This is a genomic window from Asticcacaulis sp. (genome assembly GCF_051954415.1).
Lineage (GTDB): Bacteria > Pseudomonadota > Alphaproteobacteria > Caulobacterales > Caulobacteraceae > Asticcacaulis.
Genome location: NZ_JBQCHT010000040.1, coordinates 55,841 through 170,769 on the forward strand (window position 1 = coordinate 55,841; position 114,929 = coordinate 170,769).

Genomic DNA, 114,929 nt, shown 5'->3' on the forward strand with positions numbered 1-114,929 from the left:
CGGTCTCACCAAGCCTGGTCACCAATGCGCGGGCCGAGGCCAGATCGGGTTCATCGAGGGCAACGATCAGGCGGGGATCAGCTTTCAGCATGGTTACAATCTCAACAGGCTTGCGGGAAAGGGCGAATTGCTGTGTGGTAAGCAAATTCATCGGTGGGCAGCCAAATGACTCTGATCTCGTTCTACGTCAACTTTTTCATCACGCTTTTCGCCCTGATCGACCCGATCGGCAATGTGCCCATCTTTGCCGCCGCCACCCAGAGCCAGAGCCCGGCCTCGCGCCGCCTGATCAGCCTCTATATCTCGATCTTCACCGCCCTGATCTTGACGGTCTTCTTCTTCGCTGGCCTCAGCATATTGAAATTCTTCGGCATTTCGATGGACGCCTTCCGCATTGCCGGCGGGCTGCTGCTGTTCCTGATGGGACTGGAAATGGCGCGCGGCGACTTCATCGAGACCTTTACCCGCGCCGATGAGGTGGCGCATGGCGGTGACCCCGCTTCCGGCGTCCAGCCGCTCGGCCATCGTGAAAAAGCAAAGAACGCCTTTGAAAAGCTGGTCGTGCCCTTCGCCTTTCCGCTGATGGTCGGCCCCGGCACAATCTCGACCGTCGTCATCCAGGCCGGCGAAGCGCAGAAACTGGGCATTCTGGGCCTGGCCACCGGCGTGGCGGCGATCTGCACCACCGCTTTTGCCGTGCTTCTGACCCTGCTGTTCGCCAATTCGATCTCACGCATTTTCGGCCGGGTCGGCATGGTGGTTGTGGTTCGGGTGCTCGGCCTGATCCTGTGCGCCCTGTCGGTGCAGATCATCATCTCGTCGGTCAGCCAGATCACGCACAACCTGATCCTGCCTTCCGCCGCCCATCCTTATGAGAGCGGCACGCACCACCGGTAATTATTTCGGGGCACGCTTGGCGAGAATCCGTTGCAGGGTCCGGCGGTGCATATTCAGCCGGCGGGCGGTTTCGGAAACATTCTGGCCGCACAGGGCATAGACGCGCTGAATATGTTCCCAGCGCACGCGATCGGCCGACATCGGGTTTTCCGGCGGCGGCGGGGCATGATCCTCCACCGCTAACAGGGCCTTGACCACATCATCGGCATCGGCCGGCTTCGACAGGTAATCGATGGCGCCCGATTTGACCGCCGCCACCGCCGTGGCGATATTGCCGTAGCCCGTCAGCATGATGGCCCGCGCTTCCGGCCGCTTCCGGTGCAGGGCCTCGACCGCCTGAAGGCCGTTGCCGTCTTCCAGTCGCATGTCCATCACGGCGAAGGCCGGCGGATTGGCGTCGATCATTTCCATGGCCTGATGCACGCCTTCGGCCACCGCCACAGTGAAGCCGCGCATCTCCAGCGCCCGCGCCAGACGATTGCGGAACGGCGCATCGTCATCCATCAGCAGCAAGGTCTTGTCGGCCAGGCCGGCAATCGCGGTTTTCAGAACTTCGTGCGGATCGGCGTCCATGAGCATAACCCTTTATACATCAGGCGACAGGATATCGATTTGATCTCGCTGCCACAAGGCCCGCACATAGGCGCCGCCGATCTCGCGGTTACCAAAGGTCACATTGGCGCCGGTGTGTTCCAGCAGGGTCTTGGCGATAAAAAAGCCCAGCCCCATACCGGAATGGCTTTGCGCACCAAGCTTTTTGCCGGCTTTCACCCCCTCGTCGGCGTCATAACGCGAGGAAATATAAGGCTCGCCCAGCCGCGACAATATGTCCGGCGCAAATCCCGGCCCGTCATCCGAAATGGTCAGCGCCACATAGCCGCGCGTCACCTCGGCGCTGATCCGCACCTCCGAACGCGCGAAATCGACGGCGTTTTCGATAAAGGCGGAAAAGGCGTGTAGCCATTCCGGCCGGCGCAGGATCAGGATGCCGCCATCGGCATCGCCGATGCCTCGCGCTTCCACGTCGATATGGATGGCTACCCGCGCGCTTTGATAGGGTTCGGCGGCCGTGCTCAGGAAGGTTTTCAGCGGCACCTGGTCATAGACCGCATCACGCGTTTCCGGCCGGGCGGAAAGCGCCTTCAGGATATCGCGGCAACGTTGGCTCTGCGATACCAGCAGTTCGGCGTCTTCATAGAGCGGATTTTCCGGCTTGAGGCCATGCAGCATTTCGCGCGCCACCACCTGGATGGTGCCCAGCGGCGTGCCCAGTTCGTGCGCCGCCGCGGCCGCCAGGCCACCCAGGGCCGACAGCCGGGTCTCCTTTTCCAGCACGGCCTGGGTGGCGGCGAGCGCCTGGGCCATGCGGGTTGCTTCCAGCGCCGCCTGCCAGGCATAGCCGGCGGTGAAGGCGATCCCGACCAGTATGGCCGCCAGGAAGCCAAGCCGGTACATTTGCGGCAATACGAATGCCTCCCCGGCCTTCCACGGCAGGTCGAGCGACCAGAAAGCCAAAGCGATGGCCGCGGCCATCGACACCGCCACCACTACCAGGCCGTGGCGCGTCGGCAGGTTGGCGGCGGCCACGGTCGGCGGGGCGATCAGCAGCAGGCAGAAGGGGTTGTTCAGCCCGCCGGTGACGCCCAGCAGCAGGCCAAGCTGGACGGCATCGAAGCTCAGTTGCAGGGTCGCTTCCCAGCCGGCGACACGCGAATTGCGCCGGCCGAGGCTGAGGATGATATTCAGCCAGGCGCTGCCCATGATGATGCTGAGGCAGGACCACAGGCGAAGCGGGTAATTGAAACCATAGGCGATCAGCAGGATCATGGCGCTCTGGCCGAGAATCGCCAGCCAGCGCAGCATGATCAGGGTGCGCAGTCGCAGGTGATCCTGCTCGGCGCCGCCGCCGATCGGGGCTGCGACATCGGCGCCGTTTAAAAAGGCTGAGATATGGTTTAGAGTCTTGCTGACAAACATAATATTCTTTGGCTCGAAAGCTTCCGATGACTAAATTCCGCCTGGCGATCATCGCCGCCGCCTTCGCCCTGCTGATCGGCCTGGCCGGGTACAACTGGTACAACAGCCTGAAGGGCGGCGCAAATGGCGCAAGGTCGCAGTATGCGTCGCAGGTTGATCCGTCGGTGACCATCGGCGGTCCGTTCACCCTCACCAACCAGGATGGCCAGCGCGTCGACCAGTCGATCCTCACCGGCAAGTGGACGGCGGTCTTCTTCGGCTATACCTATTGCCCGGATGTCTGCCCGCTGACCCTGCAATCCCTGGCACGGACCAAAGCCGCTTTGGGTAAGGATGCCGACAAGCTTCAGATCGTCTTTATCACGGTCGATCCGGAACGTGATTCGCCGGCCAATATGAAGGCTTACCTGGCCAGCGGCGGCTTTCCCCCCGGTGTGATCGGCCTGACCGGCACGCCGGAGGAGATCAAAGCGGTCGAAAAAGCCTACCGCGTGACGGCGACCAAGAGCGGCGACGGCGATAATTACACCTATAATCACACAGCCGTGATTTTTCTGATGAACCCGAAGGGCCAGTTCGATTCGCCGCTGATGAGCGATATTACCCCACAGCAGAGCGCCGAGCAGCTCAAAGAGTCAATGAAGGCAAACAGTTAACGAACATGGCCGGGAAAGCGCTGTCAAACTTACGGGTCCAGGGTGCTCCGCACCCTGGTAAACTTATGTTTTCGGGCGTCGTAATGAATTGGCAGGACATGTTTGCTATTGTAAGTTACCGCTAACGGTAACCAGAGTACACATGACCTCCATGCTCTATTCGCTCCACGAATACGCCTACTATTCCGCCGCCCCGCTGCGGGCCATGGCGCAGATGACGCGCGATTTCTGGGGGTCGAAGCTCAATCCGGCCTCCGATACCGCCATCGGCCGCACGCTCTATGCCTCGGCGGAACTGTTTTCCAACGTCACCAAGCGCTACGGCAAGCCCGAATGGGGCATAAACAGCGTCAAGATCAATGATGTCGATGTCCGAGTCCAGATCATCGAGGACTGGTCAAGCCCCTGGTGCCGCCTGCTGCGCTTCCAGCGCGATCCGTCCGACCTGCGCCGCGCCAAACGCAAGACCTCGGCACCGGCCGTCCTTATCGTGGCGCCGCTGTCGGGCCACTATGCCACCCTGCTGCGCGGCACGGTGCAGGAATTCCTGCTCGATCATGATGTCTATATCACCGACTGGGTCAATGCCCGCCAGGTGCCGATCCTCGAAGGCCGTTTCGATTTCTACTCCTTCATGGATCATATCCGCGACATGCTGACCGTCATCGGCAGCCGCGCCCATGTGGTGGCCGTCTGCCAACCGGGACCGCCGGTCCTGGCCGCGGCCTGCCTGATGTCGGAAGACAGGGATGCCTGCCGGCCTGCCTCGATGACCTTTATGGGCTCGCCAATCGACGCGCGCTTCAACCCGACCGTGACCAACGACCTGGCGCAGGAAAAGCCCTTCACCTGGTTCAAGTCGAACATGATCCATACTGTGCCACCGCCCTATCCGGGCCTTGGCCGCCGCGTTTATCCCGGTTTTGTGCAGCTCTACAGCTTCATGAGCATGAACGAGGCCCGCCATGCCGACGCGCATTGGGATTATTTCCATTCGCTGGTCGATAATGACGGCGACGCCGAAACCAAGCACCTGGAATTCTACGACGAGTACCTGTCGGTGCTCGACCTGACCGAGGAATTCTACCTCCAGACCATCGACCTGGTGTTCCAGAAGTTCGCCCTGCCCAAGGGGGAACTGGTCCATAAGGGACGCACTGTCGATACGAAGGCCATTACCGATATCGCCCTGATGACCGTGGAAGGCGAGAAGGACGATATTTCCGGCGTCGGCCAGACCCAGGCGGCGCACGCCATGTGCCCCAATATTCCGGACGACAAGAAGCTTCTGTACGTCCAGAAGGGTGCCGGCCACTACGGCGTCTTCAATGGCCGCCGCTTCCGTGACGACATCTATCCGCGCATCCGCGATTTCATCGCCCAAAATGATAAGCTCGCTTAAGGCGCTGATCCGCCCGACGGCCACCTATGCTGCCGGCGACCTGCTCGATTGCGGCGAATATAAACTGCGCCTCAAGGTCAATGCCCGCGCCCGGCGGATTTCCCTGCGCATCGATGCCAGGAGCGGAGAAGCCGTGGTCACCGCGCCGCGTCCGAAACATCTGGCCGACGCCGTCGATTTCGCCCGCAGCCGCCACGACTGGATATTGCAGCACCGCCGCAATCAAGACGCGCCTCAAGCCTTCGCGCCCGGCATGACCCTTGCCATACGCGGTCATGCCGTCACCCTGGCGGAAAAGGCCGGCGTGATCACCGCCCGTCCCATACAGGCCGAGGATGGCTCATGGCAGTTGGTCACCAGCGGCGATGAAAAACTGTTTGCCCGCCGCGTCGAGCGCTATCTGCGTCAACAGGCTTTAAAAGCCCTCCAGACCGAAACCGAGCGCTATACGGCCATGCTGGGCGTTTCCGGCGTCAAGGTCTCTTTGTTCGATGCCCGCGGCCGCTGGGGTTCGTGTACCCCTTCGCGCAAGGCCATCCGCTATAGCTGGCGGGTGATCCTGGCGCCGCCGAAGGTACTGGAATATCTCGTTGCCCATGAATGCGCTCACCTGCGCCACCCCGATCATTCAGACCGTTTCTGGAACGAAGTGACCGCTATGTTCGGCGACTATAAGCCGGCACGCAAATGGCTGAAGACCGAAGGCCACACGCTGTTCAAATACACCTCGTAGCTCTCCTCCCCATCTTGATGGGGAGGGGGACCGCGAAGCGGTGGTGGGGCGCCCCTCCGTCATTTGCTGCGCAAATGCCACCTCCCCATTTAAGGAATGGGGAGGAGATATCGACCATAACCGGGGCTCTATGCAACATACGGGTCCAGGGCTCGGCGCCCCCGGTGCCTCGCACCCTGGCCTCACTGGTTCTTTCTTTGCGCCTCCGAGAAAAGATCGTCCAGCGAACTGTCTTTCTTCTTTTCTTCCGGATTGGGGATCGGCTTCATGGTGACGATCGGCGGCAATTCGCCATTTTGGCCCTGGCCATTGTCATTGGCCGCCTGCGACGCCGCCACGGCATCTGCCTGGGTGCCCAGCAAATCGCGCAGGGCGTCTTCGGCCACCGGCGTCAGTTCGCTGGGCGGCGGACCTTCCGGAATGGGGCTGGTCTGAATGCGCTTGAGCGCCGAGGTCATGTAGGTCTTCCATATGGCGGCAGGTGTACCGGCGCCGGTGACCTTGCCCTTCATCGGCGTGTTATCGTCGCGGCCCACCCAGACCACGGTAACGAAACCGCCGGTAAAGCCATCGAACCAGGCATCGCGGTAATCGCTGGTGGTTCCGGTCTTGCCGGCGAGGTCGTAACCGGAGATATTGGCGCCGGTGCCGGAACCGCGCGCCATGACGCCGCGCATCATCAGGGTCATATTGGACAGGGCCGGATTATTGACCACGCGTACGCGGCCGCCGTCTTCGCCCGGATCGCGGTACTGGTACATCACCTTGCCGGTGGCGGTACGGATGCGGATCACGCCATGCACCGTGGCGCGGATGCCGCCATTGGAGAACGGAATATAGGCTTGCGCCATTTCCAGCGGCGTAGCCTCGGAGGTGCCGAGCGCCATGGCCGGATCGGTGTTGATCTTGGCCGTCAGGCCCATGCGGTGCGCCGTCGCCGCCACATTATCGCGGCCGATATCATTGGCCAGACGCACGGCCACGGTGTTGATCGAATGGGCCAGGGCGGTTTGCAGGTCGATCAGACCCATATAGCTACGGGTGTAGTTTTCCGGAGAATAATCGCCAATGCTGTAGGGTTCATCCACCACCGGCGTGGTCGGCTGGTAACCCTTTTCCATCGCCGTCAGGTAGACAAACGGCTTGAAGGACGAGCCGGTCTGGCGGTGGGCGTCAGTGGCGCGATTGAACTGCGAGTCGGCATAGGAAACCCCGCCGATCATGGCGCGGATGCGGCCTTCGCCATCCACTGATACGACCGCCGCCTGCTGCGGGCCTTTCTTGGCGTCGCGTGCCATGATGGTCTGGACGGCGCGTTCGGCATCGGTCTGGATCGGCAGATCGAGCGTGGTTTCGACGATCAGATCCTCAGTATTTTTCGGGTCGATCAACGAGCGGATATCCTTGTCCAGCCAGTCGACGAAGTACTGGGCATGTGCCGAGGCCAGGGTCTTCGACACGCTGATCGGCTTGGCGATCGCTTCGTCACGCTGTTCAGGCGTAATGACCTTCGACTGCACCATCTCATTCAGCACGATCATGGCGCGGCGGCCGGCGCGTTCCTGGTCGGACAGCGGCGAATAGGAATTCGGCGCCTTCATCAGCCCGGCCAGCATGGCGGCCTCGCCTACGCTCAAATCCTTGGCGTCCTTGTTGAAATAGCGCTGCGATGCCGCCTCTATGCCATAGGCCCCCGCGCCGAAATAGACGCGGTTGAGGTACATCTCCAGGATTTCCTTCTTGGTGTACTTGTGCTCAAGCCACACCGCGATCATCAGTTCCTGCACCTTGCGCTTCATGTTCTGGTTGGCGGAAAGGAAGAGATTCCGCGCCAGTTGCTGGGTGATGGTGGAGCCCCCGGCCAGGTTGGCGCCCTTCTTCTTGCTCAGATTGCTGAGCAGGGCGCGGCTGATGCCGACCGGATCAAAACCGGGATGCGTGAAGAAGCGACGGTCTTCGATGGCCACAAAGGCCAGCGGTACATAATCGGGCAATTCCTCGATCTTGACCGGCGCCGAAGCCTGGCTGCCGCCGCGCACGGCGATCAGGGCGCCTGAGCGATCGAGATAGGTGATGGAAGGCTGCCTGTCCGGATTGTCGAGCTTGGAAATATCCGGCAGGTCGATGGCCATGACGCCGATAAACGCCACGCCAAAGATGGCGATCCAGATGACCGCTATGGTCAGCCAGTAAAAGACAGCCTGTAAAGGCGAGCGACGCCCTGTTCTTTTCCCCGTCCCCATACCGTCATCGGGGCCCCGTCCGTTAGACATTCAATCCTCACTCATGAACATGGTTCCGCATCGCCCGCTGCGGTCTTAGGTGTCTTATAGCAAATCCAGGGAAGCTGTCGCGTGAAGATTGGTTAACCCGCGCGTGCCCCCCCGACACCGGCCATAGCATAGCACGTCCATTCGGGCAAAAATACGGTCACTGGGCCGGGCGCCTTTGCGCCGCCTTCTGCCGTGCCTCGCGCAGGCTCACCTCCTGAAGCACGGCCAGGCCGGCGATCTTGGACTGGGCGATACGCTGGGAAAGATAGATGCCGGAATGGCCGCTGCACAGATAGGCGACAAAGCAGCCGGCGGCGATATAAACACCGTGACTGGTGCCGAATAACTCCATCCCCATCAGGGTGCAGGCCAGCGGCGTATTGGCGGCACCCGCGAACACGGCCACGAAACCGACCGCCGCCAGCAGATCGACCGGCACGCCCAGAACACCGCTCAGCGCATTGCCCAGCGCCGCGCCGATAAAGAACAGCGGCGTCACCTCGCCGCCCTTGAAGCCGCAGCTCAAGGTGACGACGGTGAACAGCAGTTTCAGCGCCCAGCTCCACGCATGGATATCGGGCCCGAACAGGCCGGGCAAAGTGATGTCGCCAGGATTGGGCGACCAGACACCGAGGCCGAGATAATCGCGTGTACCGCAGATATAGACCAGGGCGATCACCGCCAGGCCGCCGATGAGAGGCCGCAGCGGCGCATAGGGCACCCGCGCCTTGATCCAGTCACTCAAACGATGATTAGCCTCTGAAAAAAACAACGCGATCAGGCCGAAGGCGACACCGGCCAGAATGACCTTTCCCAGCAGCAGCGGGTCGACCAACTGGGCGATGGCGGCGACGTGATAGACCGTATGATGAATGCCCCAGGTCTGGCAGACCCAGTCGGCCAGCACCGCCGCGCCGAGGCACGGCACCAGAGCCAGGTACTGCATCCGCCCCATCGCCAGCACCTCCATGGCAAAGACCGCACCGGCGATCGGCGTGCCGAAGACCGCGCCAAAACCGGCGGCGATACCCGCCATCAGCACCACCCGCACCTCGTCATCGGTTAGTTTCCAAACGCGGCCAAACGCGCTGGCCAGGCTGCCGCCCATCTGCACCGCCGTGCCTTCGCGCCCGGCCGAACCACCAAACAGGTGCGTCAGCACGGTCGAGGCCAGGATCAGCGGCGCCATGCGCAGCGGCACCCCGCCGCCGGGCTGGTGGATCTGGTCAACGATCAGGTTGTTGCCACCTTCCGTCGCCCCGCCCTTCCAAAGATAGACGAGCCCAATGCCGAAACCGGCCACAGGCAGCAGATACAGCAGCCATGGATACTGGAAACGCAGGGCAGTAGCCGCATCGAGCGCCCACAGGAACAGGGCGCAGGCCGATCCGACCACAGCCGCCATCGGCGCCAGTATGGCCAGCCAGCGCAGCACGATCAGGCCATGCTTCAGGCGTTCGGTGAGAAAATCGGAGAAAACACGCATGACTCTACTCCTTGCAAAGTGGCAACCGAGTAGGAATCATCAGCTCATCGCGGAGCGGTTCGGCTCAACAGGCCAGGCAGAAATCCATTACCTTGAAATCCTCTTAGCCAAGCCAAGCGCCAGCGGTCAAGACGAAAACTTTTATCCTTATACCTCCCCGGCTATGCCGGGGAGGGGAACCGCGCCCGAAGGGCGTGGTGGTGGGGGTTCTGACTTTGTTTCCTTGTCTTTCCTCTTGGCCTCAAAACCAAAACACCCTATCGCTAAACCATGCTCTCCCCCGCCGATACCCTGAACCGACCCGCCAGCGATATGGCTCGCGCCGAAGATATCCTGCGCACGGTGTTCGGCTATGAAGCCTTCCGCGGCAAGCAGGCCGCGGTCATCGCCGCCATCCTGTCCGGCCACGATACCCTGGCCGTGTTGCCCACCGGCGGCGGCAAAAGTCTCTGTTATCAGATTCCGGCGCTTCTGAGCGGCCGTATCGGCATTGTCATCTCGCCGCTGATCGCCCTGATGAGCGACCAGGTCATGGCCCTGAAAGCGCGCGGCGTGCGCGCCGAACGGCTCGATTCCACCCTGTCGCTCGATGATCGCACCCGTCTGTGGGACGATGCCCGCGACGGCAATCTCGACCTGCTCTACCTGTCGCCGGAAGCCCTGTCGCCCTTCGTGCTTGATCGGCTGGTCAAACTGCGCCCCTCGATCATGGCCATCGACGAAGCGCACTGCATCAGCCAGTGGGGCCATGATTTCCGTCCGGAATACCGTGCCCTCGGCCAGCTCAAATCCCTGTTGCCCGATGTCCCGACCCTGGCCCTCACCGCCACGGCCGATGCCCATACGCGCGGCGATATCAAGGCCGCCCTGCATATTGATAATGCCATCGAAATCGTGGCCGGCTTCGACCGGCCCAACCTCTCCCTGCGTTTTGTCCGGCGCAAGGGCGCGGTGCTGAAATCGATCGTCGATATCCTGCGCCGCCAGAAAGGAAACGCCGGCATCATCTATTGTGGGTCGCGCGACGGCACCGAAAAGCTGGCGCAGAACCTCAACAAAGAGGGCTTTTCCGCCACCGCCTATCATGCCGGCCTGCCGGCGCAGGTACGCGAGGACCGGCTGAAAGCTTTCATGGCCGGTAAATCGAAGATCATGGTGGCCACCATCGCCTTCGGCATGGGTATCAACAAGGCCGATGTTCGCTTCGTCATCCACGCCGATCCGCCCTCTTCCACCGAAGCCTACTGGCAGGAGGTCGGCCGCGCCGGCCGTGACGGCCTGCCCGCCGCCGGCATCTGCTTCCATAATCCCGGCGATCTTGGCTGGGCGATCCGTCGCCTCGGCCTCCGTGAAAACGAGGGCGCGGCGGATCAATCGGTGCAAAAGGAAAAGGCGCGGGATTTCTTCCAGATGGTGCTCGGCCACGATTGCCGCAAGCAGGCCATCCGGCAGTATTTCGGCGACGAAGCCGGCGAGCCCTGCCGGTCGTGCGACAACTGCCTGAACCGCAACCGCGTGACCGATGTCACCGAACCGGCCCAGATGCTGATGTCGGCCCTCTATCGCCTGAATGGGCCGCGCGGCCGCAAGAAGCTGATCGACCATGTTCTGGGCAAGGCCGACAAGCCCGACTACACCACGCGGCTCCAGACCTTCGGCATCGCTAAAGATTATGATGCCACGCTGCTGACCCATGTGCTCGACCAGTGCGAGGCACTGGGCATCATCGAGGAAGAGCTGTACGACAACAAGATGCCGATTGTCGGCCTGAAGGATGCCGGCAAGCTCAAGCAGCTCTTCAAGGGCGATATCCGGATCGAAGCGAAGCTCTGATCAGCGCGGTTTTCGACCGCTCAGCAAAATCAGACTGGCCAATATACCGAACAGGAAATTCGACACACCCACCTCGATCAGATGCACATGCCGCACCGACCACGGCATCAGCGGATTGGGATAGAGCAGGGTCGCCGCCATGAAGACCGAAAAAGCCAGGCCGGTCAGCACCGCGCGTTTCCAGGTGCCGCCGGTCAGGCTGGCCACACTGAGCAGAGCCAGCAGAGCCCAGATCAGGCCGCGCCCGACCTGCAACAGCGCCAGTTGCCCCTGGTCGATATGAAAGCCCTGCGCATAATAGGTTCGCACATCGGCGCTCTGCCAGGCGATCAACGCACCGGCGCCGAAATAAAAGACGATATAGAGCGGAATGATCACCGGTATGCGCCAGTAAAGCCCGGTGAAGTGCTCAACCGGCATCGTCTCGCCACGCCACAAAAGTGCGCAGACCAAGGCCGCCAGCGCCGCCTTTACGGCATTGCCGACCGCCATCATCCACAGCAGGGCATCCGTCATATGGACATAGGCGTTGAAGTAGATCGCCTCGATCAGCGACAGCAGCGATTCCAGGCCGTAGAGCAGGCCGAACAGGGCGGCGAAACGCCCCCAGAACGGCCAACGCATCGCCGGCGCCATGGCCGACAGCACGACCGCATAAAGCCCCGCCGCCACCACAATGGCCGCCGTCAGGCTCAAAGGCCCGTCGGGCTTCATCGCCGGCGGTGCGGCGTGGGTCAGCATCTGGCCGATCATGCCGCCCGCCATCTGACCAATAATCAAGGCCAGCCACACGCCCGCGAATTTTAAAGCGAAAACCACATACCTGTTCATCTTACCTCCCCTTTCAACGCCTCATATGCCTCCGACGCCCATTGCGCCGAAGCCTCCAGTGATCGCAAACCGTGCAGAACCGCCAGCCGCGCCTGCAACGGCATCGCTTGCGCCTCATCCCCCGTCAGCCAGCCTTTCAGGCCCGCCGCACGACCGGCCATGACCGCGTTGAACGCGGTCAGGAAGTCGAGCGTGACCTGCCGGTCCGGATGATCGTTCAGGAAGGCGAAGCGCAGAAGCGCCGTATCGCTTCCCTCCTCCGTACCCATCGGCGCGGTCAGCCAGGCTTCAAACCGCCCCCGGCCCTCCGGCGTGATTTGCAGCACGCTCTTGCGTTTGCCGGCGGCCTCGGCCGTAATCAGCCCCTGCTTTTCCAGTCCTTTGAGCGCCGGATAGATGCTGCCCGGACTGCTCGAATAGCTGCCCATCGGCGTCGTCTCGAAGACCATGCGCAGGGCATAGCCCGTGCGCGGTTCGGCACGGATCAGGCCCAGGAGGGCATAACCGAGAGTCGTAATGGCAGGCAAGTAATACGCTCCGTACTATTTGGAGGCAAATTAATACGAAACGTACTAAGCTACAAGCTTTACAGGGATACCGGTCCGTGGAAGCGATCGAGCATCAGCTCGACATAGGGCCAGAGCGTCAGGAAGCCAATCACCGCCGCCCCGAAAGCACAGATAAGCACGGCCCCAGCGGCGATATCCTTGGCGTGCTTTACCAGTTCGGAATAGCCGGGCGAGACAACATTGCAGACATATTCGACCGCCGTATTGAAGGCTTCCGCCACCCAGACCATGATCATGGCAACGATCAGCCAGCGCCAGTCATCCAGCCGGACCTGCAGGAATGACGCGGCCAGTATAACCAGCACCGTCGCTGCCAGATGCAGCCAGGCATTATGCTGGGTCTTCAGCATGAAGCCCAAACCCCGCATGGCATAGCCCACGCTTTTCAGGCGGGAGGATATCTTTAAGGACTGTTGCGCTTCGTCTGTCATGCTCAGGATTCCTCTTCGCCAAACACAGCCTTCATGCCGGGGAGAATACCACTCTCACCGCGCCTTTTCCTTATCGATCATATCCTGATATTTTTGCCGCAAAGGCTCAAACACCTCATCTGCGTTCAAATCCGGCCCTTCAAGACCTTCCTTAAGCGCCGCGCGCAGGCTGTCCAGTTGCGCCTTGAGCCGTGACTCCCGCTCCTCAATCACGCGCAGGCCATCGCGCAGGATTTCACTCTTGGAATTGTAACGACCCGAACGATCAGGTCATCCATCAGGTTTTCGAAATGCGCGCGCAGGGCATAGCTACTCGGCATCGGATCGCTCCACAAAACAACCGCCTATGATAAGGCGGTTGTTCCCTTCAATCATAAGGGTTCTAGGGTCCGTGACCCTAGGCATCCACTTCCGCATTCAGGGCATTTTCCTGAATGAATTCGCGGCGCGGCTCCACCAGATCGCCCATCAGCTTCGAGAACATCTCGTCGGCTTCGTCGGCATGGTTGACCTTGACCTGCAGCAGGGTCCGGACGTCCTTGTCGAGCGTGGTTTCCCACAATTGCTCGGCATTCATTTCGCCCAGGCCCTTATAGCGCTGGATGGTCATACCCTTGCGGCCGGCATCGAGCACCGCCGAGACCAGATCGAGCGGGCCACGGATATCGATCGACTTGTCCTTACGGGTATAGATGGAGACGGCGTTATAGATATCGCCCAGGCCATCGGCGCGCTCACCGAGACGGCGGGCATCCTGGCTGTGCATCAGGGTCTCGTCGAGCACGATCTTTTCGGTGACACCGCGGCGGACGCGCTCGAAGACAAAACCGCCGAGTTCGCCGGGCTCGACCTTCCACGGGCCATCGCCATCCTGGTTGAGACGGGTCAGCGATTTGGCGACGCGGTCCAGGTCAGGATGGCCGCTGAACAGGCCGCCCAGCGCCGCCTGCTCCAACGCAAACGCCGGAGCGCGCGAGGACAGGCGATCGACCGAGCCCTTGAAGGTCTTGGCGGCGCGGATCTGCGCCTCCAGGTCGTTGCCGACGATGCGCTCGCCGGTTGGCAGGGCCAGCACGGCATCGCTGACACCTTCCTCGATCAGGAAGGTATCCAGTTCGTTGTCATCCTTGACGTAGCGTGACGACTTGCCCTTGGCCACCTTGTAAAGCGGCGGCTGGGCGATATAGAGATAACCGCGCTCGATGATTTCCGGCATCTGGCGGTAGAAGAAGGTCAGCAGCAGGGTGCGGATGTGGGCGCCGTCGACGTCAGCATCGGTCATGATGATGATCTTATGGTAGCGCAGCTTGTCGATATTGAAATCATCCCGGCCGATACCGGCGCCCAGCGCCACGATCAGGGTGCCGATCTGCTCGGACGACAGCATCTTGTCGAAACGTGCGCGCTCGACGTTCAGCACCTTGCCGCGCAGGGGCAGGATGGCCTGGTTTTCCCGGTTGCGTGCCTGCTTGGCCGAACCGCCGGCGGAATCCCCTTCGACGATGAAGATTTCGGACTTGGCCGGATCGCGTTCCTGGCAGTCCGCCAACTTGCCGGGCAGCGACGAAATATCGAGCGCCGACTTGCGGCGGGTCAGGTCGCGCGCCTTGCGGGCGGCTTCGCGGGCCGAGGCGGCTTCGACGATCTTGGAGACAATCGCCTTGGCCTCGTTGGGGTTCTCCTCGAACCACTGCGACAGCTTGTCATAGACCAGACCTTCGACCGCCGGGCGCACCTCGGAAGAGACCAGCTTGTCCTTGGTCTGCGACGAGAACTTGGGGTCGGGCACCTTGACCGACAGCACGCAGGTCAGGCCCTCGCGGGCGTCTTCGCCGGTGACCGAGACCTTTTCCTTCTTGGCCGCGCCGGAGGATTCCATGTACTGCGTCATGACGCGGGTCAGCGCCCCGCGGAAAGCCGCCAGGTGGGTGCCGCCGTCGCGCTGCGGGATATTGTTGGTGAAGCACAGCATCGTCTCGTGATAGCTGTCGTTCCATTGCAGGGCGAGATCCAGCTCGACCTTGTCACGCACGCCGCGCACATCGACCGGGGCCTTGAGGATCGAGGTCTTGGACTTGTCGAGGTGCTTGACGAACTCGACGATGCCGCCGTCGAAATGCAGGTTGACCTCGTAGGGCTCGGCCTCGCGCATGTCGGCAAAACGGATAGAGACACCCGAATTGAGGAAGGCCAGTTCACGCAGGCGGTGTTCCAGCGTCTTGCGGTCGAAATCGATGAAGGCAAAGGTGGTGATGGAGGGAAAGAAGGTGACTTCCGAACCGGTATAATCCTCACCGTTGTCGCGCTTGGGCGCCTCGCCGATCACTTCCAGCGACTTGACGGTGACGCCGCGCTCGAAGCGCACCGAATGCTTCTTGCCCTGGCGGTAGATAACCAGGTCAAGCCAGTCGCTGAGGGCGTTGACCACCGAGACGCCGACGCCGTGCAGCCCGCCCGAAACCTTGTAGGACTTCTGGTCGAACTTGCCGCCGGCGTGGAGCTCGGTCATGATCACTTCGGCGGCGGAAACGCCTTCGCCTTCGTGGATATCAACCGGGATGCCGCGGCCGTCATCGGTCACCGTGCAGGAGCCGTCCGGATTGAGGATGACCTGGACCTTGGTGGCGTGACCCGCCAGCACTTCGTCGATAGCGTTATCGACCACTTCGTAGACCATGTGGTGCAGGCCGGAGCCGTCATCGGTGTCGCCGATATACATGCCAGGACGCTTGCGGACGGCGTCGAGACCTTTCAGAACCTTGATCGAATCAGCGCCGTATTCAGACTGTCCGTTGGCATCCTTGCCGCTGTTCAGTTCTTCTGGCACGTCTTCGGGTTGATCGGTCATGGAAAGCCTTTTATTTACTCAATAAATTCAATGAATTGACCGCCTTCGATACGCACGCCCAGGGCGCGATTTTTCAGGCCGTCGAACAGGCCCAAATCAGTGCCCGTAAACACCGTTTGTAGCCCCAAAGCATGGGTCTCGTCAAACAATGCGTGGCGCCGCAGGGGGTCGAGATGGGCAGCGACTTCATCGAGCAGCAGGATAGGTTTGGACTGACTTTGAGCGGCTGCCAGACGCGCCCCCTGACCCAGGATGATATTGAGCAGAAGCGCCTTCTGCTCACCTGTCGAACAGTCGGCGGCGGGGCGGTTTTTCTCACGGTGAAGGACGGTCAAATCCATGCGATGCGGACCGAACAATGACCGCCCGGCGGCACCATCCCGACTGCGGGCGCGGCGATAACCCTCCAGCAGGTCGCCTTCCGGAATGAGGCCGGTCAGGCTGAGATCGGCCTTCGGGAAGGCGCCCTGGTGGCCTTCGATTTCAGCCTGCAGAGCGTCCAGAGCGGCGATGCGCGCCGCCATCATCTGCGCACCGGTTTCGGTCAGCTTCTGTTCCAGCAGGGTCAGCCAGGCATCATCCGCCGGCCGGCCGCCGGAAAACGCTTCCGTCAGCAGCTTCAGGCGCTCGCGCAGCGCCTTTTCATAGGCGCTGACCGTGGCGGCATGGCCATGATCGGCAGCATAGACCAAGCGGTCGAAAAAACGCAGGCGCTCGGAACGGGCCTCCAGAAAGAGCCGGTCCTGGAGGGGCGTCAGCCAGATCTGGCGCACATGCTCAAGCAGGCGCGAGGCGGTGACCGTCTCGCCATCGATGCGGACAATGCGCTTGTTGAGGTCGCGCGGATCGGAACCGGTGCCGAGATGGACCTCATCCTCGCCTTCATGAAATCTGGCCGCCACGCCCCAGGCGCGGCCTTTGGCCTCATCAGGCAGGCGGCGGCCAAGATCGGCAAAAGCCGCACCCCGCAGCCCCCGGCCGGGATTGAGCACGCTGATCGCTTCCAGCAGATTGGTCTTGCCGGCGCCATTGGGGCCGTAGAGATAGACGCTGCGGCCGGCAATCGCAAAATCCAGCCGCTCATAGGAGCGGAACTCGGTCAGGGAGAGGTGCTGGAGGGCGTGATGGGTCATAATCTCTCCTCCCCATGATAATGGGGAGGTGTCGCAGCTTGTCTGCGACGGAGGGGCGCCCCTCCGTCATCTTGCCAAGGCGCGATGCCACCTCCCCATTTGTGAAATGGGGAGGAGAAGGCAGGCTTACACACGCAGCGGCATCAAGACGTATTGCACGCCATTATCGACCGGATCGAGCACCAGGGTCGGCGAGGAGGCATCCGAGAAGCGCAGTTCGACCGTATCGCCGCCGATCTGGCCCATCACATCCATGATATAACGGGCGTTAAAACCGATATCGAGGGTCTCGTTGTCATAATCGATCTCGGCCTCTTCAACGGCTTGCCCGGCTTCGATATTGCGCACCGAAAGGGTCAGGCGGCCGGGCTCGATGGTCATCTTCACCGAGCGCGACTTTTCCGCCGAAATGGTGGAAACGCGGTCCACGGCCTTGGAGAGGATACCGGCGTCCACGGTCATGACCTTGTCATTGCCCTTGGGAATGACGCGGCCATAGTCGGGGAAGGAGCCGTCAATGATCTTTGAGGTCAGGGAGGCATTGCCGAACTGGAAGCGAATCTTGGCCGGTGAAACGGTCATATCGACATAGCCAGTGCCGTCATCGAGCAGGCGGCGGGCCTGATCGATTGTCTTGCGCGGGATGATGACCCCGGCGCCACCCATGGCGCCTTCGGGCGCGGGCATTTCGGCGAGGGCCAGGCGATGGCCATCAGTCGCCACGGCGCGCAGGTAGTTGGAACCATCCTCCGCCAGGCAGTGCAGGAACAGGCCGTTCAGGTAATAGCGGGTTTCCTCGGTCGAGACGGCGAAGCGCGTCTTGTCGATCAGGCGCTTCAGGTCGTCACGCAGGATCTGGTAGGAGACGCCTTCGTGATCGCTCGACATGATCGGAAAGTCACCGGCCGGCAGGACCGGCAGGGCAAAGCGCGAGCGGCCAGCGGAGACCGACAGGCGAGGATCGTCACCGGCGGCGAATTTCAGTTCGACATCGGCGCCGTCGGGCAGCTTGCGGACGATTTCATAAAGGGTGTGGGCCGGCGCGGTGATCTGGCCAGGGACGGAGACGATGGCTTCGGCGGTATCGACGATTTCCATGTCGAGGTCAGTGGCCGAAAAGGACACCTGGCCACGCTCAGCCGACAACAGGACGTTGGACAGGATAGGGATGGTGTTGCGGCGTTCGACAACGTTCTGGACGTGGCCCAGGGCTTTCAGGAGCGCGCCACGTTCGATGGTAAATTGCATCTTGTAATTCCTACCGGCCTGTATTCCGGCTTGCTGGAATACAGAGCCGGGAGGCGGACATTAGACGATCAGACGTAAAGATCAAGAAGTACAATGGGGTTTGGGGCCTGTGGCCCCAAGACTTCTCTTCTTGTTTTTCTCTCGCCCCACAGGGGCGAAGGAAAAACAAGAATAAGATGTGGGGTCACGGACCCCACACCCCATTAGACGTTACGGAGCTTGCGCGTCAGCGCTTCCACGTCACGCGCGATCTGGTCATCCGCCTGCAGCAGTTCCTCGACCTTCTTCACGGCGTGCAAAACGGTCGTGTGATCGCGCCCCCCAAAGCGACGGCCGATATCGGGATAGGAGCGCGTGGTATGCTGCTTGCACAGCCACATGGCCACCTGGCGCGGACGCGCCACGGAACGCGTGCGGCGCTCGGACAGGAGGTCCGCCTGCTTCAGGCCGAAATGATCGGAAACCAGCTTCTGGATTTCATCCACGGTGACGCGGCGCTCGACGGCCACCTTCAAATTCGGCTGCAACAGCGCCATAGCTTCTTCCAAGGTCAAACTCCCAAGACGCGGCCCAGCGGACGCCACCAGAGTATTCACCGCGCCTTCAAGCTCACGGATCGACCCCGGCACACGCTCGGCCAGAAAATGTAAAACATCGGAACGCGGGTTCTGGGCGGCGCCCAGGCGTTGCGACAACTGTTCGAGCTTGCGCTCGATAATGCCCATGCGCAGGCTCTGATCAGCCACATCCAGCGCACAGACCAGCCCGGAGGACAGGTGCGAACGCAGGCGCGCTTCGATCTCAGTCAATTGCGAAGGCGGACGATCGGCCGTGAAAACGACACGGCGATTGTTTTCGATCAGCGAGGTCAGCGTGTGGAACAGCTCTTCCTGGCTGGAGGTCTTGCCGCCGATGAAATGCACGTCATCGATCAGCAGCAGGTCGGCGCCGCGCACCTCGTCCTTGAAGGCGGCCGTGGACTTGTCCAGCAGCGCCTTGACGAAGGTGGAGGTGAACTTTTCGGCGGTCAGATAGACGATCTTCGCATCCGGGCGGCGCGTCTGCGCCTCCCAGCCGATGGCGTTCAAAAGGTGGGTCTTGCCATAACCGTAAGGGCCGTGGAAAAACACTGGGTTGAAATGGCCGTCCGCCCAGCTCGCCACCTGGCGCGACATCTGGAAGGCGAATTCATTGCCGCGGCCGGCCACGAAACTGTCGAAGGTCAGACGCTCCTGCAAACCGCCGATGCGGTTGGGCGCCACGGCCTCTACCACCACGGGCGCAGCCACCGGTGTCACGTCCTTTACCGGCACCGCGTCCACGGCTGGCGCTTCGCTGTTACGCGTCGCATCCTCATATTCAACGCGCGACTTGATCTCCAGCACCCGTGAATCTGGATCGTGCTGCGTCCACAACTCCTGCGCCCGGCGGGCGGCATTGCGCGAAATCCAGTCCCGCGCATAGGCCGTCGGCGTCACCAGCACCGGGTCGCCATAAGGCCCGGTGCGCACGCTGGACGGCGCCACATAGGAATTGAAAGGCCCTTCTCCCAGTTCCTTGCGGAGAACTGTCGCCACTTTGGACCATACCGTTTCAGGTAAAATCGGTGACCAGCTTGTCATGCTTGGCATTCTTTTATCGCCCCGATCATCTGCCTTAACCCACACCACTTTACGCGTTTACTAAAAGAACGACCGAAAACCGCCGGGATTATCATCCCGAAACAGCGCCCGATCCTCCGCCCTGTGTCCGGCCCGCGACCCTTCCGTCACCAGGCCGCCTTGAAACCGAACCACATGCCTTCACCACAAGACATGCCGCCCTAAGCACGAACCACCCTTAACCGCGGGTTGAAAACCCAGGCCGCGAAGCCGGGTATAAACACCTTGGTTTTTCGCCTTTCACGGGAATAACAAGCCCCGTTTCAGGCCATACTCGTCCTCACGCCGGAACCGTGAAAAACGGCGCCGGCAGAAAAAGTCAAATCCCGGAGAGCGAGAGTAAGGAATACTCCGGCCATCCCGAAAAGGTTAGCTAATCCGTTTTGCAAGGCTGCCGGAAATATTGGCCCGAAAAGGCCGCCACTCCCGATTTTATAAGCCTTTGAGCAACACACACACGTAACCGTCAGGCGGATGCGCGTCTGCTTTACCCAAGTGTCCGGCACCGGGCCGGTAACCGCCTAATTCCTCCGTATCAGGAGGAGTTCAGCGGTGAAGGGACAAATTAACGTCCTGCGCCGCCGGGTCAATGACCTAATTTATCAACAGCAGCGGATATTTTTATTGACTCCGCTAACCTGTTCGCCCGTAACGAGAAATTAAACATATAATTGCCAATTATTTTTCTACCCCTAACCGTCCTCAATAAGGACGCGCCTTGACGGTAAAATCGGCAACAAAAAATACCTCGCCCGCCGCAGCGGCCGTGAGATAATGCCTTGTATTTTCAGGAATTAAGGAAGGATCGGGAAGATTTCATTCCCGCGATCCCGCACAGGCGCAAAAAAAGCGACGAAGCCTGAAAAGCTCGTCGCTTCTTCCGGTATGATTAGGCGGTGGCCAGCTTCTTGAGCTGGGCGGCCAGACGCGACACCTTGCGCGAACCGGTGTTCTTGTGAACCACGCCCTTGGACACGGCACGCATCAGTTCGGACTGCGCCTCGACAAAGGCGGCCTTGGCAGCGTCGGCGTTACCGCCGGTCAGGGCTTCTTCAAACTTGCGCACGAACGTACGAACGCGCGAACGACGCGCCTTGTTGACTTCGGTACGGGCAGCGATCTTACGGATCGCCTTGCGGGCGCCAGGATTATTGGCCATTCATCACCTTACAGGACGAGATTACAGTCAAAAGCCTCCGCCCGGACGGCGAAGACATGAATTTCAAGGGGGCGGGATATAACTGAAGACGCCCCCCCGGTCAATGCACGCAAACGCGCTTTTATCGATCGGAGCGTAAAAATTATTCACACCCGTGATTAAGCGGTGTTTCGGGCGTCATTTCTGGCAGACCGGGCAGTAAAAACTCGACCGCCCTTGGTGGACCTTGCGCTCAATCAGGCCACCATCGTGGCGCGTACAGGGCTGACCCTTGCGATCGTACACGCAGAAGCGGTGCTGGAAATAGCCAAGCTCACCCGAGGCCGCCGCGAAATCACTGATCGATGAGCCGCCAGAGGCCACCGCCTCTTCCAATACGGTCTTGATGGCTTCGACCAGCGCTCCGGCTTCCTTCTGCGTGAGAGCAGACGCCTTGTGATCGGGACTTAACCGCGCCCGCCACAGGGCCTCACAGACATAGATATTGCCGAGCCCGGCAATGCCGCCCCGCTTTTCATGGCCCTGCGCCATCAGCAGCGTCTTGAGGTTGACATTGCGCCCCGCGGCCATTTTCAGCAGGACATCCGCAGTCAATTCGTCGGACAGCGGCTCGACACCCAGCCCCCTATACCATTTACTCTCGTAAAGTTCATCCGGCTTGAGCAGCAGCATGAAGCCGAACCGGCGAGGATCGTAATAGTCAATGCAGCTGACCTCGCCGTTCGGAAGCGTCGCCAGGCACTGGAAGTGCAGGTGTTTTTCATCAGGCAGCACCGCGTGATAATAGCGCGCCAGGTCTTCGGGGCTATCGTTGACTTGGAAGCGACCGGTCATGCCCAGGTGCGTCACCCAGATATCCTGCGTATCGAGATAGAACAGCAGGTATTTCGCCCGCCTTTCCAGACGCAGCACTTCTGCGCCCTCCAGCCGTTCGGCAAAGCGGTCCGGAAACGGATAGCGCAGGTTCGGCCGGTGCAGGCGTACATCGCTCAGTTTTGCGCCGGCCAGATGCGGCGCCAGCCCGCGCCGGACGGTTTCGACTTCGGGCAGTTCGGGCATGGCGATGGTTCCGGGAGGGTAAGAGCAGGGGACACAGTCCCCTGCACCCCGATACTCGACAATGATTAGTGACTTCAATACCAAAATATCCGGCCCCAAGGGGTCGGATATTTTGGTATTCATATCATTACACACTGTAGAGTCATGGGGTCCAGGGGTCCGTGACCCCTGGCCTTTACGCCACCCGCACCAGCCGCCGGGTCGCCTGCTCCCCCAGGTCGGCGAACCATTGCGACGGGTCGAGCGCCACCTCGTCGGTGAGCGCCATGGCGTCCCAGTTGAGTTTCGGCGCCTTGCGTTCAGAGGCGGCCACGATGGCGCGCAGTTCCGCCGCCGAGGTGACGCCGACCATCACGGTCGTGACCCCTTCGAGGTTGAGCGCGAAGCTCAAGGCCGCGTGCAGCGGATCGGCACCGCATTCCGCCATCATCCGGCGCACACGCGACAGATGAGGACCGATGGGCGTCAGATTGCCGGGCAGGCTTTCGCGCGGCAGGAACAGCAGTCCCTGCAGAAACACCGAACGGATCTGCACCTCTACGCCCAGATCGGCCAGGTTCTTGATCGTACCGTTTTTCACCAGGCGCTGATCGAGGATCGAGGCCGGCACCTGCATGAGATCGGGCTTGAAGCGTTTGGCCAGCAACAGCGGCTGATCGGCCGCGGTGGCGCTGATGCCGATCCGGCTGATCAGGCCCTCGCCTTTCAATTTCTCCAGGCGCGCCCACAGGGCATCGCCCTCCGGACCCATCAGGTCTTCGGCGCGATCGACCAGGGCGGCATGGGCACGCACCAGCCCCATATGATCCACTGAGCGACGCAGGCGCGATTCCAGCCATTCCAGACCATTTTCAAGGCGCAGCGTGCGCACCTGTGGCTTGAAAGGCGATGGAAACGGCCAGTTGCGGCCGAGCACGCGCTCGACATCGCCATCATGATGCGAGGCGTCGATATTAAGGATTTTGCAGTCGGCGGCCAGTTCGAGGATCTGGCGCACCTCGTCCTCGCCCACGCGTCCCCGCGTGTTCGAAATGCCGTAGTCACCGCCAAACTGCGCTGAACCGAGACCGAGGCTTGCCGCCATAGGTGCGTCTTTTCCAAAAACTTAACCAGATTCCTTAACCACGTAAGGACAGGCATGAATTTGGACGGGAAATGTTAAAGAAGGTCTTTACGGGAAATAAGAAACCCATGCGACTTACCCGTTTTTTTGATAAAAAACATGGTTAATGTGGCATTAACTTTCGTATTTCGATCAGAAAATCAGGCTTTTATTGCCGTGACATGAAAACGGTGGGTTAATTTTTTCATCCCCTAAATATCGAAGATACGTTGCCGGTCTTCGATATTCGCCATGCTGACCCCCTGGTCGGTGACCAGCCCGTTAGCGATGGAATAGACCCAGCCGTGAATGGTCAGGGGCTGACCGGCGCGCCAGGCGTTCTGCACGATGGGCGTCAGGGCGACGTTTCGGGCCTGGGCAATGACGTTCAGTTCACACAGGCGGTCGAACTTCTGCACATCGTCGCCGATTTCCGCCAGTTCGTGCTGATGGGTGTGCGCCACTTCACGGATCGGCGACAGCCAGTGATCGATCAGGGCGTCGCCTGAGGATTCGATGGCCGCCCGCACCCCGCCGCAGCCATAATGGCCGACCACGAGGATATGCTTCACCTTCAGCACCTGCACGGCATATTGCAGCACGCTCAGATAGTTGGCGTCCTGCGAAGGCGTCAGGTTCGCGATGTTGCGGTGGACGAACATCTCGCCCGGATCGAGATTGACGATTTCATTGGCCGGCACGCGGCTGTCAGCGCAGCCGATCCAGAAATATTCCGGCGATTGCTGGGCCACGAGGCGTTTGAAAAATTGCGGATCGATTTCGGTCTTCTGACGTGCCCAGCGGCGATTGTTTTCGATCAGTTGATCCAGCATGACCCGTATCCCTCACAAAAGACTTGCGGCCTTATAAGGCCGTGAGCAATCAGATCAAGTGCTTTTGTCGCCGCCCCCGCGCAATACAACCTGGCTGTGCGGAATATGCGCGCTCGCCTGTCCTTTAAGCCAGTCTATACCCTGGTCGATGGTCAGGCCGGCCTTTTCGAACGATCCGTAACGGAAGAACAGGATCAGCAACACCACGCCGATCAGGCCCAGCAAGCCTTCGACAATGCTGAGCACAAGCGGCCCCCACTGCACCCGTTTGACCCTGGCATAGGAGGTCAGCCCTTCGGCGGCGCGGACAGGTTCGGAAAACTTCATCTTTGACCCCCTCGGAAACATTCCTTAACACCACCTTAACCTTAAATTCCGCCCGGCGCCAGAGGCCGCGACAGGTCTCACGAATAGCCTTGTTTTCTGTAATATTTTCGGTCAAACCTTGGTCATAAGCCCGAACATACGGGCCATACAGGGGCCCTGAATGACAACCGAAGACACATCGCAAAAGAAGAACCTGCGCACGATCGTAATCGCCTCGGCGGCAGGCACAACCTTCGAGTGGTACGACTTCTTCATCTTCGGCTCGCTGACCACCATCATCGCCCAGAACTTTTACGCCGGCCTGAACGAAACCCTGGCCACCATAGCGGCCCTGGCCACCTTCGCCGTCGGCTTTATCGCCCGGCCGCTGGGCGCTCTGGTCTTCGGACATATCGGCGACAAAAAGGGGCGGAAAGGTACGTTCCTCTACACCATCCTCGTCATGGGCCTGGCCACCATCGCCATCGGCCTGCTGCCGACCTATAAACAGGTCGGCATACTGGCCCCCGTCCTGCTGATAACCTTGCGTATCGTGCAGGGCTTCGCGCTCGGCGGCGAATATGGTGGCGCGGCGATCTATGTGGCCGAACACGCGCCCGCCAACAAGCGCGGCGCCTATACCGGCTGGATCCAGACCTCCGCGGGCTTTGGCCTGATTGCCGCCCTGCTGGTTATTCTCGTCACCCGCAAGACCATTTCAGAACCCATATTCGCTGATTGGGGCTGGCGCATTCCCTTTATCGTCTCGGCCGGCCTTCTGGCAGTCTCGGTCTATATCCGCGCCAAAACGGCCGAAAGCCCGGCCTTCAAGGCCCTGCACGAACAGGGTCAACTGGCCAAGTCACCGCTGTCGGAAATCTTCACCCGCTGGCCCAATTTCAAGGGGATGCTGATCGCGCTCTTCGGCTTCATGACGGCCCAGGGCGTGGTCTGGTACACCACCTTCTTCTACACTCAGGTCTTCCTGACCTCGATCGTCAAGCTCGATCCGGCCGACATGAATACGCTCGTCATGGGCATGACGCTCGTTTCCGCCTGCCTCTATGTCGCCTTCGCCGCGCTTTCAGACAAGATCGGCCGCAAGCCGGTGATGGTCTTCGGCATCCTGCTGGCCTGCATCGCCTTCTTCCCCGGCTATCAGGCGCTAATGAAACTCGGTAATCCCGATCTCGAAGCCGCACAGCGGACCAACCCGGTCTATGTGGTGGCTGATCCGGCGCAATGCAGTTTCCAGTTCGACCTCTTCAACACCGCGCAATTCACCACGCCGTGCGATCTCGCCAAGAGCGTGGTGACCGGCATCGGCACCCCCTATGTCAGCCGCGCCGACACGACCGCCAGCCAAAACGCCACCATCCATATCGGTGCGCAGGTCATTACCGTGCCGTCCGGCAAGGGGCTGGACAAGGCCGGCCTCAAGGCGCTGAAAGCCAAAGCAACGGGCGAAGTGAAGACCGCGCTAAAAGCGGCGGGATATCCCGAAAAAGCCGATCCGAAGAAGGCCAATCTGTGGGCGATGTTCGGCATATTGTGCGTCTTCGCCGTGGCCTGCACGGCACTGTACGGCCCGATGGCCTCGGCGCTTGTGGAAATGTTCCCGACCCGCGTGCGCTATACCGCCATGAGCCTGCCCTACAATATCGGTACCGGCTGGTTCGGCGGCTTGCAACCGGTTCTGTCGTTCGCCATGGTGGCGGCGTCAGGCAATATCTATTTCGGCCTGTGGTATCCGGTCGCCACCGGCCTGCTGGCGGTTCTGGTCTCGCTGCTGTTCCTTAAGGAAACCAAGGGCCGCGACCTGCATACGATTGATTAAAGGTTAGTTACGGGGGGACATATGCGCAAAACTGCTTTCACGGTTTTTCTGTTTGGAATACTTGGCTTGGCCTATGCTTCCTTTTCGGCCTACCAGTCCTACAAGTTACCTAGCCGACCCGTCTCCGATTACCGATTTCTCGCAGAATGCGAAAAAGTTCCCATGCCGGATAATCGTTTCAAAGGCTCTCCGCTTGAGTGCGAAGCCCGCATTCGGGAAACAGATTTGCTAAAGCAGGCCCCTGATCTGATTAAACGTAATGGCGACGATCTGATGGTTTTTTATAATGGCCAGCCGTCAGCGAAATTAACTCCTGTGGTGGAAGGGTCTCAGGGTTGCGACAGCTATAGTTTGCAAAGCCTTTTGCCCACGCATGATTCCATGACAAAGCGGGTTTTTTATCTCGCAAAAATTTCATGCCATTCGGGAGAGTTTGAAAGCCGCTTCATTATTATGCCGGACGGCACACGCTGGGATGTTTCGGACGCGAGCACCTCTCCTGATGGCCGTCTGATCGGCATTGGGAGTAATGGCTATCCTGGGGACGGCTTCACTCTCTACGAGTGGCCGGAGCGCAAACTGATTGCCCACTTTAATCCGAGTTGCCGTGTGGTTGACTGGGTGGGGTCAACCCAACTTACCGTAACCTGTCTGCATGAAATTAAACCGTTTGGGGTTAAGGACGGATACTTTCTTGCGTTCGATGCGATGGTAAAGCGCGACACGCACGGCAACTGGACCATGCACACAATACGCTGGCTTAATCCGCGTGTGATGGATTATAACCGTCAAGGTGATGTTGAGTATACGCCAACCTTTGCTCTGTTGTGGCCTATGACATTCAAGCCAGATACCAAAAAGGCCAGTTAACGCATTTCACCCCGGATGGCCTTGACCCGCACATGGCTCCTATCCTCATGCCCCTCGGCATCGATAACCGACAGCTCATAGAAGCCCTCGGTCGGCGGTGACCAGCTCCATTCACCGTTGTCATCCAACTTCAACGGCTGACCGTCGACATACCACTGCACCGGCCGGATACCGCGTGCGGAGAGTTTCAGCGGCCGCGCGACATTCAGCTTCACCGCATCGGTCTTCACCTCGACATAGACCGTGGCGTTATTGGGCGGAAACAGGATCGACGCCTTCCCCGTATCGCCGCTCATCATCTTCAGGCCCTTCGGCGCATTCCCCGGCGCGATCGATTGCGGTACCTGACTCGGCGCTTGCAACTGATCGAACACATCGAACAACAGCGGCGCCGAAGCTTCACGCCCGGTCTGATCAGCCCGCGCCCCGCCATCCGGACGACCGGTCCACACCAGCACGGCATAACCGCCAGCTACCCCGACCGCCAGCGCGTCACGATAACCGTAGGAGGTTCCCGTCTTGAAAGCAGGGCGGTTGGCGTTCTTCATCAACGGCCCCGGCAGACGACCCTCCGGCGGCGGCGTTTCGCGCAGGATCGAGATCACCCGGTCCGCCGCTTCTGGCCGCATCAGACGCTGGCCGCCATTCGTCTTTTCATCGGCCACCCGATAGGCCAAGGGCCGCGCCAGACCATGATCACCGAGCGCAGCATAGAGCAGGGCGACATCGCTGAGGCGTATGCCCTCGCCGCCCAGCGCGAGGGCTAGACCGGAGTCTTTCAGGCCCGATTTCGGCACGATCAGCGGCACCCCCACCGCCTCCAAACGACCCTGAAAAGCCTCCGGCCCGATGCGATTGAGCACCGCCACCGCCGGCACGTTCAGCGAATTGATCAAGGCTTCCTTGGCCGAAACCTCGCCATGGAACACCCGGTCGAAGTCCTCCGGCTGGTAGTCACCAAAGCGCGTCGGCGCATCCATCAGGCGGGTATCGGGCGCCACGACGCCATCCTCGAAGGCGAAGCCATAGATGAAGGGCTTGAGCGCCGAACCGGGTGAGCGGATGGCGCGGGTCATGTCCATCCAGCCGCCGGGACGCTCCAGCCCGCCACCGCCGACGCTGGCGCGTACCCCCCGCGTCCTGATATCGACCACTATGATGGCGACCGACGAATTCGGCCCCTGGTCCTTGGCGGTGGCTGCCGCCATGGCTTCCAGCCGGGTTTGCAGATTGGCGTCGATCGTCGTCACCACCGTCGCCTGCAAACCCTTGACGTCACGCGCCAGCCGCCCGGCGGTATGCCAGGCGAGTGTGGGGAAGGCGAATCTTGATGTGACCATCGGCTCGTTCATCGCCTCGCTGGCCTGCGACGAACCGATGATATTGGCATCGGCCATACGCTTGAGGATCAGGTTGCGCGCCTTCAGCGCATTGGCCGGTTTGCGATCGGGCCGGCGCGCTTCTGGTGCCTGCGGCAGAGAGATTAAAAGCGCCTGTTCACCCAGGGTCAGGCTTTCCGGTTCGTGGCCGAAATAGGAGAGCGAGGCGGCCCGCACCCCTTCGAGATTGCCACCATAGGGGGCCAGGGTCAGGTAGAGCGCCAGGATTTCGCGCTTCGAATAGCGCATCTCTAACTGTACGGCGCGCAGGGCTTCGATCAGCTTATTGCCATAGTCGCGCGGATGGGGGCTGAGCAATCGCGCCGTCTGCATGGTGATGGTCGAGCCGCCGGAGACGATATTGCCGGCATGGATATTGGACAGCAGCGCCCGCACGATCGCGGTGGCGTCGACGCCGGGATGGAAATAGAAGCGCTCATCCTCGACGCGCAGCAGACGGCGGATAAAGGACGAATCGGTGCGGTCCAGATCGGCGCGGATACGCCAGCGACCATTATCGACCGGCAGGGCGCGCAGCCAGGCGCCATTGCGATCCAGCGCCACGGCCGAAGCGGTCTGCGCGCGGGACATATCCGGCGGGAAGATCAGGTTGGCCGCGGCGACGGCGCACTGAAAACCCATCACGCCGATCAGCGTCTTGACCAGCGGACGGATCAGGGAGTCGGAGGAAAGAGATTTCAATCGCTTGAACATGGCACTCAAAAAATCCTCCACTCTTGGAGGGGAGGGGGACCGCGCCAGCCAGCTTGCTGGCGTGTCGCGGTGGAGAGGTAAGGGTTCCGGGGTCAGGCAGATGCGGCCTTAACCCCCTCTGATCGTCGCAACGCAAGCGTCACGACGATCAGCTCCCCCTACATTAAGGGGAGATTTGTTTGTGATCACCTTGAACTAATCACCGTGCGGCTGCCCTGCGTACGGGCGAAAGTATCCGGACGGTAGAAGTCCTTAGCCTCGGCGCCGGGTAAGTAGAAATCTCCTAAAGTCACGGCACGCGCGATATAGGCCATGCTGAAGCTGTCGGACGACGAGACATCGAGTGCCGCGATAAAGCGGTCATCACGCGCCTCCGACACCTTCAGATCGGTCAGCTTGCCGATAAAGCGGAACGGCCCGTTCTCGGCATCTTCATTGCTCAGGGTCGACTCGATCTCGAAGCCCGCCGGCAGCGGATCATCGACCACAATCGGGCGCAGTTCGGTGCGTTCGGAGCGGCCCGAGATGACCACCAGCACCTTCTGGCCTTGCGTGATATGCGACGGATCAAGGCGCGTACCATCCAGATTATAGTAGGTCTTGACCAGGTTCAGACCATGGCTTTCCGCGCCCGGCGCCGAGACCGGCGTACCAATCACCGTCACCGTCCGCCACACCGGACCGGCCCCGCCGTTCTTCACGCTGGCGCCGGCCAGTTGACCCACCCCGAAGCGCTGCACATTCATGCCCGCCGGCAAGGTATTGACGCCCTGCGCCTGTATTTTCAGCGGACCGGACGCCTTCAGCATATAGGATGCCGCCCTGAGCACATAGGCGCTTTCGATGGTGTTCATCTGGGCGGGCGACTTCATGGCGTTCTCCAGCCGTCCGGTCAGCGAACGGGCGATATCGTCCTCGCCGGACTCATAGGCCAGGGCAATAACCCCGGCCAGATCGCGCAGCGGCGTCTGATACCAGTCGTTCGGATCGGAATAGCCAAGCGACTGGATAGCCTCGTTAAAGGCCAGGCGGCCGCGCGAGCGATCCCCCATCATCACCAGGCCGGCGGCGATTTGCGCGCGTGAAAGCGGCGACTTCTCCGCCTTGAACTGGACATCATGATACCAGCGCAGGCGCGCCAGATCGCCGGACTTGCCCTTGGCCAGCACATAGAGCGCATAGGCCGAGGCGCGTGACCGCATCTGCTTGGTCAGTTGCTCACCGGAGACGCCGAACCAGTTCCAGTAGGACGGCACGCTCAGGCGATAATTGACATTGACGTAGCCATCGGGCCGCGACATGGCGCGCATGGCGTTCAGTGACTTGTCGATCGCCTCCTGCGGCACATAGGCGCCGCGGGCACGGGCTTCCAGCAGGAAGTCGGTAACATAGGCGCCGATGAAACCATCCGCCTCGCCATCACCCGGCCGCCACAGGCCGAAGGCCCCGTCTTCCGACTGACGGTCGAGAATCTTGTCAACGGCGATCTTCAAGGCATTCACGCCGGGCTTCGCCGCCGTTTTCCCAACCATGGATTCCGAGACGAACAGCCACGGCATGGCGGCCGAGGTCACCTGTTCGGTACAGCCATAGGGATATTTGGCGAGATTGGCCGCCAGCGGTGCCGGATCGATATTGCGGAAGGGCGAATAGCTGACCTCCACCGTGGCCGAACCCGGTTGCAGACCGGCGAGCAAGGACGCGTCGGGTGACCAGCTTTCATTGACCTTCTGCGATGTGGTGGCGACACGCGTCTGCGGCCCCCAGCCGTTGCGCGTTTGCAGGTTGAAGCTGTCGGTGAAGCTGTACCCCTGGCCGTTCAGCCCGATCTGCACGGTGGAGATGCCCGTCGTATTCGGCGCCTTCATCTGGATCGTTTCGATCGCCTGCTGACCGTGATTGAGGTTGAACGCCTTCTGGAAGGCCAGAACCAGCCCCTTGATGCCCCTGACGATGGCCGTGTAGAGGCCCGGCTTGCCGTCGGTATTATCGAGTTGCAGGGTGGCGTAGGCAGTATCGCCCGGCGCCAGGAAACGCGGCAGGGCCAGATCGGCCACCACCGGTTCACGGATGATCATGCGGCCATCGACCGAGCCCACGGCATCGTCGGTCCACGCCACGGCCATGACCCGCAGTTCGCCGTTGAACTTCTCGATCGGCAAACGCACATATGCCTTGCCATCGAGCGTGGTCTGCACCACGCCGGACCACAGGGCGATGGTGCGGATTGGCGTTGTGGTCAGGCCCTCACCGCCCAACTGGTCGCCACCGAAGGTGGGCGCCGCGGCGGCCAGGTTCGGATCGAGCAGGCGGCCGTAGTCGTCATTATAATCGACGCCAAGGGCGCGCTTGCCGAAATACCAGCCGATCGGATCGGGCGACTTGAACTTGGTGAGATTAAGAATGCCCTGATCAACCACGGCCACGCTGACCTTGGCGCGATCACCCAACTTCACACCGGAGACCTGAATCGGCACATCGATGAAATTATGACCGTTCACATCGGTCTGCGGGCGCTGCGGCTGATCAGACGCCAGGATCTTGACGCCGAGCTTGCGCGATTTGGGATCGAGCGACACATAGATCAGACCGATGGCGCGGCGTGGCTTGGAGGCATTGACCGGGTCACGCGGCTGCATGACGCTGGCCATGATATAGGCGCCGCCACCCCATTCCGCCGTCGATTTCAGCCGCACGGTGGTGCCGCCCTCGCCGATCGAAACGGTCTTCATCTCGATCACATGATCCGTGGCGACGGCAATCTGCGCCTCGCCCTTGTAGGGGCCTTTCAGCGTCACCTCGACGGTATCGCCCTGATTATAGCTCTTGCTGCCAGCGGTGATGCGGACAAAATCCGGTGCATCCGTGCCCTTCTGCGTCGAGCCCCAGCCTGAGGAGAAGCGCGTGACCGTTCGGGCCTGTCCGGGTACTTCCACTTCCAGGCGATAATCACCCCAGTCGAGATTACGCTCGAAGGTGGCGCCGGTATTGGCGTTCAGGTCGTAATTTTTCGACGACACCAGCACGTCACGGTGGGTTGAGCGCCAGTTCCATTTGCCATCGGAAATATACCAGTCGTAATCCCAGACCTCCGAGATCAGCTTGACCGTCACGCCCTTGACGGCGCGCTTGTCGCCCTGCGGGGTCAGGCCGACAATATTGAAGGCCATGCGCGGCGCATCGCGCCAGCTTCCGTCCTTCTGGTCGACCTTGACACCGAGATAGAGCGGCGCGGTCTTGATGCGCAGGGTCTGGCTCTCGCGCACCGGACGCCCGCCCGGCTCGAAGACCGAAGCGGTCAAAAGCACGGTCAGCGGCTCGGTGGTGTCGCCCGCCAGCGAGGCATCGAACGGAAACAGCGCATTGCCCTGGCCGTCCGTCGTCGTGGCCGGCAGATCGACATATTTCTCTTCATAAGGCTTGGTTTCATCGCCGAAGCGATAATCGGCGAATTTCGGGAACGGATTGCCGTCAGCACGAATGCGCGCCTCGCCCGTCACTTGAAGACCAGACGCGATGGCGCCATAGAGATAGCGCGCCGCCACAGTGACGGGACGGCTTTCCGTGGCGCTTATCAGCGGCTTGTTCGCGTCGACCTTAATATCAACGGCCAGGCGCTGCGGCGCAAAATCTTCCACGGCGAATGACGTATTGCCCGCCGGTTCGTCCATGCCTTCCAGCTCGACCCGCGCTGACCACTGGCCGCGCGGCGCCGTCTTCGGCAGGGTGACATTGGCGCCGGCATAGCCCATCGGCGTCTTGTCGAAGACGAGGCGATAGGCTTCCACCCCGCTCGGGCGAGTGATGATGATCGCGCCCTTGCGGTCCTTGATGGTGCGTCCTTGCGGATCGCGGATCATGGCGACGATATGCACCGCCTCGCCCGGCCGATAGATGCCGCGATCGCTGTACATATAGGAATCGACACCCATGGTCGCTGTACGGCCATCGCCGGTCTCACCGTCTTCGCTGCGTCCACCGACCCCATGAGAGGTCAGGTCCATCGGCGAACGGTCGAGATCGGTGGCGGTGAAATCGTCACCCGCGCCATAGGCCATGATCATCTTGGGCGTCAGGGCATCCTTGCCCTTGAGCAGCGCCCCGGCAAAGGTGGCGCGACCATCGACGCCGGACTTCACTTCGCCCAGGGTATCGCCATTGGTGGCGACGAGATCGACCCTGACCCCGGCCAGCGGCTTGGCGGTCTTCAGCGAGCGCACCACGACATCGAGGCCGTTCTGCCCCTTGTAGGTGGTCAGGGCCATGTCGGTATAGAGAATCCAGCGACGCGCCTGCGCCGGTTCATCATTGTCGTTCTTGTCGCGGCCACCGGAGGCATCGCGCACCTTGACGACATAGGCCCCGGCCTTCAGCGTTTTCAGCACCGCCCCCAGTGGGAAGACTGTGGTGACCCGCTCGCCATTACCGGGCTTGACCGCCACCTTGCCGGTCCAGATCTTCACCCCGATATCATCGGCGGAATCATCACCGTAAGAGTAGTCATATTCGCCTTCGGCCACCGGATCGGGCGCGGAAACCGACTTCCTCACCAGATTGCGGTCAGACACATGCCAGACCTCGAACGCCAGGGTCGAAACATTCACCGTCTCCACCGCCACGCCATCGGCTTCCTCGCGCGGCAGGATCACGCCATTGCCGGCGAACCCGACATAGGGCGGCTTCTCCCCAAAGGTGAAATCAAGATCGGCATTGGCCTTGAGCTGGTCGCTGCCCTTAGCGGGCAGGCCCTTCAGCAGGGTGACGCGGCGATCGGTAAAGCCGAAGCCGGAAACGCACAGGGTATCATCCTTGACCGAAATCGCCGGCGCCGAAGGCAGGGCGGGCGAGACAACGACATAGTCGCCATAGGGCTTGGCCGGATCGAGCGGTTTGGAAAACTGCACGCAGGCTTTCGGCGAATTGCCGGAGGTATCGAGGTTCTGCTTCCAGACGGCGAAGCCATCGGGCTTGCGGTCACCGGCGCGCGGCGCGTTTTTATCGCGCACCTTGCCGAACAGCCCGGTCGCCGGCTGGCCCACCTCGGCTGTGGCGCTGGCCGCCTTTTGCCGGGCGCCGCTGCTGATCGCGTGATCGGTCAGGAAACCGATACCGAACCCGGCAATCAATACCGCGGCGGCGCCTGCGATGAGGGTCCGGTTATGCCAGTCGATCATGGTGTTTCCCCGCCTCGGAAGCGCTGACGCGCGCGATTTATCCGTAAACGCGAATCAAGATCAGATTCCAGCAAAGATCAATCTTTAGTTTGTGAATTTCGCAAATAAGGCTAGTGATTCCCGCCAAGGGTCTGCCGGACGACACACGGGCTATGTGTTAGCACCGCTGACGGCAGGCCGGAGCCCTGGAGAATCGCGCCTTGAGTCAGTTTGCACGCGTTATGGTGCTGGTGGTCGATGATAACCACTATATGCGGGTGATCGTCAGCACCATGCTGCGCTCCATGGGCATCACCCTGATCCGCGAAGCCTCCGATGGCGCCGAAGCGCTGGAAATCGTGCGTGACTGGCGGCCGGATGTCATCATCCTCGACCTGATGATGGAAACCATCGACGGCATCGAATTCACCAAGCTGATCCGCCGCGGCGTCGACAGCCCGCACCCTTACGTGCCGATCATCATGATGACCGGCCATACCGACCGCCGCCGCGTCATCGAGGCGCGCGACGCCGGGGTGAATGAATTCGTCGCCAAGCCCCTGACCGCCCGTGCCCTGATCGACCGCCTGAAAAGCGTCATCAATAACGAACGCGGCTGGGTGAAATCGGCCAACTATGTCGGCCCCGACCGCCGCCGCAAGGTCCAGCCCGATTTCAAGGGCCCCTTCCGCCGCATCGCCGACAAGGCCGACGGCAAGATGTAGAAGGGCCTCAGGCCCTTCACCCATAAGTTTTGCCGCGCAGGCGGCGATTTGCCGCTCCCGCATTGCACACTTAACCACTTTTCCTCTTCGCAAATTTACCGGTTTCGGGCTACAAGGCCCGTCATGACCCAGTCTGCCAGCACCTCCCCCTTTGGTTTCAAGGATGTCGACGCCCGCGATAAGGTGGCGATGGTCCATGATGTGTTCAAAAACGTCGCCTCGAAATATGACCTGATGAATGATGTCATGTCGGGCGGGGTCCATCACTTATGGAAGGACGCGGCCTGCGCCCGCCTCAATCCGCAACCCGGCGAAGTCATCATCGATTGCGCCGGCGGCACCGGCGACATCGCCCGCCGCCTGGCCAAACTGGCCCGCGCCGCCAAGGCCCGCCGCGAAGCGCGCGGCTATGCGGCGAAGGACGCCGAGATCCGCATTATCGATTATAACGAAGCCATGATCATGGCCGGCCGCGAAAAGTCGCAGCGCCTGCATCTCGATGAGCCGGAAATCTCCTGGTCGGTGGGCGATGCCATGAACCTGGCGATCGAAGACAACAGCATCGACGCCTACATCATCTCATTCGGCATCCGCAATGTCGCCGATGTGCAGGTGGCACTCAACGAAGCGAAACGCGTGCTCAAGCCCGGCGGCCGCTTCTTCTGCCTCGAATTCTCGCACCCGACCTCTTCGGTGATCTCGAAAATCTACGAGACCTATAGCTTCAAGATCATCCCCTTCATGGGCGAACTGGTGGCGAAGGACCGCGACAGCTACCAGTATCTGGTGGAAAGCATCCAGCGTTTCCCGGATCAGGACACCTTCAAAGGCATGATGGAAAAAGCCGGCTTCCGCAATGCCCGCTACACCAACTATTCCGGCGGGGTTTGCGCCCTGCACGAGGGCTGGGCCTAAGTCTTGGCCAGCTTGACTACATGGTCGCGCATGTTCCGCACCGGGTTTATCCTGCTGCGTTATGATGCCTTGCTGCCAAAGGAAACGGCGCACCTGCTGCCGCCGGTGCCGCGCCTGGGCATAGGTTTGCTGCGCAGCATTTTTGCGAAGAAAAGCACCCTGCGTCCTGGCGAACGCTATGCCATCGCCTTCCAGCAACTGGGCCCGGCCTTCATCAAGCTCGGCCAGGTGTTATCCACGCGCGGCGATATCTTTGGCAAAGAATTTATCAATGACCTGTCGCACCTGAAGGACAACCTGCCGCCCTTCCCGCGCGCGGTCGCCCTGGCCAGCGTCGAGGAATCACTCGGCAAGCCGGTCGACGCTATCTTCTCTGAATTTGGCGACGTTCTGGGCTCGGCCTCCATCGCTCAGGCGCATGAGGCGGTCCTGCTTGATGGCCGCAAGGTCGCCGTCAAGATTCTGCGCCCGGATATCGAAGCCGTGGTGGCTGCCGATATCGCCATGATGACCTTGTCGGCGAAGATCATCGCCTTTTTCTTCCCCTCCGCCCGCCGCCTGGAACCGGTCGCCTTTGTCGGCACGGTGGCGCAGTCCCTGCTGCTCGAACTCGACCTGCGGCTGGAAGCCTCGGCCTGCGACGAGATCGGCAAGACGATCAACGAAGAACCGTGGATGAAGGCCCCCAAGGTCGTCTGGCATCAGGTCTCGCGCCGCGTGCTGGTCACCGAATGGGCGCCCGGCACCCCGCTCAGCCGCCCCGAAGCCCTGAGCCTGCCGGGTTTGCAGCATAAGGAACTGGCCGACAACCTGATCCGCGCCTTCCTAAGCCAGGCGCTTGATCACGGCGCCTTCCATGCCGACCTGCACGAGGGCAACCTGTTTGTCAGTGCGCCGGCGAAACTGACCGCGATCGATTTCGGCATTATCGGCCGCCTGCGTCCCAAGGAGCGCCGCTATCTGGCGGAAATGCTGTGGGGCTTCCTGCGCCGCGATTACAAGCGCGTGGCTGAAGTCCATTTCGAAGCCGGATATGTGCCGCGCCATCACAATGTCGACAGTTTCGCGCAAGCTTTGCGCGCCGTCGGTGAGCCGGTGCTGGGCCAGAAGGCCACGGAAGTCTCCATGGGCCGCCTGCTGACACAGTTGTTCGACATCACCGCCCAGTTCGACATGCACCTGCGCCCGGAACTGGTGCTGCTGCAAAAGACCATGGTGTCTGTCGAGGGCGTGGCCCGCCGCATCTATCCGGAACACGACCTGTGGGAAGCCGCCCGCCCGGTGGTTCAGGCGTGGATATCCCGCGAACTGTCGCCGGTCGCCCAGGCGCGCCAGATTGCCGAACGCCTGATCAGCCGCCTGCGCAGCGAGGAAGAGGAAGGGGCCGAAACCCGCCAGACCGTCGAACTGGCCGCCCTGCAACTGGTGGCACAACAGGGCCGCACTTTCGGCCTGATCGCCCTGGTGGTGTCGGTCATTTCGCTCGGCGTTCTGATCTGGATGGCGGTGCGCTGATCAGCCGCCGTCATAACTATCGCGCCTTGGCGTGCGGCGCTGGCTTTCGATGATCTTCTGCTGACGCCAGTAAGCCGCACCGTTATCCGGCCGGAACATGGTGCGCGGCGCACCTGCCCTGGTCATCACCGCGAAAACATTGCCCTTCGGATCGTAAAACAGCGTGTCGCCATTCGTCCGCTTCAGGGTTTCGGTGCCGGACGGCGGGTTATGGATGAAGCCATGCACCATCGCCATATAGTCCGGATAGGATTTGGCCGAAAATTCCGGACCGTGCTTCTGGAAATGATAATGCGCGTTCTCGTCGGCTGAATATTTGCGGTTCTTCGACCACAGCGGCCAGTCGCCATAGCGCATTTCGGTGATGGTCGCGCGGTGAGCCGCAATCGGCAGGGCCGCGCCTGCGACAGGCGGCGAATCCACCACCGGCATTGAAGCTTCTTCAATGGGTCCTGCGGACTTCTCGTCATCCCTCTGCGCCCAGGTCGGGGCTTTAGCGGGCTGGACCTGTTCAGCCGGCGCCTTTCCCGCGCCATCGGGCAAAACCGCCGACGGCCCGGCATCGCAGGCCACAACGCCCAGCAAAAGCAAAGCCGATAACCAGATTGCCCGCATAGCCTTGCCCCCTTGCACCCTCAACCCCACCTATGGCACAACCCGCCGGCAAGTTAAAGGATACCTCGTCATGACGGATCAGCCTGTTTCAAAGCGCATTTTGCTGATCATCGGCGGCGGGATCGCGGCCTATAAGTCGCTCGAACTGATCCGCCTGATCAAAAAGGCCGGCCTCAATGTCCGCGTGGTGCTCACCAAAGCCGCGCACGAATTCATCACGCCCCTGACCGCCGCCGCCCTTTCCGGAGATAAGGTTTATACCGACCTGTTCGACCTCACCGACGAGACCGAGATGGGCCATATCATGCTGTCGCGCCAGGCCGATCTGGTGGTCGTGGCCCCCGCTACCGCCGATATGATGGCCAAACAGGCGCAAGGGCTGGCCAATGACCTGGCCTCGACACTACTGCTCGCCACCAACAACCGCGTCCTGCTGGCGCCCGCCATGAATGTGCGTATGTGGCACCATCCGGCCACCCAGCGCAATCTGGAGACGCTGAAAGCCGACGGCGTCCTTTTCACCGGCCCCGATGAGGGCGATATGGCCTGTGGCGAATTCGGTCTCGGCCGCATGAGCGAGCCGGAAGCGATCCTGGCCGCCATCCAGTTTCACCTGACCGGCGGCGTTGATGGCCCGCTTGCCGGAAAAAAAGTGGTGATCACCGCCGGCCCGACCTTTGAACCTTTGGACCCGGTGCGCGGCCTGACCAATCGCTCCTCCGGCAAGCAGGGCTACGCCATCGCCCAGAAACTGGCGCGCGAAGGCGCCGATGTCACCCTGATCTCCGGCCCGGTTTCCCTGCCCACCCCGATCGGGGTCTCCCGCATCGATGTCGAAACCGCGCAGCAGATGTTCGATGCCGTCCATGCGCACCTGCCCTGCGATGTGTTCGTGGGCGTCGCCGCCGTCGCCGACTGGCGGGCGAAGGACATCGCCACCGAGAAGCAGAAGAAGACCACGGACAACGAACTCTCCGTCACCTTCGTCAAGAACCCGGACATCCTCGAATCCGTCTCCAAGCATCTGGAACTGCGCCCGCGTCTGGTCATCGGTTTCGCCGCCGAGACCCAGAAGCTGGAAGACTATGCTCACGCCAAGCTGGCCTCCAAGGGCTGCGACGCGATCGTCGCCAACAATGTCTCCGAAGGCGTTTTCGGCTCGGCGCACAATCAGGCCACCCTGGTCGATCTCGATGGTTTCACCCCCATTGCCGGCACGACCAAGGCCGATATCGCCGATTTCCTCAGCGCCTATATCCGGAAACGCATCGCCTGATCGGCTGTTCACGGTTTCACAATCGCGCTTTATCGGGTATCGATTGCGGCGACGCAGTGACCGCATCTTTTCAAGTTGGACGTATGACCCTGGCAGAGACCCCGACGACGCACGGCAAACGCGCCGATATCCAGGGTATGCGCGCCATCGCCGTGCTGGCCGTGCTCGCCTTCCATGCCAGTCATGCCCTTCTGCCGGGCGGTTTTATCGGCGTTGATGTCTTCTTCGTGCTCTCCGGCTACCTGATTACCCAGGTTCTGTTGCGGCCAATGGAGGAAAAGCGCTTCTCCATCCGTGACTTCTACCGCCGCCGCATCCGCCGGCTCTATCCGGCGCTGTTCACGGTCCTGGCTTTCACCCTCATCATGGGGCTGGCCTTTTTTCCGCCGACCCTGCTGAAGGAACTGGTCAAGTCGCAGTTCTTCACCACCCTCTTCCTGTCCAATCTCGCCTTTGCGCGCGAGACCGGCTATTTCGACCTCCAGGCCGAGCTAAAGCCCTTGCTGCATACCTGGTCGCTCGGCGTCGAGGAACAGTTCTACCTGCTGTTCCCGCCGATCCTCTATGTCCTGCATCGCTGGGGGAAACGCCTTCTGTGGCCAGCCCTGGGCCTGCTGGCCCTGTGGTCGCTTTGGTTTTCGCAAACCCGTCTGGCTGCCCATGCCGAAGTCTCGTTCTATTTCCCGACCTCGCGCGCCTTCGAATTGCTGATCGGCGCCCTGTGTGTTGGTTTCGACCGTCACGTTTCCCTTCCGGTTCTGGCCCAGCGCCTGCTCAGCCTGGCCGGCCTAGCTGCAATAGCTATCGGATTGGTCGTCATCAATGCGGACTCGCCCTTCCCCGGCCTGCTGGCCCTGCTGCCCTGCCTCGGTGCGGCGGCGCTTCTGGTATCACCGCAAGGCTGGGCTAACCGGGCCCTCTCCTGGTCGCCACTGGTGCGGGTCGGCGATATCTCCTATTCGCTCTATCTGTGGCACTGGCCGCTGCTGGTCTTTGCGCGCTTTGTTTTCCCGGACGCCTCCTGGGTAATCGTGCTGGCGCTGGTGTTGTCGGTGATCATGGCCTGGCTGTCGTGGCGCTATATCGAAACACCCTTCCTGAAAGAACGCCCCGAAAAACGCCCTCTGCCGGTCTGGGCCTTGGGCGGCGCCATGATGGCGGCCTCCATCGCCGTCTGCCTCACCGTCTATTATGCCGGCGGCCTGCCGCAGCGCTTCTCACCGCAGGAACGCGTCTATCTGGCCGCGACGGATGATTACAACCACGACCGCAGCAAATGCCATATGCGCTCCGACCGGCCGATCGACTATGACAAGCTGTGCGTCTACGGCGCCGCGGACGTACCGGCCAGTTATGCCGTCTGGGGCGACAGCCACGGCGCCGAACTGGCCAGGGCCCTGGGCGAACGTCTGACCGCCAAGGGCGCCAGCCTGAAATCGATCACCATGTCCGGCTGCCCGGCCACCCTCAGCCGCAGGGCCGTCTGCCGCCAGCACAATATCGATACCCTGGCCGCCATGAAGGCCGATCCGCACATGCAGGTGGTTATCCTGGTCGGAAATCTGCACGATGACGATGCCTTTTCGCGCGATGCCATCAAGGGCATGGAACATACGGCGCTGGAACTGAAAAAGGTCGGCAAGCGGGTGATCATCGTCTCGCCGATCCCGACCTTCGACTATGATCCGCCGTCGAAACTGGCCCTGGAATCCCGCGCCGGGCATCAGCCGGAAGCCGTCGGCACACCGCGCGCCTATTATGAACAGCGGCGCGGCCATATCCGTGACGAATTTATCCGCTTCACCGCAGCCAATGACATGACGGCCATTCGCCCTGATGCGATTTTCTGCGACACCATCTGCCATGTCTATCGCCCCGGCGCCGGTGTGCTCTATTTCAATGCCGGACACCTCAGCCTGACCGGCGCCGGCCTGCTGGCCGATGAAATCGAACGGACGCTGGAACTGCAATCGGCGGATTGATCCACAGGCGCACGAAACCTGTGCATGGTTTGGCGGCGCGGTTGTTAACCTTTCGCCGGACGGTTACGCTGCAAGGGTAGCCCAGCCTGAGCCAGTCATGAACGCCCATACCAAGCCCGAAGCCTCCCCTGAAGTCACTGCTCGCGTCGTGCAACTGCCGCACGCGGTCGGCTTGGCCCTGCCGGCCTATGAGACCGAAGGCTCAGCGGGCCTGGATCTGCGCGCCGCCATTGCCGAAGGCGAAGAACTGACGCTGAAGCCGATGGCGCGGGCCCTGGTGCCGACCGGCCTGAAAATGTCCGTGCCGCTGGGCTATGAGGTGCAGGTGCGTCCGCGCTCCGGCCTGGCGCTGAAATTCGGCATCACCTGCCTGAACACACCGGGTACGATCGACAGCGACTATCGCGGCGAGGTCGGCGTCATCCTGATCAACCTCGGCTCGGAAGACTTCGTGATCCGCCGCGGCGACCGCATCGCCCAGATGATCGTGGCGCAGCACGCCCGCATCGTCTGGGAAACGCCGGAAACCCTCGAAGCCACCACGCGCGGCGAAGGCGGTTTCGGCTCCACCGGGCGCTGATTCGGTCAAGAAAAGTCTGGACGAGCGCCGTCCTCTGCGAGAGAATGCCGGCGTCCACACATAAAGGCGCCGGTCATGACCTACCACTTCACCAAAGTCCTCGATTGTCCGTTTGACGATGCCGTGGCGCGCGCCACGAAGGCCCTGGCGGACCAGGGGTTTGGCGTCCTCACCACCATCGATGTCGCCGCCACCATGAAGGCCAAGCTCGGCGCCGAAATGAAGCCCTATGTCATTCTGGGCGCCTGCAATCCGCAATTCGCCTATCGCGCCCTGCAAGCCGAAAACAAGATCGGCACCATGCTGCCCTGCAATGTGGTGGTTCAGGATATGGGCGGCGGAAAAAGCGAAGTGTCGGCCGTCAATCCGCTGGAATCGATGTCGGCCATAAAGAATGCCGAACTTGAACCGATTGCCGGCGAAGTCACCTCGCGCCTGCAAACCATGATCGACGGCCTGTAGGCTGTTTCTCGTGGCAAGCGAGTAACACTCGCCAAAATACATATGCTTGTGGCCCTGTCATCACACATTTCCATTTTGCGTGAAACGCGAAACGGATCAGTGTGTCATCATACGTATACGAACTGACGTCTCATGAACGGGACGTGAACCGCAGCCTCAAAAGAGGTTCAGACTTAACGCCTTAATCGCTTTCTGAACATCTGCTTTTGAAAGGGTCATTGTATGAGTGACTTCACGCAATTCCTCCTGACCATGGGGGATTCGATCCAGGCGGCACTGGTGGGTCTGAACCCGGTGCCCGTGCTGATCTTCGGCCTGTTCCTCGGCATGATCCAGTCAAGGCGCAGCCTGGCCTGGCTGCTGGCGCCGCTGGCGGTCATCCCGGCCGTGATCGTCACCGCCCTGTTGCCAACGGCCATGGGCTACCAGGCCATCTGGCCGGACCTGACCCAATTGGAGGTCGAATTCCAGATGATCATGCTTCTGGTCATGAGCTATGTCGTCATCCGGGTTACGGGGCTGATCAAGACCACCCTGCTGATGATGGCCCCGAAACCGAATGGCCATAAACCGGTCTGACCGGCCAGTTTACGCGGCGAAACACATCGTTTTTTGATTTTTCGTTAACCATGGTAGTATCCAGTATCGCCTCATACCCGGGGGATCGTACCCTTATTCATAAAAAGGATGCCCTATGAACGATATCTGGACCTTCTTCGTGGCCTTGAGCGATGGTTTCCGCAGTGCGCTCGGTGACATCAATCCCCTGCCCATCCTGGTCGTGGCCATGGTAATCGGCCTGTTGCAGCCCAAATCCGACAGGTATGCGCTGAAGGCCGGCCTGGCCCTGCTGATCGTGATGGCCTTCAATATCTTCCTGCCGCTGATCAATGGTGGCCGGCCTAACTATCCCGATTTCCGCCATATCGGCGCCATCGTGCAGCTTTTCCTGCTGTTCGTCTTCGCCTACGGCATGATCGGCGTACTCGGCAGCCTGAAAGCGGCCATGAAACTGGGCGCCACCAAAAGCGCGCATTAATTTAGGTAGCTAAAGCGCCGGACTAGGCGTCCCCCATGACTTACGTGCAAACGTGCGCGGCGGCCCCACTTTGAGTAATTTGGCGCCCTTGCCGAAACTGCGTTTCGGAATTTAAAAACCCAGAACATCCTGCATATCATACAGGCCCGGTTTCTGGTTGCGCCCCCATAGCCCGGCCTGAATGGCGCCGCGCGCAAACAGGGTGCGGTCGCGGGCCGAATGCGAAAAGGTGATCAGTTCGTCTTCCGAGGCGAAGAGCACGCTGTGCTCACCGACAATGCCGCCACCGCGAATGACCGAGAAACCGATATCGCCGGCGCGGCGGGCACCGGTGATGCCATCACGGGCCGCGACCTTCACGTCTTTCAGATCGACGCCCCGGCCTTCGGCTGCGGCCGCGCCGAGCATCAGGGCGGTGCCTGAGGGGGCATCAACCTTGCGCCTGTGGTGGGCCTCGGTGACCTCGATATCCCAGTCATCGGCACTCAGGCGGGCGCTGGCCTGCTTGAGAAGGCCGATCATCATATTGACGCCCAGCGAATAGTTGCCGGATTTGAGCAGAACGACTGTTTCGGCAAAGGGCTTGAGCGCCCCATCCTGTTCCGGCGTAAAACCGGTGGCGCCGATGACCTGAACAATTGGCGAGCCCCGGCGCACAGCTTCCGCCGCACAGACTTCGGCCAGATGCAGGGTCGCTTCCGGCGTCGAGAAGTCGATGACAATATCGGAGCCGCTCAGATCGAAATCGTCGCCCTTGTCGAACCGGGCGGAGAGGGTGTGTCCGGCGTCTTCCAGCACGCGGGCGATGGCCTGACCCATGCGGCCTTTGGCGCCATTGATGGCGAAACGGGGAGCGGACATGATAAACCCTTGTGCCTGTTCGGAAGTCTGTCTTCCGAATAGGCACAAGGACTTATGGGGTCAAGGGGCCTATGGCCCCTTGTACTTGAAGACTTTTGCTTTCAGTAACTGCGCCTGCCCGAAATCCGGCACCTCATATTCCGCCAGAGACTCCAGCAAATCGACCGGCAACGGTTTGCGGCCCATATCGCCGACCAGAACCGCGATGCCCTGCGCGACGCATTCGCCGAAAAGCCCTGACATCTTTTCAGCCAATGCCGGGTCATAAAAAACATCGCCAGCCAGGATCAGGTCGGCTTCCGGTGGAGAGGTCAATTCGCCGGTCACCGCGGTAATCTCCACGTCATTGGCCTGGGCATTGAGAAGCGTAGCGCTCACCGCATAGGGGTCGATATCAATGGCTGTCACTTTCTTTGCACCCGCTTTCATCGCCGCAATTCCCACAACGCCGGAACCGGAACCCAGATCAATCAAGGACTTACCGCGCACAATTTCCGGATGGTCGAGGATATAGCGCGCCAGCACCGTTCCCCCGGCCCAGTGATAAGCCCAATAGGGTGGTGTGTCCCCCAGCCGCGACAACCGGCTGCCGGAATGGGCGCGATAGAGGACGATTTCAGGCAGGCCCGGCGCCGGTTCGAGACGGAGGTTTTGCAGGATAAAGTCACGGATGTCGGGCATGGGGTTTTGTGGCTGACGGCGGGGAAGAAAGCAAGAAACCCCACCACCACGATCATCAAGCATGATCGCGGTCCCCCTCCCCGGTTTAGCCGGGGAGGTACAAGAGTTATACCTCCCCAGTTTACTGGGGAGTGGGACCGACGCCCTCTTGCGCGTTGGTAGTGGGGTATCTTATTTAAAGAAAATCCCGCCGGAGAGGCTCCGACGGGATCTTCAAACTCTGTAGCGATTCCGGGTGCAGGGTCCGTGACCCTGCCGCACCCTTATTGCGCCGCCGCGCCGGTGATATCGTCCCAGAAGCGCTTCGCCTTGTGCATGAAGCCCTGGCTCTGTGCATAGGACTGTTCCTCGGCCAGGGCGGCGAATTCCTTCATCAGCTCCTTCTGGCGGGCGGTCAGGTGCTTCGGTGTCTCGATGAAGAGCTCGACGATCAGGTCGCCCTTCTTCTTGGAATTGAGCACCGGCATCCCGCGCTCCCTGAGCTTGACCTTGTGACCGGTCTGGGCGCCTTCGGGGATATCGATCGACAGCTTGCACTGGCCATCGCAGCCTTCGCCGCCCATCAGGCAGGGCACGTCCAGCTCGCCACCGAGAATAGCCGTGGTCATCGGCACCGGGATCGAACAATGCAGGTCGGCGCCATCGCGCTCGAAGATGTCATGCTCGGCCACGGTAAGGAAGATATAGAGGTCGCCCTTCGGCCCGCCGCGCGTGCCCGCCTGGCCCTCGCCTTTCAGCAGGATGCGCGCGCCGTCATCAACACCGGCCGGGATGCGGACCTTCAAGTCCTTGTTCTGGCGCACCTGGCCGTGGCCACGGCATTCGGTGCAGGGATCCTTGATCGTCTGGCCCTGGCCGTTACAGGTCGGACAAGTGCGTTCCACCGCGAAGAAACCGTTCGAGGCGCGCACGCGGCCCTGGCCGCCACAGGTCGAACAGGTGACCGGCTTGGTGCCGGCCTTGGCGCCGGACCCGTGACAGACCTCGCAGGTCATGGTCGTCGGGATGGTGATCTCGACATCCGCACCCTTATAGGCTTGTTCCAGGGTAATTTCGTAATCGGCCCGCACATCCGGACCGCGCTGTGCGCCCTGCGGCCCGCGGCGCTGCTGCTGACCGAAGATATCCCCGAACATTTCCGAGAAGATGTCCTCGACGTTCGAGAACCCGGCCCCACCGAAGCCGCCGCCGCCAAAACCACCGGCGCTCTGGCCATTCACGCCGTCATGACCGTAACGATCATAGGCCGCGCGCTTTTGCGCATCCGACAATACCGAATAGGCTTCGTTGACTTCCTTGAAGCGCGCTTCGGCCCCATCGTCACCGTGATTGCGGTCCGGATGGTGCTCCATGGCCTTCTTGCGGAAAGCCGATTTGAGGACCACCTCATCGACCGTGCGCTCAACGCCCAGCACTTCGTAATAACAACGCTTGCTCATACTGCTTGCCCCGATATCAGCCATGCCGCCGGCGCAACGCGCGGGCAAACGGCCTCATCTGTCCATCTTGTTTGGGAAACCTGAAGGAAAGGCGGCAAGGAGTCAAACCTTGCCGCCCCGTCCGTGCGGGATGCGGCCGCGATACCCGTATCAAGGTCAGCCGTCGCATCCATGTGAGGTCTTAGCCTCGCTTTTGGTCGTCGCCGTCGACTTCCTCGAAATCGGCATCGACCACATTGTCATCGGCGGCAGCCGAAGGTTCTTCGCCACCTTCACCGGCCTGTTGCGCGGCGTACATGGCTTCACCGAGCTTCATCGAGGCGGTCATCAGGGCCTGGTGCTTGGCCTTGATGTCTTCCACGTCTTCGCCGTCCTTGGCCGTCTTGAGGTCGGCGATCGCAGTTTCCACCGCGGTCTTGTCTTCCGCCGAGACCTTGTCGCCAAAGTCCTTCACAGCCTTTTCGGTCGAGTGGATCAGGGCGTCGGCCTGGTTGCGGGCTTCGATAAGGGCCTTGCGCTTTTCATCCTCGGCCTTGTTGGCTTCGGCGTTCTTGATCATTTCCTCGATATCGGCATCCGAGAGGCCGCCATTGGCCTGGATGCGGATCGAGTGCTCCTTGTTGGTCGCCTTGTCCTTGGCGTGGACATTGACGATGCCGTTGGCGTCGATATCGAAGGTGACCTCGATCTGCGGCACGCCGCGCGGCGCCGGCGGGATGCCAACCAGGTCGAACTGACCCAGCAGCTTGTTGTCGGCGGCCATCGGGCGCTCGCCCTGGAAGCAGCGGATCGTCACGGCCGACTGGTTGTCGTCGGCGGTCGAGAAGGTCTGCGACTTCTTGGTCGGGATCGTGGTGTTGCGCTCGATCAGCGGGGTGAACACGCCACCAAGCGTTTCGATACCCAGGGTCAGCGGGGTCACGTCGAGCAGCAGCACGTCCTTGACATCGCCCTGCAGAACGCCGGCCTGGATGGCGGCGCCCAGGGCCACGACTTCATCCGGGTTGACGCCCTTGTGCGGTTCGCGGCCGAAGATGTTCTTCACCGCTTCGACGACCTTCGGCATACGGGTCATGCCGCCGACGAGAACGACTTCATCGATGTCCGACGCCTTCAGGCCGGCATCCTTCAGCGCCTGCTGGCAGGGGCCAACGGTCTTCTGGATCAGGTCTTCAACCAGGCTTTCCAGCTTGGCGCGGGTCAGCTTCAGGTTCAGGTGCAGCGGGCCAGACGCGTTCATCGAGATGAACGGCAGGTTCAGGTCGTATTGCGCGACGGTCGACAGTTCCTTCTTGGCCTTTTCCGCTTCTTCCTTGAGGCGTTGCAGGGCCAGCTTGTCGGAACGCAGGTCGACGCCGTTTTCCTTCTTGAACTCGTCGGCCAGATAGTCAACGACGCGCATGTCAAAGTCTTCACCGCCCAGGAAGGTGTCGCCGTTGGTCGACTTCACTTCAAACACGCCGTCACCGATTTCGAGGACCGAGACGTCGAACGTGCCGCCGCCGAGGTCATAAACGGCGATCTTCTTGCCGTCGTTCTTGTCGAGACCATAGGCCAGGGCGGCCGCGGTCGGCTCGTTGATGATGCGCAGCACTTCCAGACCGGCGATCTTGCCGGCGTCCTTGGTGGCCTGACGCTGGGCGTCGTTGAAATAGGCCGGGACCGTGATGACAGCCTGGGTGACGGTTTCGCCCAGATAGGCTTCGGCGTCTTCCTTCAGCTTCATCAGGATAAAGGCCGAAACCTGCTGCGGCGAATAGTCCTTGCCGTGGGCCTTGACCCAGGCGTCGCCGTTCGGGCCCTTGGAGATTTCGTAGGGCACCATGCCCTTGTCCTTCTGGACCATCGGGTCGGAATAGTTGCGGCCGATCAGGCGCTTGATGGCGAAGAAGGTGTTGGACGGGTTGGTGACAGCCTGGCGCTTGGCGGGCTGGCCAACCAAGCGCTCCGAGTCGTCGACAATGGCGACGACGGACGGCGTGGTGCGCACGCCTTCGGCGTTTTCGATCACCTTGGGATTCTTGCCGTCCATGACGGCGACGCAGGAATTGGTCGTGCCGAGGTCGATACCGATAATTTTAGCCATGGATTTCAATCTGCTCCGTTGAGGCGAATGGGTGCGGGCGGCCTTATGAAAGAGAAGCACCACCCCTGTCCATCCCCGTTAAGATGAATTAAGGGACTTTTTCAAGCCCCCTCCCGGAGAAGGACGCCTGAAAGCTGTAGCCGATATGGGAGATATGAACGTAGGCGCAAGGGTATGGGCCGGAATAGCCCTAAAAATTTTGCAGCATCACCAGGGTCGTAACGACCCTGGCCCCGGAATCACTACGGCGCGTGTGGCAGCTTTCAATGATATTGCGGATATTTGGTGCAATTTTTACCGCAAGCCGTTTATGTTCGATTTTTGACGGGCTCTTCAGAATTAAGGAGGGAAAATGCCAATTCCCGATTATCAAGCACTCATGTTGCCAGTCTTGCAGCTTGCGGCAGCAAGTGAAACCCGTGTGCCAGAGGTCGCAAACAAGATTGCAAATCAACTGGGGCTTTCTGAGGCAGAACGTGAAGAAATGCTTCCCAGCGGTCGGCAGCGGCTTTTGCATAACAGAGTGCATTGGGCCAAATTTTACATGTCTAAAGCGGGTTTGATTGATAGCCCGGTTCGTGGACGTTTCACAATAAGCGAAGCGGGCCGCAAACTACTGGCCAGCAAACCAAAGTCTCTGAATGTAGAGACGTTGAAAACATATCCCGCTTTCGCAAGCTTCTATTCTTCCAGCAACTCAAGTGCCATCAAATCCGAAGCACTATCCGAAAGTACAAATCAGATAATTGATCTGACAGCTTCCACAACTCCCGAAGAACAAATCGATGCGGCTCAGGCGGTTCTGCATCAAGCTTTGAAATCGGACCTATTGCAACGCATACTCGCGCAAAGTCCAGCTTTCTTTGAACGTGCTATCGTAGATCTCCTCGTTGCTATGGGTTATGGCGGAAGTCATGACGATGCGGCGCGTCGTTTAGGCAAGACCGGCGATGGCGGAATCGATGGTGTAATCGATGAGGATCGGCTGGGTTTGGATCGTATATATGTACAGGCCAAACGGTATGCACCACATGTTGGTGTTGGACGGCCAGAAGTACAGGCTTTTGTCGGCAGTCTCGTTGGATTCGGGGCATCGAAGGGCGTATTTGTTACGACTTCAAGTTTTAGTGCGCCAGCTATGGATTTTGTTCGCCATCTTCCTCAGCGGATCGTCCTCATTGACGGCTATCGTCTGGCTGACCTTATGATTGAACATGGGGTTGGTGTGCGCGTGGCGCGTAGTTTAGACGTGAAACGACTCGATGAAGATTTCTTTTTGGAAGAGTAAAGAGCATTGCGAAATTTGGATAATTTCTCCTCCCCTGCGATAGCGGGGGAGGTGGCAGCGCAAGGCGCAAAGCGCCGGTGTCGCTGACGGAGGGGGCCGACACCCACCGCCAAAAACGCCCCCTCCGGCGGGACTACGCCCGCCACCTCCCCCGCTTCGCCAAGCGGCTCGCAAGGGAGGAGAAGTGAATTATCCCCACGCCTCAAAACCGCGCCATCATTCCCTGATGGAGACCTCTGACGACATCGCCGTCGACCTTTCGCCGCTCGAACAGCGGCGGGCGGCCTTGCGCGCCCTGTCCGACGAGATCATGGAGACCATCAAGACCCTGCCCAAGCCGCAATCCTGGCTGGAAGGCGACCGCGCCATGCGCTGCCTCGGCACCGCCGATCGCGTCACGGTCCAGTTGTTCAGCAAGGTCAGGGCGCCCAAATCCGCGCCCCGCCCGGCCGCCCCGGTTCGCATACCGGAACCGGAAGCGCCTTTCGTCTATGTCTATGACGATGACGGCGTGGACGATGCCGAAGACAGCGATGGCGGCGCGGCGCTCGATGCCGCCCTGGACGACATGGAAACCCTGCTCGACGCCATCGATCGCGGCGAGACGCCACCCCCGGTCACGCGCCCCGTACCCCCTGCGGCCACCGGCCGCGACACACCCTATCATAACCTGGCGCAACACTTCGCCCGCGGCCGCGAGTTGATCATGGAACTGTCCGCCGCTCCGTCTTTAGTTTCCTCCTCCCCATGACAATGGAGAGGTGTCATTTGCGTAGCAAATGACGGAGGGGCGCCTCTCCGGCATAGCGCGTGGAAGGGAAGTGTCACGGTTCTTTCGACTGCACGCTCAGATGCTCGACCGTCAGCGTCCCCACCGACAGCGTCTCGATACGCGCTTCCAGAATGCGCAGCCGCCCGATCGCTACGGCCCCCACGGCAATGGCGCCGATGGCGAAGGCCCCGAGCGCAAGCGCACCGACCGCCAACGCACCCATTGTCACATTGCCGCGCCTTATCAGATGCGTCACGGGCGCGATCCCAGCAGGCCGAACATGGCGCCTTGCGGATCACTGGCCGTCACGGCCCACATGCCGCCGGGCACCTCCATCGGCGGCACCAGAATCGCGCCGCCGCCGGAGGTCACGCGACCCACCGCGTCGTCGATATCGCCGACATTGAAATAGAACAGCCACGCCTGCTGCGGCAGCGGATTGTTCATCATGCCGCCGGTCTGGACACCGCCCGACGTGAACACCTGGTAGGTGCCCGCCGGTCCCATATCCATGGCCACGTCCTTCACCCAGCCGAAACGGCCGGCATAGAAATCGAATGCCTTTTCCCAGTCCCTGGCGTGATATTCGTTCCAGCCGCAATGGCCTTTCTGCGAGCTGAAAGCCTGGCTCTCGCCTTCGCCGGTCGGGGCCATGACATAGATCGCCGCGCCCTGCGGATCGGCCACCATGGCCATGCGGCCGACTTCGGGCAGATCATTGGCGGGCCACAAAACCTTGCCGCCAGCGGCCTCGAAAGCCGCCAACTGCGCATCGACATCGGCCACATTGACATAGCCGAACCAGGCCGGCGGCATACCGGCATCCGGCGCCTTCATCATGCCGCCCAAGCCTTCGCCATCAGCGGTGATCCGGCGATAATCCATGCCGGGGGTCTCGCTGGCCAGCACCTTCCAGCCGACGACATCGCTGTAAAAGCCGATCGCGGCGTCGAGATCCTGGGTAATCAGTTCGTACCAGATAAAACGGCTGTCCATTGCATCCTCCACGTCTTGACCGCCGCATCATGAACCCGCGCCGGCCAGAAAGAGTCAGCAGAACCTAAAGCCGCGTCCAGACCTGCGTTTCACAAAAAATCTTCAGAGCACAGCCCTGCAATTTGAGCTGATTACCAGTCACCGCCGCCGATCCCTCATATGTCTTATTGTTCTGCGGCTTGGTTACCTGACCCTTATAAAGCCCGCCATTGCCTTTCAGATGGCCAATTTCCTTGCCAGCATAGGGACCATTGATCAGCTTTATGCAGAAACCTTCGGCGCAGGGCGCGATATGGGCGGTATCGCCCTTCATCGTCTTCCAGTCGCCTTCGATCGGCTCCGCGGCGATGGCAGAACCGGTCCACATCGCCAGAACGACCACCAGTAAAATTTTATGAATCACGGCTGTTCTCCACTTTGTTTCCTGTTGCCTTTTTACGCTAAGGCAGGTGCGCAAAGGGCTTTGCCCGTCGCTTGACGTTAACGTAACTATGTCCTGACGGGAATGTCAAATTTATTACACTCTCGAAAAAGTTGACACGAACGTCAACAATTCTCTTGACGTGAACGTAAGCGTAATGTGTAGCTAAGGGTAACGGCGTCTGAGAAGCGCCAGCCGAGTACAGTTTTACAGGAGCAAACGCACGTGACTGCTTTCCCGATCAAGGCCCTTATCGCCGCTTCCACGCTCGCCCTGATGGCGGGCGCCACCACCGCCGCCCACGCCGGCGGCTTCTATCTGCAAGACCTTTCGGCCAAACAGGCCGGCAATGCCTATTCCGGCGCCGTCAGCGCCCTGGGCGCCGACGCCCTGTGGTGGAACCCCGCCGCCATCGCCGGCTCAACCACGAAGGAGTTCTCCTTCGGCGCCGCCTATATCGCCCCCAAGGGCAATGTCGATGACACCGGCTCGATCATCGTCCGTCCGGGCCAGGCCCCGGCCTCAGTTGGCGGCAACGCCTCCGCCAAGAACCCGATCTCGAATGGCGTCCTGCCGAATGGCTCCTTCTCCATGCCGCTCAATGACCGCGTGGCCATCGGGGTTACGGTCACCGCGCCCTTCTCATTTGAAACCAATTACGACGCCGATAGCTGGGCGCGCTATGACGCCGACAAGACCCGCCTGACCACCATCGACATCCAGCCGGTCGTCGCCTTCAAGGTCAATGATTGGCTGAGCCTCGGCGTTGGCCTCAATGCCGAATACACCAAGGCGACGCTGAACAATGCCCTGCCGAACCTCTCGCCCCTGCTGCCCGATGGCGCCCAGACGCTGGAAGGTGATGGCTGGAACTACGGCTATACGATCGGCGCCCAGGCGCATCATGACAAGGTCACGGTCGGCCTGAGCTACAAGTCGGCCATCAAGCACGAGCTGAGCGGCGACCTGACGATTTCCGGCCTGCTCGGCCCCATTGCCGGCTCCAACGGCACGGTCAGCAATCTCAAGGCCGATTTCAGCACGCCGTCGCAGACCATGCTGGGCGTCACCCTTCAAGCCACCGACAAGCTGGCCCTGCACGCTCAGGCGATCAGCTTCGGCTGGAGCGAGTTCGATTACATCACCATCACCGGCTCGGTGAACCAGGCCATCCCGGAAGACTACCGCAATACGGTCAGCCTGGCGATCGGCGGCGATTACGTCCTCAATGACAAGTGGACGGTCCGCGCCGGCATCCAGTCCGACCAGACCCCGACCCGTGACGGTCACCGCGACGCCCGCGTGCCGGATGCCGACCGCATCGATTACGCCCTGGGCACCAGCTATCAGGTAACGCCGAGCTTCGCCATCGATGCTGCCTTCACCTATGTCGCCTTCGACAAGAGCGTGCTCAGCACCACCACGGCCGCCTATCCCGGCACGGCTGTGCAGACCCCCATCATCGTCAAGGGCGCCCTTAACGACGCCAGCGCCAGCGTCTTCTCGATCGGCGGCCACTTCACCTTCTAAGCCAGATACGGGCTGAATGATTTAAGGGAGCGTCGCCAGGCGCTCCCTTTTCTATTCCCCGCAGCCGTTGTAGATACTGGCGCTCAATGCACCGATAGCGGTCTGGGCGTCTGCCGCCGCCACCTCCGGCGCCAGCCTGTAGGTACGAATGTAATAATCGGTCAGCGCCTTTACGGCCAAAGCCCCTGTCGCCGCGCGGCCGGGCGGCAGGTCTTCACTCAAGCTGTCCTTCCAGATATCGTCCCGGTGCAGCCGCACTACGGTCAGCATCTTCTGGGAGTCGCGGAAAACTGAAAAGCGGATCGTGCCGTCGCAGTCACCGACATCCTGCCAGGCGTGGTCGGCGAAGGTTTCCAATTCCGGCACCGGAGGCAGCATAGCGTCGCAATCGGAATCCGGCACCATGCTGTCCAGCATCCCGCCGTAATAGGCACCAAGCGCCTCGATCAATCCAGGCCGGCGCAGCAGGGCATCGCACGGCATGGGCATGATATCCCCCGCCGCCATATCGGCGGCCACAAAATAGGCGCTGAACCCCTTGTCGGAGGCCACGACCTCCTCCGGCGTCAGGGATTTGACGTTTTCGTCGTCAGACCGGGCTTGAGCGCCTTCCACCAGCGCCCCTACCACCTGCCGACGTCTGGCGTCATCGCGGATCGTGACATAGTGATAGAGCGCGCCATAGAGCGGCGCCAGTTTTGGATATTCGCGCTTCAGCACTGTCAGAGCGTCGTCCGGGTCACGGAAAAGCGTCGCCACGGCGAGTTCACCCAACCGTACCCGGTAGGCGTTGCTCAGGCATGTGTCAGAAGGGCCATAGCGCGTATCTATGCAATCGCGGTTGCGGTTCGCCAGCCAGGTTTTCTGGAGTGCGCCCTGTCCAGAAGGGCCGGTATTGAACAGGTCGATTTTCGACCGCGCATATAGCCTGGCCAGGTCACGGTCCTGTTGCGACAATCCTGCGTCCCTGCAGATGATGGCTTCCAGTGCGGAAGGATGCGCACAACTGAAACTCGGTCCCGTCTCGGCGGCTTTCGCCTGTCCGAAGCCAGCGGACAGGAACAAAAAACCTGAAAGAAATACCCCGACGCCCAGACCCGCATACCATCCCCCTCTGCTGCGTAACAGGGAAACGCGAAAAGAGCCGGTGGTCAAGATGCGTCTCAGGTCTTCATCTGGCCCCAGGCCTCGTCATAATTGGCCTTTTCGCCAATATCCTCGGCCTTCGCATTGATCAGGCGCGCCGTTTTGCGGAAATCGGCCTCCGCCTCTTTGCGCAGACCCACCGCCTTTTCGCCGAAGCGCTTTTCCCAGGCCGGCGCATAGGTTAGCGTAATGAGATAACCGGCGCGGCGATAAAGCTCGGTGAGACGCTCGCGGTCATGCGCGTGTTTGATATCATCGCGTATTTCACCGAATATCCGGTCAATATCGGCGTGGCTGTCAACGTGACCGTATTTAACATCATCTTTTTCAGCGGTCTTGACCATAATCTTGCCTCCAGAATGGCCTCCCCTCATGGCGAACTGTCTTCCCCATGCCGTAAGAAAACAATCGGAAACCTGCCAGGAGACAGCCATGCGTGCATTCATTCCAGCCCTCACCCTCCTTGCCCTTCTGGGCGTATCTCAGGCCCACGCCGCCAGTTTCGACTGCGCGAAGGCCCGAACCGCCGACGAAAAGACCATCTGCCGCAACCGGTCTTTAAGCGATGCCGATGTGAAGATGGCAACCATGTTCACCATGAACACCCATCTGGTCGCCATGGGCGCGCGCGGAAATATGCAGGACCGCCAGCGCGAATGGCTGGCAGAGCGCAACACCTGCAAGGGCAGCTTCAAATGCCTGACGGTCGCCTATGATAAGCGTCTCAACGAATTACAGGCCGATTTCGACGATATCGCTTCAAGAGGACCGTTCTGATTATTCCGGCCGCCCGCCCGGCTTCCACTCCGGCTTGAAGTCGCTGTTCACCAGGTACTCGACCGGCACGATCAGCGACTGGATGGCCTGGGTCATGAACGGCAGGTCGAGATGGGCGATATCGTCGGTCTTGTCGTGATAGGTCGGCGTGACGGCCCAACCGGAAATGGTGTGGGCGACAATGCCTTTCAGGGCCAGCGAGTAGTTGTCCGAACGCTCGAAGAAATGCTGGTCCGGATAGGGGTCGGAGGTCACTTTCGCGCCCTTGGCCTTCAGGGTCTCGCCGAGGTTGGAGCGCTCGAACCCGGTCATCATCAGTTCGCCCTTCGCCATCTTCGGATCCTGCGCACCGATCATCTCGAATTCAAGATTGGCGACAATGCGATCGAGCGGCACCGGCGGATGTTCGCCAAAATATGTCGAGCCCAGCCCGCCGATTTCTTCCGCGCCATAGGCTACGAACAGGATGCCGCGTTTGGGCTTTTTGCCCGCCGCCAGCGCATGAGCCACTTCCAGCACCGCCACGGTCCCCGAGGCATCATCATTGGCCCCGTGCATGATGGTGCCGTCCGGCTGCACACCGAGATGATCGAGGTGCGCCGTCACCAGAATCACGCCGGCGGAAGGATCGCTGCCTTCCAGATAACCAATGGCATTGGTGGTGACGCTGCGCTCCAGGGTGGCACCACCGAGATCGAGCGTAACCGCCTGACCATTGGCGGCGGTCACCTGAGCGAAAGCTGCATCGGACAGGGTGACGAGGTCCGGACGCGCACCGCCCATGCCGTTCTGACCGCTGTCCAGTTGCGGCGCGGTGCCGGTCTGGCCGCCGAAGCGCTTCAGCAGGGCCCGGCTGTCATCGCTGTCTCGCACGACCAAAAGCTTCACACCCTTGCTGCGCGCGGCGCGCCACCAGCCCGTCAAAGGGGTTTTGCCGGGATTATCGATCAGCAAGATATCTCCCGCCGGCAGAGTGGCAATATCATCGGAAGCCACCACGGCCAGGCGCCCGGATACCGGCCTGCCGCTGGAATAAAGCAGGGTCAGGCCGTTGCCCTCGTTTAACCTGGCGGCGCCGGCATTCAGCACCGCATTACCCGTCAGCTTCGGCGTCACCACACCGGCGGTTTGCAGATGGCCCTCCATGCCGGGTGCCGGCTTCAAACCATAGCTCTGGAACTGCGCCGCCACATAGGCCGCGGCTATGGCTTCATCCGGAGAGGCGCTCTTTCGGCCGCGCAAGGCATCCGAGGCCAGAAAGGCTTCATGCGCCGCCACCCATTCCGGCTTTACCGTCCAGGGCCTGGCCTCCGCCGCGAAAGAGACAAAGACCAGCAGGCTGGCGACGACGGCAAGACGATGTTTCAGCATGGGCGACCCTTCTATGGAAGCCGCCAGTGTTAGTTACAGCCGCAAGCACCGTCAAGCGGCGCCAAACTTGACTTTCCGGTCCGCAAACCTACCTTAGTCATATGATTATCCGCGCCCGGCTCACGCTTGTTCGTTCACTTAAAGGGAATCCTGTCACAGGATCCTAGCCCGAGGCTCGGCCCTGCGCCTTCCGAGCTTCGGGAGCGCCCCTTTTTAAAGATGACCGGAGCTCAATACGCCCGGCCATCTTTACCGGCACACACATCCTGAATGTTCCTCCCGCCCGTGGTGAATACCGCCGGCGGCGCTCTTTTTGTATGAAATCATGTCCCAGACCCGTATCCAATCACCCAGGCTCATCCGCCTGCCCGCCATCCTGATCGGCGAAGACGATCTCGACGCCCTGCACCGCTTGGCCGATCAGGCGCGCGGCCACCTGGCCGCCGCCGCTGAACAATTGCTGACCGAACTGGAGCGCGCCCGTATCGTAGCCCAGGACAAGTTGCCGCCGGAAACGGTGCGGATGGGCTCACTTGTCACCTTCACCACGGAAGGCGGACTTAGCCGCTCTGTGGAACTGGTCTTCCCGGACCAGGCCGATATCGCCGCTAACCGTATCTCGATCCTGACACCCGTCGGTGCCGCCCTGATCGGTGTTTCCATCGGCCAGACTATCGACTGGCAGTCGCCCGATGGCCGCCGCCGCAGCCTGACCGTAACCGCTGTCAGCGGTTGAAAGTCTATGGTTAAGGTGGTTTTAAGCTACCAGATATAGCGGTGAACAAACAGCTAACCTGGTGATGTCAGTGATTCGTCGCTGATTCGTTTCCATGCCGTTCGGCATTCAAGCCAAAACCCGTTTACCTTTGACATAACGCACAAAAAACCCCCACCGGTTTCCGATGGGGGTTTAATTGCCATACGGGCTGTAACTATTCGGCCTGAGTGTCGACCTTGTGCTCGCCTTCCGCGGAGCCGTTGTCATAACCATTCTTCACCGGCGCAGCGGCCGACTTGGCGGCTACGGCCACCATGGCCGGACGGATCACGCGGCCAAACAACTCATAACCGGCCTGCATCACCATGATGACGCCGCCGCCCTCGACCTCGGTCGAAGGCTGCTCCATTACCGCCTGGTGCAGGTTGGGATCGAACTTCTCGCCTTTCAGCGGGTTGATCTTTTTAACGCCGTTCTTCTCGAAGGCGCCGGCCAGTTCCTTTTCGGTCATGTCGATGCCGGCGACGAAGTTCTTGAAGGCCGGGTCGGCGATATCGGCCGGCACAGAGCCCAGGGCGCGTTGCAGCACATCGGCCACGTTCAGCAGACTGGTGGCAAATTTCTGGATGCCGTAGGCGCGGGCGTCATTGCCTTCGCGCTCGGCACGGCGCTTGATATTCTCGACCTCGGCGGCATAACGCAGGGCCTGTTCCTTCAGGGCGGCGTTTTCGGCGGTCAACTTTTCCAGCTCGGCATTGAGCAACTCAGTGGCGTCCTGCTCCAGGTCAACAGCTTCGTTCTCGTTTTCGATCTCGTCACTCATAATTCAGTCCTCATAATCTTTTGGTCGCCCCTTACTCAAGCAGGCGGCCCAGAATCCGGGCGGTGTAGTCCACAAGTGGGATGATGCGCGCATAATTCAACCGGGCGGGCCCGATCACGCCGATCGCGCCCATCACCTTCGCCGCGCCCTTTTGCGGGGACACCATGTAAGGCGCTGCAATAACAGCCGAGCCCGACAAAGAAAACAGTTTCGATTCCGATCCGATGAAAATTCTGACCCCTTGCGCGTCTTTCACGTCATCCAGCAGGTCGATCAGCTCTTCCTTCTGCTCCAGATCCTCGAACAGGGAGCGCACCCGCTCCAGGTCTTCCAGGCTTTGCGTCGCCTCCAGCAGATTGGCGCGGCCCCGCACGATCAGGGCGCGCTTTTCCTTGTCGCCGCCCGACCAGACCGCCAGACCTTCTTCGATCAGCCGGGCGGCGGCCTCGTCGAGTCTCTGGCGTTCGGCCTCCAGTTCGGCTTTGAGTTCCACGCGGGCTTCGGAAAGGGTGCGGCCCTTGAGGTGGCTGTTGAGATAGTTTGATGCCTCGGCCAGCACGGAAGGCGTCATGCCCGGCGCCAGCGGCATTAGGCGGTTTTCCACCCGGCCATCGTCAAACACCAGCACGGTCAAGGCCTGTTCGGCGGAAAGGGCGATGAATTCGACGTGTTTGACCCCGGCCTCGAAGGAGGGCGTCATCACCACCCCGGCCCCGCCAGCGAGGCCAGAAAGCATCTGGCTGGCCTCTCGCAGCGCCTGGTCAAAGGTCTGGCCGCGGCCGGTCAGTCGGGCCTCGATATCGCGTTTGGCCGCCTCGCCGATATCGCCGATTTCGAGCAGGCCATCGACAAACAGGCGCAGGCCCTGATGGGTCGGCATCCGGCCGGAGGAGGTATGCGGCGCCGAAAGCAGCCCCAGATGCGCCAGATCCTGCATGGTGTTGCGGATAGAGGCGGGCGACAGGTGGACGCCGCCTTTAGAGACGGTGCGTGAGCCGACCGGCTCGCCGGTTTCCAGATAGGTCTCGACCACATGGCGGAAGATATCCCGGGCGCGCTGGTCCAGTTCGCTTAAGGACGCGCTCGAATTCATCAGGCCGGTCATGTGCGGGGAGTGTTTCACCCCCTCAGTTTAGCAAAGCCTTTGCCTCCGCGCCAAGCCCCTATTAATCGCCACAATTGCGCCACAAATGAAGCCAAATCTGACGGACGGAAGAAGGAGTTTGTCATGCGTCTGGTTCAGTTCACCTGCATCATGATACTCGGTGTGGCCGCCACCACTGCGGCGTCGGCCGAGGACTACACCTATGCACCGCCGGCCTCTCCGGCTGCAACCGAAGCGCTGCAAACCCCGGCAAAGGCCCCCGCCGCCTATGCTGATCTTAAAAAGCAAAGCAATCTGTCCGCCGTCGATACCACGCCCGGCCTGATCCGGCCGGCCACCCGTATTGCCGAATGGACCTCGCATGATGACGACCATCGCGGCTTCGCCTGCGCCGACAAAAAGTGCAAGACGGTGACGCCGGTCTATAATACCCGCACCCCGCTGGAGCAGGAGCAGAACCGCTACGGTTCGGAATGATGAAACCCATCCTTGTTATCGGCGGGCTTCTGGTCGCAACGGCTCTTACCGCCTGCGTTGATATAAATACGCTGCCTTCGCCATCGCCGCACGGAGACCTTGGCAGAACCGATGCGCCGCAGAATGGTCGCGGCAATGATCCAATGGCGCAAACCATGCCCGCCAAAAAGGTGATACCGCCCGGCCAGACATCCGGCGTCTACAAGGGACAGCCCTATGTTTGCGCCACCTCGTCATGCAAAGTGGCCGTACCTGTTCCTTATCCGCCACCGCCCAGCGAAAAGAAAAAATAGAGTCTCGCTGCTTTTATTACGGTATCGGCGTTCCCATAGCGGCCGCTTTACTGTACGGGCAGGGCATTATTCTCATGAGGCTCCCGCATGTCGCACTTTGACGCCCTTTCAGCGCTGAAAACCATCCGCCCGTCCAACCGCAAGCCCGACCAGATGCGCGCCGTGACGCTGGAAACCGGCGTGACGCGCTATGCCGAAGGCTCGTGTCTCGTCACTTTCGGCCATACGAAAGTGCTGGTCACGGCCTCGCTGGAACAAGGCGTGCCGGGTTTCCTCAAGGGCAAGGGCCAGGGCTGGGTGACGGCCGAATACGGCATGTTGCCGCGCTCGACCCATACGCGTTCGCGCCGTGAAGCCGCCGCCGGCAAGCAATCGGGCCGCACCCAGGAAATCCAGCGCCTGATCGGCCGCTCCATGCGCGCCATTATCGATCTCAAGGCGCTGGGCGAACGCCAGATCACACTTGACTGCGACGTTTTGCAGGCCGATGGCGGCACGCGCACCGCCTCGATCACCGGCGCCTGGGTGGCGCTTTCCATGGCCTGCAACAAGCTGGTGGCCGACAAGGTGCTGGAAAAGTCGCCAATCCTCGATCAGGTCGCCGCCATTTCCTGCGGTATCTTTGAAAATACGCCGGTGCTCGATCTCGACTATGATGAGGATTCCAACGCCGAAACCGACGCCAATTTCGTTATCACCGGCAATCTGGAAGCCGTCGAAATCCAGGCCACCGGTGAAAAGCGCGGCTTCTCCCGCGATGAGTTCAATGCGCTCTACGACCTGGGCACCAAGGGTGCCAAGGAGCTGTTCGAATTACAAAATGCGGCATTGGCAGCAAAGCAAATTTAGAAAAAACCCCACCACCATTTCGCTACGCTCATGGTCCCCCTCCCCGGCATAGCCGGGGAGGTATAAAAGAACTTCGCTCATTCTTGTACCTCCCCATCTCGGTGGGGAGGGGGACCGACGCGCTCTTCCGCGTTGGTGGTGGGGTTTCTTACTTTCTAATCCTCATCCGCCGCATATTCGATCAGGTCACCGGGCTGGCAGCCCAGCGCCCGGCACAGGCAATCCAGTGTCCGCAAACGCAGCGCCAATGCCTGTTGGTCGCGCAGGATTTCGAGATCGCGCACACTGAGGCCGGTCCGATCAGACAGTTCGACGATAGACAGTCGTTTGCGGGCCAGAACCTCTGCCAGTTTAAGTTTAATCATTCAAAGCTCCTTAGGAAAAGTGGCTCCCACTTTTCCGTAAAAAGGGGCGTCTTGCTCATATGGTGCGATCCACTTCCTGGCGCAGGCGGGCACCTTCCTTGAAGACCTCCGCCAGCACGAAAACCACCAGAACGGCAAACCAGGTCGTCACCGCCCGCAGGCCGTAGATCGGCTCGAAATGCAGGTGAAATACGCCCGAGGCCACGCCGCGCGCCAGGTAGCCGAAAACCTCCAGCGCGCCGAGGCCGAAACCAATCCAGCGCAGGCGGATGGTGTTGTCCGGGTGGAAGACATCCCCTTCGGACAGAGTGCGGAAAATCTGCCGCGTCCAGTGGGTGATCAGCAGGTAGCCCGCCAGCGAGGCGCCGAACGCCATCAGCATGAAGGCCATCGACCCCGCCGACAGACTGGCATCGACATTAAAACGCCGCACCGCTTCGGCAGCCAGATTGGGTACGCTGAGCAGGCAGACCGACAGCGCCACCACTACGGCAATCAGGCTGTAGAGACCGTAATAGACAACATCGAGCGCCGTCTTCAACAGGCTGGAAATGGAGCGCGGCCCCAGGAAACGCATGGTTTGGTCCTCAAAATTTCCTTTAGTGTTCCATGAGTTCCACTTAAAACACAAGTGACCTATTTGTAAGGATAGGTTAGAAGGCGGCGAAACGAGAGAACCGACATGCCCCTGCACCTGATCCCCGGCCAGAAACTGATCGCCGCCACGCATAATCCCGGCAAGGCGGTCGAGATTTCCGCCATGCTGGAAGGGCGTTACGAGGTGATCACTGCCAGTTCGCTAAACCTGCCGGAACCGCCGGAAACCGAGGTCAGTTTTATCGGCAACGCCATCCTGAAGGCCCGCCATGCGGCCATGAGCGCAGGCATGGTGGCCCTGGCCGACGATTCCGGCCTAAGCATCGAAGCCCTGGACGGCGATCCCGGCATCTATAGCGCGCGTTGGGCCGGGCCCTTCAAGGATTTCGACCGCGCCATGGAGGTGATCGAGCACAAGGTGCGTATCGCCCGCGAAACGGAGGGGAAAGATAGCCTGAATGCCTGGTTCACCTGCGCCCTGGCCGTGGCCTGGCCGGAAGGTCATGCGGCGGTTTTCGAGGGCCGCGTCGACGGCGAGATCGTCTTTCCAAAACGCGGCGACAAGGGTTTCGGCTATGACCCGATCTTCCGGCCAAACGGTTATGACGTGACCTTCGCCGAGATGGACCCCGAAGCAAAGGATAAGATCAGCCACCGCCATCTCGCCTTCGAGCAATTGCGGGCGGCGCTATTTTGATGAGCGATATTGCTTCCTTCTCCTCCCCTGATTTATCGGGGGAGGTGGCGCGCGAAGTCGCGCCGGAGGGGGCCGCTGCACTTTCTCTCTATATTCACTGGCCCTATTGTTCGCGCATCTGCCCCTATTGCGATTTCAACGTTACGCGGGATCGGGGACAGTCATCTCAGCGCGCGCTGTTCGAGGCCATACTGCGCGATATGCGCCGCCAGGCCGAAGGACTTGGCCCACGCCAACTGGCCAGCATCTTCTTCGGCGGCGGCACCCCTTCGTTGCTGCCGCCGGACTGGGTGGCCGAACTGATCGCGCAGGCAAAAAGGCTTTTTCCGTACACGGACGATATCGAAATCACGCTAGAAGCCAACCCGACCGACGCCGAGATTTCGCGTTACCAAGGCTTCCGGGCCGCCGGCATCAATCGCCTGTCTCTGGGCGCGCAATCGCTGGATGACGGGGCCTTGAAGTTCCTCGGCCGCAACCACTCCGCCGCCGAGGCCATACGCGGCATCGAGACGGCGCAAAAGGTCTTTGGCCGCGTGTCGCTCGACCTGATCTATGCCCTGCCGGACCAGACGCTGGATGCCTGGGAGTCTGAATTGCGGGCCGCCGCCGCGCTTGGCGCGGAACATATTTCCCCCTATCAGTTGACCATCGAACAAACCACGCCCTTTGGCCGCGCCGTCAAACGCAAACTGTGGTCCCCGCCGGAAGAGGAACTGGCCGAAGGCTTTTACTTTCGGACACAAGAAGTCTTGGAATCTCTCGGTTTTGAAGCCTATGAGGTCTCCAATCATGCACGCGGAAAAACCGCCCGTTCGGCGCACAATGTGCTGATCTGGGAAGGCGTCGACTATATGGGCATAGGCCCCGGCGCGCATGGACGCCTCACCCGCGAAGGCATCCGCACCGCCATGGTATCTGAAAAAGACCTTAAAACCTATACAGCCACGGCCGATCCGATCGAAGCTATACCTTTAACGCCTTCCGAAGCCGAGGAAGAAGCCCTGATGCTCGGCCTGCGTCTGGTCGAGGGCGTGGCCCTGAATCGCCTGCCTACTCTGCCGATCCGCGAAAAAGCCATGCCCCTGATCGAACAGGGCCTTATGAAACTGACGCCGGATCGCCTGCGCGCCACGCCTAAAGGCCGGGTTGTGCTGGACCGGCTGCTGTTTGAACTGTTAAGCTGACTCATGGAATCTCTCTTCGCCCCGCCACCGCGCGCTGTATCCCCCGGCCTCTATATCGTCGCCACGCCGATCGGCAATCTGCGCGATATTACCCTGCGCGCGCTTGATATCCTGCGTGCCGCCGATGTGGTGCTGGCCGAGGATACCCGCGTTGCCGGCAAGCTGCTGGCCGCCTACGACCTCAAGAAAAAGCTGCTGCGTTATGACGATCACGCCGGCGACAGGATTCTGCCGGAAATCCTGAAACGCCTCGCCGACGGCCAGATCATCGCCCAGGTCTCCGATGCCGGCACGCCGCTGATCAATGATCCCGGCTTCCGGCTGGTCAGCGAGGCGCAGAAAGCCGGCGCCAGGGTTCACCCGATACCCGGCGCTTCGGCGGTACTGGCAGCGCTGTGCTTGTCCGGACTGCCGACCGACCGTTTTCTTTTTGCCGGTTTCCTGCCCAATAAATCGGCAGCGCGGAAGACATTCCTGAGCGAATTTACCGCCCAGCCGGCTACCCTGGTGATGTTCGAAACCGGTCCGCGCCTGCATGACTCCCTGACCGACATTCTGGCCACGCTCGGCGACCGCGATGCCTGCGTTTGCCGAGAACTGACCAAGCTCTATGAGACCGCCCATCGCGGCCGACTTTCCGAACTGGTCGCCGATCCGGCCCTCCAGGAACCCAAGGGCGAGATCGTGCTGGTCATTGCGCCGCCGGTCGAGGCCGCGCCGTCTACCGATAGCCTGGAAGAGGCACTCAAACTCGCTTTGGAACAATATGCCCCCGCCGATGCCGCCCGGCAGCTTTCCGCCATGTTCGGCCTGCCACGCAAGATGATCTATCAAAAGGCGCTGGAAATGCAGGGGAAGATGCGTGGCTGATCGCGCAACACGGGGGGCAAAGGCGCATAAACGCGGCCATCTCGCCGAATATATCGCGCTCGTCCACCTGATGCTTAAGGGCTATCGCATTCTCGGTTTCCGCCTGAAACTGCCACAGGGTGAGATCGATATCCTGGCGCAGAAGGGCGCGCGGCTGCATCTGGTCGAGGTCAAGCAGCGCCGCAGTCATGAAGAGGCTTTAGAAACGGTCTCCGCCATCCAGCAGGAACGCCTGTGGCAGGCCGGCCTGGCGCTTCAGGAAAAGAAGCCGCGCCTGCGCAGGCTCGACCTGGTCATTGATCTCTACACGATCGCGCCCGGACACTGGCCCCACCACCAGATCAACGCTTTTGAAAAGATTGAGCGCTTTTAGCTTGTCATCGCAAAGGCGGTCTCTCATATGGGAATGAACCAAGGAGCCTCCCCATGAGCCTGCGCGTCGCCGTCCAGATGGACCCCATCGAGAGCATCAATATCAGTGGCGACACCACCTTCCTGCTCATGATGGCGGCCCAAAGACGCGGCCACACCCTGTGGGTCTATCAACCCGAACATCTGAGCTACGAAGACGGCAAGCCCTTCGCCCGCGCTCGCAAGGTTACTCTGCGTGAGGTGAAAGGCGATCATGTCACGGTCGGCGAATTTGAGAAGCTCGATCTGGCCGATGATCTCGACGTCATCCTGATGCGCCAGGACCCGCCCTTCGATATCGCCTACATTACCGCCACATATTTCCTGGAGACCGTCCACCCAAAGACCCTGGTGGTAAACAATCCGACCAGCGTGCGCGATGCCCCCGAAAAGCTGCTGGCCACGCGCTTCCCTGGCCTGCAACCGCCGACCCTGATCTCCTCCGATCCGGTGGCCCTGCATGATTTCTTCGAGCGCCACGGTGACTGTATCCTGAAGCCCCTGCATGGAGCGGCCGGCAATGGCATCATCAAGCTCAAGGCTGGCGACCGTAATCTCGACGCCCTGATCGAGCTGTTCGGCAATATGAGCCGCGAACCGGTTATCCTGCAAAAATTCATCCCGGCGGTCAGTGCCGGTGACAAGCGCATCATCCTGATCGATGGTGAGATCGCGGGCGGCATCAATCGCGTGCCAGAAAAAGGCGCCGTGCGCTCCAACCTGCGCGTCGGCGGCACGGCCGTACCGCTGGTACTCACAAATCGTGATCGGGAAATCTGCGAGATCCTCAAGCCGGTGCTCAAGGAAAAAGGTCTTATGTTTGTGGGCATTGACGTGATCGGCGATTACCTGACCGAGATCAACGTCACCTCGCCTACCGGCGCCGTGCAGCTAAAAGCCTTTGAAGGGGTGGACGCCGGCGAGATTTTGTGGGATCGCATAGCCGAGACGCTCCAGAACCGGACCTGACGGTCGCACCTGATGACGAGGGCGGTTTCCCGTCGGTAAAACAATAATAATCAGCCGTCTGATTCCCCTTCTGCAAGGCAGGGTAGAGAAAATGCGTATTTGTTCCTTTTTTGTTCTTGCTTTGTATTTTTCGTCGCGCTAGTCTGTGGATAATTCCAGTATAGGCGTACCTGCAAAGCGGCAAGATATTAAATGGGGGCAAGGACATGCCGGCGCGGATCACCACCATTGCATTTGAAGGCGCCGAGGCGCGCCGGGTCGAGGCCGAGGTTGTCCTTACCAATGGCCACATCTCCTTTCATGTGGTCGGGCTGGGCGACAAGGCGGTGGCCGAAAGCCGCGAACGGGTACGCGGCGCCTTCGCCGGCATGGGTTTGAGCCTGCCGGGCAAGCGTATCGTCGCCGCGCTTTCGCCCGCCGACCTGCCCAAAGAAGGCTCGCATTTCGATCTGCCGATCGCGCTGGCCCTGATGACGGTCATGGGCATTATTCCCGAAGACGCCCTGACTAACTATGTCTGCGTCGGGGAACTGATGCTCGATGGCCGCATTGCCGCCATCAGCGGGGCCCTGCCCGCCGCCATCGCCGCGTCTGAGTTTGGCATGGGGCTGATCTGCCCGGCCGATAATGGCGCCGAAGCCGCCTGGGCGGGCGATGTCAATATACTCGCGCCCGCCTCGCTGATCGCGCTGATCAATCATTTCAAGGGCCATGCCGTGCTCAGTCCACCGGTGGCCGGTGAGGTGAAGGCGTCGGCAAAACCGCTCGATCTCAATGAGGTCAAGGGCCAGGAAGTGCCAAAGCGCGCCTTGGAAATTGCGGCGGCGGGCGGGCACAACCTGCTGTTCGTCGGCCCGCCCGGATCGGGCAAATCGATGCTTGCGCAAAGACTGCCGGGCATATTGCCGCCGCTGACCTCACGCGAACTGCTGGAAACCTCTCAGGTCTGGTCAATGGCCGGGCTGATCGCCAAGGGTGAACTCACCCGTGAACGGCCTTTTCGCGCGCCGCATCACTCGGCCTCAATGGCGGCCCTGACCGGCGGCGGGATGCGCGCCAAGCCGGGCGAGGTCTCCCTGGCGCATAATGGCGTGCTTTTCCTCGATGAACTGCCGGAGTTTTCCCCGCAGGCGCTGGATTCGCTGCGCCAGCCGCTGGAAACCAATGAAATCATCGTGGCGCGCGCCAATCACCATGTCAAATATCCAGCGCGCGTACAATTGGTGGCGGCGATGAATCCCTGCCGCTGCGGCTATGGCGGCGTCGGCAAGGGGGCCTGCGGCAAGGCCCCGCGCTGCATCAGGGATTATCAGGGCCGTGTCTCCGGCCCACTGATGGATCGCATCGACCTGCAAATCGATGTCCCGCCCGTCACCGCCATGGATATGGCCCTGCCGGCGCCGGCTGAAGGCTCGAAGGAGGTCGCTGCCCGCGTATCAGTGGCGCGCGACATCCAGCTCGATCGCGCCAGACGGCTTGACCTGGCCATGGATAATGGCCTGAACGCCACCGCCTATGGCACCGGACTGGAGCAGATTTGCGCCCTTAATGATCAGGCCAGGGCTCTCCTGACCCAAGCCGCGCAACAAACCGGGCTCAGCGCCCGTGGTTGGACCCGTACCTTGCGTCTAGCACGCACCATCGCGGATCTCGAACAGTCCGGGCCTGTTCTGCGCCGCCATGTCGCCGAGGCCCTGGTTTATCGCCGCACGGCCTCTGCTGATGACCAGGTCGAGGCGCGAATGCAGGGCCGCGTGGTATCTTAATACTATATGAATCTCGTATTGGAGCTAACTTAACCTTTTTGATCTAGACTGGTCGTCTCAGTAGAGACAGGCGGAAGAATCCCCATGCAGATTTCAGTTACAGGCCATGATCAGGAAGAGCGGCTGTCGCCTGAGGAGCGCCTGAAAGCGCGCGAAGACTTTTTCCGCCTGATGAGCCATGAAATCCGCACGCCGCTCAATGGCGTCATGGGCATGTTGTCACTGCTGACCCGCACGCCCCTCTCCCCCGACCAGGCGTCCTATGTGCAGACGGCCAAGGAATCCGGTGATCACCTGCTGACCCTGGTCAACGATCTGCTCGACTATGCCCGCATTGATGCCGGTCGCATCGAACTGGAAACGACCGAGGTACAACTGGAGCCGTTGCTGCAAAGCGTGGCAGAACTTCTGTCACCGCGTGCCCATGCCAATCATATAGAGGTGGTGTGGTCGCTCGATCCGCGCCTCGATTATATCCATGCTGATGAAGGCCGCCTGCGCCAGATCCTGTTCAATCTCGCCGGCAATGCCATCAAGTTTACCACGAAAGGCGGCGTGCTGATCCATGTCGGCCTGAGCGATGCCGGCCTTGTCCGTTTCAGTGTCCGCGATACCGGCGCCGGCATTCCGGGAGAGGCCCGCGTGCGCATTTTCGAGGAATATGGCCAGGTGGAAGCCAGCCACGCCACGCGTTATGGCGGCGCCGGGCTGGGACTCGTGGTTGTCAAGAAGCTGGTCGATGTCATGCAGGGGACACTCACGCTCGAAAGCGAGGTGGGCAAGGGCTCGCTGTTCACTGTGGAATTCCGCGCACCCTACGGCCTGCGCAACCGGCCATCCCAAAACCGCTATCCCCACGCCATCGCCTTTATCGGTGACAACGAAATCCTGGCCGAAGGCGCTGGGTCACATCTGGCGGCAGGCGATTGCCGTTTGCGCATGGTGCCGCGCGCCGAAGATATTTTCGATCCGCAGGCCATTATCCTGGCCGATCGCGCCGCTTTTTCCGCGCCTGTGCCAGCGCCCTCACCGCGCAGCCTGATCCTGCTGGCACCTGAGCAGCGCGATGAAATCGACGCCTGGCGCGAAAAGGGCTGGTCGGGTTACCTCATCAAACCCCTGCGCCGCTCTTCCCTGCTGGAACGTCTGGAGACGCTGCACGATCAGGAACAGAAGGTCGAAGCGAAGCCGCAGAATGACGACGAACGCATTGTCAGCGAATCCGCGCCGGACAAATCGGTCCTGCTCGTTGAGGATAACCCAGTCAATGCTCTGCTGGCGCAAATCCTGCTCCAGCGCGAGGGCTGCCGTGTCGAACGCGCCTCGTCTGGAGAGGAAGCCATCGATATTGTTAAGTCTCGCCAGTTCGATATCATCTTCATGGATCTCGGCCTGCCGGGCATTGATGGGCTCGGCGCGGTACGTGAAATCCGCGCCATGGGCATCCGCACGCCGGTCATCGCCCTGACGGCCAATGCCTATGAGGAAGACCGCCGCGCCAGCATTCACGCCGGCATGAACGATTTCCTGACCAAGCCGATCGAGCTGGTGGCGCTCAAACACCGCCTCCAGACCTGGACCGGCGAGCACCCGACCGCCAAAAGCGCCTAGACTAAAGCCCCAAAGCCTCATACCGTTCCTCTGAAATGACAGAGGACAGCGAATGACGGTCACGGCAGACGACGCAAAAAAGCCCAAACTCTCGGCACTTTCCGCCCTGATGGCCTTTTTCAAACCCAAGCCCCTGCTGATGCTGGCTCTGGGCTATGCCTCCGGAATGCCCTTCCTGCTGGTCAACGATACCCTGAGCGCCTGGCTGCGTGTCGAGGGCCTGTCCCTCCAGGTGATCGGCTTCTTCGTGCTCGTTACCTTTTCCTACACATTGAAATTCATGTGGGCGCCGCTGCTCGACCGGCTGAATGTGCCGTGGCTGAATGGCAAGCTCGGTCACCGCCGCGCATGGATGCTGGTCTTGCAGGCCGCGGTGGCCCTGGGTCTGCTCGGCATCGCCGCCTGCGATCCAAAGGTCAGCCTGGGTCAGATGGCGGCTTTCGCCGCGCTGACCGCCTTCTTTGGCGCCAGCCAGGATATCGTCATGGACGCCTGGCGGATCGAATCCGTCGAACCCGAGATGCAGGGCATCATGACCGCCGCCTATCAGTGGGGCTATCGTGTCGCCATGATGGTGTCGGGCGCCGTGCCGCTGATCCTGTCGTCACGCATCGGTTGGCCGCTGGCCTATGCCACCATGGCCCTGATGATGGCCATTGGCTGGATCGCCGTGCTTCTGGCACCGCGCGGACCCGCACATAATCCGCGGCCAATCCATTATGAGGGCCTGCCGGTGCGGCCGGTTCTGGAATGGGCCGAATGGATCGTTCGCGGCCTGATCATCCTGTTTGCTGCCCTGATGATGGGTTCCGGCCTCACCGCCAATGCCGATCTGATGAATGGCCTGCTCGGTCATCTGGGCCTGAGCCCCGACGCGCAGGCCGCGTTCAAAGCCGCCTTTACCGCCAAGGCCACCGGGCCTTTCCTGCAAATTCCCTTTACCCTGGTGGGCCTGGGGCTGATGCTCGGCGCGTGTCTACCCCTGCCCTGGCCGACGCGTCCCGGCGCCTATTTCAAGGGCGCCTTTATCGAGCCGCTGGCCGATTTCTTCCGACGTTACAAGGACTGGGCCGGCTTCATCTTCGCGCTGATCTGCCTCTATCGTATCAGTGAATTTACCCTCAGCATCATGAACCCCTTCTATGTCGATCTCGGCTTTTCGCTCGATGTCGTGGGGGAAATGCGCAAGGGTTTCGGCGTGCTGATGCTGGTGGTCGGGGTCGGGATTGCCGGCTGGCTGATCGCGCGTTTCGGTGTGCGCAATTCGCTGGTGATCGGCGCCATTGCCGGCCCCTTCAGTCACGTCGGTTTCATGTGGCTGGCGGCGGCGGGTCATTCTCTGCCGATCTTCGCGGCGGCGCTTGCCATGGATAACATCGCCGCCTCGATCGCAGGCACGTCTCTGATCGCCTATATGTCCACCCTGGTCAGCCCGCAATATACGGCGCCGCAATATGCCATCTTCTCCAGTTTCTACGCTATTCTCGGCAAGCTGGTGGCCTCGCAATCGGGGCGGATCGTCGAGGGCGCGGCCAAATCAGCGGATGCCGGCGGAATCAGCAGTATTTTCAAGGGCCTGATGGGCCATTTGCACGCGGATTCCTATGTCACCGCCTCGGCCAAGCTGGGCGTCACGCCCGCTGCCATGGGCGCGGGATATTTCGCCTTTTTCGCCTACACGATCGGTATCGGATTCATCGCCATCGCCATGTCGTTCTGGCTGTATTTCCGGCGTGTGGAAGGCAGTGAGGTGAAAGTGTGATGTATTTCGGGGTGAAGGGGGTGAGAAGCGAAGGTTTCGCCGCATGGCGAACCTTATGAAATCGACACAGTGTGTCGATTTCCGCGCCGAACGCCCACAGCCATGCGGCGGGCGGCCCCTTCGTTTTTATCCTGAGAAACAAAAAGAGCGGCTCCTTTTTGGGAGCCGCTCTTTTTGTCTATTGGTAAGGCGAGGGGTCGGACCCCTCGACCCCATAATCAAAGCGTCACCCCTTCGCTGACGCCCGGATATCGTAAGCTGCGAAGGTCGCCATGGTCAGGATTTTTGACACCGAATCCGACAACTGGCAGATCTGCACCGGCTTGGACAAGCCCAGCAACAGCGGGCCCACCACCGTGGCGCCACCCAGGGCTTCGATCATCTTGGTCGAGATCGAGGCCGACTGGATGGCCGGCATGATCAGCACATTGGCCGGCGCGGTCAGGCGCTGGAAGGGATAATTGGCCCACATGGCCGGCTCCAGCGCCACATCGGGCGGCATTTCACCTTCGAACTCGAAGTCGACGCCACGTTCTTCCAGCAGGCGCACCGCTTCCTTGACACGATCCGAACGTTCGCCGGTCGGATTGCCGAAGGTCGAATAGCTCATGAAGGCCACGCGCGGGGTGTGGCCCATGCTGCGCACGGCCATGGCCGCTTCAATGGCGATATCGCCCAGCTCTTCCGGGCTTGGCATTTCGGCGACCGTGGTATCGGCCACGAAGATGGTCCGTCCCTTCGCAAGAACAATGGACAGACCCATGATACGGCCGCCCGGCGCCGGATCGACCACGCGCAGCACATCATCCAGCGACTTGTCGAACGAACGGGTCACGCCGGTGACCATACCATCGGCATGACCGGAAATGACCATAGCCGCGGCAAAGGAGTTGCGGTCGAGATTGATCAGGCGATCGACGTCGCGCTTGAGGTAACCTTCACGCTGGAGGCGCGAATAAAGTAACTGCGAATAGGCGGCATTGCGATGGCTGAGGCGGGCATTGACGATTTCGATGCCCTCCTCTTTCGGATCGATACCGGCGGCGCGCATGTTCTCCTCGACCAGGTTTTCACGGCCACAGAGGATCGGCGTACCGAGCCCTTGCAGCTTGAAGGCGTGGGCGGCGCGTATGACCGAAATATCCTCGCCCTCAGCGAAAACGATACGTTTGGACGGCCGCGAACGGACCGCCGAGGTGATCGATTGCAGGAAGCCGGCCGACGGATCGAGCCGCTGTTCCAGCGCCTTGCGGTAGGCGTCCATATCGGTGATGGGCTTGCGGGCCACGCCGGTATCCATGGCGGCCTGAGCCACGAAAGGCGGAATGTACCAGATCAAACGCGGATCGAAGGGCGACGGAATGATGTAATCCTTGCCGAATTTCAGATGGCGGCCCTGATAGGCGGCGGCCACTTCATCAGGCACATCTTCGCGGGCGAGCTGCGCCAGGGCGTGGGCGGCGGCCAGCTTCATCTCATGATTGACCCGGCGGGCACGGACATCGAGTGCACCCCGGAAGATATAGGGGAAGCCCAGGACGTTATTGACCTGGTTCGGATAATCCGAGCGGCCGGTGGCGACGATGGCGTCACTGCGCACGCTGGCCACCTCTTCCGGCGTGATTTCCGGATCTGGATTGGCCATGGCGAAGATGATCGGCTTGTCGGCCATGGTGGCGACCATGTCCGGCGTCAGCACGCCCTTGGCGGACAGGCCCAGGAAAACGTCGGCACCGACCATCGCTTCCGCCAAAGTGCGCTTGGAGGTCTTTGTGGCGTGCGGCGCCTTCCACTGGTCCATGTCGATGGTGCGGCCTTCATAGACGACGCCGTGGATATCGACCACCGTGGTGTTTTCGTGCTTCACGCCCAGTGACTTGATCAGAGAGAGCGATGACAGGCCGGCGGCGCCGGCGCCGCAGAGCACGACCTTTACGTCCTCGATCTTCTTGCCGGTGATTTCCAGCGCATTGATCAGGCCCGCCGAAGCGATGATGGCCGTGCCATGCTGGTCATCGTGAAACACCGGGATATCCGCCAGATCCTGCAGGGCCGCTTCGATGATGAAGCATTCCGGCGACTTGATATCTTCCAGGTTTACGCCGCCAAAAGCACCCGTGATGTTCTTCACCACCGTAATGAATTCATTCGGCTCCTGAGTCGCCACCTCGATATCGAACGAGTCGATATCGGCAAAGCGCTTGAAAAGAACCGACTTGCCTTCCATCACCGGCTTGGAAGCCAGCGCACCGAGATTGCCGAGACCGAGGATGGCCGTACCGTTCGAAATGACCGCCACCATGTTTCCCTTGGCCGTATAGTCATAGGCCGCTTCGGGGTTCTCGGCGATGCGCAGCACCGGCACCGCCACGCCCGGCGAATAGGCCAGGGCCAGGTCGCGCTGGGTGGCCATCGGCTTGGTCGCCATTAGTGCGATCTTGCCCGGCTGGGGGTGCTGGTGAAGGTGCAGCGCTTCGTCGTCGCTGAAGGTCTGTTTTTCGGTGGTCATGACTTTAGGGAAACTCTGACAGGGTGTGTGGCGATTTATATTATAAATTAAGGACTTGCGTCCCTAAGGGAATAGAACAAGAGCGGCGGCGAATAAAGGGTCTACACGGTTGCAGGGGTACTTTTCTTTATTGTCTGACAAATGAATTTGCAAGCTGTTGTTTTTAAAGCGCGGTTTGGAGGGGTTTTACACACTTTCCTTTGCGAAATCCCTTCTCTTCGCTGTTAACAATGGTTAACTTCTCGCCATGAACGCCCCGCAAACCCTCACGCCAGATGCCGCCACCCCCAATGTGGAGGGCGCCACGCCGGTCATGGCGCAATATATCCAGCTCAAGGCGCAATACCCCGATGCCCTCCTGCTGATGCGCATGGGCGATTTCTACGAAATCTTTTTCGAAGACGCGGTCATTGCTTCTCAAGCCTTATCCCTGGCCCTGACCAAGCGCGGGCAGTTCCAGGGCAAGGATATTCCGCTGGCCGGCGTGCCCGCCCATGCCGCCGATGCCTATATCGCCAGGCTGATCCGACTCGGCCACCGCGTCGCCGTCTGCGATCAGTTGGAAGACCCGGCCGAGGCGAAGAAACGCGGCTCGAAAGCCATCGTCAAGCGGGGTATAACACGCGTTGTAACGCCGGGCACCCTGACCGAGGATACGCTTCTGGAGGAGCGCGGCGCCAACCGGCTGGTGGCCCTGTCATCGCGCGGCGGCGTGCTGGCCCTGGCAGCGGTGGAGCTTTCAACCGGTGATGTCGAGGTGCTGGAGGTCGCGCCCGAACAACTGGGCGTTCAGTTGTCCGCCCTGCGGCCTTCGGAAAGCCTGGTGGCTGACCGGCTGATCCAGGACGAGGCGATTTACCCCCTGCTCAAGATGTACGGCGGGGTCATCCAGCCACAGCCGGCCTCCCTGTGCGATCCCGTTTCCGGAGAAGCGCGCCTGCTCAAGCTCTATGGCGTCTCCACACTCGATGGCTTCGGCAGCTTCAGCCCGGCCGAGGTTTCGGCGCTGGGCTTGCTGGCCGCCTATATCGACCTGACCCAGGCCGGCAAGATTCCGACTCTGAAACCGCCGGCGCGGGTGATTTCCAACAATTATCTCGCCATTGATGCCGCCACGCGCAACAGCCTTGAGATCGACCGCACGCAGCAGGGCAGGCGCGAAGGCAGCCTGATCTCCGCGCTAGATATGACGGTGACCTCCGGCGGCTGCCGCCTGTTGCTCAACCGTCTGGCGCGGCCTCTCTATAATCCGGCCGATATCAATGCGCGGCTGGATACGATCGAGTGGTTGCTGCCGCGCCGGACCTTGCGCGAAACCCTGCGCCACCTGATGCGCTCGCTGTCCGATCAGGCGCGGGCCCTGTCGCGGCTGTCTCTGGGCCGGGGAAGTGCGCGCGACCTGTGCGTCATTACCCAGGCGCTGACCATCAGCGAGACCCTGGCCAGCCAGTTAAATGACGCCCGCCATCAGGAACATGACGATCTGGCCGGCGAGCCGCCCGCTATTCCGCGGGAAATCGACGACATCATCTCGGCCCTGGTGCCGTCCCTGCCGCTCAGCCAGTTGCGCGACAAACTGGCGCGCGCCGTAGTCGAGGAGCCGCCGCTCAAACTGTCCGACGGCGGCTTTATCCGTCCCGGCTTCAATGTTGAACTGGACGAGGCGCGGGCCCTGCGCGATGACAGCCGTCAGGTCATACTGGCGCTGGAACAAAGACTAGCGGCCGAGACCGGTATCGCCATCCGCATCAAGTTCAACAATGTGCTGGGCTATTTCATCGAGCTTTCCGCCAAGCTGGCCGAACAGCTTCAGGCTCAGGATACGGATAAGCAGTTCATCCACCGCCAGTCTCTGGCCAACCAGGTGCGCTTCGTCACCACCGAACTGATCGAACTCGATGGCCGCATCCAGCGCGCCGCACAACAGGGCCAGACATTGGAACTGGATATCTTCGAGCAGTTACGCGAAGAGGTGCGCCTGGCCGCCGCCGAAATCCAGGGCGGGCATGACGCCATCTGCGCGCTCGATGTCGCGGTCGCCAATGCCGCTTACGCCGAGGAATGGGATGCGGTCCGGCCGGCGGTCGATGACAGTCTGCGGCTGGAAATTTCACGCGGCCGCCATCCGGTCGTCGCGGCGGCGCTGAAAAGCCAGGGCAAGCCCTTCACGCCCAATGATGTCGATCTTGATGCGTCAGGCGCCCATGCCGCGCGATTGTCGCTCGTCACCGGTCCGAACATGGCCGGTAAATCGACCTATCTCCGCCAGAACGCCCTGCTGATCATCATGGCGCAGGCCGGCCTGTTCGTGCCGTCCAAGGCCATGCACCTGGGCGTGGTCGACAAGCTGTTCTCGCGTGTCGGCGCCGGCGATGACCTGGCGCAGGGCCGCTCCACCTTCATGATGGAAATGGTCGAAACCGCCGCCATCCTGACTCAGGCCAGCGAGCGCTCCTTCATCATCCTTGATGAAATCGGCCGCGGCACCGCCACCTATGACGGCCTGGCCATCGCCTGGGCTTCGGCGGAAAACCTGCATGAGGTCATCAAGGCGCGCACCCTCTTTGCCACCCATTATCACGAGCTTTCCCGGCTCGAAGAGCGGATGAAGCACCTCAATAACCTGTCGCTGACCGCCCATGAGCACAATGGTGAACTGATCTTCCTGCACGAGGCGCGCAAAGGCTCGGCCGACCGCTCCTACGGCGTGCAGGTGGCACGTCTGGCCGGTATGCCGCCGGCCGTGGTTTCGCGCGCCCGCGATATCCTGACGCGCCTGGAAGAAGACAACCAGACCCAGCTCAGGCTCGACGACTTGCCGCTGTTTTCCGCAAGCCGCGCACCGGAACCGGCGACATATGCACCCTCTAGGATGGAAACCATGCTCAGGAGCGTAAATCCGGATGATTTAAGCCCCAAGGAAGCCCTGGAACTCATATATAATTTACACAAACTGCTGTAAGCCGGAGGCAAGCCGAGTTTTGTTCATATGAGTGACTCCTCCCCCATGCTCACCCAGACACACCCGGCGGCGCCTGCATACCGTATCGACGGGACTGACCTGCGTAAACGCCTGACCGAAGCCTATGAGGATTCGTCAGGCGATACGCTCGATTTGCGACGCCGCGCCGTTACCATTCTGAAAGATGCGCTCGATAAGGGCCGCACCAGCCTGCTTGAGCGCGTGGACGATCAGAAGGGCGGGTATGCCACCGCCCGCGCCCTGGCCGGGGTGACCGACGAAGTGGTCTCCGCCCTGTGGGACTTCACCCTCACCCACGTCTACCGCGCCCGCAACCCGACCGAAGGCGAGCGTCTGGCGCTCTTGGCCGTAGGCGGTTACGGCCGTGGCGAACTGGCGCCCTATTCCGATCTCGACCTGTTGTTCCTGCGCGCCTGGAAGGAAACTTCGCACTCGGAATCGGTGATCGAATTCATTCTCTATACATTGTGGGATCTGGGACTGAAGGTCGGCCATTCGTCGCGCACGGTCGATGAGACGCTCAAATACGTCAGGAGCGACCACACCATAATGACAGCGGTGCTGGAACACCGCCTGATCGCCGGCGATGCCGAACTGGCGCAGAACCTGGAAGACCGGCTCACGCACGATGGCCTGAAATCGCACGCCTTCGATTTCGTCGCCTCCAAGCTGGAAGAACGCGATCAGCGCCATGTCAAGACCGGCACCACGCGCTTCGTGGTCGAACCCAATGTCAAGGAAGGCAAGGGCGGCCTGCGTGACCTGCATACCCTCTACTGGATCGCCAAATTCCTGGCGGGCGGCGCCGGCAAGGATGCTGAGGTGCTCGACCTGATCCTGACCGACAAGGAACGCCGCATCTTCATGCGCGCCTTTGATTTCCTGTGGAAGGTCCGCATCATCATGCACACCGCCGCCGGGCGCGGCGAAGAACGGCTGACCTTTGACCTTCAGCCGGAAGTGGCCCGCCGCATGGGCTTTATCGACCGCGAGGGCGAACCCAATGTTGAGCGCTTCATGCGCCGCTATTTCGTGGTCGCCAAGGAGGTGGGCGCGCTGACCCGCACCTTCTGCACCAAGCTGGAAACCCAGCAAGCCAAGCCGCTGGCCCGGCTGTCGAGCCTGATCCAGTCGGGAATCATGAACCTGACGCGCGCCGATCACCCCGGCTTTATCGTCACCAATGGCCGCCTGAGCGTCAATTCACCGGATATCTTCCAGAAGTCGCCGGTCGCCATGTTCATGCTGTTCAAGATGGCCGACCGGCTCGAACTCGACCTGCATCCGGATGCCTTCACCGCCATCGCCCGCAATCTTGACCTGGTGACGCCCAGCTTGCGGCGCAATCCGGAAGCGGCGCGGCTGTTCCTTGATCTGCTGGTACGCGGCAAGGATCCGTACAAGACGCTGTCCATGATGTCGGAAACCGGCCTGCTCGGCCGCTATATCCCTGAATTCGGCCGCATTGTCGCCCAGACGCAGTTCAACATGTATCACGCTTATACGGTCGATGAGCACACCCTGCGCGCCATCGACATCATCCATGGCATAGATACCGGCGCCTATAAGGAAGACCATCCGCTGTCGAGCGTGATCATGCCGCAGGTCACCGACAAGGAATCGCTCTATCTCGCCATGCTGCTGCACGACACCGGCAAGGGCAATGAACTGGGCCAGGAAGTGGGCGGCGAGATTGCCGCGCGCAAGGCGTGTGAACGGCTGGGCATCGAGGACTGGAAGATCGACCAGGTGGCCTGGCTGGTGCGCCACCACCTCGTCCTGTCCGACTATGCACAGAAACGCGACGTCTCCGATCCGGAAACCGTGGCCGCCTTCGCCCATATCGTCGAGACGCCGGAACGCCTGCGTCTGCTGCTGATCCTGACCGTGGCCGATATCCGCGCCGTCGGTCCGGGCGTGTGGAATGCCTGGAAAGGTCAGTTGATGCGCGACCTGTTCGACGCCACCGAAAGTGCCTTCCGCGGCGGACGGGGACCGGATGCCGTGGCCAGCGTACGCGAAGACATCCAGCAACGCGCCCATGCCCGCCGGGTGCAGTTGAGCGAAAACGACGCCGATATGGCCGACTGGTTGGAAACCATGGACGAAAGTTACCTGTTCTCGTTCAGTCCTGAAGATATCAAGAACCATGCGGTGCTGGTGCGCAACGCCAATGGCGCACCAGCCGTAGCCCTGCGCATCGATACGGTGCGCAACGCCACCGCCTTCTCGATCTCGGCCGAGGACCGCACCGGGCTCTTTGCCGATCTGGCGCGCTGCTTCGCCAATCTCGGCGGAAACGTGGTCGGGGCGCAGGTCTTCACCTCAGCCACCGGCCAGGCGCTCGACGTGTTTTATGTGCAGGATTCGACCGGCAAGCCCTTCGCCCATGACGACCTGCCGCGCCAGAAACACGCCCAGACCGCCCTGGAAGCCGCCGCCCATGGCCGTCTGCCGGAAGCCCTGACCTGGAAATCGCCCTTCGCGGCGCGCACCGCCGCCTTCGCCATCGCCCCCACAGTGGTCTTTGACGATGACAGCAACGCCAATGTCACCATCATCGAAGTTTCCGGCCGCGACCGTCCCGGCCTGCTGGCCGATATTGTCGAGGTCATGGCGAAGCAGCATGTCGATATCGCCTCGGCGCATATCGATTGTTATGGCGAACGCGCGGTTGACGCCTTCTATGTGGCGGACCACTACCGCAAGGCGCAACTGGCCGGCGGCCTGAAGCAGACCCTGAAAAAGCAGTTGCTGGCCGTGCTCGACAAGCCGGCCCAGCCGCCAAAGCGCAACCTGGCGCGGGCAAAAGCCAGCCTGGCGCGTTAACCCATAACTGCTTGCAGGAAATCCACAGCCAGCCTAAAGCGAAAGACACACCTTAGCAGAGCATGTCCGTGTCAGACGTCGAAACGCCCGCAACACCCGTCAAGAAATCCTCCGGGCTTCTGCGCAATTCGCTGATCAACAGCAGCTTTACCCTGATTTCGCGTCTGGCCGGCTTCGCCCGTGACCTGGTGCTGGCCGCCTATCTCGGCGCCTCGGGCAATATCATGGCCGATGCCTATAACACCGCCCAGGCATTTCCCAACCTGTTCCGGCGTATCTTTGCCGAAGGCGCATTTTCCGCTGCCTTCGTGCCATCCTATTCGGCCGCCCTTGAGCGTGATGGCAAAGAAGCGGCCGACAAGATGGCGCATGACGCCATGGCAACGCTCACCTTCATCACGGTCGCCTTCTGCCTGCTGTGCCAGTTCACCATGCCGTGGCTGATGATGGTGATCAAGCCGGGCTTCCTGGCCGATCCCGCCAAGTACAAGCTGGCCGTGCTCTTCACCCAGATCACCATGCCCTACCTGCCCTGCATGGCGATCGTGGCGCACCTGTCCGGCGTACTGAATGCGCGCGGCCGCTTCCTGATGTCGGCCGGCGTACCGATCCTGCTCAATGCCGTCACCCTGATCTCCATCCTGCCACAACATACGGTCTATGCCTCGGCGCTGTGGGGCTCGATCGGCACCCTGATCGCCGGTATCCTGCAGGCCGCCATGCTGTTGTGGGGCGCACGGAAATCCGGCGCCCATGTCAATCTGGCGATCATCCCGGTGTTCTCGAAGGACATCAACAGGCTGCTCCTGCTGGCCGTGCCCGGTGCGCTGGCCGCCGCCGCCACCCAGGTCAATATCTTCATTTCCGGCATCTTTTCCTCATCTATCCACGGCGCGACCTCATGGCTGGCCATGGCCGATCGTTTCTACCAGTTGCCGATAGGGCTTGTCGGTGTCGCCATCGGCACGGCGCTGCTGCCGGCGCTTTCCCGCGCCGTCCATGCCGAGGATCACGAAGCCGCGCAGACTCAGATGGACCAGGCCGTCGTGTTTTCCATGGCCTTCGCCCTGCCCGCCGCCGCCGCCCTGATGGCCATGCCTTTCTTCCTGATGGATGGTCTTTACACGCGTGACGCCTTCCACCTCGATGACGCTCACCAGGTGGCGCGCTGCCTGTTCCACTATGGCTGGGGCGTACCGGCCTTCGTGCTGACCCGTATCCTCAATCCCGCCTTCTTTGCCCGCAAGGACACCTTTGGTCCGATGAAGTTCGCCATTATCTCGGTGATCGTAAACCTGAGCGTCGGCCTGACCATGTTCAAGCTGATCGGCACGGCCGGCCTCGCCATCGGCACCTCGGCCGCCGCCTGGGTCAATGTGGCGCTGATGGTCTTTACGCTTGCCAAACGCCGGACCTGGATCATCACCCCCAAAGCCTTCCGCACCCTGCTATTGCTGCTGCTCTGCGGCGCGAGCATGGCCGCCTTCTGTGGCCTCAGCTCGTTTGAGCGCCCGCTGATACAGGGCGCCATCGGCTCGGTAGTGCCCTATGTGCGCGGCATTCCGTTGCTGCCTGCGATCTTTAGCCACACCAAGGAAATCGCCGTTCTGGGGGTTTGTTTCGCCGGCCTGTTCCTTTATATCGGACTGCTGTTTATAACCGGCGCGATCAAGCCGTCCGAACTGAAGGCGGTGCTGCGGCGCCGTTCTGCATAATCAAGTAAGACCACATGACCAAGAAACGCATCCTTTCCGGCATCCAGGCCTCCGGCTCCCTGCACCTCGGCAACTATCTCGGCGCCCTGAAAAAGTTCGCCGATATGCAATCCGATGACGCCGAGCGCTTCTTCTTCATCGCCGACCTGCACGCCATCACCGTCTGGCAGGAACCGCAAAAGCTGCTCGACCAGACGCGCGAAATCGCCGCCTGTTACCTGGCGGCCGGCGTCGATATCGAAAAGTCGACCATCTTCCCGCAATCGGCCGTGGCCGGCCATGTCGAACTGGCGTGGATCTTCAACTGCGTCGCCCGCTTAGGCTGGCTCGACCGCATGACCCAGTTCAAGGACAAGGCCGGCAAGGACAAGGAACGCGCCAGCGTGGGCCTCTACACCTATCCGGTGCTCCAGGCGGCTGACATCCTGCTTTACAAGGCCACCCATGTGCCCGTGGGCGAGGACCAGCGCCAGCACCTCGAACTGACGCGCGACGTGGCCAAGAAGTTCAACCACGATTTCGAGGTCGATTACTTCCCGGTGCCGGAAACCCTCTATCAGGGCCCCGGTGCGCGCATCATGTCCCTGCGCGACGGCATGGCCAAGATGTCGAAGTCAGACCCTTCCGATAATTCGCGCATCAATCTGACCGATGACGCTGATACCATTGCCGCCAAGATCAAGAAGGCCAAGTCCGACGCCGATGTGCTTCCGGAAAGCGCTGAAGGTCTGGAAAACCGTCCGGAAGCCAAGAACCTGGTCGGCATCTATGCCGCCCTAGCCGGCATTTCCGTGGCTGACGTGCTGAAGGATTTCGGCGGCAAGGGCTTCGGCGCCTTCAAACCGGCTCTGGCCGAGGTCGTGGTCGAAAAGATGGCGCCAATCTCAGAACGCCTGCGCAGGCTTTTGGCCGATCCGGCCGAAATCGACCGCGTGCTGAGGATTGGTGCCGACCGCGCCAATGAAGTGGCGGCACCGGTGGTCAAGGATGTAAAGAAGATTGTGGGACTCTGGGGTTAAGTCGCAGAGGCACAGCCTCTGCACTCGTAAATGGAGAGCGGTATGAGAGCTAACATTATTCTGGGCCTGGCGTGCCTGACCCTGCCATTCACTTTAGCCGCCTGTGAAAAGGTAGAGCAGCGCACCACCACTATATCGAGCTCAAGCGACGCCAGCGGCGTAGTCACGCAGTCCAGCCTGAGCATGACCGATTACGCCATGCGCGCGGCCCTGGGCAATAATCCCAATACCGCCGCCTATGTCACCATCACCAACAAGGGCAATACCGACGACCGCCTGATCTCGGCGGCCTGTGAGTGCGCCACCACCACGACCCTGCACACCATGAAAATGAACGGCTCGACCATGGAAATGGCCGAGGCGAAGGACGGCTTTGTCATCCGCTCCGGCGATACCTTGGTATTCAAGCCCGGCGGCAATCACATCATGCTCGAAAACCTGACCCATCGTCCGGTCGCGGGCGAAACGGTCAATGTCACCCTGGTATTTGAAAAGGCCGGACCCGTCACCCTGCCGATGCTGGTGTCCAATACGCCCTTGGCCAAGGCCGGCACTTCGGGCGGCATGGACCACGGCGATATGAAGATGTAATCAGCGGCTGCCGAAAAGCGCTGATCCGGCGCGGATTTCCGTGGAACCGAAAGCGATGGCTGTCTCGAAATCATCGCTCATTCCCATGCTGAGATGATTGATGCCGTTGCGGTCGGCGATCTTTTTCAGCAGGGCGAAATAAGGCCCCCGTGGCCCCTCGACCGGCGGAATACACATCAGTCCTTCGATTTTTAGGCCATAGCCTTTGCAGGTGGCCAGAAAAGCGTCGGTCTCCGCCGGCAGAACGCCTGATTTCTGGTCTTCCTCGCCGATATTGACCTGGACATACAACAGCGGGGCCCTGCCTTGCTTCTGGATTTCATCGGCGATGGCGCGGGCGATCTTGTCGCGGTCAATGCTCTCGATCACGTCGAAAAACGCCACGGCTTCCGCCGCCTTGTTGCTTTGCAGGGGACCGATCAGGCGCAGTTCAAGGCCCGAATAGTCGGCGCGTTTGCCATCCCAGCGGGTTATGGCCTCCTGCACCCGGTTCTCACCAAAACGCCGCTGCCCGGCTTTAAGCACGGGCTCAATCGCCTCCCAGGGCTGGTTCTTGGAAACCGCGGTCAGATAGGCCGCATCCGGTGCCCGGCCAGCGGCCTTTAAAGCCTTGTGCATCTGAGCTATGAGCCTAGAATAGGCGCCAGATTGGACATCCGGTGATGACATACAAGACCCGCTTTCAATATCTGCTCGACAAGGCACGGGATATAGCGCAAGCGCAGTCGCCCCAAAACCCCAAATTGCCGCCATTGTTCTTCTTCACCGATCCGAAGCGTACGCCGCATCCGGAAGATATTGCCGTCCACATGCCGGCAGGGTCTGGGATCATCTACCGCCATTTCGGTGAAAATCACACCAGCCAGCGCGCACAATTGCTGCGCAAGATTGCCCGTGACAACGGTCTGACCCTGCTGATTGGCGAGGACGACGCCCTGGCGCTGGAGATCGAGGCCGATGGTATCCATCTGCGTCAGGCGAGCATCAATCGCGCCGCCGGTCTTCATGCCGCGCATCCGAACCTGATCCTGACTGCCGCCTGCCGTGACGCCGAGACCCTGCGCGATCTCGATGTAGCGAACGGCCTGTCGGCGGTATTCATATCCCCGGTCTTCGCCAGCCAAAGCCCCTCAGCGCAAGGCATAGCGCCTTTGGGCGTAAAAGGGGCACGCGATATGACGGAACTGTCCAGTCTGCCGGTATATGGTCTGGGAGGGATTGGCTGCGACAATATCCTGTCGCTGAAGGGCAGCGGCCTTGCCGGCGTCGGCGCGGTGGACGCGTTTAAACTTTAGAACTTAAATGTCGTTTCCAGGCGGACGCGGGGCTGCTTCTTGTCGCCTTGAGCGGCGCTGCGGGCGGGCTCCGGCTTCATCGGATCGGACTTTTCACCGAAACCAAGCGTGCCGCCGACGCGCAGGGAAGGCGTCAGGCGATAAAAAGCGCCCGCATCGATATCACTGGAACGCGGTGCGCTCGATTCGGGCTGGTTGACGTCGAACTTGACGCCCCATTTGCCATCGAGATTGAACTGGTAGACCTTGGACTGCGGCTTGGAAAAGCCAGTCGTGTCGTCGCTGATGAAGCTTTCGCCCACCGGCTGGACCAGCGGCGTCAGGCCGGCGATATTTTCGACGGTCGATTGCGGACGCACGGTCTTGGTCTGCGCCATGGCAAAAGTGCTGCTTCCGGCCAAAGCCAGAACCATCACCGAGACAGCCATGAATGCAACAGATTTCATCTTCTTTTTCTACAGCCCGAAACCCGGATTATTTCGAGAGCGACCCTTTGAAAGGGTTGTCTTCCTGAACTGCCACCGGATACCAGTTTATTGTTTTACACAGCTATTTTGACAAAGCTGTGACCTGATTGAGATATGACGAATTGTCTGACCGGTCAATTTGATATCACGCGAAAAGAGCCATCTGCCGAGATTCACCTGACAGATGTGTTGAATCCGCCACGGATAGTAAACGCGGAATAAACAACAGGGTAACATTGCAGCCCTGACGCAAAAGAGCCGGTAAGCTTTTTCGCTTTGCCCCACATCCGCCCTTATTTGCTGTAGAGTTAACAAACTTGTGATGCTACCCCTTGTCATACCCCAGGGCCTCCATGCTATAGAGGGCCGGGTCGCTGGCTAAATACCGGCAATTGGGGCCAATAAATCTAGGAATTCCGGCTGCTTAGCCGCGCGAATTCAAATCATGCGGAGTGATCAGTCTATGACGATTATGCGGAAATCGGCCCCGAAGCGTTTCGGCCTGGCTCTCGCTGCTTTGGGCGTATGCCTGTCCTTCAGCGCCTGCGCCAGCCTGGGCACCAAGGGCGGCACGGCTTCCGCCAATACCACCGCGCCGACGGAAGAAAGCAAGATTGATCTGGGTCACCTGTTTGGCGGCGGCAAGAAGGAATCCGCGAATACGGAACAGGCCGGCATCGGCGTCAATGCCTATCTGTGGCGCGCCTCGCTCGACACCATTTCCTTTATGCCCCTGACCTCGGCCGATCCGTGGGGCGGCGTGATCATCACCGACTGGTACGCCAATCCGCAAACCCCGGACGAGCACTTCAAGGTCACCATCTTCATCCTGGATTCGCGCCTGCGCGCCGATGCGCTGAATGTCTCGATCCAAAAGGAAGTCCGCGCCGGCGATCGCTGGGTGCCGGCTGACGTATCGCAGCAGACACAGCTCGACATCGAAAACGCCATCCTGACCCGCGCCCGCGAACTGCGCCTGTCGAACGTCAAAAACTAGGCAACACGGTAATCCTGAAAAAACCGTTGTGGTTATCCCACAACGGCTTTTTTTATGGTCTTGCGTCGCAACGCGCCGTATAAGCAGCCATCCCTTATTTTCGCAGATTCCGCACAAAGATTTATGGCCCGTTATAATCCCAAAGAGACCGAACCCCGCCAGTTGCAGCGCTGGGACGACGCCAATGTGTTCCTGACCCGTCAGGATGCCGACAAGCCCAAATATTACGTGCTGGAGATGTTCCCCTACCCCTCCGGCCGCATCCATATGGGCCATGTGCGCAACTATGCCATGGGCGATCTGGTAGCGCGCTTCAAGCGGGCGCGCGGCTTCAATGTGCTGCACCCGATGGGCTGGGACGCCTTCGGGATGCCGGCCGAAAACGCTGCCATGGAGCGCAAGATCCATCCGCGCGGCTGGACCTATGACAATATCGCCAATATGCGCGGTGAGCTGAAGCGCCTGGGCCTGTCTATCGACTGGTCGCGCGAATTCGCCACCTGCGACCCGGCCTATTACGGCCAGCAGCAGAAGTGGTTCAATACCCTGCTGAAGAACGATCTCGTCTATCGCCGCGAAAGCCAGGTGAACTGGGATCCGGTGGACATGACCGTTCTGGCCAATGAGCAGGTGATCGATGGCAAGGGCTGGCGCTCCGGTGCCGTGGTCGAGAAGAAGAAGCTGACCCAGTGGTTCATGCGTATCACCCGCTTCGCCGATGACCTGATCGAGGGCCTGACCGAGCTGGAGCGCTGGCCGGAAAAGGTGCGGCTGATGCAGTCCAACTGGATCGGCAAGTCACGCGGCCTGAAAATGACCTTTCCTTTTGCGGATAAGGCCGCGCTCAAGCAGCGAAGCGGTAGCGCAACGGAAAATGGAGGCGTAGAGGTCTATACAACACGCCCGGATACCTTGTTCGGCGCCTCGTTTATTGCCATCGCTGCCGACCATCCGCTGGCACAGGAAGCCGCCGCCGCCAATCCGGAACTGGCCGCCTTTATCAAGTCCATCGCCAAGGGCGGCACCACCCAGGCCGAGATCGATACCGGCGAAAAGCTGGGCTTCAATACCGGCATCAAGGTCAAGCATCCGTTCAAGCCGGGCGACACGCTCGATGTCTGGGTCGCCAATTTTGTGCTGATGGATTACGGCACCGGCGCCATTTTCGGCTGCCCGGCGCATGACCAGCGCGACCTGGATTTCGCCCGCAAATATGACCTGTCCGTCACTGAAGTGGTGCTGCCGCAGGGCGCCAATCCGGAAGATTTCAAGGTCGGCAACGATGCCTATACCGGTCCGGGTCATATCTTTAACTCCGCCTTCCTCGATGGTCTCGATATCGAAGCCGCCAAGGATGCCGCCATCGAAAAGATCGAGGCCATGGGTCTTGGCGAAGGCGCCACCGTCTTTCGTCTGCGCGACTGGGGCGTTTCACGCCAGCGCTACTGGGGCTGCCCGATCCCGGTCATCCATTGCGCTGAATGCGGCGTCGTGCCCGTTCCGGATGACCAGTTGCCGGTGGTTCTGCCGGAAGACGTCACCTTCGATATTCCCGGCAATCCGCTGGAACGCCACCCGACCTGGAAATACACGAAGTGCCCGCACTGCGGCAAGGACGCGACGCGCGAAACCGACACGCTCGACACCTTCGTCGATTCCTCATGGTATTTCGCCCGCTTCACCGATCCAAAATCGCCAACCCCGATCAACAAGCAAGCCGCCGATTACTGGCTGCCGGTCGATCAGTATATCGGCGGCATCGAACACGCGGTACTTCACCTGCTTTATGCCCGCTTCATCACCCGCGCCCTGAATCATTGCGGCTATCTGGACGTGAAAGAACCCTTCGCCGGGCTCTTTACGCAGGGGATGCTGACGCACGAAACCTATAAGAACGCGGCCGGCCAGTGGGTTGAACCCGCCGATGTCGAGGTCAGTGCCGAGGGCGGTGTCCGCAAGGCCGTGCAGGTCTCCACGGGCGAAACGCTCTCGATCGGCGATATCGAAAAGATGTCGAAATCGAAGAAGAACACCGTGGCGCCGGAAGATATTTTCGATACCTATGGCGTTGATTCGGCTCGCCTTTTTGTGCTTTCAGACTCGCCGCCCGAGCGCGACGTGCAATGGTCTACAGCCGGGGTCGAAGGCTCGTGGCGCTTTACTCACCGCGTCTGGGATCAGTTCGACACCCTGCCGGAAGGCGAGATCGCCTGCACGGACGAAGCCGCCGCCGCCGACCTGCTGAAAGCCGCGCACAAGGCCGTCAAATTCGTCACCGAAGGCTTTGAAAGCTTCCGCTTTAACGCCGCCATCGCCAAATTGTACGAATTCGTCACCACCATACGCAACTCCGACATCGCAAAGACCGGCTCAAAGGCCCGCCGCGAGGCCCTGACCCTGCTGGCCGGCCTGATCGCGCCGGTGACCCCGCACCTCGCCGAAGAATGCTGGACGCGCCTCGGCCATGAAGGGCTAATCGCCAATGCCGCCTGGCCGAAATTTGATCCCGCCCTGGCCCAGGATGACACCTACATCATGCCCGTCCAGGTCAATGGCAAGAAGCGTGGCGAGATTTCGATCCCGGTTGGCGCCCCGGAAGAGCAGATCCGCGAGATGGCGCTTGCGGACGAAGGGGTTAAGCGTCATCTTGAAGGTGTAACCATCCGCAAGATCATCATCGTGCCGAACCGGATTCTCAACTTCGTGGTGGGATAACGAAATGCGTAAAGTCCTTGGAATACTCGCCGCCTGTACTGTGCTGGCCGCATCCGCCGCCAGCCTGACGGGTTGCGGGTTCGCGCCGCTTTACGCCAAAACCGGCCTGACCGCCAGCCTCTCCCAGGTAGCGATCGAGGTACCGCAAACCCGCACCGGCTATTTCCTCGAACAGGATCTGCGCAATGGCCTGGGCGGAGATGAGACCGCGCCCAAGTCCTTCCTGCTGACCATCGGCATGAAGGAAAGGCATTATGGCGTGGGTTACAAGGTCGACGACACCTCGACCCGGTCGGAAATCACCTCGGCCGTCGCCTATACGCTCAAGGATATGACGACCGGCAAGGTGTTGTATACGAACCAGTTCAGCGAAACCGTCACCTACGATACATCGAGATCCCCCTTTACCGGCGTGATATCGCAGCAGAACGCCCAGCAGCGCATCGCCACAGCCATATCCCAGCAGATTCAGCACGATCTGGCCCTGTATTTCCACGGTGATATGCTGCCCGGTGTCACGCCGGCTGATGCCGCCGCGGCCGATGCCGCCGTTTCGGCCATGTCATCCGAAGCGGAAACCTCAGCCGCCAGCCAATGAAATTAAGTAAGCGCGCTGAGATCGATGCCTTTTTCAGCAAGCCGCCAGCCCATGTGGTCGGCGCGCTGATCTATGGCAAGGATCGCAGCCAGGTCATTGAGCGGTGTACGGCGCTGGCGAAAAAAATCGTTCCGGATATCACCGATCCGTTCAATGTCTCGCTACTGACGGATACGGATGTCGAGGGCGATGGCGGCCTGCTCGAAGGTGAACTGCAATCCCTGTCATTGATGGGCGGCAAGCGCCTGATCCGGCTTAAGTTTTTCTCTGAAAAGACCACACTGGACAAGGCGGTGGCGGCCACTCTGAAAGCCCATGCCGCCGGCGAATTCAACAAAGATGCCTTTATCGTCATCGAAGCCGGCGGCTTAGGCAGCGATTCCGCCCTGCGCCGCCTGGCCGACGCCGACAAGAACCTGGTCAGTATTGCCTGCTACGAAGACGAGACCGGCGATGTGGTGCGCATGGCCCGCGAGGCCCTGGCGGCCGACGGCGTTTCCCTCAGCAATGCCGCCATGGATATCTTCGCCCAGCGCCTGCCCAAGGAACGCGGCATCGCCCGGCAGGAAATCGAACGCCTGATCCTGTTTATCGGCCCCGGTTCGCATAAGACACTAAACGAGGTTGAGCTTCAGGAATTTCTCGGCGTCGAGCCGGAAGCCTCGCTTTTCAAGGCGGCCTCCGATGCTTTCGGCGGCCGCATGAAACAGGCCCAAGCCGGTCTGCGACGCGCCTTTGCCGAAGGTGAAGGCGGCGCCGATGCCATGCGTGCCCTGAGCCTGCAATATAACAAGTTGAAATTGTTGAAGAGTTATCTGGAAAAGGGTCTCGGCACCAAGGAGGCTACGCGCAATGCCGGCGTATTCTGGAAAGACGAGGACGATATGCTCCGTCAGGCGCGAACCTGGAATTTTCCGGCGCTCGACGCTCTGGCGCGCGACCTGATCGATGCCGACAAGCAGTGCAAATCAACCGGTATGCCCGATCTTTTGATCGCTGAACGGCTCTACCTGCAAATCGCCGGACGGGCGGCCAGGGCGGGCGCCTGATGTCGGCCGCTGAAGCCTTCGCCGCCGAATGGCGCGATTTGGCGCAGGCGCTTAATCTATCGGCAGTATTATCGGACATACTTCTGGCCGAATTGCAGGCCGGATATGGCCAGCCTGGCCGGCATTATCATACGGAAAAGCATATCGTCGCCATGCTGAACGGCGCCGGCGGGCTTGATTTCAACGATCCGGACATGGCTCGCCTGGCCATTGTCTTTCACGATGTCATCTATGACCCGACACGCAGCGATAATGAACAGCGCAGCGCCGCTTTGCTGAAGGACAGACTGGCGGACCTTGTCGCGCCCGACCACCTCAACCGGGCGGCCGATATCATCACCGCCACCGCCGCTCATCAGCCAAGCGGTGATCACGACACCGACCTGGTGCTTGATCTCGACATGGCCATACTGGGCCAGCCCTGGCCGGTTTATCTAAGCTATGCCCAGGGCGTCATGGCGGAATACCTGCCCCATATTGGAGACGCGGCCTGGCGACAGGGACGAGTGAGCCTGTTTATCGACCCAACCCTCGCGCGTGGTGACATCTTCATCACCGAACGGTTCAAACCTCTGGATATACAGGCGCGCGAAAATCTCCGACGCGAAAAAGCCTGTCTTTCCGGCGGCTCAATCACGGCCTGAGCATGACCGTTTACATTGACGACATGTATCGCTACACCATCGGCCAGTTCCGCGGCATGAAGATGTCGCACATGATCGCCGATGAAGAAGAAGAACTCCATATCATGGCCGTGCGTCTGGGGCTGCGCCGCGCCTGGCATCAGGGCGATCATTACGACGTGCCGCTCGATGCGCGCTTCGTGGCCATCAGCCTGGGCGTGATCGAAATCACCTATCGCCAGGCTTCGGCCATGCGCCGCCGGCGCGTGGTAGAAGGTATCTGCGGCGATCCGGATGAGGCCGTCGGCTGGCTCAGGGCCTGGTTTGCTATCCGGAATTCGGGCTGAAATTCGGGCCGAAATCGGGGCCTCTGAGACGCGCCAGGACGTCCCGGAGTACGACTTTCGACGCCAAATTCGCGTGAGACGCCGTTCTTACAAAATAATCAATTATTTCATAAGCTTACGACATAGCTCATCGAGCTGTTCAAGGCTGGCATAGCTCAAACGCAGTTCGCCCCTGCCGCCGCGGTCATCAAGCTTCACTGTCAGGCCCAAAGCTTCCTGCAAATCCTGTTCGAGTGACAAGGTGTCGGCATTTTGTTGCGGTCGGGCTTTCGGCACGGACGGCGCCTTTGGTCCGGCCTGTTCTTCACGCACCAGGGCTTCGGTCTGGCGCACTGACAATCCCTTGGCGATAACCTCATCCGCCAGGGCGTCGGCATTTTCGGAGGTGATCAGCGCACGGGCATGACCGGCCGACAGGCGACCGTGCAGCACATGATCCTGAACACCTTCAGGCAGCGCCAGCAGACGCAGTGTATTGGCGATATGCGGGCGCGACTTGCCGACCACCTGCGCTAAGGCATCCTGGGTGCGGCCGAAGCGATCCTGCAAGACCTTGTAGCCGCGCGCTTCTTCGATCGGGTTCAGGTCGGCGCGCTGGACGTTTTCGATAATGCCGATTTCCAGCACGTCGAGGTCATCCAGTTCACGGATGATCACCGGCACTGTATGCAGGCCGGCTTTTTGCGCCGCGCGCCAGCGGCGTTCACCGGCCACAATCTGGTAATGCCCGGCCTGACCCGGCGCCGGACGCACCAGGATCGGCTGAAGAATGCCCTTTTCGCGGATAGAGGCCGCCAGTTCATCAATGTCGGATTCGACAAAGGTCCGACGCGGCTGATCCGGATTACGGACCAGAAGTTCGATCGGCTGTTCAAGGCCCCTCACCGCTTCGGCGCCACGCGCCTCAGTTGCCTCCGCCCCCGTCTTCGGGCTGCTGGTATCCTGATCACCGAGCAATGCCGACAGACCTCGGCCCAAACCTCTATTTTTTTCAGACATCTATCTATTCTTCTTGTTGTCGGATACTTAAGCCGGGATCTTTTCGGCTTGCTTGCGGCGTTTACGTTCCCTGGCCACCAGTTCCTTGGCGAGCTTGATATAGGCCTGGCTGCCGGAACATTTCATATCGTAGATCAGGGCCGGTTTGCCGAAGGACGGCGCCTCGGACACCCGTACATTGCGCGGTATCACCGTCTCATAGACCAGTTCGCCAAAGTGCGACCGCACGTCGCGCTCGACATGGCCAGACAACGCATTGCGCTTGTCGAACATGGTCAGGACAATGCCTTGCAGGCTCAGCCTGGGGTTCAGACTGCCGCGCACCAGGTCGATGGTGCGCATTAACTGGCTGAGGCCCTCAAGCGCAAAAAACTCACACTGCAGCGGCACCAGCACGGCGTCGGCCGCGCTCATCGAGTTGACCGTCAGCAGATTCAGCGAAGGAGGGCAATCGATGAGGATATAGTCATAGGGCGGCTTTTCCTGATCCAGACCATCGAGGGCATCCCGCAACCGATAGGATCGGCGCTCGGCCTGGCCCAGTTCGATCTCCACACCCGACAGATCCGGGTCGGATGGCAACAACCAAAGCCCCGGCACCGCCGTACTAACAGCCGTATCACCAATCGGCCGGCGATCGACGATCACATCATAAAGGGAGTTTTCGCGCTGCTTTTTCGGCACACCGAGGCCCGTCGACGCATTTCCTTGGGGATCCAGATCGATCAGCAGAACGCGCTGTCCGATAGCCGCCAGGGCCGTACCCAGATTGATCGCCGTCGTGGTCTTGCCCACGCCGCCTTTTTGGTTGGCTATGGCGAGAACACGAACCTTCTTATCGAAATCTTGGGCATTAACGGGCACGACGCAGCCTCCGGATATGGATCACGCGTCCGCGGGTATCGCTGGCGGACACCATCTGTTCTACGTCAAATGTCCACGTTTTGCCAGCATCCGCCAGTTCACTTTCCACGTTTTCCCCCTTTAAAAACCACGCATCGGCGCCCTTGTGGATAAAGCCTTCGGCAAAACCGAGCAGTCTGGTCATGGGCGCGACGGCCCGCGCTGTGACGACATCCACTTTCAGCTTCACCTTCTCGGCGCGGTCATTGATCACCGTCGCCGGCAGGTCGAGATCATCGACTACACTTTGCAGAAATCGGCAGCGCTTGGTCAGGGATTCCACCAGATAAACCTGCGGAGCGGGACCGTCGGAATGTTTCAGGAGAATACTGATGACGATACCAGGAAACCCCGCTCCGGCTCCAAGATCAGCCCAGGTGCGGGCGTCCGGGCGGTGATCAAGCAATTGCGCGCTGTCCAGCACATGGCGCGACCAATAGTCCGGCAGGGTGGCGGGCCCCACAAGATTCATGACTTCGTTCTGTGCGGCCAGAATATCATAAAATTTTTGCAGGTCAGCGACCGCCTCGTGTTTCACGTGAAACACCAGTTTGGCGGACATCTCGTCCGGGGTCATATGCGTCATGCCGTCAGCTTCGCCTGGTTACGAACGTAAAACAACAACGTCGTCAGGGCACCTTGCGTCATACCCTCGATACGTCCCGCCTGCCCCAGGGTTTGCGGACGGATGCGGTTAAGCTTTTCCCGTGCCTCATTCGACAGGCCCAGGATCGACATATAGTCGATATCATCTGGCAGGGCGAGATTTTCATCCTTGCGGAAGCTCTCAATCTCAGCCTTTTGCCGCGGCATATAGCCGGCATAGAGGGCATCGATTTCTACCTGCTCATAGAGGGCATCCGGCCAGGACTTGATTTCAGGCCAGAGGGTCTCCAGGCGCTCACGATTGCAGGAATCATAGGCCATTAATTGCGTGACGTTGCGCCGCTGGCCGTCGCCGTTGACCTGAATGCCCTGCGCCAGCGCTTCCTTTGGTGTGGCCACCAATTCGGCGGCCCGCGTGCGAATGCCTTCCAAAGCCGCCTTCTTTTCCAGCCAGGCCGTTTTGCGCGCATCACCGACGACACCGATGGCCAGACCACGATCGGTCAGGCGCTGATCGGCATTATCAGCGCGCAAGGACAGACGAAATTCCGCCCGCGAGGTGAACATACGATAGGGCTCGGTTACACCGCGCGTCACCAGGTCATCGATCATTACGCCGATATAGGCTTGGTCCCGGCCAAGGATGGTCGGCGCATACCCCCCTGCCCGCGCCGCCGCATTGATCCCCGCCATCAAGCCTTGCGCGCCAGCTTCTTCGTAACCGGTCGTGCCATTGATCTGGCCGGCCAGGAACAGGCCCGGCAAAGATTTCAGTTCCAGTGTCGGGTGCAGTTCGCGCGGATCAACGTAATCGTATTCGATGGCATAGGCGTAGCGCTTGATCACCACATCTTCGAGGCCGACGATGGTACGTATAAAGGCCTCTTGAGTCTCTTCTGAAACACTGGTCGAGATGCCGTTCGGATACACCGTGTCGTCGTCATAACCCTCTGGCTCCAGGAAGATCTGGTGCGAGGTCTTGTCAGCAAACTTGACTACCTTGTCCTCGATCGACGGGCAATAGCGCGGCCCGCGACCGGATAGATGGCCACCATAAACCGCCGATTCCATCAGGCGGTCGGCGATGATCTGGTGGGTTTTTTCGTTGGTATAGGTGATGCCACAGGCAATCTGGCCGCGCTCAATAGTGGGCGTCAGCATGGAGAACGGCTGAATAGGATTATCGCCCAGTTGCTGTTCGAGACGATCCCAGTGGATCGTCTTGCCATCGAGGCGCGCCGGCGTACCTGTTTTCAGGCGGCCCATGTCGAGTTTCAGATCATAGAGGCGCTGGCCCAGGCCATTGGCCGGCGCATCGCCCCAGCGACCGGCCGCCATACGCTTTTCCCCGATATGGATGACGCCACGCAGAAAAGTCCCCGTTGTGAGTACGACGGCCTTCGCCATATAAGACTGGCCGGTAGCATCAGTCACGCCGGTCACAACGTCCTTTTCCAGAATCAGGTCTTCGACCGCCGCTTCAATAATGGTCAGGTTTGGCGTCTGGAAAAGTTCGGCCTGCACCGCTTCCCTATAAAGCTTGCGGTCGATCTGGGCGCGCGGCCCGCGCACGGCCGGGCCTTTGGACTTGTTCAGAACCTTGAACTGCATTCCACCGATATCAGCCATGCGCCCCATAATGCCGTCAAGCGCATCGATCTCACGCACCAGGTGACCTTTGCCCAGTCCGCCAATGGCCGGATTACACGACATCTCACCGAGCGTGTCCTTGCGATGGGTCAGCAAAAGTGTTTTGGCGCCCATGCGCGCGGAAGCGGTCGCGGCCTCGCAACCGGCGTGACCACCGCCAACGACAATAACGTCCCAGAGTGTTTTGGGTTCAGACATAGGCAAACTTTCAAAAGGAGACGCGGCCTATAGCAGATAAGGCCAGGCCGGTCGATTCTATTTGCCGATGCAGAAATTGGAAAAGATCACATCCAGTACGCCCTCGACATCATAGCGGCCAAACAACTGCTCGAAGCTGTTAATGGCTGAGCGCACATTTTCCGCCGCCAATTCAGGAATAGCCAGATTGGACCGCGATGCCATGCCCAGTTGATCACGGGCTTCCGTCAGCCGTTCGATATGGCGCAGACGTGTCGCCGCCGGGAAGGTTTGGGCGGAGAGTTGTGCTCCGACAATCTGTTCTACAGCAGCGACCAGCTCAGTCACCCCCTCGCCCAGCGCCACACTGACAGCAAAAACCGATGTTTCACGTGAAACACGCAAAGCGGCGACGGCCTCACGTTCGTGCGCCTCCGCCTCGTCAATCTTATTGAAGACCATCAGATCGCCGTCGCGGAAATCCTCCGGCAAGGCAGGTGTGGTCGAGTCGATGACCCAGATACGAAGGTCGGCTTCATCCGCCTTAGCTCTCGCCCGGCGGATGCCCTCGGCCTCGACCACTTCATCGGTCTCGCGCAGGCCCGCCGTATCATAAAGCAAAACGGAATACGGCCCGATACGCAGTTGGGCTTCGATGATGTCGCGCGTCGTGCCGGCAATCGGCGTGACAATCGCGGCTTCGGCTTTCAGCAGGGCATTGAACAGGCTGGACTTACCGGCATTCGGTTCACCTAGAATAACAATGCGATAGCCCTCACGAATTTGCCGACCACGATGCGAGTCAGCAATGGCCGTTGTCAGCCTGTCTTCCAAAGCATGGATACGTCCAAGGATAGACGCCGATAGTTCCGCTGGCAGGTCTTCATCCGGGAAATCGATATAGACCTCCAGCCGCGCCAGAATATCGATTAGCTCGGAGCGCCAGTTTTCATACTGCTGTTTCAGTCCCCCACCCAATTGGGTCAGGGCCTGCCGTCGCTGCGCCTCGGATTCGGCATCGACCAGATCGGCGATAGCCTCAGCCTGGGTCAGGTCCAGCTTGCTGTGCACCAGCGCGCGCCGGGAGAATTCACCCGGTGTCGCCAGTTGCAAACCCAGTTCGGTCAGGATGAGATACAAGCGATCGAGAATGGCTTTCGAGCCATGGACGTGCAGTTCTACACAATCTTCACCAGTGAAGCTATGTGGTGCCTTAAACCAGACCACCACAGCCTCATCGATCACCTCACCCAGCCAGACGAGCGGAGTATAGGTTGCCATACGCGGCGTCAGAATCTTGGGTGTAAATTGTTGAATGGCCCAGAGCGCTTTGTCGCCGGAGAGGCGGATGATCGACACCCCTGCCCGGCCCTGCGCGGAGGCCAGAGCGAAAATCGTGTGTTTCACGTGAAACACTTCCTTAATACTATTTGCCAGTGCTGAAAGGTTTGAGGCTGGCCTGGGCCGCCGACTGCATCAGTTTAAAGAACTGATCCTGCGCCGTTACACCCAGACTCGACCAGTTTTTCAGCATCTCTTCCGGCTGCATGGAGTGGATATTCTGCGCCAGGCGTTCCTGCATAGCATTCATCATGTAGTCGTTCAGCGGCTGAACGTCGGGCAGCCCAAGAAAGGTGCGGGCCTCTTCCGGTGTGCATTCGACATTGACCGTGACCTTCATGATGATCTCCAGAACGGAATATAAAACGAATCAACCCGATATGATCCTCTCATACCGGGTTGACAAGAGCTAGTGGTCCATCAGACCACCAAACACTTAGTGTTTGGCAAGCACGACCGTGCGCCCGAGCCTTTGCGAGGAGCCTCACGGCGAACGAGTGCTATTATGTGTTCATCGACTGGAAGAACTCGGCGTTGTTCTTCGTCTGGCGCAGTTTGTCGCTCAGGAACTCGATCGCGTCCTGAGCGCCCATCGGATTGAGAATACGGCGCAGCACATAGGTCTTTTGCAGGTTGACCTTGTCGGTGAGCAGTTCTTCCTTACGCGTGCCGGACTTCAGAATATCCATGGCCGGGAAGACGCGCTTGTCGGCAACCTTGCGGTCGAGCACGATTTCCGAGTTACCGGTGCCCTTGAATTCTTCGAAGATGACTTCATCCATGCGTGAGCCGGTATCGATCAGCGCCGTGGCGATAATGGTCAGCGAACCGCCTTCTTCGATATTACGCGCGGCGCCGAAGAAGCGCTTCGGGCGTTGCAGGGCATTGGCGTCGACACCGCCGGTCAGCACCTTGCCAGATGACGGGACAACCGTGTTGTAGGCGCGGCCGAGACGCGTGATCGAGTCGAGCAGAATGACGACATCGCGCTTGTGTTCGACCAGGCGCTTGGCCTTTTCGATGACCATTTCAGCGACCTGGACGTGGCGTGTCGCCGGCTCATCGAAGGTCGAGGAAATGACTTCACCGCGCACAGTGCGCTGCATGTCTGTCACTTCTTCCGGGCGTTCGTCGATCAGCAGGACGATCAGGTAGCAATCCGGGTGATTGGCGGCGACCGACTTGGCAATATTTTGCAGCATGACCGTCTTACCGACGCGCGGCGGCGCAACGATCAGGCAGCGCTGGCCCTTGCCGAGCGGCGCCACGATATCGATGATGCGGCCGGAGCGATCTTTCAGGGTCGGGTCTTCGATCTCCATCCACAGACGCTGATCCGGATAGAGCGGCGTCAGGTTGTCGAAATGGACTTTGTGGCGGATATTTTCCGGGTCTTCGAAATTGATCGTCTGGATCTTGAGCAGAGCGAAATAACGTTCGCCTTCGCGCGGCGAGCGGATCGGCCCTTCGACCGTATCACCGGTGCGCAGACCATGGCGGCGGATCTGCTGCGGCGAGACATAGATGTCGTCCGGGCCCGGCAGGTAGTTGGCTTCTGGTGAGCGCAGGAAGCCGAAGCCATCCTGGAGCACTTCCATCACGCCGGAGCCGGTGATTTCGACGCCCTCTTCGGCCAGTGCCTTGAGCACGGCGAAGAGCATGTCCTGCTTGCGCATATTGGAAGCATTTTCGACGCCCAAGGATTCGGCGAAAGTCAGCAGGTCGGTCGATGATTTGTCCTTCAGGGTCTGAAGTGACATCTTCTGACCGGCCATCGAGCCTTCGACTTCTTCCTCTTCACCCTCGTCCGTTTCGAGGTCGGCGTCGAGCGTGTCATCCGTCAGGTTATCTTCGGCCTGAATTTCGTTTCTGTTTTCGATTTCTGGGGTTTCAGTATCGTCGGTCATGGTATTCTCTTCGTCAGGAACAGGATACGCGCAAGGTAAAGCCAAGACTTATGCCTTGAGCTATTGCGATGATATCCCCAGCCCATTTTAGCTAAACACTTGAAAAGGCTTATAAATGTCAAATGAAGTGGCTGTTCCACAGAACGTGGCGCCATCAGGACGGCTGTCAAAACAGCTTAGGTCGGTTGCGATAACTACACCAACACGGCCGATCGTCAAGTTAATCCTTATGGGGCGTGGGGTCCCATAGCTCGCAAGAGCTATACTCTCGCATCACTAAACCCCCACATCTGTCTTAAATGATCAAATTTGCCAGAACTGCAAGGTCACCGCCAGCACCATGATGATGGCGAGTACAAACGGCACCTCATTCATCTTGCGCCAGAAACTTTCGGTCCCGATCGGCTCACCGCGTTGCAGCTTCTTGAACCGCACCGCCAGGAAATGGTGATAGCCCGTGATCCCCAAAATCCCCAGTTCCTTGACCACGAACCACGGCTCCCAAAAGAACTTCCAGCCTTCCATGAAACGGACATGATAGACGATCAGGCAGGTGCCGAACAGCCAGACCGCGATCATGGCCGGGTTCATGATCAGGCGCAGCAGATTGCGCTCCATCACCTTGAAGACATCTGTCACTGCCGTCACTTCGGCGTTCTTGATATGGTAGATGAATAGCCGCGGCAGATAGAGAAGACCGGCCATCCAGGCAATTACCGCCAGGATATGCAGGCCCCTGAAAAAATCATACCAGTTCACGCAGCACCTCTTTTCGGACAGAAGCTGTGACACTTGCCGCAGTTATGATCACCCACCACGCGGTCACCGGAACCGATGGCTTTCAGCACCTCATCGTTCAGTGCCTTGATATAGCTGGCATTCACCCCCAGGGCCGGCAGGCGGATGTAGTCTTTCACCCCCGATGCCGCCGCCAGATGGGCGTATTCGATATCCAGTTCCACCAGCGTTTCGATATGCTCTGAGACAAAGGCGATCGGCACCAGTATGACCGACTTGCCGTCCGCGCCGGCCTTCTGGATCGTGGCATCGGTCGACGGCCCGATCCATTTCATCGGCCCAACACGACTCTGATAACAGATGCTGTGCTCGATCGGATTGCCGAGCCCTGTCATGATCTTCGCCACGCAGGATTCAACCTGCTCCTGATAGGGATCACCGCGCGCGATAATGCTTTCAGGCAAGCCATGTGCCGAGAACAGCAGGCGGTAATGCCCCGGCTGTTTCAGTGTCCCGATCTTTTCCTGAATGGCATCGACATGCGCCTTGATGAAATGGGCATTGTCCGAATAACAACAGACCGATGTCACCCTGGCCTTGCCGGCATAAGCCTTCTGGAAAGCCTGAAAAGAGGACAGGGTCGTGGTCGAGGAAAATTGCGGATAGAGCGGCAGGAGCACAATCTCGTCCGGCACCCAGGCGTCGATTTCCCGCACTGTGTCTTCAACAAACGGATGCCAGTAGCGCATACCGATAAAGACCTTGGCCTCAATACCCTTGGTATTGGCGGCGATATAGGCTTCCAGCGCCTCTGCTTGCGCTTGCGTTTCCTTCAGGATCGGCGAGCCGCCGCCCATATGGGCATAGTTCTTTTTGGCTGAGGGTGCGCGCCGGCTGGAAATCAGCGAGGCCACGCCCTGCCTGATACCGAATGGCAGATTGATAATGTTCTTGTCGGCAAAGAGATTATAGAGAAACCCCTGCACATCTTCGGGGTTTTTCGGGCCACCGAGATTGAACAACAATACCGCGACTCTTTTTGTTTGCACTATCGCTCCGCTGCTTGAGTGCTTCATTTAAGCTCTGATCCGCTTGAGCGCCTGCTCGACATGAGCCATGGGCGTATCCGGAAAGATGCCGTGGCCCAGATTGAAGATCAAGGCCCCCTGCCCCCAGCTTTGCAAAATCAGGTCGATGGCTTTATCCAGTGCTAGGCCGCCGGACCGCAGGACCACCGGATCGAGCGCGCCCTGGATTGGCACTTTTTTCTGTAACTCGACGCCGAGCTTCATCGGCGTGGCCGTACCGAGCCCCATGCCCTGCACCGGCACCTGGTCGGCATAATCATGACAGCGGGCTTCGGCGCCACGCGGAAAACCTATAATTGGCAGGGTGACGCCCAGTTCCCTCACCCGCTGGATCAGGCGAATGTGCGGCTGGATGATCAGGCTGTCGAAATAGGGATCAGGGAAACCTTCCGCCCAGCTTTCGAAGATTTTCAGAACCTGTGCGCCATTATCAGCCTGCATCTTCAGATACTGCGCCGAGGCTTCGATGACGATATCCGTCAGATCGAGCACTTTCTGGTAATCATCATAAACGAAAGCCCGGATGAGACTGCGATCGTGGGCCTTCTTGCCGTTCAGCATATAGGTTATCACCGTCCACGGTCCGCCGCAGAAACCGATCAGCGTTGTCTCGGGCGAAAGTTCGGCTTTGACGCGGGCAACCGTTTCACCGACATTCTTCAGAGCCTCACCAGCAGAGCCTGCTTTTTCCCGCATGGTGTCCAGCGCCGGTAGCTCCCCAAGTACGGGTCCCTCGCCAGCCGCAAAGGTCAGATACTGACCCAAGGCCAGAGGGATCATCAGAATGTCTGAAAAGAGAATGGCCGCGTCGAAACCATAACGCCTGATCGGTTGCAAAGTGGCCTCAGCCGCCTTCTCCGGCGTCAGGCAAAAATCAACGAACCCTTTGGTCGTCGCCCGCAGTTCCCGGTATTCCGGCAGATACCGTCCGGCTTGTCGCATGAACCATACCGGAGGCACCTTAAGCGTTTGGCCATTGAGAACCGCCAAAACCGATGAATGTATGGGTGCCTGAGCGAGAGCCATGAGTCAACCTGTGTGAAACCGACCTTCCCTTAGCCCTAATCTAAATAAAAAGAAAAGAGTTTGTAGAAGGTTATAGGGCCGGGGACAGTGCGCAAAAGTGTCGCAGATTTCGCCGGATTCACGGGTTTTTCACATGCCATCCGGAATGGTTAATGCTTCATTAACAGCCCTGTGAATGACTTGGATAATTAACCAAATATTAGTATTGCTTAAAAAATTCTTAACCCGATAAAGCGCGTTCGTGTGAATGGTTAATGAAGAATTAACTTACGCACAGAGAGCCATAAGAAATTCATACAGAACGGGTGAGAGTCGATAAGCATCGGGTAAATGCGCCGGTTTTGCACGCTTTCCCCTGCCCTTGCGGTGATTTGCGAATTATCGGATGATTGTCCACGACAGATCCCGACTTATACAGCCGCCTTATCCCCAGTTCGGCACACAGATTTAATTTTACAGGCTTTGCATGTCCTCCCCCTCGGCCAAGATCGGCAGCTATTTCCACGTCCACCTGGTATCGGATTCGACCGGCGAAACCCTGAACGCCCTGGCCAAGGCGGCGGCGGCGCGCTTTGAAGGCATCCTGCCGATCGAGCATATCTATGTACTGATCCGCTCGGAAAAGCAGTTGGAACGCGCGCTTGTGGAAATCGAGAGTTTTCCGGGCATCGTGCTGCATACCATGGTTGATATGGAATTGCGGACGACCTTGGAGGCGCGTTGCCGCGAACTGGATATGCCGGCGATCGGCGTACTGGATCCATTGGTCGTGGCGTTCTCGCGGCATCTCGGCGCGGCGGTTTCCAAGCGCGTCGGTGCCCAGCATAATCTCGACAATGAATATTTCGAGCGCATAGAGGCACTGAACTACGCCATTGCCCATGATGATGGCGCGGCGGCCGACCGGGTGAAGAATGCCGATGTCGTCCTGGTGGGGGTCAGCCGGACCTCGAAGACGCCGACCTGCATCTACCTGGCGCACCGCGGCATCAAGGCGGCCAATATTCCGCTGGTGCCGGGCCGGGGTTTGCCAGAGGAACTGGACGATATGAATATCCCGCTGGTGGTAGGCCTGATCGCGTCTCCGGAACGGTTGATCTCGATCCGCAAAAACCGCCTGCTGACCCTGAATGACGATCGCCCCTCTTCTTATACGGATACCGAAGCGGTACGGCAGGAGATTATCGCCGCGCGCAGGCTGTTCGAGCGCAAGGGCTGGCCGGTGATCGATGTGACCCGTCGTTCGATCGAAGAAACTTCGGCAACGATCATCAGTTTGCTGAATGAGAAGCGGACGGGAAGGCTTGGAGGAATTTGAAGTCGTGGGGTCGCGGACCCCACACCCCGTAACGCGATAGTGGATAATTACATAATACTAAAAAAGTCGGGGCCAAAGTGCCCCGGCTTTTTTAGTATTAGCGACTAAACACCATCGTGTTATGGGGTGCAGGGGCCCCCGCCCCTGCAACTTGAAGACCTTCATGACCCAGCTTATCCTCGCCTCCGCCTCCGCCTCCCGTTCCGCACTCCTCACCGGCGCGGGTCTTTCGCACACCAAGATTCCAGCCCATCTCGATGAAGACGCCATCAAGGACGAATGCCTGGCTCGAGGCCACAGCCCCAAATCCGTGGCGTTGAAACTGGCCGAGGCCAAGGCGCTGCATGTCTCGACGCGTAATCCCGGTCTGGTGCTGGGCGGCGATCAGGTGTTGCAACTCGAAAATGACCTGATCAGCAAGTCGCACGATCTCGATGAAGCCCGCGCCCTGCTCAAACGCATGAGCGGCAAGATCCACTATCTCCATGCCGGCATGGCCTTGGCGGAAAACGGCCAGATCGTCTGGTCGAATGTCGAAACCGCGGAAATGACCGTGCGTCCGCTGTCGGATGCTTTTATCGATACCTATCTGGCGCAGACGGGTGACAAAATCCTTTCCAGCGTCGGCTGCTACCAGCTCGAAAGTGAAGGCGTGCATCTGTTCGAGGCCATTAGCGGCGACTACTTCACCGTGCTTGGTCTCCCCCTCCTGCCGCTTCTGGCTCAACTACGCAATCTCAAGGTGATCACGGCATGAAAAATACCCTGCCTACAGGCGCCGCCAGGGTGGCCGGCGTGGTCGGTCAGCCGATCCACCATTCCCTGAGCCCGTTCCTGCATACCGCCTGGCTGCGCGACCTGGGTTTGAATGGCGTTTATGCACCGTTCGGACCCAAGGATGAGCATGGCTTTGACCGCCTGATCCTCTCCTGCCGCTCCAATGGCATCAAGGGCCTGAACGTCACCGCCCCTTTCAAGGCACAGGCCCTCGCGCTGGCCGATACGGTTTCCGATACCGCCAGAAAAGCCGGTTCGGCCAACCTGCTCACCTTTGATGACGACGGCTATGTCCATGCCGATTCCACAGATGGTCACGGTCTGCTGCGTGCTTTCGAACTTCAGGCACCGGACTGCGATCTGACCTCGGCACCGGTGGCGATCATGGGTGCCGGCGGGGCGTCGCGCGCGGTCGTCGCGGCTCTGCTTGATAAAGGCTGCCCGGAGGTGCGTATCATCAACCGCACCCTGGCCCGCGCCGAGGAACTGGTCTTTGCCTTTCAGACCGGCGTCACGGCGTTCGACCTGACCCAGGTGTCCCGCGCCTTTGAGGGCGCTATCGCCGTGATCAATGCGGCTTCCGGTGGCCCACATCCGTTGTTTGAAGGTCTGAGCGATAACGCCGCCGTCATGGATATGACCTACCGCCCACTGAAAACGGCCTGGCTCCAGGCGGCGGAAGCCAATGGCCTCAAAACCGTCGATGGCCTCAATATGCTGATCGAACAGGCGCGCCCCAGCTTCCAGGCGTTTTATGGTGTTGCGCCGCGCGCACATTTCAATATCCGCAAGTTGGCGCTGGAATTCCTGGGTGAAACCGAATGATCACGCTCGGCCTGACCGGCTCCATCGGCATGGGTAAATCGACCATCGCGGCCATGTTTGCTGACGAAGGCGTGCCCGTATGGGATGCCGACCTGGCCGTTCACCGGCTTTACGCCGAGTCCGAACCGCTGAAAGCGAAGCTCGTTGAAACCTTTGGTGATGTGCTGACCGATGGCGTGGTTGACCGGGTCAAGCTGTCGGCAGCCCTGAGGGGCGAAGCGGCCAATTTTGAAAAGCTGGACGCCATCGTTCATCCGGCAACAGTAGCGGACCGCAATCGTTACCTGGCCGAACACGCTGACGCGCTTCTGGTCGTCGCTGATATTCCGCTGCTTTATGAAACCGGCGCGGAAAGCCAACTCGACAAGGTTCTGGTGGTCAGTGCGCCGGCAGATATCCAGGCGTCACGCGTGCTGGCGCGGGCCGGCATGACCGAGGCCAAGTTCGAGGCAATCCTGGCACGCCAGATGCCTGATGCCGAAAAACGCGCGCGGGCGGATTTCGTCATCGACACGTCGAAAAGTCTCGATGAGTGCCGTGATGCGGTGCGGTTGTTGATTGAAAAACTGACCTCTTTACAAGATACCCCGGCTTAAGCCACACACAGATCATGGCGCTTGAAATCGTACTCGACACCGAAACCACCGGCATTGACCACCGCAAGGGTCACCGCCTGATCGAAGTCGGCTGCATCGAGATTGAAGACCTGCTGCCGACCGGCCGGACCTATCACCGCTATATCGACCCGGAACGGGAAATCGAGGCGGATGCGATCCGGGTTCACGGCATCACCAATGAAATGGTGCGCGGAAAGCCGAAGATGGCGGAGATCTGCGACGAACTGCTGGAATTTATCGGCGACCGCAAGATCATCGCGCACAATGCCTCATTCGACCGCGGCTTCATCAATATGGAGCTGGAACGGCACAGCCGCCCCTTCCCGCCCGATCACCAGTGGATCGATACTTTGGAAATGGCGCGGCTGAAATTTCCGGGCGCCGCCAATTCACTCGATGCCCTCTGCCGGCGTTTCAATATTTCCCTGGCCGAACGCGATCTGCACGGCGCCCTGATCGATGCCCGGCTGCTGGCCAGTGTCTATCTCGAACTGCTGGGCGGCAAGGAGCGCGGGCTCGATCTCGAAATGGCCGGTGCGCGGGCCAGTGCGGCGGCCACGGCCAATCACACCGGCTATGCGCCGCGTCCGCGTCCGCTGGCCTCACGCATTACGGCCGCAGAAGCCGAGGCGCACGAGGCCTTTGTCAAAAAATACCTGAAAGACAAGGCGCTCTGGCCGACAGGGGCTTAAGCGGCCTTTCGCCCGGAGCGCAGCAGCCACAGCATGTCTTCGAGTACATGCGGATCGACCGGCTTGACCAGGTGCAGGTCGAAACCGGCTGCGGCCGTTTTCCGGCGCATGTGTTCGTCACCCCATCCGGTCTGTGCGATGATCTTTACATGTTTCAGGTCCGGCATGGCGCGCAGGGCTTCGCAAACCTGAAGGCCGTCCATGCCGGGCATACCGATATCGAGCAGAATGACATCCGGCCGGAAGTCTGCGGCCAGTTTCAGGGCCGTCGCGCCGTCATGACAGCTTCTGACCGTGTCGCCGAAGAGTTCGACCGTCCAGTGCAGGGTATCGGCGGATGCCTGGTTATCATCAACGACCAGTACACGCAGGGCAGAATTTTCAGACATCGGTAAGGGCAGGCTTCAACTGGCGGATTTTATGCGGGGCGTCCCTTTACCGCGCGTGATATAAAAAATCGCTGTGGCTTTACCGCAGACGCAAAGAAGCCCGGCGTACCACCGGGCTTTTTTAATTTCAGACTCGTATTTCCAAACGCTGAAGCGTTTGGCAAGCGCAACGCGCGCCCGAGCCTTTGCGAGGTATCTCTTATGCAAAATGGCTTGATTGCTTAAGCAATCAAGCCTGACCTACGGTCTGCTGAGATTGGATATTGCCCTTTTGCTGCAGGTAGAGCGCGCCGAAATCGATCGGATCGAGGAAGAAGGGCGGGGTGAAGCCGCCATCGGCCGTGGCATCGGCGATGATGCGGCGGGCGAACGGGAAGAGATAGCGCGGGCATTCGACCAGCAGGGTCGGCTCGATCATCTGTTCGGGGATATTGCCGAGCTGGAACAGGCCGCCATAGACCAGTTCGATGGCGAACATCGGGCCTTCGGGCGTCGAGGCTTTCACGGTGAGCTTGATATCGACTTCAAACATGGCATCCGGGCGACCCTTGGCGCTCATTTCGACGCCGAGATCTACTTCCGGCCGCGAATCCATGCGCAGGGAATTGGGCGCGCGGGGGTTCTCGAATGAGAAGTCGCGGATGAATTGCGCCAGAACCTGCATTTGCGGGGCGGGCGGTTGTTCGGGGGTGCGCTCGGGCGTGAAGGCGTCAGACATAAAACAGGCTCCGGTAATCGAATGTGTCGGGGTGGAAAACGACCGCGCCCGACATGTGTGGAAATGCGACTATCAGATAAGAAAATTTTAAGCAATCAAACGAAGAGTTCCGTTTCCTTAAACTTATCCTATATAGTTACCATCCGGGTGCCCGAAAGGCGCCCAAATATGTCTGCCGGCCCGAAAAAGCCAGATTCGAAAACAGAAGAGACGTTTCCCGTGAACACCCAAGTGATAGCCCTCGTTGTTTTTGCCGTGCTGGCTGTGGTGATCCTGTTGCAGCTTTATAATGTGCTGGGCCGCAAGACGGGTTTCCGTCCGGAAGAAAAGCCGGCGGGCCCCAAGGGTGAGGAACTGGATGCCGCCGTGCGCGCCGAGCGCGTGCCCGAAGGGATGCGGATGCCCAATCTCGAAACCCTGAAGACGCGCGACGTCAATTTCAACGAGATCAACTTCCTGGAAAAGGCCCGCGAAACCTATGAGCAAGTCGTGATTGCCTTCCATAAGGGCGAACTCGATCCAATCAGGGACCGGCTGTCGGAACGCGTATTGACCAGTTTCCGCGACGCCATAGGCCGGCGCACCGGTGCGCCAAAGGATACGGTCAGTTTCGTCGATACGCCAAAGGCTGATCTCGACCTGATCGATTTCAAGGAAGACCTGGCGCAGATCCGCGTCCGCTTCCTGTCCGAACTGGCCTATGAAGAGGTGGCTTTACCGGGCGAGACCACGGATGCCGCCGTCCCCGTCACGACGCCGGATAAAAAAGCAGAGCCGGCCAAGCCACACCGCACCTATAAGCGCACCGCTGAATACTGGACCTTCCAGAAGGTTATGAAAAACCCTGCCAATCCCTGGTTGCTCACCAAGGTAGAGGCGGCCAAGGCGTGAGGCTGAGGTCAGGTTTTGCGCTTGGCCTGCTGGCCTTACTGGTGGTGGCCTGTGCCGAAAGGCCGGTCACCCCGCCGGTGGTGACACCGCCCAGGGCGCCGGAAACGCCGCCGGTCTACCTGCCGACGCCCGTGCCGGAAGGCGCGCGCCTGTCCGATTTGCCGGGCTGGGAAAATACCGATCCGTTCATCGCGCTCGAAGCCCTGCGCGCCACCTGCCAGTATAAAAAGGGCCGCCAGTACGCGGTCATTTGCGCCGACATGGCCAGGCAGGATTTCGAGACACCCCAGCAGATACTGGCCTTCCTCAATGTGCATTTCCGCGTCGAAAAAGTGGAAGGACAGGGTCTTCTGACCGGCTATTTCGTGCCGGACTATGACGCGCAACTGACGCCGGACGCCGAATTTTCGCAGCCCGTGCGCACGAAACCGGCCGATCTGGTCTACGTGCCAGGGTCACAAATGACGCCGGCCTCTTCGGCGCCGAAAGTGGCAGCGCGCAGATTGGGCGATCTCTACGTCCCCTACTTCACCCGTGCGGAAATCGAACAACTCCCTGCAAATGCGCAATATTACATGCGGCCGGAAGATTATTTCTTCATGCAGCTCCAGGGGTCGGGCTTCCTCGACCTGCCGGATGGCAAACGTGTCTATGCCGCCTATGCCGCCGATAACGGCTGGCCGTTTGTCGGCATCGCCAAGACCCTGACCGAGCGCGGCATCCTCGACAAGACCCAGACATCCGGTGACAATATCCACGCCTGGCTGGCGGCGCATCGCGGTGCGGAAGCGACCGAGATCATGAACACCAATCCGCGCTATGGCTTTTTCGCCATCCAGCCGGACCAGACCGAACCGGTCGGCGCCTCGGGCCTGGCCCTGCCTTCGGGTTCAGCCATCGCCATTGACCCGACGCAGAACGATATGGGCGACCTGTTCTGGATCGATGCCGATGCTGGCGCCCTCAAGGATTCCTTTCCGGCCTACCAACGGATGGTGGCGGCGCTCGATACCGGCGGGGCGATTAAGGGCAAGATACGGGCAGACCTCTATGTCGGCCATGGCCAGCGCGCCGGCTCGGAAGCCGGCCGCATCAAACATACCCTGCGCATGTGGCGGCTGGTGCCCTATACGGCCGATTAAAACCTAAAGACTATTCGCAGGGCATCGAAACACAAAAGACCCAGTACACCCGAACTTGCCAGAAACAGGCAGAAGCGGATGGTGGTGATATTGGCGGTTGATTGCACGACGGAATGGATGATGCGCAGGGCAACATAGAGCCAGGCGAGATATTCCATGCCGGGATTGGACAGGCCGCTCAGGAAAATGCCGAGGCACAGCGCATAGAACAGGGTCGGCTGCTGCATCAGGTTGTTGTAATTGTCGGCGGCCCATTGCGCCTGGGGCGGCATCTGGCGGATGGCCTCGCCGCTTTGCAGGCGGGCTTCGGATATGGCGTAGCGGACAAGCGCGGGCAGCCTGCGGACATAAAGCCAGACAAGCATGATCATCGACCAGGCAACAAGCGCGAGCACGGGTTGTATCATAGTGCCTGCAACCTAACCGCCAAAAGCTAAATTAAGATTGAATAACGGGCCATAAACCATAATGGCCGGTCACACTTTTTGGGATGCGCTTCAAACACGCATTTCACACATTTCCCGCACAGAACTGTGATGCCTGCACCACTGGTTATACCCGGGTCGAAATGGTAAAAGACAAACCGTTATCCGGATCGACCGGATGACCCGCCGGTGTCAGGCTATGCCCCGCCCGGACCGCGCGGAAAGGTCAAAAACGAGAGACGGCGCACCATCCCCCCGGTGTGCCGGCATCGAACCGAGACGCAAAGGCCCCTTCCCCCCATAAAGGGTTTTCTGCGCCAAAGCCGCCAGTCCCCCGCCGGATTGGCGGCTTTTTACTGGGCGATAGTCAGGGCTTCATTTTGTTTGAGATCAGTGAAAGAGGATCACGGAAAGGCACAGAAGAAGACGGAAAGACACGGAGTTCTTTGCGCGTACACATCGCCGCGAAGCGTCCTTTCAAGTCTCTTTCACAAGTATGTTGTCGCCCTTCGGGCACAAGACATCAGCATACTCATATTCCGTGTCTTTCCGTCTTCTTCTGTGCCTTTCCGTGATCTCCTAAAAATGTTCGCCGCCTGAGCGCATTTCCGGATGCAGAGCGTCCGGCAAGCACAAGCGTGCGCCGCCGCTGATGCGGCGAGCCATGCGGCGTTTTGAGCACGCCTCCGAATGCGCTTTGCATTCGGCAAGCACAAGTATGCGTCCGAGCTGATGTGAGGAGGCCCGCGCCGTTTTGAGCGCCAATAAAGTGATCACAAAATCCCGTTGCCTGCGCAACTTTGTAGTGAAACCGTTGCGGGCTTTTGTTAAAGATTGCGTCGCATACTCCGGCGCCATCTCGGCGCCTATAATAACGAACCGTGAACCGGCGCCACCCGGCACTCGCGGTCAGGATCAAGTGGAAATACACATGGATACGCTCAACGCTGGCCAAGGCCAATCCCCCTCGAAAGATGCCCTGACCAGGGCCTTCATAGCCAGCCGGGGAGCGAAGGATTTCCTCAGGCTTGACGAGTGCGAAAAAAATTTCCTGACCCAGATTCTGGAAGATTTCGACGCCGATGAACTGCCGGGCCTGACCGCCGACGATCTCAATCGCGTTATCGATGGCTTCTGGCAGTATGGCAGCCGGCGCGATGGCGCCCAGACCCTGCGGCGGATCATGCCTGTGCTCGACGGCCGGGGCCAGTCCACCGGATATGACGCGGTCGAGATCGTGCAGGGCGACTCGCCCTTCATCGTCGAAACCGTGATGGGAGAACTGATCGACCAGGGGGTTTCAATCCGGTCCATGTTCCATCCGGTGGTGACGATCCACCGCGATTTCGACGGCAACCGCAGCAAAACCGGTGATGACTCAAAAGAGTCTATGATGCTGGTCTTTATCGAGCGCCAGAGTGCCGATCGCCATAAACAGATACTGGAAGGCATCGACCAGAGCCTGAACGACCTCAAGCTGGCGGTGCGCGATTTCCCGCGGATGCAGAAGCTTCTGGCCGATGAGATTGAGGCGCTCGAACGTCAGCGCGGCAATCCTGGCATTGACGCGGCGACCCTGGAGGAGAACCTCGCCTTCCTGCGCTGGATCGATGAAAACCACTTCGTCTTCCTGGGGGCTCGCGGCTATGCCTATCCGCGCGCCAATGATGGATCATACGCCCGCGAAGAACCGCTGAACCAGATGCAGGAAGGCTTCGGCGTGCTGCGTGACGCCAACCGCGCCGTGCTGCGCCGCTCAAGCGAGCCGGCGGTTCTCAGCCAGCAACTGATGACGCAACTGGAAAACTCCGAGCCGGTGACCGTGGCCAAGGCCAATCTGAAATCCCGCGTCCACCGCCGCGTTTATATGGATTATATCGGGGTGAAGCGTTATGGCCCCGATGGCAAGGCGTCCGGTGAAGTCCGCTTTGTCGGCCTCTTCACCTCTGAAGCCTATGACCGGCCAGCCTTTGAGGTGCCGCTGGTGCGCAAAAAAGCCGAGCATGTGCTGCACGAAGCGGCGGCTCTGGGCCTCCAGGGCGGCTATAATGAAAAGCGCCTGAAGAATATCGTCGAAACCTACCCGCGCGACGAACTGTTCCAGATGACCGAGCAGGATTTGCTGCGCATTGCTCGTGGCGTGCTGCACCTGAGTGACCGGCCACGCGTCAAGCTGTTTACCCGTACCGATCCGTTCGACCGTTTCATTTCGGTGATGCTCTACATTCCGCGCGAAATCTACCAGTCGCGGATGCAGAAACAGGCCGGGGATATCCTGGCGGCCGCGTGGTGTGGCCGGGTTTCAGCGTCTTACAGCTATATCTCGGATTCGCTGCTGTCCTGCATCCACTATATTATCGGCGTCACCCCCGGCGATCACTTCGATCCGAATATTGCCGATGTCGAGGCCGATATCGAAAACATCACCCGGACCTGGCCGCAAAAGGTTGAGGCCCAAGTGGCGCGGCAGGAAACGGCGGCGAAAGGGCTCGACTGGATGACCTGGGCGGCGGCTTTCCCCGCCGGCTACCAGGATCGCTATACCCCGGCCGAGGCCGTGACCGATACAACGGTTCTTAACGCGCTTTCGATCGATGCACCGGTCAATGTCCGGGCCTACCAGCGGCTGGAAGACTCTGAGAGCATTTTCTGCTTCAAGCTCTATACCCGTGCTGAAAAGGCCATTCCGCTGTCGGATATTCTGCCGGTACTCGGCAATATGGGCGTGAAGACGCTGGAGGAATACGGCTATCACGTCCGCTCTGAAGCGATCGGCACCTATTGGGTGCATGAGTTTATCCTCAAGCTGCCGCGCGGCCACGCTGGCGCTTTTGCCGATTTCCGCGACGAGTTCGAGCAGACGCTTCTGGCCCTTTGGTATGGCAAGACCGAGGATGATGGTTTCAACGCCCTGGCCCTGACCGGGCAATCCTGGCGCGAAGTGGCCCTGCTGCGTGCCTTCTGCCGGTATCGCGTCCAGTCCGGTCTTGATCCGAGCCCGGATATCCAGCAGGCGGCCCTGCGTGAAAATCCTCAGGTGGTCGAGGCCCTGCTGGCGCTGTTCAACGCCAAGTTCGCCCTGGATGGCGGCGACGCCAAATTGCGCCTGACAGCGGTGGAAGCGGCCACGCAAAATATCGATACACTGCTGCAAAAGGTCGCCAGCCTCGATCATGATCGCGTTCTGCGCCGCCTGGCCGCGCTGATCGGCGCCATGCGCCGCACCAACTATTTCCAGAAGGGAACGGACGGCAATCCCAAGCCCTATATTTCGTTCAAGGTAGCCAGCCGCGAACTGGCCGACCTGCCGGAACCCAAGCCCTACCGTGAAATTTTCATCTGGTCGCCGGGCGTTGAAGGCGTCCATCTGCGTTTTGGACCGGTGGCGCGCGGGGGTCTGCGCTGGTCCGACCGCAAGGACGATTTCCGCACCGAGGTGCTGGGTCTGGTCAAGGCGCAGCAGGTCAAGAATGCGGTCATCGTGCCGGTCGGCTCCAAGGGTGGTTTCTTCCCGAAGAAGCTGCCTAAGACCGGCACGCCAGACGAGGTGAAAAACGCCGCCATCATCGCTTACAAAACCTTCCTGTCGGGCCTTCTCGATCTGACCGATAATCTCGACGGCAAGGGCAACATTGTCCCGCCAGCCGATGTCATCCGCTGGGACGATCCCGATCCGTATCTGGTCGTCGCCGCCGACAAGGGTACGGCCACCTTCTCCGATATCGCCAATGGTGTCTCGGCGGATTACAGTTTCTGGCTCGGCGATGCGTTCGCCTCAGGCGGATCGGTCGGCTATGACCATAAGGCCATGGGCATTACGGCCAAGGGCGCCTGGGAAGCCGTCAAGCGCCACTTCCGCGAAATCGGCAAGGATATCCAGTCGGAAACCTTCACGGTGGCCGGTGTCGGCGATATGTCAGGCGATGTGTTCGGCAACGGCATGTTGTTGTCGGAGCAGACGCTACTGGTCGCTGCCTTCGATCACCGCGACATCTTCATCGACCCCAGTCCCGACCCGACGGCATCTTTCAAGGAGCGCGAGCGCATGTTCGCCCTGCCGCGCTCAAGCTGGCAGGATTACAACAAGGATCTGATTTCGAAGGGCGGCGGTGTCTTCCCGCGCAGTCAGAAATCGATCCCGCTGTCACCGGAAATCAAGGCGCTGCTTGATCTTGAGGCCAACGAAGTATCACCGTTCGAACTGATGCAGGCCATTCTGAAGGCGCGCGTCGAACTGCTCTATTTCGGCGGCATCGGCACCTATATCAAGGCGCCGGCCCAGGCGCACCTTGACGTAGGTGACAAGGCCAATGACGCCATCCGCATCGATGGCAGTGAGGTGCGCGCCAGGGTGATCGGCGAAGGCGCCAATCTGGGCGTGACCCAGGCCGGACGGATATCCTGCGCCGAAAATGGCGTGCGGCTCAACACCGACGCTATTGATAATTCCGCCGGGGTCGATTGTTCCGACCATGAGGTCAATATCAAGATCCTGCTCAGCCAGGTTATCGCCTCCGGCAAGCTGAAACCAGAGGCGCGTGACGACCTGCTGGCCAGCATGACCGACGATGTGGCCCGCCATGTGCTGAAACACAATTACGACCAGACCCTGGCCCTGTCACTCCAGGAAGCAAGCTCGGCCGAGGACAACAGCGCGCAACAGGCGTTCATGTCGGGCCTGGAAAAGCGGGGCCGTCTCGATCGCAAGGTCGAGGGCCTGCCTGCCAATTCGATGCTGGAGGCGCGCAAGGCCGGCGGTCACGGCCTGTATCGTCCGGAACTGGCGGTCATAACCGCCTATGCCAAGCTGGTATTGTTCGATGATATCGTGGCTGGCGATGCGCCGGATGACGACGGGCTTGAACCGGTGCTGGTGCGCTATTTCCCGCCGGCCCTGCATGGCTATACTGACGCCATCCGCAAGCACCGCCTGCATCGTGAAATCATCGCCACGGTGGTGAGCAACGAAATCGTTAATGTCTGCGGGCCGAGCTTTGCCATGCGCCTGACCCACGGCGCCGGCGTAGATACCTCGGCCCTGGTGCGGGCTTTTGAAGCCACGCGTCAGTTGTTCGGGATTAGTGCGCTGTGGAGCGAGGTCAATGCGCTCGACAATAAGATACCGGCAGAGGCGCAGACCGCGCTTTACAGCGATCTGGCCAGGTTTGTCCGTCACCAGACCTACTGGATCGCGCGGCGTCATGCTGGCCAGTCGGTCGACCTCGCGGCCATGATGAAGCCCTATGCGGAAGGGGCCTCAAACCTTCTGGTCCAGGGGGATGCGGCCTTTACCGGTGCCATCAAGACCCGCCTGGCCGATCGCGTGACGGAACTGGAAGCCGTGGGTTGCCCGGCCGAGCTGGCGGCGCGGATCACGCGCCTCAGCGCTTTCCACCATGCCGGCGACATCATCGATCTGGCGGCAGAAAAGAAAAAACCGCTCGACAAGACGGCCGAGCTTTATTTCCTGACAGGCGCGCATTTCGGCTTTGACGGTCTGCAGGCCGGCGCTGGCAATCTGGCCTCCCATGACCCGTGGGACCGCATGGCCACCCGCCGTCTGATCGAGGATGTGCTGGCCGAGCAGAAAACGGTG

At 60.3% G+C, this 114,929-nt stretch carries 102 protein-coding genes, 1 pseudogene and 1 riboswitch (1 of these 104 cut by a window edge); of the genes and pseudogenes, 52 read left to right on the forward strand and 51 right to left on the reverse strand.

The annotated features are described in order from the left end of the window. Positions 1 to 88, reverse strand: partial view of an orotidine-5'-phosphate decarboxylase gene (pyrF, locus tag ACTHND_RS15345; RefSeq protein WP_440178935.1) — the 5' end (the start) only. 599 nt of this gene lie to the left of the window's left edge; the window shows 88 of its 687 coding nt (coding positions 1–88); it begins with the start codon at positions 86 to 88; its stop codon lies beyond the left edge, outside the window. 77 nt (positions 89 to 165) lie between these two features. Between pyrF and ACTHND_RS15350 the strand changes: the two genes are divergently transcribed. Beyond that, positions 166 to 897: a MarC family protein gene (locus tag ACTHND_RS15350; RefSeq protein WP_440178832.1), complete on the forward strand. Its 732-nt coding sequence runs from the start codon at positions 166 to 168 to the stop codon at positions 895 to 897. Here ACTHND_RS15350 and ACTHND_RS15355 read toward each other — a convergent pair whose 3' ends face one another. Together ACTHND_RS15355 and ACTHND_RS15360 are read right to left on the reverse strand one after the other, a co-directional pair. Next, complete coding sequence (locus ACTHND_RS15355; RefSeq protein WP_440178833.1) at positions 898 to 1,470, reverse strand: ActR/PrrA/RegA family redox response regulator transcription factor; 573 nt, start codon at positions 1,468 to 1,470, stop codon at positions 898 to 900. It abuts the gene before it with no gap. A gap of 12 nt (positions 1,471 to 1,482) precedes the next feature. Next, positions 1,483 to 2,874, reverse strand: coding sequence for an ActS/PrrB/RegB family redox-sensitive histidine kinase (locus ACTHND_RS15360; RefSeq protein WP_303827423.1), 1,392 nt, complete (start codon positions 2,872 to 2,874; stop codon positions 1,483 to 1,485). 26 nt (positions 2,875 to 2,900) lie between these two features. Here ACTHND_RS15360 and ACTHND_RS15365 point away from each other — a divergent pair, with 26 nt between their 5' ends. The 3 genes from ACTHND_RS15365 (at position 2,901) to ACTHND_RS15375 (ending at position 5,665) form a co-directional block, all read left to right on the forward strand. After that, positions 2,901 to 3,530: an SCO family protein gene (locus ACTHND_RS15365; RefSeq protein WP_440178834.1), complete on the forward strand. Its 630-nt coding sequence runs from the start codon at positions 2,901 to 2,903 to the stop codon at positions 3,528 to 3,530. Between the two features lie 151 nt (positions 3,531 to 3,681). Then, positions 3,682 to 4,932, forward strand: coding sequence for a polyhydroxyalkanoate depolymerase (locus ACTHND_RS15370; RefSeq protein WP_440178936.1), 1,251 nt, complete (start codon positions 3,682 to 3,684; stop codon positions 4,930 to 4,932). After that, on the forward strand, positions 4,916 to 5,665 hold the full coding sequence (locus ACTHND_RS15375) for a M48 family metallopeptidase (protein WP_440178836.1): 750 nt from the start codon (positions 4,916 to 4,918) through the stop codon (positions 5,663 to 5,665). The genes ACTHND_RS15370 and ACTHND_RS15375 overlap by 17 nt, the downstream gene beginning before the upstream one ends. Before the next feature lie 182 nt (positions 5,666 to 5,847). On the opposite strand, the gene ACTHND_RS15380 is transcribed toward ACTHND_RS15375, so the two are convergent. After that, a complete protein-coding gene (locus ACTHND_RS15380) occupies positions 5,848 to 7,938 on the reverse strand; it encodes a transglycosylase domain-containing protein (RefSeq protein WP_440178837.1) in 2,091 nt (696 codons plus the stop codon). 157 nt (positions 7,939 to 8,095) lie between these two features. Next, positions 8,096 to 9,424, reverse strand: coding sequence for a voltage-gated chloride channel family protein (locus ACTHND_RS15385; RefSeq protein WP_440178838.1), 1,329 nt, complete (start codon positions 9,422 to 9,424; stop codon positions 8,096 to 8,098). A gap of 23 nt (positions 9,425 to 9,447) precedes the next feature. After that, a riboswitch (Fluoride riboswitch) is annotated at positions 9,448 to 9,525 on the reverse strand. Between the two features lie 169 nt (positions 9,526 to 9,694). Here ACTHND_RS15385 and ACTHND_RS15390 point away from each other — a divergent pair. Continuing rightward, positions 9,695 to 11,257 (forward strand): RecQ family ATP-dependent DNA helicase, encoded by a 1,563-nt coding sequence (locus tag ACTHND_RS15390; RefSeq protein ID WP_440178839.1) that lies wholly within the window; start codon positions 9,695 to 9,697, stop codon positions 11,255 to 11,257. On the opposite strand, the gene ACTHND_RS15395 is transcribed toward ACTHND_RS15390, so the two are convergent. From ACTHND_RS15395 to ACTHND_RS15455, 13 genes and pseudogenes are all read right to left on the reverse strand, one after another. Further along, complete coding sequence (locus ACTHND_RS15395; RefSeq protein ID WP_440178840.1) at positions 11,258 to 12,088, reverse strand: hypothetical protein; 831 nt, start codon at positions 12,086 to 12,088, stop codon at positions 11,258 to 11,260. Beyond that, entirely contained in the window at positions 12,085 to 12,615 is a 531-nt protein-coding gene (locus ACTHND_RS15400) for a PadR family transcriptional regulator (RefSeq protein ID WP_440178841.1), read from the reverse strand. The genes ACTHND_RS15395 and ACTHND_RS15400 overlap by 4 nt, the downstream gene beginning before the upstream one ends. A 59-nt stretch (positions 12,616 to 12,674) precedes the next feature. After that, the gene (locus ACTHND_RS15405; RefSeq protein ID WP_440178842.1) at positions 12,675 to 13,088 is read right to left on the reverse strand and encodes a diacylglycerol kinase family protein; all 414 of its coding nucleotides are present in this window, start codon (positions 13,086 to 13,088) and stop codon (positions 12,675 to 12,677) included. Positions 13,089 to 13,142: 54 nt separating this feature from the next. Beyond that, positions 13,143 to 13,337, reverse strand: a pseudogene (locus ACTHND_RS15410) (type II toxin-antitoxin system ParD family antitoxin); the annotation flags it as partial. Between the two features lie 148 nt (positions 13,338 to 13,485). After that, positions 13,486 to 15,936 (reverse strand): DNA topoisomerase (ATP-hydrolyzing) subunit B, encoded by a 2,451-nt coding sequence (gyrB, locus tag ACTHND_RS15415; RefSeq protein WP_440178844.1) that lies wholly within the window; start codon positions 15,934 to 15,936, stop codon positions 13,486 to 13,488. 14 nt (positions 15,937 to 15,950) lie between these two features. Beyond that, positions 15,951 to 17,069 carry a DNA replication/repair protein RecF gene (recF, locus tag ACTHND_RS15420; protein ID WP_440178846.1) on the reverse strand — a complete coding sequence of 373 codons (1,119 nt, stop codon included), beginning with the start codon at positions 17,067 to 17,069 and terminating at the stop codon, positions 15,951 to 15,953. 126 nt (positions 17,070 to 17,195) lie between these two features. After that, on the reverse strand, positions 17,196 to 18,317 hold the full coding sequence (gene dnaN, locus ACTHND_RS15425; protein ID WP_440178847.1) for a DNA polymerase III subunit beta: 1,122 nt from the start codon (positions 18,315 to 18,317) through the stop codon (positions 17,196 to 17,198). Positions 18,318 to 18,520: 203 nt separating this feature from the next. Continuing rightward, complete coding sequence (dnaA, locus tag ACTHND_RS15430; protein WP_440178848.1) at positions 18,521 to 19,939, reverse strand: chromosomal replication initiator protein DnaA; 1,419 nt, start codon at positions 19,937 to 19,939, stop codon at positions 18,521 to 18,523. Positions 19,940 to 20,867: 928 nt separating this feature from the next. Beyond that, the gene (gene rpsT, locus ACTHND_RS15435; RefSeq protein WP_090650901.1) at positions 20,868 to 21,137 is read right to left on the reverse strand and encodes a 30S ribosomal protein S20; all 270 of its coding nucleotides are present in this window, start codon (positions 21,135 to 21,137) and stop codon (positions 20,868 to 20,870) included. Between the two features lie 177 nt (positions 21,138 to 21,314). Continuing rightward, positions 21,315 to 22,196 (reverse strand): bifunctional DNA-formamidopyrimidine glycosylase/DNA-(apurinic or apyrimidinic site) lyase, encoded by an 882-nt coding sequence (gene mutM, locus ACTHND_RS15440; protein ID WP_440178849.1) that lies wholly within the window; start codon positions 22,194 to 22,196, stop codon positions 21,315 to 21,317. Positions 22,197 to 22,371: 175 nt separating this feature from the next. Next, positions 22,372 to 23,280, reverse strand: a complete 909-nt coding sequence (locus tag ACTHND_RS15445) for an aldo/keto reductase (protein WP_440178850.1) — start codon at positions 23,278 to 23,280, stop codon at positions 22,372 to 22,374. A 230-nt stretch (positions 23,281 to 23,510) separates the two neighbouring features. After that, positions 23,511 to 24,131 carry a carbonic anhydrase gene (locus ACTHND_RS15450; protein ID WP_440178851.1) on the reverse strand — a complete coding sequence of 207 codons (621 nt, stop codon included), beginning with the start codon at positions 24,129 to 24,131 and terminating at the stop codon, positions 23,511 to 23,513. Positions 24,132 to 24,185: 54 nt separating this feature from the next. Continuing rightward, complete coding sequence (locus ACTHND_RS15455; RefSeq protein WP_440178852.1) at positions 24,186 to 24,458, reverse strand: hypothetical protein; 273 nt, start codon at positions 24,456 to 24,458, stop codon at positions 24,186 to 24,188. 160 nt (positions 24,459 to 24,618) lie between these two features. Between ACTHND_RS15455 and ACTHND_RS15460 the strand changes: the two genes are divergently transcribed. Together ACTHND_RS15460 and ACTHND_RS15465 are read left to right on the forward strand one after the other, a co-directional pair. After that, a complete protein-coding gene (locus tag ACTHND_RS15460) occupies positions 24,619 to 26,274 on the forward strand; it encodes an MFS transporter (RefSeq protein ID WP_440178853.1) in 1,656 nt (551 codons plus the stop codon). 21 nt (positions 26,275 to 26,295) lie between these two features. Further along, positions 26,296 to 27,144 carry a hypothetical protein gene (locus ACTHND_RS15465; RefSeq protein ID WP_440178854.1) on the forward strand — a complete coding sequence of 283 codons (849 nt, stop codon included), beginning with the start codon at positions 26,296 to 26,298 and terminating at the stop codon, positions 27,142 to 27,144. Here the strand turns inward: ACTHND_RS15465 and pbpC are convergent. Together pbpC and ACTHND_RS15475 are read right to left on the reverse strand one after the other, a co-directional pair. Beyond that, positions 27,141 to 29,237, reverse strand: a complete 2,097-nt coding sequence (pbpC, locus tag ACTHND_RS15470; protein ID WP_440178937.1) for a penicillin-binding protein 1C — start codon at positions 29,235 to 29,237, stop codon at positions 27,141 to 27,143. The two genes, ACTHND_RS15465 and pbpC, sit on opposite strands and share 4 nt — an antisense overlap. A gap of 185 nt (positions 29,238 to 29,422) precedes the next feature. Further along, the gene (locus ACTHND_RS15475; protein ID WP_440178855.1) at positions 29,423 to 34,411 is read right to left on the reverse strand and encodes an alpha-2-macroglobulin family protein; all 4,989 of its coding nucleotides are present in this window, start codon (positions 34,409 to 34,411) and stop codon (positions 29,423 to 29,425) included. Positions 34,412 to 34,611: 200 nt separating this feature from the next. Here ACTHND_RS15475 and ACTHND_RS15480 point away from each other — a divergent pair, with 200 nt between their 5' ends. From ACTHND_RS15480 to ubiB, 3 genes are all read left to right on the forward strand, one after another. Continuing rightward, on the forward strand, positions 34,612 to 35,115 hold the full coding sequence (locus tag ACTHND_RS15480) for a response regulator (RefSeq protein ID WP_245679091.1): 504 nt from the start codon (positions 34,612 to 34,614) through the stop codon (positions 35,113 to 35,115). Between the two features lie 123 nt (positions 35,116 to 35,238). Further along, complete coding sequence (locus ACTHND_RS15485) at positions 35,239 to 36,030, forward strand: class I SAM-dependent methyltransferase (RefSeq protein WP_440178856.1); 792 nt, start codon at positions 35,239 to 35,241, stop codon at positions 36,028 to 36,030. Between the two features lie 3 nt (positions 36,031 to 36,033). Continuing rightward, positions 36,034 to 37,545 (forward strand): 2-polyprenylphenol 6-hydroxylase, encoded by a 1,512-nt coding sequence (gene ubiB / locus ACTHND_RS15490; RefSeq protein ID WP_440178857.1) that lies wholly within the window; start codon positions 36,034 to 36,036, stop codon positions 37,543 to 37,545. On the opposite strand, the gene ACTHND_RS15495 is transcribed toward ubiB, so the two are convergent. Next, the gene (locus ACTHND_RS15495; protein WP_440178858.1) at positions 37,546 to 38,160 is read right to left on the reverse strand and encodes a hypothetical protein; all 615 of its coding nucleotides are present in this window, start codon (positions 38,158 to 38,160) and stop codon (positions 37,546 to 37,548) included. A 70-nt stretch (positions 38,161 to 38,230) separates the two neighbouring features. Between ACTHND_RS15495 and coaBC the strand changes: the two genes are divergently transcribed. From coaBC to ACTHND_RS15525, 6 genes are all read left to right on the forward strand, one after another. Then, the gene (coaBC, locus tag ACTHND_RS15500; protein ID WP_440178859.1) at positions 38,231 to 39,436 is read left to right on the forward strand and encodes a bifunctional phosphopantothenoylcysteine decarboxylase/phosphopantothenate--cysteine ligase CoaBC; all 1,206 of its coding nucleotides are present in this window, start codon (positions 38,231 to 38,233) and stop codon (positions 39,434 to 39,436) included. An 83-nt stretch (positions 39,437 to 39,519) separates the two neighbouring features. After that, the gene (locus ACTHND_RS15505) at positions 39,520 to 41,418 is read left to right on the forward strand and encodes an acyltransferase family protein (RefSeq protein ID WP_440178860.1); all 1,899 of its coding nucleotides are present in this window, start codon (positions 39,520 to 39,522) and stop codon (positions 41,416 to 41,418) included. A gap of 97 nt (positions 41,419 to 41,515) precedes the next feature. Continuing rightward, positions 41,516 to 41,998: a dUTP diphosphatase gene (gene dut / locus ACTHND_RS15510; protein WP_440178861.1), complete on the forward strand. Its 483-nt coding sequence runs from the start codon at positions 41,516 to 41,518 to the stop codon at positions 41,996 to 41,998. A gap of 75 nt (positions 41,999 to 42,073) precedes the next feature. Next, positions 42,074 to 42,460 carry a DUF302 domain-containing protein gene (locus tag ACTHND_RS15515; RefSeq protein WP_440178862.1) on the forward strand — a complete coding sequence of 129 codons (387 nt, stop codon included), beginning with the start codon at positions 42,074 to 42,076 and terminating at the stop codon, positions 42,458 to 42,460. Between the two features lie 222 nt (positions 42,461 to 42,682). Then, the gene (locus ACTHND_RS15520) at positions 42,683 to 43,039 is read left to right on the forward strand and encodes a hypothetical protein (protein ID WP_440178863.1); all 357 of its coding nucleotides are present in this window, start codon (positions 42,683 to 42,685) and stop codon (positions 43,037 to 43,039) included. A 115-nt stretch (positions 43,040 to 43,154) separates the two neighbouring features. After that, a complete protein-coding gene (locus ACTHND_RS15525) occupies positions 43,155 to 43,499 on the forward strand; it encodes a hypothetical protein (protein ID WP_440178864.1) in 345 nt (114 codons plus the stop codon). 111 nt (positions 43,500 to 43,610) lie between these two features. On the opposite strand, the gene dapB is transcribed toward ACTHND_RS15525, so the two are convergent. The 4 genes from dapB to dnaK form a co-directional block, all read right to left on the reverse strand. Beyond that, entirely contained in the window at positions 43,611 to 44,360 is a 750-nt protein-coding gene (gene dapB / locus ACTHND_RS15530; protein WP_440178865.1) for a 4-hydroxy-tetrahydrodipicolinate reductase, read from the reverse strand. Between the two features lie 69 nt (positions 44,361 to 44,429). Continuing rightward, positions 44,430 to 45,041 carry a class I SAM-dependent methyltransferase gene (locus tag ACTHND_RS15535; protein ID WP_440178866.1) on the reverse strand — a complete coding sequence of 204 codons (612 nt, stop codon included), beginning with the start codon at positions 45,039 to 45,041 and terminating at the stop codon, positions 44,430 to 44,432. Positions 45,042 to 45,304: 263 nt separating this feature from the next. Then, positions 45,305 to 46,480 (reverse strand): molecular chaperone DnaJ, encoded by a 1,176-nt coding sequence (dnaJ, locus tag ACTHND_RS15540; RefSeq protein ID WP_440178867.1) that lies wholly within the window; start codon positions 46,478 to 46,480, stop codon positions 45,305 to 45,307. A gap of 181 nt (positions 46,481 to 46,661) precedes the next feature. Continuing rightward, entirely contained in the window at positions 46,662 to 48,566 is a 1,905-nt protein-coding gene (gene dnaK / locus ACTHND_RS15545; protein WP_303827372.1) for a molecular chaperone DnaK, read from the reverse strand. A 352-nt stretch (positions 48,567 to 48,918) separates the two neighbouring features. On the opposite strand from dnaK, the gene ACTHND_RS15550 reads away from it, so the two are divergent. Together ACTHND_RS15550 and ACTHND_RS15555 are read left to right on the forward strand one after the other, a co-directional pair. Continuing rightward, positions 48,919 to 49,854 carry a restriction endonuclease gene (locus tag ACTHND_RS15550; protein WP_440178868.1) on the forward strand — a complete coding sequence of 312 codons (936 nt, stop codon included), beginning with the start codon at positions 48,919 to 48,921 and terminating at the stop codon, positions 49,852 to 49,854. A gap of 184 nt (positions 49,855 to 50,038) precedes the next feature. After that, positions 50,039 to 50,605 (forward strand): hypothetical protein, encoded by a 567-nt coding sequence (locus ACTHND_RS15555; protein WP_440178869.1) that lies wholly within the window; start codon positions 50,039 to 50,041, stop codon positions 50,603 to 50,605. Between the two features lie 73 nt (positions 50,606 to 50,678). Here the strand turns inward: ACTHND_RS15555 and ACTHND_RS15560 are convergent, their stop codons facing one another. The 3 genes from ACTHND_RS15560 to ACTHND_RS15570 all read right to left on the reverse strand — a co-directional run bounded on the left by ACTHND_RS15560 (position 50,679) and on the right by ACTHND_RS15570 (position 52,025). Further along, complete coding sequence (locus ACTHND_RS15560; protein ID WP_440178870.1) at positions 50,679 to 50,882, reverse strand: hypothetical protein; 204 nt, start codon at positions 50,880 to 50,882, stop codon at positions 50,679 to 50,681. Further along, positions 50,879 to 51,622, reverse strand: a complete 744-nt coding sequence (locus ACTHND_RS15565) for a VOC family protein (RefSeq protein WP_440178871.1) — start codon at positions 51,620 to 51,622, stop codon at positions 50,879 to 50,881. The genes ACTHND_RS15560 and ACTHND_RS15565 overlap by 4 nt, the downstream gene beginning before the upstream one ends. A gap of 64 nt (positions 51,623 to 51,686) precedes the next feature. Then, entirely contained in the window at positions 51,687 to 52,025 is a 339-nt protein-coding gene (locus tag ACTHND_RS15570) for a DUF2147 domain-containing protein (RefSeq protein WP_440178872.1), read from the reverse strand. 243 nt (positions 52,026 to 52,268) lie between these two features. On the opposite strand from ACTHND_RS15570, the gene ACTHND_RS15575 reads away from it, so the two are divergent. After that, positions 52,269 to 53,573 (forward strand): OmpP1/FadL family transporter, encoded by a 1,305-nt coding sequence (locus ACTHND_RS15575; RefSeq protein ID WP_440178873.1) that lies wholly within the window; start codon positions 52,269 to 52,271, stop codon positions 53,571 to 53,573. A gap of 51 nt (positions 53,574 to 53,624) precedes the next feature. Here the strand turns inward: ACTHND_RS15575 and ACTHND_RS15580 are convergent, their stop codons facing one another. After that, on the reverse strand, positions 53,625 to 54,638 hold the full coding sequence (locus ACTHND_RS15580; protein WP_440178874.1) for a lysozyme inhibitor LprI family protein: 1,014 nt from the start codon (positions 54,636 to 54,638) through the stop codon (positions 53,625 to 53,627). A gap of 98 nt (positions 54,639 to 54,736) precedes the next feature. After that, positions 54,737 to 55,063 carry a hypothetical protein gene (locus ACTHND_RS15585; RefSeq protein WP_440178876.1) on the reverse strand — a complete coding sequence of 109 codons (327 nt, stop codon included), beginning with the start codon at positions 55,061 to 55,063 and terminating at the stop codon, positions 54,737 to 54,739. A gap of 88 nt (positions 55,064 to 55,151) precedes the next feature. Here ACTHND_RS15585 and ACTHND_RS15590 point away from each other — a divergent pair, with 88 nt between their 5' ends. Then, positions 55,152 to 55,496 (forward strand): lysozyme inhibitor LprI family protein, encoded by a 345-nt coding sequence (locus ACTHND_RS15590; protein WP_440178877.1) that lies wholly within the window; start codon positions 55,152 to 55,154, stop codon positions 55,494 to 55,496. Here the strand turns inward: ACTHND_RS15590 and ACTHND_RS15595 are convergent, their stop codons facing one another. Then, complete coding sequence (locus ACTHND_RS15595) at positions 55,497 to 56,867, reverse strand: M28 family metallopeptidase (protein WP_440178878.1); 1,371 nt, start codon at positions 56,865 to 56,867, stop codon at positions 55,497 to 55,499. 325 nt (positions 56,868 to 57,192) lie between these two features. Here ACTHND_RS15595 and rnk point away from each other — a divergent pair, with 325 nt between their 5' ends. Next, positions 57,193 to 57,603 (forward strand): nucleoside diphosphate kinase regulator, encoded by a 411-nt coding sequence (gene rnk, locus ACTHND_RS15600; protein ID WP_440178879.1) that lies wholly within the window; start codon positions 57,193 to 57,195, stop codon positions 57,601 to 57,603. Positions 57,604 to 57,799: 196 nt separating this feature from the next. On the opposite strand, the gene grpE is transcribed toward rnk, so the two are convergent. Beyond that, positions 57,800 to 58,408, reverse strand: coding sequence for a nucleotide exchange factor GrpE (grpE, locus tag ACTHND_RS15605; protein ID WP_440178881.1), 609 nt, complete (start codon positions 58,406 to 58,408; stop codon positions 57,800 to 57,802). Between the two features lie 31 nt (positions 58,409 to 58,439). Next, positions 58,440 to 59,513: a heat-inducible transcriptional repressor HrcA gene (gene hrcA / locus ACTHND_RS15610; protein ID WP_440178882.1), complete on the reverse strand. Its 1,074-nt coding sequence runs from the start codon at positions 59,511 to 59,513 to the stop codon at positions 58,440 to 58,442. 123 nt (positions 59,514 to 59,636) lie between these two features. Between hrcA and ACTHND_RS15615 the strand changes: the two genes are divergently transcribed. The 3 genes from ACTHND_RS15615 (at position 59,637) to rph (ending at position 61,132) form a co-directional block, all read left to right on the forward strand. Further along, positions 59,637 to 59,990, forward strand: coding sequence for a hypothetical protein (locus ACTHND_RS15615; RefSeq protein WP_440178883.1), 354 nt, complete (start codon positions 59,637 to 59,639; stop codon positions 59,988 to 59,990). Further along, on the forward strand, positions 59,987 to 60,283 hold the full coding sequence (locus tag ACTHND_RS15620; protein WP_440178884.1) for a hypothetical protein: 297 nt from the start codon (positions 59,987 to 59,989) through the stop codon (positions 60,281 to 60,283). Before ACTHND_RS15615 ends, ACTHND_RS15620 begins: the two co-directional genes overlap by 4 nt. 123 nt (positions 60,284 to 60,406) lie before the next feature. Further along, positions 60,407 to 61,132 (forward strand): ribonuclease PH, encoded by a 726-nt coding sequence (gene rph / locus ACTHND_RS15625; protein WP_440178938.1) that lies wholly within the window; start codon positions 60,407 to 60,409, stop codon positions 61,130 to 61,132. 155 nt (positions 61,133 to 61,287) lie between these two features. Here the strand turns inward: rph and ACTHND_RS15630 are convergent, their stop codons facing one another. Together ACTHND_RS15630 and ACTHND_RS15635 are read right to left on the reverse strand one after the other, a co-directional pair. Next, positions 61,288 to 61,497, reverse strand: coding sequence for a helix-turn-helix domain-containing protein (locus ACTHND_RS15630; RefSeq protein WP_440178885.1), 210 nt, complete (start codon positions 61,495 to 61,497; stop codon positions 61,288 to 61,290). A 55-nt stretch (positions 61,498 to 61,552) separates the two neighbouring features. Then, positions 61,553 to 62,074, reverse strand: a complete 522-nt coding sequence (locus tag ACTHND_RS15635) for a DUF2975 domain-containing protein (RefSeq protein ID WP_090649794.1) — start codon at positions 62,072 to 62,074, stop codon at positions 61,553 to 61,555. A 105-nt stretch (positions 62,075 to 62,179) separates the two neighbouring features. Here ACTHND_RS15635 and rdgB point away from each other — a divergent pair, with 105 nt between their 5' ends. The 8 genes from rdgB (at position 62,180) to ACTHND_RS15675 (ending at position 71,367) form a co-directional block, all read left to right on the forward strand. Next, entirely contained in the window at positions 62,180 to 62,791 is a 612-nt protein-coding gene (gene rdgB / locus ACTHND_RS15640) for an RdgB/HAM1 family non-canonical purine NTP pyrophosphatase (RefSeq protein ID WP_440178887.1), read from the forward strand. After that, complete coding sequence (gene hemW / locus ACTHND_RS15645; RefSeq protein ID WP_440178889.1) at positions 62,791 to 63,978, forward strand: radical SAM family heme chaperone HemW; 1,188 nt, start codon at positions 62,791 to 62,793, stop codon at positions 63,976 to 63,978. Before rdgB ends, hemW begins: the two co-directional genes overlap by 1 nt. 3 nt (positions 63,979 to 63,981) lie before the next feature. Next, positions 63,982 to 64,848, forward strand: coding sequence for a 16S rRNA (cytidine(1402)-2'-O)-methyltransferase (gene rsmI / locus ACTHND_RS15650; protein WP_440178890.1), 867 nt, complete (start codon positions 63,982 to 63,984; stop codon positions 64,846 to 64,848). After that, positions 64,841 to 65,221, forward strand: a complete 381-nt coding sequence (locus tag ACTHND_RS15655; RefSeq protein ID WP_440178891.1) for a YraN family protein — start codon at positions 64,841 to 64,843, stop codon at positions 65,219 to 65,221. Before rsmI ends, ACTHND_RS15655 begins: the two co-directional genes overlap by 8 nt. Positions 65,222 to 65,274: 53 nt before the next feature. Further along, entirely contained in the window at positions 65,275 to 66,228 is a 954-nt protein-coding gene (gshB, locus tag ACTHND_RS15660) for a glutathione synthase (protein ID WP_440178892.1), read from the forward strand. Positions 66,229 to 66,434: 206 nt separating this feature from the next. Continuing rightward, positions 66,435 to 67,994, forward strand: coding sequence for a YifB family Mg chelatase-like AAA ATPase (locus tag ACTHND_RS15665; RefSeq protein ID WP_440178893.1), 1,560 nt, complete (start codon positions 66,435 to 66,437; stop codon positions 67,992 to 67,994). 84 nt (positions 67,995 to 68,078) lie between these two features. Beyond that, positions 68,079 to 69,605 (forward strand): response regulator, encoded by a 1,527-nt coding sequence (locus ACTHND_RS15670; protein WP_440178894.1) that lies wholly within the window; start codon positions 68,079 to 68,081, stop codon positions 69,603 to 69,605. A gap of 52 nt (positions 69,606 to 69,657) precedes the next feature. After that, complete coding sequence (locus ACTHND_RS15675) at positions 69,658 to 71,367, forward strand: AmpG family muropeptide MFS transporter (protein ID WP_440178895.1); 1,710 nt, start codon at positions 69,658 to 69,660, stop codon at positions 71,365 to 71,367. Between the two features lie 226 nt (positions 71,368 to 71,593). Here ACTHND_RS15675 and ACTHND_RS15680 read toward each other — a convergent pair whose 3' ends face one another. Continuing rightward, complete coding sequence (locus ACTHND_RS15680) at positions 71,594 to 73,876, reverse strand: NADP-dependent malic enzyme (protein ID WP_440178896.1); 2,283 nt, start codon at positions 73,874 to 73,876, stop codon at positions 71,594 to 71,596. A 247-nt stretch (positions 73,877 to 74,123) separates the two neighbouring features. On the opposite strand from ACTHND_RS15680, the gene mutS reads away from it, so the two are divergent. The 5 genes from mutS to ACTHND_RS15705 all read left to right on the forward strand — a co-directional run bounded on the left by mutS (position 74,124) and on the right by ACTHND_RS15705 (position 83,013). Beyond that, a complete protein-coding gene (mutS, locus tag ACTHND_RS15685; protein ID WP_440178897.1) occupies positions 74,124 to 76,838 on the forward strand; it encodes a DNA mismatch repair protein MutS in 2,715 nt (904 codons plus the stop codon). A gap of 45 nt (positions 76,839 to 76,883) precedes the next feature. Further along, a complete protein-coding gene (locus ACTHND_RS15690; protein WP_440178939.1) occupies positions 76,884 to 79,688 on the forward strand; it encodes a [protein-PII] uridylyltransferase in 2,805 nt (934 codons plus the stop codon). 62 nt (positions 79,689 to 79,750) lie between these two features. Further along, positions 79,751 to 81,403 carry a murein biosynthesis integral membrane protein MurJ gene (murJ, locus tag ACTHND_RS15695; protein ID WP_440178898.1) on the forward strand — a complete coding sequence of 551 codons (1,653 nt, stop codon included), beginning with the start codon at positions 79,751 to 79,753 and terminating at the stop codon, positions 81,401 to 81,403. Between the two features lie 14 nt (positions 81,404 to 81,417). After that, positions 81,418 to 82,422, forward strand: a complete 1,005-nt coding sequence (gene trpS / locus ACTHND_RS15700; RefSeq protein ID WP_440178899.1) for a tryptophan--tRNA ligase — start codon at positions 81,418 to 81,420, stop codon at positions 82,420 to 82,422. A 42-nt stretch (positions 82,423 to 82,464) separates the two neighbouring features. Continuing rightward, positions 82,465 to 83,013 carry a copper chaperone PCu(A)C gene (locus tag ACTHND_RS15705; RefSeq protein WP_440178900.1) on the forward strand — a complete coding sequence of 183 codons (549 nt, stop codon included), beginning with the start codon at positions 82,465 to 82,467 and terminating at the stop codon, positions 83,011 to 83,013. Here the strand turns inward: ACTHND_RS15705 and ACTHND_RS15710 are convergent, their stop codons facing one another. Next, positions 83,014 to 83,631: a YggS family pyridoxal phosphate-dependent enzyme gene (locus ACTHND_RS15710; protein ID WP_440178901.1), complete on the reverse strand. Its 618-nt coding sequence runs from the start codon at positions 83,629 to 83,631 to the stop codon at positions 83,014 to 83,016. It lies immediately after the preceding gene. A 44-nt stretch (positions 83,632 to 83,675) separates the two neighbouring features. On the opposite strand from ACTHND_RS15710, the gene ACTHND_RS15715 reads away from it, so the two are divergent. Beyond that, positions 83,676 to 84,308, forward strand: coding sequence for a thiamine phosphate synthase (locus tag ACTHND_RS15715; RefSeq protein WP_440178902.1), 633 nt, complete (start codon positions 83,676 to 83,678; stop codon positions 84,306 to 84,308). Here ACTHND_RS15715 and ACTHND_RS15720 read toward each other — a convergent pair. Beyond that, a complete protein-coding gene (locus ACTHND_RS15720) occupies positions 84,305 to 84,754 on the reverse strand; it encodes an NtrZ family periplasmic regulatory protein (protein WP_245679044.1) in 450 nt (149 codons plus the stop codon). The genes ACTHND_RS15715 and ACTHND_RS15720 overlap by 4 nt on opposite strands. A gap of 484 nt (positions 84,755 to 85,238) precedes the next feature. On the opposite strand from ACTHND_RS15720, the gene ACTHND_RS15725 reads away from it, so the two are divergent. The 6 genes from ACTHND_RS15725 to ACTHND_RS15750 all read left to right on the forward strand — a co-directional run bounded on the left by ACTHND_RS15725 (position 85,239) and on the right by ACTHND_RS15750 (position 91,104). After that, on the forward strand, positions 85,239 to 85,772 hold the full coding sequence (locus tag ACTHND_RS15725; RefSeq protein ID WP_440178903.1) for a DUF3576 domain-containing protein: 534 nt from the start codon (positions 85,239 to 85,241) through the stop codon (positions 85,770 to 85,772). 123 nt (positions 85,773 to 85,895) lie between these two features. Next, a complete protein-coding gene (gene leuS / locus ACTHND_RS15730; RefSeq protein ID WP_440178904.1) occupies positions 85,896 to 88,487 on the forward strand; it encodes a leucine--tRNA ligase in 2,592 nt (863 codons plus the stop codon). Positions 88,488 to 88,491: 4 nt separating this feature from the next. Further along, entirely contained in the window at positions 88,492 to 89,085 is a 594-nt protein-coding gene (locus tag ACTHND_RS15735; RefSeq protein ID WP_440178905.1) for a hypothetical protein, read from the forward strand. Beyond that, positions 89,082 to 90,134 (forward strand): DNA polymerase III subunit delta, encoded by a 1,053-nt coding sequence (holA, locus tag ACTHND_RS15740; protein WP_440178906.1) that lies wholly within the window; start codon positions 89,082 to 89,084, stop codon positions 90,132 to 90,134. The genes ACTHND_RS15735 and holA overlap by 4 nt, the downstream gene beginning before the upstream one ends. Then, entirely contained in the window at positions 90,134 to 90,778 is a 645-nt protein-coding gene (locus ACTHND_RS15745) for an HD domain-containing protein (RefSeq protein ID WP_440178907.1), read from the forward strand. The genes holA and ACTHND_RS15745 overlap by 1 nt, the downstream gene beginning before the upstream one ends. Positions 90,779 to 90,780: 2 nt before the next feature. Further along, positions 90,781 to 91,104, forward strand: coding sequence for a DUF4031 domain-containing protein (locus tag ACTHND_RS15750; RefSeq protein WP_440178908.1), 324 nt, complete (start codon positions 90,781 to 90,783; stop codon positions 91,102 to 91,104). 102 nt (positions 91,105 to 91,206) lie between these two features. On the opposite strand, the gene ACTHND_RS15755 is transcribed toward ACTHND_RS15750, so the two are convergent. The 10 genes from ACTHND_RS15755 to hemE all read right to left on the reverse strand — a co-directional run bounded on the left by ACTHND_RS15755 (position 91,207) and on the right by hemE (position 101,539). Beyond that, on the reverse strand, positions 91,207 to 92,103 hold the full coding sequence (locus tag ACTHND_RS15755; RefSeq protein WP_440178909.1) for a ParB/RepB/Spo0J family partition protein: 897 nt from the start codon (positions 92,101 to 92,103) through the stop codon (positions 91,207 to 91,209). Between the two features lie 27 nt (positions 92,104 to 92,130). Next, positions 92,131 to 92,967: a ParA family protein gene (locus ACTHND_RS15760; protein ID WP_440178910.1), complete on the reverse strand. Its 837-nt coding sequence runs from the start codon at positions 92,965 to 92,967 to the stop codon at positions 92,131 to 92,133. Continuing rightward, positions 92,957 to 93,583, reverse strand: a complete 627-nt coding sequence (gene rsmG, locus ACTHND_RS15765; RefSeq protein ID WP_440178911.1) for a 16S rRNA (guanine(527)-N(7))-methyltransferase RsmG — start codon at positions 93,581 to 93,583, stop codon at positions 92,957 to 92,959. Before rsmG ends, ACTHND_RS15760 begins: the two co-directional genes overlap by 11 nt. 5 nt (positions 93,584 to 93,588) lie before the next feature. Continuing rightward, positions 93,589 to 95,460 carry a tRNA uridine-5-carboxymethylaminomethyl(34) synthesis enzyme MnmG gene (mnmG, locus tag ACTHND_RS15770; protein ID WP_440178912.1) on the reverse strand — a complete coding sequence of 624 codons (1,872 nt, stop codon included), beginning with the start codon at positions 95,458 to 95,460 and terminating at the stop codon, positions 93,589 to 93,591. 57 nt (positions 95,461 to 95,517) lie between these two features. Further along, complete coding sequence (gene mnmE, locus ACTHND_RS15775) at positions 95,518 to 96,846, reverse strand: tRNA uridine-5-carboxymethylaminomethyl(34) synthesis GTPase MnmE (RefSeq protein WP_440178913.1); 1,329 nt, start codon at positions 96,844 to 96,846, stop codon at positions 95,518 to 95,520. A 19-nt stretch (positions 96,847 to 96,865) separates the two neighbouring features. After that, entirely contained in the window at positions 96,866 to 97,120 is a 255-nt protein-coding gene (locus ACTHND_RS15780; RefSeq protein WP_440178914.1) for a DUF6489 family protein, read from the reverse strand. A gap of 163 nt (positions 97,121 to 97,283) precedes the next feature. Then, a complete protein-coding gene (gene rho, locus ACTHND_RS15785; protein ID WP_440178915.1) occupies positions 97,284 to 98,687 on the reverse strand; it encodes a transcription termination factor Rho in 1,404 nt (467 codons plus the stop codon). A gap of 303 nt (positions 98,688 to 98,990) precedes the next feature. Then, the gene (locus tag ACTHND_RS15790; protein ID WP_440178917.1) at positions 98,991 to 99,446 is read right to left on the reverse strand and encodes a CopD family protein; all 456 of its coding nucleotides are present in this window, start codon (positions 99,444 to 99,446) and stop codon (positions 98,991 to 98,993) included. Beyond that, positions 99,443 to 100,501 (reverse strand): ferrochelatase, encoded by a 1,059-nt coding sequence (gene hemH, locus ACTHND_RS15795; protein ID WP_440178919.1) that lies wholly within the window; start codon positions 100,499 to 100,501, stop codon positions 99,443 to 99,445. The genes ACTHND_RS15790 and hemH overlap by 4 nt, the downstream gene beginning before the upstream one ends. Then, positions 100,502 to 101,539, reverse strand: a complete 1,038-nt coding sequence (hemE, locus tag ACTHND_RS15800; RefSeq protein WP_440178920.1) for a uroporphyrinogen decarboxylase — start codon at positions 101,537 to 101,539, stop codon at positions 100,502 to 100,504. 466 nt (positions 101,540 to 102,005) lie between these two features. Between hemE and ACTHND_RS15805 the strand changes: the two genes are divergently transcribed. From ACTHND_RS15805 to dnaQ, 5 genes are all read left to right on the forward strand, one after another. Beyond that, complete coding sequence (locus ACTHND_RS15805; RefSeq protein ID WP_440178921.1) at positions 102,006 to 102,857, forward strand: pyruvate, water dikinase regulatory protein; 852 nt, start codon at positions 102,006 to 102,008, stop codon at positions 102,855 to 102,857. A gap of 163 nt (positions 102,858 to 103,020) precedes the next feature. Then, positions 103,021 to 103,614 carry a Maf family protein gene (locus ACTHND_RS15810; protein ID WP_440178922.1) on the forward strand — a complete coding sequence of 198 codons (594 nt, stop codon included), beginning with the start codon at positions 103,021 to 103,023 and terminating at the stop codon, positions 103,612 to 103,614. Beyond that, on the forward strand, positions 103,611 to 104,459 hold the full coding sequence (locus ACTHND_RS15815; protein ID WP_440178923.1) for a shikimate dehydrogenase family protein: 849 nt from the start codon (positions 103,611 to 103,613) through the stop codon (positions 104,457 to 104,459). The genes ACTHND_RS15810 and ACTHND_RS15815 overlap by 4 nt, the downstream gene beginning before the upstream one ends. Further along, positions 104,456 to 105,055: a dephospho-CoA kinase gene (gene coaE / locus ACTHND_RS15820; RefSeq protein ID WP_440178924.1), complete on the forward strand. Its 600-nt coding sequence runs from the start codon at positions 104,456 to 104,458 to the stop codon at positions 105,053 to 105,055. Before ACTHND_RS15815 ends, coaE begins: the two co-directional genes overlap by 4 nt. 14 nt (positions 105,056 to 105,069) lie before the next feature. After that, the gene (gene dnaQ / locus ACTHND_RS15825) at positions 105,070 to 105,768 is read left to right on the forward strand and encodes a DNA polymerase III subunit epsilon (RefSeq protein WP_440178925.1); all 699 of its coding nucleotides are present in this window, start codon (positions 105,070 to 105,072) and stop codon (positions 105,766 to 105,768) included. On the opposite strand, the gene ACTHND_RS15830 is transcribed toward dnaQ, so the two are convergent. After that, positions 105,765 to 106,157 (reverse strand): response regulator, encoded by a 393-nt coding sequence (locus tag ACTHND_RS15830; RefSeq protein ID WP_440178926.1) that lies wholly within the window; start codon positions 106,155 to 106,157, stop codon positions 105,765 to 105,767. The two genes, dnaQ and ACTHND_RS15830, sit on opposite strands and share 4 nt — an antisense overlap. Positions 106,158 to 106,386: 229 nt before the next feature. After that, positions 106,387 to 106,875 carry a protein-export chaperone SecB gene (gene secB, locus ACTHND_RS15835; RefSeq protein WP_303827284.1) on the reverse strand — a complete coding sequence of 163 codons (489 nt, stop codon included), beginning with the start codon at positions 106,873 to 106,875 and terminating at the stop codon, positions 106,387 to 106,389. Positions 106,876 to 107,094: 219 nt separating this feature from the next. On the opposite strand from secB, the gene ACTHND_RS15840 reads away from it, so the two are divergent. Both ACTHND_RS15840 and ACTHND_RS15845 read left to right on the forward strand, forming a co-directional pair. Then, complete coding sequence (locus ACTHND_RS15840) at positions 107,095 to 107,766, forward strand: Tim44/TimA family putative adaptor protein (protein WP_440178928.1); 672 nt, start codon at positions 107,095 to 107,097, stop codon at positions 107,764 to 107,766. Next, positions 107,763 to 108,908 (forward strand): MltA domain-containing protein, encoded by a 1,146-nt coding sequence (locus ACTHND_RS15845; RefSeq protein ID WP_440178929.1) that lies wholly within the window; start codon positions 107,763 to 107,765, stop codon positions 108,906 to 108,908. The genes ACTHND_RS15840 and ACTHND_RS15845 overlap by 4 nt, the downstream gene beginning before the upstream one ends. On the opposite strand, the gene ACTHND_RS15850 is transcribed toward ACTHND_RS15845, so the two are convergent. Then, positions 108,905 to 109,303 (reverse strand): MAPEG family protein, encoded by a 399-nt coding sequence (locus ACTHND_RS15850; RefSeq protein WP_440178930.1) that lies wholly within the window; start codon positions 109,301 to 109,303, stop codon positions 108,905 to 108,907. The genes ACTHND_RS15845 and ACTHND_RS15850 overlap by 4 nt on opposite strands. Before the next feature lie 961 nt (positions 109,304 to 110,264). On the opposite strand from ACTHND_RS15850, the gene ACTHND_RS15855 reads away from it, so the two are divergent. Further along, a partial coding sequence (locus tag ACTHND_RS15855) for an NAD-glutamate dehydrogenase (protein WP_440178931.1) occupies positions 110,265 to 114,929 on the forward strand: 4,665 nt, incomplete at its 3' end.

Excerpts from the sequence above, each read along its gene's own strand:
- ACTHND_RS15350 (WP_440178832.1), top strand. The coding sequence starts at position 166 with ATGACTCTGATCTCGTTCTACGTCAACTTTTTCATCACGCTTTTCGCC.
- ACTHND_RS15355 (WP_440178833.1), bottom strand. The coding sequence starts at position 1,470 with ATGGACGCCGATCCGCACGAAGTTCTGAAAACCGCGATTGCCGGCCTG.
- ACTHND_RS15360 (WP_303827423.1), bottom strand. The coding sequence starts at position 2,874 with ATGTTTGTCAGCAAGACTCTAAACCATATCTCAGCCTTTTTAAACGGC.
- ACTHND_RS15365 (WP_440178834.1), top strand. The coding sequence starts at position 2,901 with ATGACTAAATTCCGCCTGGCGATCATCGCCGCCGCCTTCGCCCTGCTG.
- ACTHND_RS15370 (WP_440178936.1), top strand. The coding sequence starts at position 3,682 with ATGCTCTATTCGCTCCACGAATACGCCTACTATTCCGCCGCCCCGCTG.
- ACTHND_RS15375 (WP_440178836.1), top strand. The coding sequence starts at position 4,916 with ATGATAAGCTCGCTTAAGGCGCTGATCCGCCCGACGGCCACCTATGCT.
- ACTHND_RS15380 (WP_440178837.1), bottom strand. The coding sequence starts at position 7,938 with ATGTCTAACGGACGGGGCCCCGATGACGGTATGGGGACGGGGAAAAGA.
- ACTHND_RS15385 (WP_440178838.1), bottom strand. The coding sequence starts at position 9,424 with ATGCGTGTTTTCTCCGATTTTCTCACCGAACGCCTGAAGCATGGCCTG.
- ACTHND_RS15390 (WP_440178839.1), top strand. The coding sequence starts at position 9,695 with ATGCTCTCCCCCGCCGATACCCTGAACCGACCCGCCAGCGATATGGCT.
- ACTHND_RS15395 (WP_440178840.1), bottom strand. The coding sequence starts at position 12,088 with ATGAACAGGTATGTGGTTTTCGCTTTAAAATTCGCGGGCGTGTGGCTG.
- ACTHND_RS15405 (WP_440178842.1), bottom strand. The coding sequence starts at position 13,088 with ATGACAGACGAAGCGCAACAGTCCTTAAAGATATCCTCCCGCCTGAAA.
- gyrB (WP_440178844.1), bottom strand. The coding sequence starts at position 15,936 with ATGACCGATCAACCCGAAGACGTGCCAGAAGAACTGAACAGCGGCAAG.
- recF (WP_440178846.1), bottom strand. The coding sequence starts at position 17,069 with ATGACCCATCACGCCCTCCAGCACCTCTCCCTGACCGAGTTCCGCTCC.
- dnaN (WP_440178847.1), bottom strand. The coding sequence starts at position 18,317 with ATGCAATTTACCATCGAACGTGGCGCGCTCCTGAAAGCCCTGGGCCAC.
- dnaA (WP_440178848.1), bottom strand. The coding sequence starts at position 19,939 with ATGACAAGCTGGTCACCGATTTTACCTGAAACGGTATGGTCCAAAGTG.
- rpsT (WP_090650901.1), bottom strand. The coding sequence starts at position 21,137 with ATGGCCAATAATCCTGGCGCCCGCAAGGCGATCCGTAAGATCGCTGCC.
- mutM (WP_440178849.1), bottom strand. The coding sequence starts at position 22,196 with ATGCCCGAACTGCCCGAAGTCGAAACCGTCCGGCGCGGGCTGGCGCCG.
- ACTHND_RS15445 (WP_440178850.1), bottom strand. The coding sequence starts at position 23,280 with ATGGCGGCAAGCCTCGGTCTCGGTTCAGCGCAGTTTGGCGGTGACTAC.
- ACTHND_RS15450 (WP_440178851.1), bottom strand. The coding sequence starts at position 24,131 with ATGCTGGATCAACTGATCGAAAACAATCGCCGCTGGGCACGTCAGAAG.
- ACTHND_RS15455 (WP_440178852.1), bottom strand. The coding sequence starts at position 24,458 with ATGAAGTTTTCCGAACCTGTCCGCGCCGCCGAAGGGCTGACCTCCTAT.
- ACTHND_RS15460 (WP_440178853.1), top strand. The coding sequence starts at position 24,619 with ATGACAACCGAAGACACATCGCAAAAGAAGAACCTGCGCACGATCGTA.
- ACTHND_RS15465 (WP_440178854.1), top strand. The coding sequence starts at position 26,296 with ATGCGCAAAACTGCTTTCACGGTTTTTCTGTTTGGAATACTTGGCTTG.
- pbpC (WP_440178937.1), bottom strand. The coding sequence starts at position 29,237 with ATGTTCAAGCGATTGAAATCTCTTTCCTCCGACTCCCTGATCCGTCCG.
- ACTHND_RS15475 (WP_440178855.1), bottom strand. The coding sequence starts at position 34,411 with ATGATCGACTGGCATAACCGGACCCTCATCGCAGGCGCCGCCGCGGTA.
- ACTHND_RS15485 (WP_440178856.1), top strand. The coding sequence starts at position 35,239 with ATGACCCAGTCTGCCAGCACCTCCCCCTTTGGTTTCAAGGATGTCGAC.
- ACTHND_RS15495 (WP_440178858.1), bottom strand. The coding sequence starts at position 38,160 with ATGCGGGCAATCTGGTTATCGGCTTTGCTTTTGCTGGGCGTTGTGGCC.
- coaBC (WP_440178859.1), top strand. The coding sequence starts at position 38,231 with ATGACGGATCAGCCTGTTTCAAAGCGCATTTTGCTGATCATCGGCGGC.
- ACTHND_RS15505 (WP_440178860.1), top strand. The coding sequence starts at position 39,520 with ATGACCCTGGCAGAGACCCCGACGACGCACGGCAAACGCGCCGATATC.
- dut (WP_440178861.1), top strand. The coding sequence starts at position 41,516 with ATGAACGCCCATACCAAGCCCGAAGCCTCCCCTGAAGTCACTGCTCGC.
- ACTHND_RS15515 (WP_440178862.1), top strand. The coding sequence starts at position 42,074 with ATGACCTACCACTTCACCAAAGTCCTCGATTGTCCGTTTGACGATGCC.
- ACTHND_RS15520 (WP_440178863.1), top strand. The coding sequence starts at position 42,683 with ATGAGTGACTTCACGCAATTCCTCCTGACCATGGGGGATTCGATCCAG.
- ACTHND_RS15525 (WP_440178864.1), top strand. The coding sequence starts at position 43,155 with ATGAACGATATCTGGACCTTCTTCGTGGCCTTGAGCGATGGTTTCCGC.
- dapB (WP_440178865.1), bottom strand. The coding sequence starts at position 44,360 with ATGTCCGCTCCCCGTTTCGCCATCAATGGCGCCAAAGGCCGCATGGGT.
- ACTHND_RS15535 (WP_440178866.1), bottom strand. The coding sequence starts at position 45,041 with ATGCCCGACATCCGTGACTTTATCCTGCAAAACCTCCGTCTCGAACCG.
- dnaJ (WP_440178867.1), bottom strand. The coding sequence starts at position 46,480 with ATGAGCAAGCGTTGTTATTACGAAGTGCTGGGCGTTGAGCGCACGGTC.
- dnaK (WP_303827372.1), bottom strand. The coding sequence starts at position 48,566 with ATGGCTAAAATTATCGGTATCGACCTCGGCACGACCAATTCCTGCGTC.
- ACTHND_RS15550 (WP_440178868.1), top strand. The coding sequence starts at position 48,919 with ATGCCAATTCCCGATTATCAAGCACTCATGTTGCCAGTCTTGCAGCTT.
- ACTHND_RS15565 (WP_440178871.1), bottom strand. The coding sequence starts at position 51,622 with ATGGACAGCCGTTTTATCTGGTACGAACTGATTACCCAGGATCTCGAC.
- ACTHND_RS15585 (WP_440178876.1), bottom strand. The coding sequence starts at position 55,063 with ATGGTCAAGACCGCTGAAAAAGATGATGTTAAATACGGTCACGTTGAC.
- ACTHND_RS15590 (WP_440178877.1), top strand. The coding sequence starts at position 55,152 with ATGCGTGCATTCATTCCAGCCCTCACCCTCCTTGCCCTTCTGGGCGTA.
- ACTHND_RS15595 (WP_440178878.1), bottom strand. The coding sequence starts at position 56,867 with ATGCTGAAACATCGTCTTGCCGTCGTCGCCAGCCTGCTGGTCTTTGTC.
- rnk (WP_440178879.1), top strand. The coding sequence starts at position 57,193 with ATGTCCCAGACCCGTATCCAATCACCCAGGCTCATCCGCCTGCCCGCC.
- grpE (WP_440178881.1), bottom strand. The coding sequence starts at position 58,408 with ATGAGTGACGAGATCGAAAACGAGAACGAAGCTGTTGACCTGGAGCAG.
- hrcA (WP_440178882.1), bottom strand. The coding sequence starts at position 59,513 with ATGACCGGCCTGATGAATTCGAGCGCGTCCTTAAGCGAACTGGACCAG.
- ACTHND_RS15615 (WP_440178883.1), top strand. The coding sequence starts at position 59,637 with ATGCGTCTGGTTCAGTTCACCTGCATCATGATACTCGGTGTGGCCGCC.
- ACTHND_RS15620 (WP_440178884.1), top strand. The coding sequence starts at position 59,987 with ATGATGAAACCCATCCTTGTTATCGGCGGGCTTCTGGTCGCAACGGCT.
- ACTHND_RS15630 (WP_440178885.1), bottom strand. The coding sequence starts at position 61,497 with ATGATTAAACTTAAACTGGCAGAGGTTCTGGCCCGCAAACGACTGTCT.
- ACTHND_RS15635 (WP_090649794.1), bottom strand. The coding sequence starts at position 62,074 with ATGCGTTTCCTGGGGCCGCGCTCCATTTCCAGCCTGTTGAAGACGGCG.
- rdgB (WP_440178887.1), top strand. The coding sequence starts at position 62,180 with ATGCCCCTGCACCTGATCCCCGGCCAGAAACTGATCGCCGCCACGCAT.
- hemW (WP_440178889.1), top strand. The coding sequence starts at position 62,791 with ATGAGCGATATTGCTTCCTTCTCCTCCCCTGATTTATCGGGGGAGGTG.
- rsmI (WP_440178890.1), top strand. The coding sequence starts at position 63,982 with ATGGAATCTCTCTTCGCCCCGCCACCGCGCGCTGTATCCCCCGGCCTC.
- gshB (WP_440178892.1), top strand. The coding sequence starts at position 65,275 with ATGAGCCTGCGCGTCGCCGTCCAGATGGACCCCATCGAGAGCATCAAT.
- ACTHND_RS15665 (WP_440178893.1), top strand. The coding sequence starts at position 66,435 with ATGCCGGCGCGGATCACCACCATTGCATTTGAAGGCGCCGAGGCGCGC.
- ACTHND_RS15670 (WP_440178894.1), top strand. The coding sequence starts at position 68,079 with ATGCAGATTTCAGTTACAGGCCATGATCAGGAAGAGCGGCTGTCGCCT.
- ACTHND_RS15675 (WP_440178895.1), top strand. The coding sequence starts at position 69,658 with ATGACGGTCACGGCAGACGACGCAAAAAAGCCCAAACTCTCGGCACTT.
- ACTHND_RS15680 (WP_440178896.1), bottom strand. The coding sequence starts at position 73,876 with ATGACCACCGAAAAACAGACCTTCAGCGACGACGAAGCGCTGCACCTT.
- mutS (WP_440178897.1), top strand. The coding sequence starts at position 74,124 with ATGAACGCCCCGCAAACCCTCACGCCAGATGCCGCCACCCCCAATGTG.
- ACTHND_RS15690 (WP_440178939.1), top strand. The coding sequence starts at position 76,884 with ATGCTCACCCAGACACACCCGGCGGCGCCTGCATACCGTATCGACGGG.
- murJ (WP_440178898.1), top strand. The coding sequence starts at position 79,751 with ATGTCCGTGTCAGACGTCGAAACGCCCGCAACACCCGTCAAGAAATCC.
- trpS (WP_440178899.1), top strand. The coding sequence starts at position 81,418 with ATGACCAAGAAACGCATCCTTTCCGGCATCCAGGCCTCCGGCTCCCTG.
- ACTHND_RS15705 (WP_440178900.1), top strand. The coding sequence starts at position 82,465 with ATGAGAGCTAACATTATTCTGGGCCTGGCGTGCCTGACCCTGCCATTC.
- ACTHND_RS15710 (WP_440178901.1), bottom strand. The coding sequence starts at position 83,631 with ATGCACAAGGCTTTAAAGGCCGCTGGCCGGGCACCGGATGCGGCCTAT.
- ACTHND_RS15715 (WP_440178902.1), top strand. The coding sequence starts at position 83,676 with ATGACATACAAGACCCGCTTTCAATATCTGCTCGACAAGGCACGGGAT.
- ACTHND_RS15720 (WP_245679044.1), bottom strand. The coding sequence starts at position 84,754 with ATGAAATCTGTTGCATTCATGGCTGTCTCGGTGATGGTTCTGGCTTTG.
- ACTHND_RS15725 (WP_440178903.1), top strand. The coding sequence starts at position 85,239 with ATGACGATTATGCGGAAATCGGCCCCGAAGCGTTTCGGCCTGGCTCTC.
- leuS (WP_440178904.1), top strand. The coding sequence starts at position 85,896 with ATGGCCCGTTATAATCCCAAAGAGACCGAACCCCGCCAGTTGCAGCGC.
- ACTHND_RS15735 (WP_440178905.1), top strand. The coding sequence starts at position 88,492 with ATGCGTAAAGTCCTTGGAATACTCGCCGCCTGTACTGTGCTGGCCGCA.
- holA (WP_440178906.1), top strand. The coding sequence starts at position 89,082 with ATGAAATTAAGTAAGCGCGCTGAGATCGATGCCTTTTTCAGCAAGCCG.
- ACTHND_RS15745 (WP_440178907.1), top strand. The coding sequence starts at position 90,134 with ATGTCGGCCGCTGAAGCCTTCGCCGCCGAATGGCGCGATTTGGCGCAG.
- ACTHND_RS15750 (WP_440178908.1), top strand. The coding sequence starts at position 90,781 with ATGACCGTTTACATTGACGACATGTATCGCTACACCATCGGCCAGTTC.
- ACTHND_RS15755 (WP_440178909.1), bottom strand. The coding sequence starts at position 92,103 with ATGTCTGAAAAAAATAGAGGTTTGGGCCGAGGTCTGTCGGCATTGCTC.
- rsmG (WP_440178911.1), bottom strand. The coding sequence starts at position 93,583 with ATGACCCCGGACGAGATGTCCGCCAAACTGGTGTTTCACGTGAAACAC.
- mnmG (WP_440178912.1), bottom strand. The coding sequence starts at position 95,460 with ATGTCTGAACCCAAAACACTCTGGGACGTTATTGTCGTTGGCGGTGGT.
- ACTHND_RS15780 (WP_440178914.1), bottom strand. The coding sequence starts at position 97,120 with ATGAAGGTCACGGTCAATGTCGAATGCACACCGGAAGAGGCCCGCACC.
- rho (WP_440178915.1), bottom strand. The coding sequence starts at position 98,687 with ATGACCGACGATACTGAAACCCCAGAAATCGAAAACAGAAACGAAATT.
- hemH (WP_440178919.1), bottom strand. The coding sequence starts at position 100,501 with ATGAAGCACTCAAGCAGCGGAGCGATAGTGCAAACAAAAAGAGTCGCG.
- hemE (WP_440178920.1), bottom strand. The coding sequence starts at position 101,539 with ATGGCTCTCGCTCAGGCACCCATACATTCATCGGTTTTGGCGGTTCTC.
- ACTHND_RS15805 (WP_440178921.1), top strand. The coding sequence starts at position 102,006 with ATGTCCTCCCCCTCGGCCAAGATCGGCAGCTATTTCCACGTCCACCTG.
- ACTHND_RS15810 (WP_440178922.1), top strand. The coding sequence starts at position 103,021 with ATGACCCAGCTTATCCTCGCCTCCGCCTCCGCCTCCCGTTCCGCACTC.
- ACTHND_RS15815 (WP_440178923.1), top strand. The coding sequence starts at position 103,611 with ATGAAAAATACCCTGCCTACAGGCGCCGCCAGGGTGGCCGGCGTGGTC.
- coaE (WP_440178924.1), top strand. The coding sequence starts at position 104,456 with ATGATCACGCTCGGCCTGACCGGCTCCATCGGCATGGGTAAATCGACC.
- dnaQ (WP_440178925.1), top strand. The coding sequence starts at position 105,070 with ATGGCGCTTGAAATCGTACTCGACACCGAAACCACCGGCATTGACCAC.
- ACTHND_RS15830 (WP_440178926.1), bottom strand. The coding sequence starts at position 106,157 with ATGTCTGAAAATTCTGCCCTGCGTGTACTGGTCGTTGATGATAACCAG.
- secB (WP_303827284.1), bottom strand. The coding sequence starts at position 106,875 with ATGTCTGACGCCTTCACGCCCGAGCGCACCCCCGAACAACCGCCCGCC.